This is a genomic window from Streptomyces sp. NPDC059373, from assembly GCF_042751495.1.
GTDB lineage: Bacteria > Actinomycetota > Actinomycetes > Streptomycetales > Streptomycetaceae > Actinacidiphila.
Window position 1 is genome coordinate 35,808 of the sequence record NZ_JBHYXC010000021.1, and the last position, 97,195, is coordinate 133,002.

The following is a 97,195-nucleotide window of genomic DNA, read 5'->3' on the forward strand; positions in this document are numbered from 1 at the left end:
TACCCACGACCACCCCGCTTCATCGAGTGGGGCGGCTGGCCCAGACGGCCCGCCCCCCCTCGGGGCCGCAAACCCCCCGCGCCCCGCCCCGCCCGCGCCGGTCACGGGCCCGTACGAAAACCCCGGGACTCAGTCCAGGTAGTCCCGCAGAACCTGGGAGCGGGACGGGTGGCGCAGCTTCGACATCGTCTTGGACTCGATCTGGCGGATGCGCTCACGGGTGACCCCGTAGACCTTGCCGATCTCGTCCAGCGTCTTCGGCTGGCCGTCGGTGAGGCCGAAGCGCATGGAGACCACGCCCGCCTCACGCTCACTGAGCGTGTCCAGCACCGAGTGCAGCTGCTCCTGCAGAAGGGTGAAGCTCACCGCATCGGCCGGGACCACGGCCTCGGAGTCCTCGATGAGGTCGCCGAACTCGCTGTCGCCGTCCTCGCCCAGCGGAGTGTGCAGGGAGATGGGCTCGCGACCGTACTTCTGGACCTCGATGACCTTCTCGGGGGTCATGTCGAGTTCCTTGGCCAGCTCCTCCGGGGTGGGCTCGCGGCCCAGGTCCTGGAGCATCTGGCGCTGGACGCGGGCCAGCTTGTTGATGACCTCGACCATGTGCACCGGGATACGGATGGTGCGGGCCTGGTCCGCCATGGCGCGGGTGATGGCCTGGCGGATCCACCAGGTCGCGTACGTGGAGAACTTGAAGCCCTTGGTGTAGTCGAACTTCTCGACCGCACGGATCAGGCCCAGGTTGCCCTCCTGGATGAGGTCCAGGAAGAGCATGCCGCGGCCGGTGTAGCGCTTGGCCAGCGAGACCACCAGGCGGAGGTTGGCCTCCAGGAGGTGGTTCTTGGCCCAGCGGCCGTCCTCGGCGATGATCTCCAGCTCGCGCTTGAGCTTGGGGGCGAGCTTGTCGGCCGCCGCCAGCTTGTCCTCGGCGAACAGGCCGGCCTCGATGCGCTTGGCGAGCTCGACCTCCTGCTCGGCGTTGAGGAGGGGGACCTTGCCGATCTGCTTCAGGTAGTCCTTGACCGGGTCGGCGGTGGCACCGGCCGCGGCGACCTGCTGCGCCGGGGCGTCGTCCTCGTCCTCGTCGGACAGGACGAAGCTCTCGGCCTCGGGCTTGTCGGGGCCTTCCTCGTCCTTGCCGGGCGCGGCCTCGTCGAGCGGTTCCTCGCCCTCGGCCTCTTCACCGTCCGTCTTGCCCTTGGCCGCGGTGGTCTTCTTCGCCACGGTCTTCTTGGCGGTCGTCTTCTTGGCCGCCGCCTTCTTGGCGACAGCCTTCTTCGCGGGAGCCGCGGCCTCGTCGGCCACGTCTGCCACGGCCTCGGTCTCCACGGCCGCCACAGGAGCTGGGGCGGCCTCGGCGGCGACGGTCTTCTTGACCGGTGCGGCCTTCGTGGCGACGGTCTTGGTGGCAGTACGCTTCGCCGGGCTCTTGGCTGCGACGCTCTTACGGGTGCGCTTGGGCGCCTCAGCGGCACTCACCATCAGCGTCACACCCTCCTCGTCGAGGACCTGGTTGAGGCTGCGCAGAACGTTCTTCCACTGGGTTGCCGGAATCTGGTCCGCTTCGAAGGCTCGACGCACGTCGTCGCCGGCGATCTGCCCCTGGGCCTTACCCCGCTCGATGAGCGCCAACAGAGACTCGGACTCGGCGATCTCCGGCGGGAGCGTACGGGATGTGCTGGCCGACACGAACAACCTCTCGGAACGATGGGAACGACTACGGTGGGAACCGCTCAGCAACTCAGCGTCATGTATGTCGCGGATATTCCTCCTGCGGCTGCCACCTCTTACCTCATCGCGCTGCGCGGCAGAGCGTTACGCCCGGCCCACGTGGCCCCAGTCACATCCCTTTCCGGCACCAGACGGACATAGCCGGGCACTCTCCACGGATCGCAGAGGGGATGACTCCGCCGCCGGCCCGGGAGCAAGGGGTCCGGCGGCGGCTGGGGCGGGCGGGGACGTACGGCTGGCGCGGTCAGTGCTCGCGGGGGGCGGGCACCACGTGCTCGGCCGCGCCCGGCACCTCGGAGTGGACGCCGAGCAGCTGGCGCATGGCCGACTCCGCCTCGGCCCCGTCACCGGAGGCGAGGGCCTCCACGATCCGCAGATGCAGCCCTACGGAGTGCTCGCCGGGGCGCTCGCAGCCGATCGCCGGACCGCCGGAGACCTGGAGCGCGGAGGAGACGATGCCCGAGAGGTGCTCGAGCATGCGGTTCCCGGCGATCTGCAGGACGAGGGCGTGGAATTCGGCGTCGGCGCGGGAGAACGTGAGGGAGTCGCCCTGTCCGGCGGCGTGCCCCATGATCTCCGCCATGTCGGTGAGGCGCTGCTGCAGCTCCTCCCGGCCGTGGCCGGCTGCCAGCCGGGCGGCCAGCGGCTCGATGGTCCAGCGGAGTTCGAAGAGCTCCCGGCGCTGGTCCTCGCGCTGCGGCCCGAAGGCCCGCCACTCGATGATGTCGGGGTCGAGGAGGTTCCAGTCGCTGACCGGACGGACCCGGGTGCCGACGTTGGGACGAGCGCTGACCAGGCCCTTGGCCTCCAGCACGCGCAGCGACTCGCGCACCACGGTGCGGGAGACCTCGAAGCGCTGGCCGATCTCCTCGGGGACGAGCGGGCGGTCGGCGCCCAGGTCACCGGAGACGATCATCTGGCCGAGCTGCTGGACGAGTTGGCCGTGCAGCCCGCGGCCCCGGCTGCCGCCGGCCCGGCGGCCGACCCGGCCCATATCGGAGTCTCCCCCGTCCCAGGAGGGAAGTCCCGGAACGCCGGGTCGGTCGACGGCTGGTGCTTCGCCGTACGGATAGCGGTCGAGCTCGCCCGGGCCGACGATGCTGGAGTCGGCGGAGCGGGCCGCGGTCATCATGGTGTGCGCAAGGGTACTCACGCATCCTTTGTCGGCGATGCCGCAGGGCGCCTTGAGGGCTTTGCTGAAAAGCACACGAAAGGGTGAGCGCTCATCACCTGATAATTGACGCTTTATCGGAAGGAAATGGGCTTTCTTGCGGGGTTCTGGAGCACTTCGGTTTATCTGACCGCAAGTTGGACGCCGTCAACCGGCGCGACCCCGCAACACCGTTGCCAGATAGGCGCACAGCAGAGCGACCAGCGCCAACCCGAAGGAATACCTGACCGGTTCCGCGGCCAGTCGTACGGCGTCGATCGCCGGGACGGCGGCCGCCTTCCGCACGACGGGCGCCACCAGCAGCGGCACGGCCAGCACCCCCGCCATTCCGAGCGCGGTCGTACGGAACACCCCGGCCGCCAGCACCCCCGCCCAGGCACACCCCACGTTGAGCGCGGCCCAACCCACGGCCACGGTGGGGCGGTCCACCGGTGACGGGACACTGCCGGGCCCCTCGAGGAGCCGTACGGCGGCCGCGCCGAGCCCTGCGGCGAGTGCGGCCAGCAGCAGGGCCACCGCCCCGTTGACGGCGAGTTTGGCGGCGACCAGCCGGAGTTGGCGCGGGCCGGCCGCACGGTCGGGCGTGAGCGCGGGATAGCGGAACTCCTGACCGTACGCGAGCGCACCCAGCAGCCCCGCGCCCAGCGCGGCGGGCGGCAGCGGCAGCAGGTGCGGCCAGCCGGTGGCCACCCGCAGCGAGACATGGTGGCCGGTGCGCAACAGCGCGAGGGCTCCGGCGAGCGAAGCGAGCAGGGACGCGGCGGCGATCAGCCAGGGGGTGCGTACGCCGGCGAGGCGGCGCAGCTCGTAACGCAGCGGGCGGACCGGGCCGGGCGGGGGCACGGCGTCGCGGACCGGCGGGATGGGGACGGTGTCGTACGCGTCGGCGGGCGGGACGGGCGGCGGCCCGGAGTCGGCGGTGGCGTCGGCGAGCTGGTGGAGCAGGATGCCGTGCCGGAAGGCGGTCTCGCCGACGTGCGCGGGCGTGGTGCCGTAGACGGCGATGCGGCTGCCGCTGTCGCTGATCACCTCGGTGCCGTCGTGGGTGAGCAGGGAGGCGAGGCGCTGGGCCTGTGGGGAGCGCACGGCGACGTACGGGCGCAGCCGGGTGCGGCCGAACTCGGTGGCGGGCTGGTCGGCGACGAGGCGGCCGTCATGGAGGGTGACGACGCGGTCGGCGATCCGGGCGACCGCCTTGGGGTCGCGGCCCGTGATGACGACGGCGCCGCCCTGGGCGGCGTAGGACCTGAGGAGTCCGTGCAGCCAGCCGGTGTCGCGGGGGGTCAGGTCACGGGTGGGGTCGTCGAGGAGCAGGGCCGCGGGGTCGGCGAGTAGGGCGGCGGCCAGGCCCAGGCGTCGGTCCATGCCGAGCGAGAGGCTGCCGAGCCGGTGGCCGGCCATCTCGCTGAGGCCGACGACCTCAAGGACCTGCTCGGCCCGGGTGGCAGGGACGCCGGCGGCGGCCGCGAGCATCCGCAGGTGGCCGCGGACGGTGCGTGCGGGGTGGCCGGGGACGTCGCCGAGGAGTGCGCCGGCTTGCCGGGCGGGGTGTGGGTGGCGGTGCAGGGAGCGGCCGTCGAAGAGGGTGACGCCGCGGCCTGGTTCGAGTTCGAGCATGAGGCGCAGGGCGGTGGACTTGCCGGCCCCGCTTTCGCCGAGCAGGGCGGTGACCTCCCCGGGGCGGGCCTCGAAGCTGAGGTCGTCGACGGCGGGAGGTCGGTCGCCCCGGGATGTGCTGGTCAGTCCGATGGCCTGGATCACCTTTGCACGATAACGCCGCTTTTACCGAAACTGCCCTGATTTCACACCTCGGGGCGCAACATGGGCGGATTCAGCAGTGCGGCACCTCCGGCCCTGAACAGCTGTGCGGGCCTGCCGCCCTGACGGGTCGTCGTGCCACCGGTGGGGACGAGGAAGCCCGGGGTGCCGGTGACCTTGCGGTGGAAGTTACGGGGGTCCAGGGCGACGCCCCAGACGGCCTCGTAGACCCGGCGCAGCTCGCCGACGGTGAATTCGGGCGGGCAGAAGGCGGTGGCGAGGGAGGAGTACTCGATCTTCGAGCGGGCTCGTTCGACGCCGTCGGCGAGGATGCGGGCGTGGTCGAAGGCCAGGGCGGCACCGTCGTGCAGCAGCTCGGTCACCGGGGCCCAGCGGGCGCTGCGGGCGTCGCCGCCGGCCCGGGGGGCGGGCAGGTCCGGGGCGAGCACGAGGTGGGCGACGCTGACCACGCGCATCCGAGGGTCGCGGTGCGGATCGCCGTAGGTGGCCAACTGCTCCAGGTGGGCGCCGTTCTGGGCGCGCAGCCCGGTCTCCTCGGCCAGCTCCCTGGCCGCCGCGTCGCCCAGGTCCTCGTCGACGCGGACGAAGCCTCCGGGTAGCGCCCACCGCCCCTGGTAAGGCGGCTCGCCCCGGCGAATCGCCAGTGCGCACAGCGCGTGGTGGCGCACCGTGAGCACGACGAGGTCGACGGTGACGGCGAAGGGCGGGAAAGCTGACGGGTCGTAGGGCGGCATGGCGGCGATCCTAGTCGTCTGCCTGACGATAAGCAGCTGCTTGGCGCACCGGGTCGTGCGCCGGGTCACACGCCGGGGCACGCGCTGCGCCAAGCACCGGCTCACGCACCGAGCTGCAGGCCCGGGGCGGCCTCCTCGACCATGGCCATGCCGAGTCTGCTGATCCGTACGGCGAACGGCTCCCCGGCAACCCTCAGCCCCGACAGCTGCACCGCGCCCAGCGGCGCACTGCCCATGGGCCGCACGGCGACGATCCCCTCGGGGGCGTCGGGGCGGACTCCGGCCAGGGACATCAGCAGATGGACCGCGCCGGCCGCGGCCACGGCGGCAGGGCGCCCGGCGGAGGGGTGCGGGGCCGGCGCCCGGCCGGCGGCCCGCTGCTCCCCCGCGTACATCTCCGGCAGCCGGTGGCCGAAGGCCTCCGAGGCGTCGAGCAGGCCCCGCAGCAGGGAGGCGGCTTCCTTCTCGTACCCGGCGGCGGCCAATCCTGCGGCGGCGACGGCCGTCTCGTGGACGCGTACGACTCCGCCACGGTGGCCGAAGGGATTGTGTCCCGGGGCCTTGGCGGACAGCGTGCGCAGCCCCCAGCCGGAGTCGAGGTCCGGGGCGCCCAACAGGCGGGCGAGCTGCTCGGTCTGCACCTTGTCGAGCAGGCCCTCGGCGAGGTCACCGCCGCCGAGCAGCCCGGTATCGAGCAGGTGGCCGGTGGCGGAGCCGAGATGCGGCGCCGGTCTGCCGTCCGGGGCGAGGGCGGCCGCGGGTCTGCCGCCGGCCCGGTCCTCGAGCCAGAAGTCATCCCGGAAGCGCCGGCGCAGCTCGGCTGCCCGCTCCCGCCAACCGTCGGCTCCGGGGCGGTCGTAGGCATCGAGCAGGTCGGCGCCGTGCAGTATGGCCCGGTGGGCGTGGGCCTGCACTTCGCACCGGGCTGGGCCGCCGGGGGCCGGGTCGGGCACATAGCCGTCGTCGCCGGCAGCGGCGAGCAGCCAGCGCAGGCAGCGCTCGGCGGCGGGCAGCAACGGCTCGGACTCCCGCTCCGGCAGGCCCCATCGCCGGGCCTCGGCCAGGACGGTGACGAAGAGCAGCGTCGCCTCCACGCCCGAGCAGGTCGGGGGCAGATGAGGCCCCGCGTGCCGTAGGACCCCCGGGATGCGCCCACTGCCGGGGTCCTGGCGGCGGGCCAGCGTGCGCAGGGTGCCCGCGGCAAGGCGGGTGCCCAGCGGCAGCATCATGCGGGCCGCCCACAGGGCGTCGGCCGGCGCGAGCCCGAGCCGCCAGGGGGCCCCGGCCGCCGTATGGAGGTCGGCCGGCTGACCAGGGTCGCGCAGCAGCAGGGCACTCAGGTCGTCGAGGCTCGCGCCCAGCAGTGCTTCGGCCCGCGCGTCGTCACAGGACATCTTGGCGGCGGACCACGGCACGGGCACCGTCACCTCCCGCACGCCCGGGCTGCGTGCGGACGGCGCGTCCGGTGGCGGCTCCAGGACCGCGCGCAGCTCGATGACCCGGGAGCCGCCCGGCGGCACCGCCAGATCCCAGCGCAGCAGGCCGGCCGAGGCCAGCGCACTGTCCGGCGCCGGATGGGCGGTGATCCTCGCCCCCGCCCCGTCCCGTGACCAGCGCAGCCCCGAGTCACAGACGCTGGCCGGCAGGTCCGGCCCGGGGCGCCCGGAGGCGACCGCGGCGAGGTCGGCCAGGTCCGTGCCCAGCGACACCTCCAGCGGCAGGCGCAGGCCCCTTGAACCGGTGTTGTGCACGGTGATCCGCTCGGCGCCCCCAGCCGTGCGCACCCGTTCCACGGTGACCGCCGGGTCAGGGCCGCCGTCCGCCCCGGTGCGCACGACCGCCACGAATCTGGCCCGGCCCGCCGTGACGAGCCGGCCCTGCACCGGGATCGGAGCCGAGCCGGCGATCCGCAGCTCACAGCGGGCCAGCACCCGACGGCCGTCCTGGTAGAAGCCGTCCAGACCTTGCCCGAGCAACTGACCGTGCCCGGCGGAGACCGCGAGCGACGGCGCGGCGACACACATCACCGCGTCGTGCACCGACCTCGGCCCCCGGTCCGGCCGGCCGGGCGGAGTCGGCGGAGTGTTCTGCTGCGGGCTCATGCCACCTCCTCGGACGCCTTCCGCGGTTCGACACCACCCACCTGAACGGCCGGGTGGGCGCTCGGGTCACGGCCCGTCTACCGTTCGCTCGGGAAACCGTTAGCACCGTCGGCACGCATCACCGGAAAGAAGCAACCATGGCCGTGTACCGCCAGCCCGGAATCGTTGTCACCGACCACGCCTTCGAGGTGCCGCTGGACCACGCGGACCCGGCCGGTGAACGGATCCAGGTCTACGCCCGCGAGGTCGTGGCGGCCGGGAAGCGGCGCGATGCCGACCGGGAGGATCCGCCCTGGCTGTTGTTCCTGCAGGGCGGACCGGGTGGCCGTTCGCCGCGCCCGCTGGGCAGGGACAGCTGGCTCACGCGCGCTCTGGACGACTACCGGGTGCTGCTCCTGGACCAACGTGGCACCGGCCGCTCCACTCCGGCCACCCGGCAGACCCTGCCGTCACGCGGGGACGCCGCTGCCCAGGCCGCGTATCTCGCGCACTTCCGCGCCGATTCGATCGTGGCCGACTGCGAACTGATCCGCCGTGAACTCCTGGGCGAGAACGGCCGCTGGAGCCTGCTCGGCCAGAGCTACGGCGGCTTCTGCGCACTCACCTATCTGTCGTTCGCCCCGGAAGGGGTGCGGGAGGCGTTCATCACAGGCGGCCTCGCCGGGCTCCGCAGCAGCGCCGAGGACGTCTATCGCGCCGCCTACCCGCGCGTCGAGCGGAAGGTGGCCGCGCACTACGACCGCTATCCCGAGGACGCTGCGACGGTACGGGCGGTCGCCCGGCATCTGCGCGACACCGACGTGACCCTGCCCGGTGGCGGACTGCTCACCGCCGAGGCCTTCCAGTCGCTGGGCCGGATCCTGGGCACCGGCACCGGCTCGCACACCCTGCACTATCTGCTGGAGGACGCCTTCGTCCCGGGCACAGCGGAGTCGGTGCTTTCCGACTCCTTCCTCGCCGAGACGCAAGGGCATCTGTCCTTCGCGGGTAACCCGCTCTACGCGGTGCTCCACGAGTCGATCTACGGCCAGCGCTCGGTGTCGCCGAACCCCACCGGCTGGGCGGCGGAAGCGGTGCGCGCCGAATTCCCCCGCTTCGATGTGGACAAGGCGCTGACGGGCGACGCTCCCTTGCTGCTGACCGGCGAGATGATCTACCCCTGGATGTTCACCACCGACCCAGCGCTGGCGCCACTGCGCGAGACCGCCCGGCAGTTGGCGGCGCAGGCGAACTGGCCGGACCTGTACGACCCGGAGCGGCTGGCCCGCAACGAGGTCCCGGTCGCGGCTGCCGTCTACCACGACGACATGTATGTCGACACGGCCGACTCGCTGGCCACCGCGCGAGCCGTTCGTGGGCTGCGTACCTGGGTCACCGACGAATACGAGCACGACGGGCTCCGGGTGAGTGGCGGCCGGGTCCTCGACCGGCTGATCCGGCTGGCCCGCGGTGAGCTGTAGCGCACGCCACCGTCGGCCCGAGGCGCTTGCGCCGTAGTCCGCGCAAGCATCCGCGCAACGGCTCGGGGTCGACTCCGGCGTTGAGCGCGGCGTGCAACAGCCGGGCGAAGGTGTAGTCAGGGTCCAGTTGCAGGGCACGGCCGAAGGCGACCCGCGCGGTGGCCTCGTCGCCCGCGGACCAGGCCACCCAGCCGGCGAGAGTGAGCGGGGCCGCCGCGTGGTCCTGGAAGGGCTTGACGCAGCGCCTGGCCAGCGCGCGCCACAGCCGCAGCGCCGCTTCGCTGTGCGGAGGCTCCATCCACTCGGCGGCGTGGTCGCGGGTGATGCGGTCCTGAAGCCCGAGAATGATCGCCGCGGCCTCCGCTTCGTCGAGCAGCGCGTCGTCGCCGGCGTCGCCGCACGGCCCGTCGTCCTCGGACGGGGCCTCGCGGAACCGGTGCAGGGCGGACTCGACCAGAGCCAGGGTCTCCCGCCGTACCGTCTCGACGGTGTCCTCGTCCCTGCCGAGCATGCGCGGCACCAGGTCCGCCGCGGCCATGTCGAGGGCTTGTTCCTGGGCGGTGGACGGGGGTGTCTCCGGCGGAGTCAGGCGGGCCTCCATCTCCCGTAGCGAGCCGCGTACTTGGATGCCCGCGTAGGCGGCGGCCGCGGCCATGACGGAGCTTCCGGGGGAGCTGATCTCGGCGCCCTCGGGCGGGCAGGTGCAGCCGGCGTCCGAACAGGTGTAGGACCACCAGCGGCCGCCCGACACGCACAGCGCCTCGATGACCGGGACGTCGAGGGCGCCGCAGGCGACCCGCAGCCTCTGGGCGAGTGGCCGCAGGCGCTCCATGGTCCGCCCCGGCCGCTCCCCTTCGACAGGGTCCTGGCACAGGAAGACGACGATGGAATCGGGGCGGCCCCCGCGCTGCTCGCTGCCGCGCACGAGGCACTCGGCGAGCTCGGTGGCGACCTCGGGCCACTCCCGCGGGTCGGTGGGAATGCCCAGGCGCAGCCGACCGCCGAAGCGGCTGTGCTTACCGTGCAGAGCCACCATCACGATCGAGTCGGTCGGATGAAAGCCGAGCAGGTACGGAAGCGCGTCGGCCAGCTCGGCCGGGCTGCGCAGGGTGACCTTGTGCTCGTCGGTGGGGCGGGCGGATTCGTCGGGCTGGATCTCGTTGTGCTGAGTCATGATCCGAAGGTGACGCAGGCCGGCGATCTACGCCAGCCCCCTCTCCCAGCCTGTGGATAACTAGGCAATATCGTCATATAGACGGCGCGCAAGTTATCCACAGGCGCGTCATCGACGTTCGCGCTTGTCTGTCCCATCGGGTTCCATGGGCGCATGACCGAAACGACCAGCACCGCCCTCCGCACCGAGGCGGACTCCATCCTCGCCCGCCTCGTCGGTGACGACACCGGCACCGCCCGGCTGCGCGAGGACCAGTGGCGTGCGGTCGAGGCGCTGGTCGCCCACGGCAGGCGCGCGCTGGTCGTTCAGCGCACCGGCTGGGGCAAGTCCGCCGTCTACTTCGTGGCCACCGCGCTGCTTCGCCGGCGCGGCAGCGGCCCGACGGTGATCGTCTCCCCGCTCCTCGCGCTGATGCGCAACCAGATCGATGCGGCCGACCGCGCCGGGATCCGCGCCCGCACCATCAATTCGGCCAATCCGGAGGAGTGGGAGACCATCCAGGCCGAAGTGGCCGAAGGCGAGGTGGACGTGCTCCTGGTGAGCCCGGAGCGGCTCAACAACCCTGATTTCCGCGACCAAGTGCTGCCCAAGCTCTCCTCCACGACCGGCCTGCTGGTGGTCGACGAGGCGCACTGCATCTCGGACTGGGGCCACGACTTCCGGCCGGACTACCGCAGGTTGCGCACCATGCTCGCCGACCTCCCGCCCGGGGTGCCTGTGCTGGCCACCACCGCCACCGCGAACGCGCGGGTCACCGCGGACGTCGCCGAGCAGCTCGGCACCGGGGACACCGAGGGCGCCCTCCTGCTGCGTGGCCCGCTCGACCGGGAGAGCCTGTCGCTCGGTGTGCTTCGTCTGCCGGACGCAGCGCACCGGCTGGCATGGCTCGCCGACCACCTGGGGGAGCTTCCTGGCTCCGGCATCATCTACACCCTGACAGTGGCGGCTGCCGAGGAGGTCACGGCCTTCCTGCGGCAGCGCGGCTACGAGGTGGCCTCGTACTCGGGCCGGACCGAGGACGCCGACCGCAAGGCCGCCGAGTCGGCTCTACTGGCCAACGAGGTCAAGGCGCTGGTCGCCACCTCCGCGCTCGGCATGGGCTTCGACAAGCCCGACCTGGGATTCGTCGTTCACCTCGGCTCGCCGTCCTCCCCCATCGCCTACTACCAGCAGGTCGGCCGGGCCGGTCGCGGTGTGGACCATGCGGAAGTGCTGCTGATGCCGGGCGCCGAGGACGAGAAGATCTGGGAGTACTTCGCCTCCCTGGCCTTTCCGCCCGAGGAACAGGTCCGCCGCACGCTGGAGGTGCTGGCCGCCGCCGGCCGGCCGCTCTCGGCCCAGGCACTGGAGCCACGCGTCGATCTGCGCCGCAACCGCCTGGAGATCATGCTCAAGGTGCTCGACGTCGACGGTGCGGTGCACCGGGTGCGCGGTGGCTGGACCGCCACCGGACAGCCATGGTCGTACGACACGCAGCGATACGCGTGGGTCGCCCGCCAGCGTGAGGCGGAACAGGAGGCGATGCGGGAGTACGCCACGACCACCGGCTGCCGGATGGAGTTCCTGCGTCGCCAACTCGACGACGAGGAGGCCGTGCCCTGCGGCCGCTGTGACAACTGCGCGGGCGCGCGCTTCGGCGAGCAGGTCTCCGCTGCGGCTCTCGATGCCGCACGGGCCGCCCTGGGACGACCCGGGGTCGAGGTGGAGCCGCGCAGGATGTGGCCGTCAGGACTCGAGGCCGCCGGTATAACCCTCAAGGGCCGGATCCCCCCTGGGGAGCAGGCCGCGCCCGGGCGGGCGCTGGGCAGGCTCTCGGACATCGGATGGGGTAACCGGCTGCGCCCGATGTTCGCCGACGGCGCCCCGGACGATCCGGTGCCGGACGATGTGGCGCAGGCCGTGGTGCGCGTGCTCACCGACTGGGCGAAGGGCCCGGGCGGCTGGGCGAGCGGAGCGCCGGAGGCGCCGGCCCGGCCTGCCGGGGTGGTCACGATCGCCTCGCACACCCGCCCCCAGCTGATCGGCTCACTGGGCGCCCGCATCGCGGAGGTGGGCCGCATACCGCTGCTTGGCCAGGTCGCCCACGTGGACAGCGGTGCGCCGCTGCGGGTTCCGCGCAGCAACAGCGCTCAGCGACTGCGCGTGCTGCACGAGGCGTTCGTGGTGCCGCCCGAACTCGCCCGGTCGCTGGGCGAGTCACCCGGTCCGGTGCTGCTGGTCGACGACTTCACCGAGACCGGGTGGACCCTCGCGGTGGTCGCGCGGCTGCTCCGCCGATCGGGTGTAACGGGCGTGTTTCCGCTGGTCCTGGCCCTGCAGAGCTGATCGGACGTCAAAAGGGCCCAGGGGGCGGGATCTAAGCGGCGGAAAGGTCGATACCAGGTCGAGTCGACAAATTGACCGTTGCCGCTCGCCCCTGCGGGAGCCAGAATTGAACCCGGATCCCCCGACCGGCTCTTGGAGCCTTTGACCGGCGTGCGCCCGCGCCCGGGCGGCCAGGGGAGCCACCCACGAAGGGAGGACCGTGGCCATCGGTTTCGCTCCGGCGACCACTGCCGGCACCTCCTCCCGCCTGGCCCGCACCCTGGAGCCGGCCGAGTGGGTCGCGGCGGGAGTCCCTCTGCTCAGCAATCCGCGCGACGTCGTCAAGGATCTGTACGGCCGCCATCTCCCTACGCCGGGCAACGCCGTGGTCGCCGTTTTCTCGGCGGACGGGCGGCTGGAGGCCAGCGCCTCGTTCACCCAGCGGGCCGGTCACACCGACGGCTGGGAGCGCCGCAACGCGATCCTCGCCCACCTGCGGCGGGTGACGACCGACGACCTGCGGCGCCGCCGACCGGTGCGCACCGCGGTACTGCTGGTGTGCCGGGACGGCAGCGCGGGCTGGACGGAGGCCGACGGTGCCTGGATGTGGGGGCTGCGCGACGCCTGTTCGCTGTACGGGCTGCGTTGCGGCGCGTACCTCACGCTGACCCACGACGGCTGGCACGTGATCGGCGAGAATCGCGGTGGGCGCACGCCGAAAGCCGCGTCCTGGTCGGAAACGCAGGGCGGCGCAGCCGCCCTGCGTCCCACAGGGGCGCCCGAGGCACTGCGCCGCGCGGCGGCCCGCTGACTCAGCGGTTCAGGCGCTCGCGCCCAGCAGCCCGTTGATCCGCTGCGGGTCGCCGCAGACGATCAGCAGCGCACCCGCCCGGGCCATCGCCGTGGGCAGCGCCCGCGCGATCACCTCGTCCGCACCGCCGTTGACGGCGATGATCACCACCGGGCGGCCCAAGGCCCGCTCGGCGTCACCGATGCCCGCGTAGAACACGTCGTCGCCGGCCTCGTGCTGCGCCCAGTAGGACGCCTCACCGAAGGAGACTTCGTGCGCGGCCCAGGGGTGCTGTTCGCCGGTGGTGAGGACCAGGACGTCGCCGGGCGAGCGGCCGGAGTCCAGCAGCAGGTCGACCGCTTCGTCGGCGGCGTCGATCGCGCCGTCGGCGGGGGCCGGGATGAGCTGGATCTGCGCGGCGGCGGTGCCGTCGGCCGCAGCAGCCGGGCCCGTCGGCTCACCGTCGCGCGGCGACCGCTGCTGCGGCGGCGCGACCGGACCGCGCGCCGGGCCGGGTCGGCCGGGCCGGGCGTTCACGGCAGGGGCGCCGCGCGGAGGCGCGGGACGGGGTGCGGCGGGCCGTGGCCCGGGACCGGGAACAGGGCGGGGGGTCGACGCGGGACGGCCGGCGGCCGGTGCTGTGCGGGGACCCGGGACACTCTCGTGAATCTGAGGCTCCTCGGAGGAGAGAGGCATGTGGTGATGTCTATCAAATGCACCTTGCGGGCGCAGCGGCGGGTAGGTCACAACTCGGGTCAGAATTCGAAACCGAGCTGCTCCCCAGGGTCTGCCATCGCCCCTGCCCGTACCTTCTTCAGGTGCTGCCAGCGCGGCAGCGCATCGAGGTACGCCCACGACAGCCGGTGGTGCGGGGTGGGTCCCAGCTCCTCCAGCGCCGCGCGGTGCACCGGCGAAGGGTATCCGGCGTTGTCCTCGAAGCGGAACGGGGCATGGCCGACGCCGAGTTCCGTCATCATGGCGTCCCGGTGCACCTTGGCGATCACAGACGCCGCCGCGACAGCGACGCACGACTGGTCGCCCTTGATGACCGTTCGGACCCGCCACGGACCGCCCAGGTAGTCGTGCTTGCCGTCGAGGATGATCGCGTCCGGCACCACCGGCAGCACCTCGAGGGCACGTACGGCGGCGAGCCGCAGCGCGGCCGTCATTCCGAGCTCGTCGATCTCCTCAGGCGAAGCGTGGCCTAGGGCGTACGCGGTCACCCAGCCGGTCAGCACCGCCGCCAGCTCGTTGCGGCGCTTCTCGGTGAGCAGTTTGGAGTCGGTGAGCCCGTCCGGCGGCCTGCGCAGCCCGGTGACGGCGGCGCACACGGTGACGGGCCCGGCCCAGGCACCTCGTCCCACCTCGTCGATGCCGACAACGACCTTGGCTCCGAGGGTGGCGCGCAGGGAGCGCTCGACGCTGTGGGTGGGTGGTTGGTAGGGCATGGCAAGGCCAAGCCTACGCTCCGCCTTTCACGCCACTTGCGCCGGTGCCTGGTGTTCGGCGAGCACGCCCGTACGGTGCCGCTGCACCAGCCAGTAGTAGGAGAAGCCGCCGAGCGCGACCACCCCGACGAAAAGCACGGCGCCCCAGCGCAGGTACCAGTGCTGCGGGCCGGAGGCTTTGTAGACGGCGGCGCGCGGCCACATCAGGTTGATCGTCATGGCGGTGCCCCACAGCACCGCGAGGAGGTTCACCGGCAGGCCGAGGCGGCCGAGCGAGAAGCGGCCCTTCCCCGCTCCGTGCCAGGTACCGCGCAGGCGCTGGACCAGCATCGGAAGGGTGACCAGCAGATACGCGAGGTAGATCATGATGATGGCGATACTGGTGACCACCGAGAAGATCTGCGGCTGGTTGATGTTGACGATCAGGATGGCGATCGCGAGGACGCCGATCAGTACGGCCGGCAGGATCGGCGTCTGGGTGCGCGGGTTGACCCGGGCCATCACCGGGCCGCCCGGCAAGTTGTTGTCGCGCGCCATGGCGAAGGCCAGCCGGATGCCCGCCGTGTGCACCGCGAGCGCGCACACCGTGACCGCGATGACGACGCACCAGAGCACCGCCTGCCCGATGTCATGGCCGAGGGTCGACAGCACCACGTACTGCAGGCCGTCCACCGACAGCTGCGGTGCGCTGAGGTCGGGTGCGGCCATCAGCGCGAACAGCAGGATCAGCCCTCCGATGAGGAAGGAGGCGATGAGCGCGCGCAGGATCGCGCGCGGGGCGTTGCGGACCGGGTTCAGGGACTCCTCGCCGAGCGAGGAGGCGGTGTCGAATCCGTACATGACGTACGCGGAGGCCAGCGAGGCGGTCAGGAAGGCGCCGAAGTAGCCGAGGTTCTGGCCGGCGCCACGGCCCTGGGTGTCCAGGACGGCGCTCGGGCCGCGGTGGAAGTGCGCGGCGAACAGGATGATCAGGACGACGGCGGCGACCAGCTCGATGAAGACACCCGCGGAGTTGATCCGGGCCATCAGCTTCACGCCGAAGGCGTTGACCAGGGTGGTGAAGACGATGAGCGCCGAGCCCAGCAGTACGGCGTTCGCGGCGGCGTCGGTCGTGCCGCTGCCGTCTCCGACGAACTGGAAGGTCGACGAGATCTGGGGCAGCGTCAACTGATAGGCGAGCGCGACCGCGGAGAGTGAGACGACCGTCGCACAGGTCATCATCCAGCCCGCCAGCCAGCCGACGTGCGGGCCGCCGAGCCGCTTGGACCAGTTGTAGATCGAGCCCGCGACCGGGTAGCGGGCGGCCAGTTCACAGAAGCACAGGGCGACCATCAGCTGGCCGGTGAAGACCATGGGCCAGGACCACCAGTAGGCGGGTCCGCCGTTACTGATGCCGAAATAGAAGAGCTGGAAGGTGCCGGTGAGGATGGAGATGTAGCTGATGCCGGCGGCGAAGGTGTGGAAGTTGCCCAGGGTGCGTTTGAGTTCTGGCTTGTAGCCGAGCTCGGCCAAGGCGTCGTCGTCGGTGAGTTCGGGCGTGGCGGTGTTGTGGCCGGAGGCGGGGCCGGAGGCAGTCACAGGGTCTCCCGGGGCTTGCGTCAGTCGAACCAGCGCTGCGGCACCGCGGCGGCGTTGCGCCAGATGTGCTTGGACTCCTGGTACTCGGCGAGGCCCGTGGGCCCCAGTTCACGGCCGAAGCCCGACTGCTTCATGCCGCCCCACTCCGCCTGGGGCACGTACGGGTGGAAGTCGTTGATCCAGACCGTGCCGGCCCGCAACCCGGCGGCGACCCGCGCGGCCCTTGCCTCGTCCGTGGTCCAGACGGCGCCCGTGAGTCCGTAGACGGTCCCGTTGGCGAGCACGAGCGCCTCCTCCTCGGTCGTGAAGCGCTCGACGGTAAGAACCGGGCCGAAGGACTCGTCGCGGATCACCGTCATCCCGGCATGGCACGAGTCCAGGACGGTCGGCAGGTAGTAGAAGCCGTCCTTCAGTGCGGGATCGTCGGGACGGGCCCCGCCGCAGCGCAGTACGGCGCCTTCGGCGATCCCGGCGGCGACGTAGGCCTCGACCTTGTCGCGGTGGGCGGCCGAGATCAGCGGCCCGGTGCGGGCCTGCTCGTCGAAGGGACCGCCGAGCCGGATCCGCCGGGCGCCCGCGACCACCGCGTCCACGAAGCGGTCGGCGATCTCCTCCTGTACGAGCAGCCGGGCGCCGGCCGAGCAGACCTGGCCGGAGTGCAGGAAGACCGCCATGAGGGCGTAGTCGACGGCGGTGTCGAAGTCGGCGTCGGCGAAGACGATGTCGGGGTTCTTGCCGCCCAGCTCCAGGGCGACCTTCTTCACGGTCGGTGCGGCCGCCGCCATGATCCGCCGGCCGGTGACCAGGCCGCCGGTGAAGGAGACCATGTCGACGCGCTCGTCCTCGGACAGCGGGGCCCCGGCCGTCGGTCCGGCGCCGAGCACGAGGTTTGCGACGCCGTCGGGGAGGCCGGCCTCCTGGAGCAGCCGCATGAGGTGGATGGCGGTGTGCGGGGTGAGCTCGCTGGGCTTGAGGACGAAGGTGTTGCCCGCACCGACGGCCGGGGCGACCTTCCAGGCGGTCTGCAGCAGCGGGTAGTTCCACGGGGTGATCAGGGCGCAGACCCCGACCGGTTCGTGGACGACCCGGCTGTCCACCCCCGGGTTGCCGGTGTCCACCACCCGGCCGGTGCTTCCTGCGGCGACCAGGTTGCCGAAGTAACGGAAGCAGTTGGCGATGTCGTCCATGTCGTACTCGGACTCCACCAGACGCTTGCCCGTATCGAGTGATTCGGCCCGGGCCAGTGCCGCCTTGTCCCGCTCGATGAGGCCGGCCACGCGCAGCAGCAGCCCGCTCCTTTCGGCCGCCGGGGTGTGCGGCCAGGGTCCGTGATCGAAGGCGTCGCGCGCGGCCGCGATCGCGGCGGAGGCGTCCTTGGCCCCGGCCTCGTCGACGGTGGCGACGAGGGTGCCGTCCGCGGGACACCGGATCTCGCGCGAGCCCCCGTCGACGGCGGCCGTCCAGCGGCCTCCGATGAACAGCTCTGGCATGGTCTCCTCCGGAGGGGTACGGGTACCGCCGGCGCATGCCCGCACCGCCCGCGGGCATGCGCGAACCGCCCTGCTCGTGACCTTAAGCACAGAGCGCGGGCCGCGCCCGCCGAGCGTTCAGGGCCGCAGCAGCGGCACCATCACCTGGTCGACCGTCTCGATCAGGTCCGCCTCGTCGATCTCCCGGCCGCCGAGCTTGGCCCGGTACATCATCAGGGCGGGGACCACCTCGGCGACGATGTCGCCGGTGGCGTCCGCGCGCACCTCGCCTCGCTCGATCCCGCGTCGTACGACGGCCTTGATGAGCTGCTGCGCCGGCTCGACCACGCGCCGCAGGATCATTTCGTGGAAGAGATGAGCCGCGTCGGTGTCGCATTCGTCGAGCACCGAGCGCAGCGCGAGACCGCCGGGCGAGTACATGGCGTCGCGCATCCGCACGGCGAGGCTGAGCAGATCCTCGCGCAGGCTGCCCAGGTCGGGCACGTCGCCCACCTCGGGGATCGACAGGTTCAGCGCGTCCGCGACCAGTGTCTGCTTCGAGGGCCAGCGGCGGTAGACGGCGGCCTTGCCGGTCTGGGCGCCGGCGGCGACCCCCTCCATGGTCAGTCCGGCCCAGCCGACAGTGCCGAGCTGCTCCAATGCGGCATCGAGGATCGCCCGTTCGAGCACCGACCCGCGACGGCGCAGCACTGCCGGCTTCGCGGGTCCGTCGGCTTCCTGCCGCATGACCATGGCACCTCCAAAAACCAATTCTAGTGAACGCTTGCGTTCACTACACTTACCCCCATAGTCTCGTACAGAGTGAACGCCACCGTTCACTAAGTCACTGTTGTTGGGGGACTCTCGTGACGACTTCGCAATTGAGTACCACTCCACGAAAGCCAGGTGCCGCGCGGCGGGACGGACGTCCGGGGATCGCCCTCGCTGTCATCGCCGCTTGTCAGCTGATGGTCGTGCTGGACGCCACCATCGTCAACATCGCTCTTCCGCATATCCAGAGAGCGCTGTCGTTCTCGACCACCGACCTGTCCTGGGTGCTCAACGCGTACACACTGACCTTCGGCGGCCTGCTGCTGCTCGGTGGACGGGCCGGGGACATCCTGGGCCGGCGCAGGGTGTTCATCTTCGGCATCCTGCTGTTCTCGCTCGCCTCCCTCCTCGGAGGCTTCGCCCAGGAGCCGTGGCAGCTGCTCGCCGCCCGCTCCCTGCAAGGAGTCGGCGGGGCGATCTGCTCGCCCACCTCCCTCGCTCTGATCACCAGCACCTTCCCCGAAGGCCCGGAGCGCAACCGGGCCTTCGGTGTCTTCGCGGCCGTCTCGGCCGGTGGCGGCGCGGTCGGCCTGCTGGCAGGCGGCATGCTCACCGAGTGGCTCAGCTGGCGCTGGGTGTTCTTCGTCAACGTGCCCATCGGTCTGCTCATCGCCTTCCTTTCGCCGATCTTCATCAACGAGTCGCACAAGCATCCCGGCCGCTTCGACATCGCCGGAGCGATCACCTCGACCGGCGGCATGGCCTCGATGGTCTACGGGTTCATCCGCGCCGCCGACAAGGGCTGGCGGGACGGGCTGACTGTCGCGGCGTTCGCCGCCGCCGTGGCCCTGCTGGTCTCGTTCGTCCTGATCGAGCGGCGGGCGCGGGAGCCGATCACCCCGCTGAAGATGTTCGCGGACCGCAACCGCTCGGGGACGTACGTGATCATGCTGAGCCTCGCCGCGGCGATGTTCGGGATGTTCTATTTCATTGTCCTCTTCGTGCAGAACGTGCTCGGCTACAGCGCGATCGCCTCCGGCTTCGCCTTCCTGCCGGTCACCGTCGCCATCATCGTCGGGGCGGGGCTGTCCACCCGCTTCCTGCCGGTGCTCGGGCCCAAGCCGTTCCTGGTCACCGGCGCGATTTTCACCGGCATCGGCATGGCCTGGCAGACCCAGATCGATCCGGGCAGCAACTACGTGAGCGGGGTCCTCGGGCCGATGCTCCTCTTCGGCTTCGGCATGGGGCTGAACTTCGTCACGGTCACCCTTACCGCCGTCTCCGGGGTCGCACCGCACGAGGCGGGCGCCGCTTCCGGGCTGCTCAACGCGACCCAGCAGGTAGGTGGTTCGCTGGGGCTCTCGATCCTGGTGACGGTCTTCGGTACGGCCAGCCGTAGCGAGGCCACCAAGCAACTGCCCGACTTCCTCGCCCACGCCACGCCCGCGCAGAAGGCCGCGTTCGAAAAGACGCAGACGCTCCCCGCGCCATGGGGCCACGAGGTGCTGGCCCACGGCATCTCGACCGCGTTCATAGCGGCCGTCGCGCTGGTCGCGCTCGCCCTGTTCACGGCGGTCTTCGTGATCCGGGTACGCAAGAGCGACCTGGAGGCGCTGAGCGGCACCGCCGGGGCTGCGGCGGGCTGAGGGCCGGGGATACGGGAAGGACGGGGAGGGGACGGCGCCGCCGCACGGCCCGGCGGAGGTCAGGGCGGCGGCGCCAGGCGTCTCATCTCACGCGTGACAGGTCATTCGCGGAAGGTGACGAGGCCGGCCTCCTGGCACGGATCCCCCGCCGCGAGCGGCCGGTCGGCCAGGATCGTACGGGCCCGGGCCTCGCCGAGACTGGTGGCGTACCAGGCCTCGCCGTCGTGGAGCCGGCTCTCGATCACTCCCAGGGCGCAGGAGCGCTGGGGTTCGGGCAGCCGGTCGAGAGCGGGCACGGCGTCGGCGGACAGGCCGCGCAGATAGTCCAGGTCGAGCTTCCCGGTGTTCTCGTAGCGGGTGACCTGCTGGTCTGCGATCAGCCCGTCGGGCGAGGCGAGGCCGAAGGCCAGAATACCGACGGCCGCACTGGCCACGACCGCGCGGGGCAGCCAGCCGTTGCCCAGGATCCCGGCCGCCATGATCAGCACGATGACGAGGCCGAGCCACAGCTCCATCCCCGCCACCGAGATGCGCAGCCGGGTCAGCCCGTAGGCGTTGACGTACAGCTCCATGCGGCGCAGCGCCGAGGCGACCACGACCAGCGTGAGCAGGCAGATCGCGCCGAGCACGGATCGTACGAGCAGCCGGTCACGATCGGTGCCGCGCGGGGCCCAGCGCAGGGCGAGGGCGATCACCAGGACGGTGAGGAGAGTGACGGTGAGCAGCTGCCAGAAGCCCTGCCGGGCGTACTGCGCGTAGGTCTGGCCGGTCTCGGCGAGCACCTTGTCGTAGCCCCCGAACAGCACGGTGAGCTGGACGGCGTTGAAGAGGGCGAAGAGCGCGGCGAGGACGACGAGCGGCAGCGTCCACTCCAGGCGGCTGCGAGCGCGGCCCGGCTTGACCTCGATCCGGTCCCAGCGGCGGGGTGAGGCCGCGGTGCGGGCGACCGCCAGGGCACCTATCAGGCCGAGGACGAAGAACAGGAAGTGCAACGGGCTGTCGCCGACCGACACGTCCGGAGTGAGATTCCCCAGAAGGTCGGCGAAGGCGGCGTCGGCCCCCGCGAAGAGCGCGCCGAAGACCACCAGAAGGACCACCGCCACCGCGGCGGCCCTGACCACCGGCCACCAGCGGTCGCGGCTGCCCCCGGTACGCTCCCGCAGCCCCTGCAGACCCCAGGCGAGACCGGAGACGACCTCGCCCCACACGCCGACGCTGCCGAACAGCACACCGGGCCAGGTGCGGCCGCCGTGCAGGGCCAGCGAGCCGAGCGCGAGAGCGGCGACGACGGCGAGGGAGGCGGGCCAGCCCGCGTCCCTCAGGGCGGGCAGGGCAAGCAGCGCAAGGCCCGCGGCAGCCCACAGCATGGTCCACGGGCGGGGCATGCGCCCGGCGGCGCGGGCCGCCAGCGCGGCGGCGACGGCGGCCGGTACGGCTACGAGCAGCAGGTTCAGCCCCACTCCCCCGTCGAGCAGCAGGGCGGCCAGGATCCCGGTAGCCAGCACCGCCCACAGCGCCCCCGACCGGATCGCGGCCGGAGCCTTGGCCCGGCTGGCGATGACCCACTGCGGCGGCGGTGGCGGCGGCGCTCCTGGCCACGCCGGGCGGGGCTGCTGCGGCCCTCCATAGGCGGGCCGGTGCGGCGGCCTCTGTGGCACGGCATCGGACGGTGTGTCAGACATGGAGCCCCCTCCCCGCCGGCCCCGGCCCCGGCACATGGGCACGGGCAGAACCGACGACTGTCGGCGCGCACCGGTCAAGATCAACCGACGGCGTGGCCGACACGCTACGCCCGGCTCGGCGCAAGCCGCCCCCAGGTGCATGACCGGCGCAGACCTGTGACGTGCTCGTGACACAGGACAGGTTTTGGCGCCGCCTCGGTCGCCGAGGTCGTTCAGCTCGTCCGGGTGTAGCCACGGTCGGCTCAGACGCCGGGCACCCACTCCGGCAGGGCTTCGCTCCGCTCCAGCCACCCGTTGGGCGGCGCACCATCGGGGTGGGCGGCCACGATGCCCCCGACTATGGCGCAGGTGGTGTCCACATCACCGCCGGCACGGGCCGTGGTCCAGAACGCCTTCTGGTACTCGCCCAGATGGCGGGCCGCCACCCACAGTGCGAAGGGCACCGTGTCATGCGCGCTGGTCCGCCGACCGCAGCCGAGCACCGCGGCGACGGTCGCCACGTCCGCGTAGTCGAGCATGTCGCGGGCGCGCCGCAGCCCCGCCTGCACGGCGCTGCGCGGTACGAGGCCGATGACCCCGTCAAGCAGTGCCGCGGGGTCCTTGGGGCCGTCCGCGTCGGCCACCAGCGCGGCCGCCGCCGCGACGGCCACGGCCCCGACCACGCCTTCGCGGTGCTGGTGCGTGGTGTAGGCCGACAGCTCGGCCTGCTCCGCCGCCATCTCGGGCTCACCTGCGTACCAGGCGCCGAGCGGCGCGACCCGCATGGCCGCGCCATTTCCCCAGGAGCCCTGTCCGTTGAACATCTCCGCGGCCAGCGTGCGCCAGTCCGCGCCCTCCTGGCGGATCAGCCGCAGCATCCGGTTCACCGCCGGTCCGTACCCGCGGTCGAAGTCGTGGCGCTGCGCGAAGGACGCAGCGAGCGCGTCCTGGTCGATCGCACCATGGCTGCCCAGGACCGCCACCACGGAGCACGCCATCTCGGTGTCGTCGGTCCACTGCCAGACGCCCGGCGGCAGCGTGCCGCTCTGCAGAGCCGGGTAGTTGGCGGGTACGAAGAACTGCGAACCGAGGGCATCGCCCAGGGCCAGTCCGCGCAGGCTTGCGAGCGCGCGCAAGAGGCGGTCGGTATGTCGGGAGTCAGGGGTCATCGCGCCGGAAACTCTGACATCACGTGTCATCAGGGTCAATCACCCTGTGCTCAAACTCACCCGCGGACTCACCCGTGATACCGCGACAGATCGGAGTCCGCCGTACGCCACCGGTCGAAGGGCCGGTCGAGCCGGTACTTGCCGTCGGGTCCGAGCAGCAGCATGCGGGTCTCGCCGTTGTCCGGGTTGGACAGGCACTCGAACTCGTCGACCGTCCAGTGAAACCAGCGCATGCAGAACAGCCGCATGGTCAGCCCGTGGGTCACCATCAGCACATTCGGCGGGAAGTCGGCGTTGTCGAAGGCCCGGTACAGCGTCTCCAGGAAGGCCCCGACCCGGTCGTAGACATCCGCTCCCGACTCGCCCTGCGCGAAACGGTAGAAGAAGTGTCCGTACGCGTCCCGGGCCTTGCGCTGCCGCTGCACGTCCTCCGCGTCCTGGTAGTTCCCCCAGTCCTGCTCGCGCAGACGCGGCTCCTCCTTGGCCCGGGTGAGACGCGGATCCAGCCCCAGCAGGTGGAAGGTCTCATGGGTCCGCCGGTAGGGCGAGACGAACGCCTGCACCCGCTCGCCGCCGAACAGCTCCCTCAGCCGGACGCCCGCCTCGCGCGCCTGCCGCTCGCCGGCTGCGGTGAGCAGCAGGGCGTGATCCGGGACCCGTTCATAGATCGTGTCGTCGGCGTTGCCCTGGGACTCTCCGTGCCGGATGAGCACAATGCGGCGGGGTCGTGCCATGACTTCACTCTAGGTGGCCGCTCTGGGGCAAGCGCGTCGGCACCCCCTTCACTGCTTGCGCGCGCCACGGGGGCGTGCGACAAACCCTTCGGACAGCTCCCGAAGTCGGCGGCGGGCGACGGGATCGTACGCCTGACGGTCGGCCCGGGACTCCCGGGTGCCGTCGAAGTAACGGCCGCTGCCCAGGCCGGGCGCGTCGACCAGACGGAGGGTGGCCTCACCGCCCTCTTCGACGGTGCTCCAGGGTGTGACGCCGCCTTCCCGGACCATGGTGGTGTCCATATAGGTCGCCGGGTGCAGCGCGTTGACGGTCACCTCTGTGCCGCTCAGCTCCTCCGCCAGGTCAAGGGTGAACATGATCTGCGCCAGCTTGCTCTGCGCGTACGCCCGCATGCCGCTGTAGCCGCGCTCCAGCATGGGATCGGCGAAGTCGATGGCCTGCTGGCCGACGGACGCCACATTGACGACGCGGGCCGGGGCTGAGGCGGTCAGCAGCGGGAGAAGGCGACGCGTCAGGCGGTAACCGGCGAGATAGTTGACCGCGAGGCGCAGCTCGATGCCGTCGGTGCTGAGCTCGCGGCGGCCACCGGGTGAGGTGGCGCCGACGCCCGCGTTGTTGACCAGGACGTCCAGCCGCGGCGAGCGGGCCATCACCTCGTCGGCGAGCCGGTCCACCTCCCGCAGGTCCGCCAGGTCGGCGAGCAGTACCTCCGCGCGGTCCTCGCCGGTCACCCGGCGGATCTCCTCGCGCACCCGCGCGGCCCGCTCGGCGCTGCGCCCGTGGAGCAGCACCCGCGCACCGTCCGTGGCGAGCCGCACGGCCAGCCACCGGCCGAGGCCGTCGGTCGAGCCGGTGACCAGCACGGTCCGTCCGTCGTGCGCCATCACAGCGCCGACGGCCGCAGCCGCGAGCCGCCGTCCACGGAGAGCACGACGCCTGTCGTGAAGCCGGCGCCGATCAGATAGGCGATGGCGTCGGCTATGTCCTCCACATGCCCGACCCGTCCGGCGGGAGCCGACTTGGCGTAGGCGTCGAAGGTCTGCTGCCGCGCCTCGGCGTCCAGCCAGTCCCACCAGGGCGTGTCGATGATCCCCGGCGAGACCGCGTTGACCCGCGCGGGGGCGAGCTCCACGGCCAGCACCGGCACCATCGCCTCGACGGCCGCGTTGACCGCGGCGAGGCCTGCCGTGCCCGGGATGGCGGCGCCGGCCGAACCCGCCGTGACAAAGGTCAGCGATCCGTCGGGCCGGAGCACCTCGAGGGCGGCCTGGGCGGCGATCGTCTGCGCGACGAACTTGCCCTCGGCGGCCTCACGGAGCGCCTCGGCCGGTATCGACCGGAAGGGCCCGGCCGCCGTCGCCCCGGTGGCCGCCAGGACGACGTGATCCACCCGGCCCAGACCGGCGAAGAGGGCACGCATCGCCTCCTCGTCCCGGGCGTCCACGGCGGCCCCCGACGCACCCTCGCCCAGCTTGTCCAGCGCTGCCCGCAGTCGGCCGGCGTCTCGTCCGGTGACGACGACCTCGCGTCCTTCCTTCAGCTGCCGCTCGGCCACGGCGAGCCCGATGCCCGAGGTGCCGCCGACGACCACGATCCGCTCACTCATTGCCTGCCCCACTCTCATTACAAGACACGGTGACTCGTTAAATATAATCGAGGCACCGTGTCTTGTAAAGCCTGTAAGGTGATCCCATGACAGAAGCTGCGGCCCCCCGCGGCAGGCCCCGGAGCGAGACGGCGCGGCGCGCCGTGCTCGACGCGGCGCTCGAGCTGTGCCAGCGCGACGGTTTCCAGGCCCTGACCGTCAAAGCCATCGCCGAGACCGCCGGGGTCGGTCGGCAGACCGTCTACCGCTGGTGGCCCACCAAGGAGGCCGTCCTGCTGGACGCCCTACGCGACGTCGGCCTGCGCGAAGCCGTCCGGCTCACCCCCGACACCGGCGACACGTGGCGCGATGTCCGGAGCCTCCTCGAAGCCACCTTCGCCATCACCCACCAGCTCACCGGCAAGGCCCTCGTCGGCCTGATGGCCGAGGCCCAGCACGACCCCGCACTCTCGGCCCGCCTCCAGGGCACCGTCATCGGCCCCCGCAGACACGCCTTGCGCGAGATCCTCGCCCGGGGCGTGGAGCGCGGCGACCTCAGCGACGCCGAGTTCCCGCTCGACCTCGCCGTCGACTTCGCCTTCGGCACCATGTGGTACCGGCTGCTCAGCCATCACGCCCCCGTCGACGACGGCCTGGCGCGGCAGATCACCGCCGCGCTGCGCAAGCTGCTCAACCCTGCCCGCTGACCTGCCCGGTCAGCCCCGCCTTGTCAGCCCTGCCCACTCAGACCCACCCACTCAGCCCCGCTCGCCGGCCTGCGCCACTCCGTACGTACGATCCCGGAGCGGCGCGGCGGCCAGGAAGTCGTCGAAACCACGCCGTCCGACCGAGCCGCCCCCGCGCACCAGCAGCCCGCCGGCCCGTAGTGCCCTCATCGCCTTGCCGGGCAGTGGAAGTGGCAGCACGGGACGGCGACGGCCCGAGGCCCGCAGCACCGCCCGCACCAAGTCCGCTCCGCTCCACACCTTCGGGCCGCCGAAGTCCGGGGCCCGCCCGGCCGGCTCGCCCAGCGCCAGTTCCGCCAGCCGGTCAGCGACCTCCCCGACTTCGACCGGCTGGACGAGCACCCCAGAGGGGACCGGCACGACGGGCAGCCGGGCAAGCTGCTGGGCCCCCGCCAGCACCAGGTCGTGGAACTGCGTGGCCCGCAGCACCGTGTACGGCAGGCCGGAGGTCTCGAGCAGCCGTTCCGCCGCGAGCTTCGCCCTGTAGTAGCCGACCGGCACCAGGTCGATCCCCACGATCGACACGTGGACCACATGGGGCGAACCGGCCGCCCTGGCCGCCTCGACCAGATGGCGGGTGGCCGACTCATCGGTCTTTCCTGCGCCCTTGGTGTCGCTGGCGCAGTTCACGACCACACCGACCCCGTCGAGCGCCTCGGCAAGACCGGCCCCCGTCGCCAGGTCACCGACCGCCCAGCCGGCCTTGTCGGGAGTGTTCGCCGCCCGCTGCGGCCGGCGGCTCAGCACCCGCACCGGCCGCCCCGTATCGAGCAGCCTTCGCACCACCGCGGCCCCCAGCACACCGCTGCCGCCGGTCACCAGAATCGTCTCGTTGGCCATGGTCATGACGGTCCCATCCCTTCCCGGCGATCGCCGATCGCCGATCGCCGATCTCTCAGGGATGACCGAACAGCCGCCGCGGATGTGACACTCCGATACCCCGGCTCCCCCGGGCCACGCCGGGAAGGCGCGTCACACCGTCCAGGCCTGCACGACGTCCACCACGTCGCCCGCCACGGCCAGCACGTCCGCCTCCAGATCGGCCCGTTCAGACAGCCGCGCCACCGGTCCTTCCCGGTACTTGGCGCGCTCGGTGGCCGTGTCCCACATCGACAGCACGAGAAAGTCGCAGTCGGGCCCCTGCGCGAAGACCCCGCGCAGCATTCCCGGCGACCCCGCCATCGCCGGATTCCACACCTTCTCCTGCATCAGGGTGAAGTGCTCGGTCCGGTCCGGCCGTACCTTGCAGTGCATCAGCCGCAGTACGTCCGTGTCGGCGAAGCGCGCCCGGAAGCCGACCTTCACATCCAGCCGGTGCTCGAAGAGCTTCACGCCCAGGCTCTCGTACGTACCTACCTGCGCAGCGGCGAGCCGGTCGTGCGAGCCCGCCATGAAGGCGTCGTGGTACGCCCGCGTGTCCCAGATGGAGAACAGATGGGCCACTCCGGGCTGCCCCCGGCTCCACCCGCCGCCCTGTCCCCGGAACCCCGGCTCACCCAGCAGCCCCGCCCACTTCCGCTGCCCTCGTTCGAACCCCGCCCGGTCGATGACGCCGCAGCGAATCCACTTCACCAGCACCGCGCCATCCTATGGCCCACCAGCGATGCTTCCCTCCCGGAGGACCCGTCAACTCCCCCTACGGGTAAAGGAATACGATCCACCCCATGGACGCCCTGTATCCACGCCTGCTCGTCGACGACTTCGAGTCCGCAGCCCGCTTCTGGACGGCCGCTCTGCGCGACCTCCTCTCCATCGAGCCGGTCAAGGTCCTGCCCGAGGCCGGATACGCCAACTGGGATCTGAACGGCGAGGCCGTCCTCGTCCTCTACACCCGCCGGAACATCGCGATGACCATCGGCACCGACGTCCTCCCCGCCCGAGCCGCCGCGCAGGACGGTGCCATGCTCGTGCTCCGCGTGCCCGACGTCGACGCCGCCGCCCGCCTGCTTGCCACACACGGCGCCGACGTCCTCGCCGAGCCCCAGGACCGCCCCGACTGGGGCCCGGGCCTGCGCACCGCACACCTGCGCACACCGGACGGCACCCTCGTCGAGCTGCAGTCGTACTGACAAATTCGCACGGGCAAAATCGCAAGGGCAAAGTCGTACGGAAACCGAAAGGGGCGCCGACCACAGGCCGGCGCCCCTTCAGCTCATCTCAGCGGTCAGCTGCAACCGCTGGTGGAGCCGCAGCCCTCGCACAGGTAGCAGCTGCCTGCACGGCGCATCTTGGTGCCGCAGGAGAAGCACAGCGGTGCGTCGGCGTTGAGGCCGAGCTGGATCTCCATCAGCTCCGTGGAGTTGTGCGCGGCCTTCGGCGCGGGCACCGCGGCCACCGGCTTGGGTGCGGCGGGGGCCGGCTTGGGGGCCTCGGCCTGGCGGGGGGCGGACTGGGCGAGCCCCTCGACGTCGACGTCCTCGGCGGAGGGCTCGTACGAACCCGTGTCGAGGTGGCGCTGACGCTCGCCGGCGGAGTGGATGCCGAGGGCGGAGCGGGTCTCGAAGGGCAGGAAGTCCAGCGCCAGGCGGCGGAAGATGTAGTCGACGATCGACTGGGCCATCCGCACGTCCGGGTCGTCGGTCAGGCCGGCCGGCTCGAAGCGCATGTTGGTGAACTTCGAGACGTACGTCTCCAGCGGGACGCCGTACTGCAGACCGACCGAGACGGCGATGGAGAAGGCGTCCATCATGCCCGCGAGGGTCGAGCCCTGCTTGGACATCTTGAGGAAGACCTCGCCGAGACCGTCGTCCGGGTAGGAGTTGGCGGTCATGTAGCCCTCGGCGCCGCCCACCGTGAAGGAGGTGGTGAGGCCCGGACGGCCCTTGGGGAGGCGCTTGCGGACCGGGCGGTACTCGACGACCTTCTCGACCGCGGCCGCCACGGGGGCGGGCTCCTCGGCCTTGGCCGGCTCCTTCTTCTTGGCGGAGAGCGGCTGGCCGACCTTGCAGTTGTCGCGGTAGATCGCGAGCGCCTTCAGGCCGAGCTTCCAGCCCTCGTGGTAGACCTCCTCGACCTCCTCGACGGTGGCCGACTCCGGCAGGTTCACGGTCTTGGAGATCGCGCCGGACAGGAACGGCTGGGCCGCGGCCATCATGCGCACGTGGCCCATGGCGGAGATCGCGCGCTCGCCCATGGCGCAGTCGAAGACCTCGTAGTGCTCGGGCTTGAGGCCCGGGGCGTCAATGACATTGCCGTGCTCGGCGATGTGGGCGACGATCGCCTCGACCTGCTCCTGCTGGTAGCCGAGGCGGGTCAGGGCCTGCGGGACCGTGCCGTTGACGATCTGCATGGAGCCGCCGCCGACGAGCTTCTTGAACTTGACCAGGGCCAGGTCCGGCTCGACGCCCGTGGTGTCGCAGTCCATCATCAGGCCGATGGTGCCGGTGGGCGCGAGAACGGACGCCTGGGCGTTACGGAAACCGTTCTTCTCGCCGAGGCGCAGCACGTCCTGCCAGGCCTCCGTGGCGGCGGCCCACACCGGGGTGTCGAGGTCGTCCATGCGCTTGGCGGTGCCATTGGCGTCCGAGTGCTGCTTCATGACGCGCTTGTGGGCGTCGGCGTTGCGGGCGTACCCGTCGTACGCGCCGACGACGGCGGCGAGCTCGGCGGAGCGCTTGTACGAGGTGCCGGTCATCAGGGAGGTGATGGCACCGGCGAGGGAGCGGCCGCCGTCGGAGTCGTAGGCGTGGCCGGTGGCCATCAGCAGGGCGCCGAGGTTGGCGTAGCCGATGCCGAGCTGACGGAAGGCGCGGGTGGTCTCGCCGATTTTCTCGGTGGGGAAGTCGGCGAAGCAGATGGAGATGTCCATCGCGGTGATGACCAGCTCGACGACCTTGGCGAAGCGCACGGCGTCGAAGCGCTGGTTGCCGTGGCCGTCGTCGTCGAGAAACTTCATGAGGTTGAGCGAGGCGAGGTTGCAGGACGAGTTGTCCAGGTGCATGTACTCGCTGCAGGGGTTGGACGCGGTGATGCGGCCGGTCTCCGGCGAGGTGTGCCAGTGGTTGATCGTGTCGTCGTACTGAATGCCCGGGTCGGCGCAGGCCCAGGCGGCCTCGGCCAGCCTGCGGAACAGGCCCCTGGCGTCGACCTCCTCGATGACCTCGCCGGTCATGCGGGCGCGCAGGCCGAACTTCGAGCCCTTTTCGTACGCCTTCATGAACTCGTCGTTGACACGGACCGAGTTGTTGGCGTTCTGGTACTGGACGGACGTGATGTCGTCGCCGCCCAGGTCCATGTCGAAGCCCGCGTCGCGCAGGGCGCGGATCTTCTCCTCCTCCTTCACCTTGGTCTCGATGAAGGCCTCGACGTCCGGGTGGTCGACGTCCAGGACGACCATCTTGGCGGCCCGGCGGGTGGCGCCGCCCGACTTGATCGTTCCTGCGGAGGCGTCGGCGCCGCGCATGAAGGAGACCGGTCCCGAGGCGTTGCCGCCGGAGGAGAGCAGCTCCTTGGAGGAGCGGATACGGGAGAGGTTCAGGCCGGCGCCGGAGCCGCCCTTGAAGATCATCCCCTCTTCCTTGTACCAGTCGAGGATCGAGTCCATGGAGTCGTCGACGGAGAGGATGAAGCAGGCGGAGACCTGCTGGGGCTGGGCGGTGCCGACGTTGAACCAGACCGGCGAGTTGAAGCTGAAGACCTGGTGGAGGAGGGCGTAGGCCAGCTCGTGGTCGAAGATCTCGGCGTCGGCGGGGGACGCGAAGTACCCGTTGTCCTCTCCGGCCTTGCGGTAGGTCTTGACCACGCGGTCAATGAGCTGCCGGAGGCTGCTCTCGCGCTGCGGGGAGCCGACGGCGCCGCGGAAGTACTTGCTGGTGACGATGTTGACCGCGTTCACCGACCAGAAGTCGGGGAACTCGACGCCACGCTGCTCGAAGTTGATCGAGCCGTCGCGCCAGTTGGTCATGACGACGTCACGCCGCTCCCAGACCACCTCGTCGTAGGGGTGCGTCCCCGGGGTGGTGTGGATGCGCTCGATGCGCAGGCCCTTGTTCGCCGCAGCCGCCTTGCCGGCCTTGGCGCGGGAACCTCGTGCCGGGCCGCTCGTCGTCTCTGTCATGTGCCGCCTCCCAATACAGGCAAAACGCCTTGAACCGCCGCGGTCTTCCCCGCTGCACGGTGTTGTCTGCCGCCGGAGCACCCCCAGGCGCCCCGGCAAATCTCTGGTTGTCCGCCGCCGGTCAGTCGGCGGCGTGGGCGGGAGCGGGGACGTCGATGTCCTCGTCGGGCCCTGGGGTGTCGTCCGTTGGCCGCTGCTCGCGGCGCAGCTCCACGACGGCCGCCTCGAAGTCGTCCAGCGAGTCGAAGGCGCGGTAGACCGAGGCGAAGCGCAGGTACGCGACCAGGTCGAGGTCCTGCAGCGGGCCCAGTATCGCCAGTCCGACGTCGTGGGTGGTCAGCTCGGCACTTCCGGTCGCACGCACCGCCTCCTCGACGCGCTGCCCGAGCTGGGCGAGTGCGTCCTCGGTGACGGGGCGGCCCTGGCAGGCCTTGCGGACTCCGGCGATGACCTTGTTACGGCTGAAGGGTTCGGTGACCCCGCTGCGTTTGATGACCATCAGCGAGGCCGTCTCCACGGTGGTGAAACGGCGGCCGCAGTCGGGACACTGCCGGCGGCGGCGGATCGAGGTGCCGTCATCGGTGGTCCGACTGTCGACGACGCGGCTGTCGGGGTGCCTGCAGAAGGGGCAGTGCATGTGACTCCTTCTCCCTTCTCACCCTCGGTGAGCGCACGGCAACAATGCCCACAGAGCCCTTCCGGGCCCCGCGAAGCTCTCACAAGCATAGGCGATTTCGCGGGCCGATGAGACCCCGAACCACTACTTGTGGGCGAGTGACACCTATGTAACCACTAGATCTGGTGGCTCGATGTCCAATGTCGAGAACCGCGTGTCGCGGCGCGCCGACCGGCGGGAGCCTACGCGAAGGCGCACTCGGCACATGAGGCGGGGCGGGGGCTGACACACTGGGTAGACCTGGCGTCACGGTGCGCTCACAGTGGCCGCTTCGCGGCGGAGCGATGGACATCCCGTGATTAATCGAATCTACTTGCGATCTATACACCCGATACCTTGATCGTGTCAGCCGATCTGCACAAATTCACTCGAACGTGTGTTTGGCGCAACCTTTCGAAAGCAACTACCGTTGTCGTACTAGGGAGAACACTCGAGAGGGGCCGCCGTGACCACCACCGCAAGCAGCGCCACACTGACCGCCCAGGACCGCTCCCAGGACCGGCTACGCCCGATGGACGCGATGACTGACGACACGCCCAAGCCCGCACGCTCGCTTCCCGGCCGACCTCCGGGGATCCGGGCGGACAGCTCCGGACTGACCGACCGACAGCGCCGGGTCATCGAGGTGATCCGGGATTCCGTCCAGCGCCGCGGCTACCCGCCGTCCATGCGCGAGATCGGGCAGGCGGTCGGGCTCTCCAGCACCTCGTCGGTGGCCCACCAACTGATGGCCCTGGAGCGGAAGGGATTCCTTCGCCGGGACCCGCACCGCCCGCGCGCGTACGAAGTGCGCGGATCGGACTCCACGTCGGTGCAGCCCACCGACACCGCCGGCAAGCCCTCGGCGTCGTATGTGCCGCTGGTCGGCCGGATCGCGGCCGGTGGCCCGATCCTGGCCGAGGAATCGGTGGAGGACGTCTTCCCGCTGCCGCGTCAGCTGGTCGGCGACGGCGAGCTCTTCGTGCTCAAGGTCGTCGGTGACTCGATGACCGAGGCGGCCATCGTCGACGGCGACTGGGTCACCGTGCGCCGTCAGCCGGTCGCCGAGAACGGGGACATCGTTGCCGCCATGCTCGACGGCGAAGCCACCGTCAAGCGGTTCAAGCGCGAGGACGGCCATGTGTGGCTGATGCCGCACAACTCCGCCTACCAGCCCATCCCCGGCGACGAGGCGACCATCCTCGGCAAGGTGGTGGCCGTGCTGCGCCGGGTCTGACCACGACCCCGCCCTAGTACCGGGCCCCGAGACCACTGCGCCGGTCTCGGGGCTCCGCTATGTGGCTGGGCGCCGCCGCTCTCGCGGCCGTCGCGGCTCACCGTGGGGCTTTGAATTGATGGTGGCGGCTATTCCTCGTCAGTCGTTGCCGCGTCGGTGGTAGTCGTCGCGGCTGCGTCGATCGCGGCCAGGGACCTCCGTACGACGTTGCGGTCGGTGGTGTACCAGAGGTCGGGCATGGTGCTGCGCAGGAAGCTGCCGTACCGGGCATTGGCGAGGCGGGGGTCGAGGACGGCGACGACGCCGCGGTCGCCGGTGGCGCGGATGAGACGGCCGGCGCCCTGGGCCATCAGGAGGGCGGCGTGGGTGGCGGCGACGGCCATGAAGCCATTGCCGCCGCGCTGCTCGACATCACGCTGACGGGCGCTCATCAGCGGATCGTCGGGGCGGGGGAAGGGGATCCGATCCATGACGACCAACTGGCAGTTCACACCTGGTACGTCCACGCCCTGCCAGAGGGAGAGGGTGCCGAACAGGCACGTACGGGCGTCGTCGGCGAAGCGGCGGATCAGCTCGCCGAGGGTCTCCTCGCCCTGGAGCAGGATGGGGTGGTCGAGCCGGCCGCGCAGCGCCTCGGCGGCGGCCTGTGCGCCCCGCATCGACGAGAACAGGCCGAGGGTGCGGCCGCCGGCGGCCTCGATCAGCTCGGCGAGCTCGTCCAGCATGTCCTCGCGGCCGCTGTCCCGGCCGGGCTGGGAGAGGTGCCTGGCGACGTAGAGGATGCCCTGCTTGCGGTAGTCGAAGGGCGAGCCGACGTCGAGGCCCTTCCACTGCAGAACGTCCTCCGCCCCCTCCTCCGTGCTCGGCGTGCCCTCCGGGGGAAGGCCGAGGGAGGCTGCGACGCCGTTGAAGTCGCCGCCGATCCGGAGGGTGGCGGAGGTGAGGACGACGGAGCGCTCGTTGAAGAGCTTCTCGCGGAGCAGCCCGGACACATTGAGCGGGGCGACGCGCAGTGACGCGCCGAAGCGGTCGTGGCGCTCGTACCAGAGCACGTCGAATTCGGAGCCCTCGACGATGCGCTCGGCGACCTCGTGGACGTTCTCGATGGAGGCGCGGGCCAGCTTGCGCACGGCGTCCTCGTCCTGGACGGAGCGGTCGCGGGTCTCGCCGAGCGAGGTGAGCACCAGGCGGCAGGCGTCGCGCAGCGCCATGAGGGCGTACGTCAGGTCCTCGGGGACTTCTTCGAGGCGACCGGGAAGCGCCAGCTCCATGAGCCTCTCGAAGCCCTCGGAGGCGCTGAGCAGGGCGTCGGCGGCCTTCTCGTTGACCAGCTTGGAGGCGAGCTTGACGGCCCGGTTGACCCGGCCGGGGGTGAGCTCGCCGGTGGCGACGCCGGTGACCCGGGAGACCAGCTCGTGGGCCTCGTCGACGATCAGCACCTCGTGCGGGGGCAGCACGGGGGCGCTTTCGAGGGCGTCGATGGCCAGCAGGGCGTGGTTCGTGACGACGACGTCGGCCAGCTTGGCGCGCTCGCGGGCGGCCTCGGCGAAGCACTCGGCGCCGTACGCGCAGCGCTGGGCGCCCAGGCATTCGCGGGAGGTGACGGAGATCTGGGACCAGGCACGGTCAGAGACGCCGGGGGTGAGGTCGTCGCGGTCGCCGGTCTCGGTCTCGTCCGACCAGTCGCGCAGCCGCAGCAGGTCCTTGCCGAGCTTGCTGGTGGGCGCCGCGGCCTCGAACTGGTCGAAGAGCCCGTCGCCCTCGTCCTCCGGGGCGCCTTCGTGGAGCCGGTGCAGGCACAGATAGTTCGAGCGGCCCTTGAGCATCGCGTACTGAGGCTCGCGGCGCAGCAGCGGATGCAGGGCCTCCACGGTGCGCGGCAGGTCGCGCTGGACGAGCTGGCGCTGCAGGGCGATGGTCGCGGTGGCGACCACCACCCGCTCGCCGTGCGCGAGCGCCGGCACCAGATAGCCGAGGGACTTTCCGGTGCCGGTGCCGGCCTGGACCAGCAGATGGGAGCCGTCGTCGACAGCGGACTCGACGGCTTCGGCCATGGTGACCTGGCCAGGGCGCTCCACGCCGCCGACCGCGGTGACGGCAGCGTGGAGGAGGTCGGAGAGGGCGGGCTTCGTCATAGGCCCACCAGACTAAGGGGCACCACTGACAACGCGGGTGCCGTCACAGAGCGTGCAGGGGGTTCTCGACGGTGCCGTGGACGGCGGCATGCGGCCGCTCGGACCGGTCGCGGTATCCGTCGAGGTGGAGGCGGTTGCGGTTGAGGCAGAGCCGGTCGATGCGCGGCACCAGCAGGTCGAAGGCGGCGAAGCGCTCCTTGAGGTGCGGGAAGCGTTCCTGGTGACGGACGATCTCGTCGCGTACGAGGGCCCAGAATTCCTGCTCGGGGACACCGAGTTGGTCCTCGCAGAGCGGGCTGAGGTATCTGAACACACCGATGAAGAGCCCTGAATGGATGAACTGCGTCAGAAACGCGGGCTCCTCGGTGAGCAGCACGGCCCTTACGTCGTCCGGCATCGAGGCGTGCTCGGGCAGCGGTTCGGCGCTGATGTTGATGTCGTCGACGAAGTCCTTCACGGCGAGGCGGACCGGGATGTCGTGGTCGTCGAAGACGACGATGGCGTTCTCACCGTGCGGCGAGAAGACGGTGCCGTACTGGTAGAGGAAGTGCAGCAGCGGGGGCAGCAGGACCGCGAACAGCCGGCGCAGCCAGACGCGCGGGGCGAGGCCGGAGCGGGCGACGAGCTCGGCGGTGAAGGAGCGGCCCTCGCGGTCGGTGTGGAGCAGGGCGGCGAGGGTGCGGGCCCGTTCCCCCGGGGCGAGGTGGCGGGCGAGCGGTTCGCGCCAGATCGCGCCGAGGAGCTCCTTGTACTGGTACGGGACCGAGGCCAGGCGGTCGTAGACGGGGTGCTCGACGGTGACGGAGGCGACTTCACCGAGCAGGACGACCCGGGTCTCGTCGCGGAGGAAGGGGTCGGCGTCGCGCAGGCCGTGCACCCAGGCGGTGACGGCGGGGGCGGCGAGGGTGCGCTCGGTGGGAAGGCCGCGCCAGACGAGGGTGTTGAGGATGGCGAGCGGGAGCTTGACGGTGTGGCGGTCGGGGCGGGTGAGGTTGAGGAAGGTGCGGATGGACTGCTGGGGCAGTCGGAGGTCGTTGTCGGTGGGCAGTGGGACGATGCTTCTGTCCGCGATTGAGGGGGTGAAGAGTGGTACGACGATTTCGTCCCACTGCCAGGGGTGGACGGGCAGATAGAGGTAGTCGGCGGGATCGAGGCCCTGGTCCCTGAGCACGGTGTCGAAGGTCCGGAGAGTTTCCGGGGCGAGTTCGCGTGCGTAGAGCCGGGCGGGGTCTTCGAGGCCGGCGGTGCCTCGGTAGCTGGCCAGCCCGGTGCGGGCGGCGATCCAGGGCAGGGGCTGGGGGTGACGGGCCTCGGGGGTCCAGCGGGCGGCGTCGGCGGCGGAGAAGCCGAGGCGGCCCTTGTTGAGAACGAGCCAGGGGTGGCCGGTCTGGTGGCCTTCGAGGGCGGCGTAGCCGAGATCGGCGAGCTGGGCGGCGGTGGCGCAGTTGCGGTCGAGGCGGGCGTCGGCGGCGAGGGTGGCGCTGAGCTCGCGCAGGAGGTGGCCGAGGGTGCCGCCGTCGATGCCGAGGACGGTGTCGTGGGCATGGGTGACGAAGTGGAAGGGGTCGCCGGTGGGGGTGATCGATGCGGGGTCGACACGCCAACTGCCGTAGGCGCCGCGGCGGGCGTGGAAGCGGTAGGTGAGGTCGGCGGTGAGGGGGAGGCGGTAGGCGTCGGGGCCGTGGGCGGGGTCCGGTTCAGGGGTGAGCACTTCTTCGTAGGCGAATTCGGCGAGGAGTTTGGCGAGTAAGCGGCGGGCAACGCGGTGCCAGGTCTCCTCGTCGAGTTCCTGGGGAAGGTGCAGCACGTTCATGGCTCCAGTCGGAGGAGGTTCAGAGGAGGTGACGTAGTACGCGGTCGCGGATCATGAGGGCCGCGTGTTTGGCGGGCAGCTCGATCTCGGCGGAGAGGCGGAAGCCTGCGGTGAGGAAGGCGGCGACGGAAGGGGTGTTGCGGAGGTCGGGTTCGGCGATGATGCGGGCGCAGCCGGGCCGGTGATCGAGGATCTGGTCGGCGACGGCTCGCAGGAGCGTCGCGCCCAGGCCCCGGGCCCGGTCGGCGACCCCGCCGATGAGGAGGTGGACGCCGGTGTCGTGCGGACGGGCCGGGTAGTAGCGGGCGACGGGGTCGAGGTCGGCCCGGTAGATCTCCCAGTAGCTCATGGGGGTGTCGTCGAGGACGCCGAGGCAGGGGACGCTGCGGCCGTCACCGTTGAGCTGAGCGCGCAGATGCTTCTCGGTGACCTCGGGCGGGCCGTCCAGTTCCCAGAATTCGGCCACGGCAGGGTCGTTCATCCAGCGGGTGAGGGTCCGCAGGTCGCGTTCCGGGCGTACGGGTACGAGGCGGAAGGTGCCGGCGGGAGTGTCGACCGGGCTCCAGTCGGCCACGCCGTCGAGCAGGTCGTCGAGCGGGGTCGGCCGGCCCGGCCCGACGGCGGGGTCGTCCGGGTCGTCGGGGAAGAGGACGAGGACCTCGGGCGGCAGCGTGAGGTCGAGGGTGTCGTCAGGGCCGGCGTCGGCGGTCGGCATCGCGGCGGCCTCCTGTCAGGGTGATTCACACAAGGGGGTTGGGGATGGTGACGTACACGGACTGGGTGTCGACCGGGCCGACGAGCTCGTCCATACCGTGCAGCCGGGTGAGGAGGTTGGCCTTGCAGCGCAGGACGGGGGCCTCCAGGAGCCGGGCGGGCAGGCCGGAGAGTCCGGTGGCGGCTGCCTTGGCCAGGAAGCCGCGGAAGGCGGCGATCAGCACCTGTTCGTCGGCGAGCTGCTGGGAGCCGAAAGCGCCGATGAGGCCGAGGACGTTGTTGATGCCGACGTAGTAGGCGATGCGCTCGTCGGCGACGGCGTCGGCGACGAAGGTGTCGCTTTCGGTGCCGATGCCGGGGAGGCGGCGGTCGAGCGCCTCGCGGTGGCTCTCGCGGTAGTAGTAGCCCTGGTTGTCGCGGTAGCGGCCGCCGCAGGGCCAGCCGTCGGCGTCCAGGACGACCAGGGTGTTCTGCTGGTGCGCTTCGAGGGCGATGCCGGCCTCACCGTCGAGCCACAGGATGGGCTGGACGACTGCTTCGAGGTAGCGCAGGAACCACTCCGCCGCCACGGCTGCCGCGGGGCGCCGGGTGCGGGCGGCGAGGCGGGCGACGAGCTGCCCGAGGCGCGAGCGCAGGGCGGTGTCCGGTGCGCCGGGCCAGGGGCGGGGGGAGGTCAGCCCAGCGACGCAGGCGGCGTCGTCGGTGGGGCCGAAGGGGTTGTGCCGCAGGACGACGTCCAGGCCCTGGATCGGTTCGCCGCTGTCCGGGGTGTCGACGGCGAGCCAGGCGGGGTCGCGGACGATGTCGAAGCCCGGATGCGCGGCGCGCCACTGCTCGGCGAGTCCGCTGCGCAGCAGACGGTGCACCTCGACGCCGCGGCGCAGCTCCTTGCGGAGGTTCTCCCGGCGGGAGTTGGTGATGCGCAGGCCCAGGGACAGCTTGAGCATCGCGGGCGCGCCCGGCCGGTAGACGGTGCGTACGGAGGAGGTGGGGTGCCAGGGGTCCCCGGCGGGGCCGAGGTCGTGGAGCAGGCCCGCGTCGAAGAGCGCCCGGGCGTCGGGGCGGTGTCGGATGTCCTTGGCCTGCCAGGGGTGCAGCGGCAGCGGCGCGGTGCCCTCGGGCAGGCGCAGGCCCGGGCCGGCGAGCCCGGTCGGTCCGGCGAGTCCCGCGAGAAGCTGGTCGGCGGCGACCGGGCGGCCGCGTTCGGTCCAGGCGGAGTCCATGGCCAGGACGGACCGGTCGACGGCCAGCCAGTGCAGGGGGAAGGCGCCGCGCAGCTCGGGCGAGTAGTCGCGGGCCTCGGCTTCGGAGAGGCCTTCACGGCCCTTGGGCGTGGGGTGGAGGGGGTGGCCCAGGATCAGCGCCTGCTCGGCGTCGAGGAAGGGGTGCGTATCGGCGGGCCCTGCGGGGGCGGCACGGCGTTCGGTGATGAATACGGCCGTCCGGCGCACGGAGTCCACCACCCGGCCCACCAGGTCCGCCCCGTCCGGCCCGACCGGCTCGGCCCCGGCCGCCGCCTCCCGGGCGATCAGCGCCGCCACGGTCACGGCGTCCACGGGTGGGCCGCCGGCCTCGAACCGCGCGGTCCCGAAGCGGTGGTGGCCCACGGCCGACCAGTGCCGCACCCTGATCCACAGCGCGGTCCCGCTGGCCGCGAACGGCACCCGCAGCACGCCGTCGCGCGGCTCGGCCAAGCCCGTCTCGCGCACCCAACACCGCAGCAGGCCCTCGACCCCGGCGGCGTCGGCTGCCGCGTAGGCGTCGGCCTGCTCCAGGGGGTCGTCCGTCGCCGTCCCGCGCGGGTCGTCCGTCGCCGTCCCGCGCGGGTCGTCCGTCGCCGTCCCGCGCGGGTCGTCCGTCGCCGTCCCGCGCCGTGCCTGCGGCGGCACGCCGGCCGCGTCCGCGGCTTCGGCCGGTTTGTCAGTGCCCGGAAGCACGGTCATCGCTTCGCTCCGTTCCTGCGGCAGCGGTTCGGGGCGGGTTCAGGGCCACCGGGCCGCGCCATGGTGCGCTGGTCATGCCGCGCCCTCGTGCGTGTCGCGCGCGGCCGCCGCGATGGCGTCGGCGAGGCGGTCGAGGACGGCTTCGGATTGTTCGTCGGTGATGGTGAGCGGGGGAAGGAGGCGGATGACGGCGGAGTGCCGGCCGCCGAGTTCAAGGATGAGGCCGCGGTGGAGGGCCTCTCGCTGGACGGCGGCGGCGAGGCGGGGGGCGGCGGGCAGCGAGCCGTGGTCGTCGGGCTCACCGGCGGTGTCGACGAGTTCGAGGCCGAGCATGAGGCCCCGCCCCCGGACGTCACCGACGCAGGGGTGGTGGGCGGCGAGGCCGCGCAGCCGGGCGAGCATCCGGTCGCCGAGCAGGGCCGCGCGACCGGCGAGGCCCTGCTCGCGTACGTACGTGAGGGTGGCGGCGCCGGCGGCCATCGCCAGCTGGTTGCCCCGGAAGGTGCCCGCGTGGGCGCCGGGGCGCCAGGTGTCGAGCTCCTCGCGGTAGACGATGACGGCGAGTGGGAGGCTGCCGCCGACCGCCTTGGACAGCACCATCACGTCCGGGACGATGCCGCTGTGCTCGACGGCCCAGAAGGCTCCGGTGCGGCCGACGCCGGTCTGCACCTCGTCGGCGATCAGCGGGATGCCGCGGGTGGCGGTGATCGCCCGCATCCGGCGCAGCCAGGAGTCCGGCGCCGGGATGACCCCGCCCTCGCCCTGGACCGGTTCGAGGATCATGCCGGCGGGCGGCTGGATGCCGCCCTTGGGGTCGTCCAGCAGGTTCGCGGTGAGCCGGGCGCCCAGCTCCGCGCCCCGGTCGCCGCCGACGCCGAAGGGGCACCGGAAGTCGTACGGGTAGGGCAGCCGGGTCACCAGTGCCCCGGCGGCCTCGCCCGCCGCGCCCCGCACCGCCGTGTCGCCGGTCGCGGCGAGCGCGGCGGCGGTCATGCCGTGGTAGGCGCCGGAGAAGGCGAGCAGGCCGCTGCGCCCGGTGGCGGTGCGTACGAGCTTGATGGCTGCCTCGACCGCGTCCGTGCCGGCAGGTCCGCAGAACTGGACGCGCCCGCGCTCGGCCAGCTCCCGGGGCAGCGTCTCGAACAGGGCGGTGGTGAAGGCGTCCTTGACCGGGGTGGCGAGGTCGAGCACATGCAACGGCGCCCCGGAGTCGAGGACTTCGCGGATCGCCTCCAGCACGACCGGGTGGTTGTGGCCGAGCGCCAGCGTGCCCGCGCCGGAGAGGCAGTCGAGGTAGCGGCGCCCGTCGGCACCCTCGATCGTCATGCCACGGGCCCGGACCGGGACGACGGGCAGCGAACGGGCGTACGTCCTGGCCCCGGACTCGCGCAGCGACTGGCGCCGCAGGATGCCGTCCCCCTCGGCGAAGTCGTCGGCCGGCCCGGCCAGTTGGCCCGGCGGTCGCTCCGGCGCGCTCGAAATGGCGGCCACGTACTCACTCCTCGGCATCGGCGGCGGCTCCCCCCGCCACCTCCAACGACCGGCCGCGCTCGCGGGCAACTGCCTGCGCTCAAGATCCTCACAACGGAACCACAGACCCGCCCCTGGCCGTCCTCAACCACACCGGCATAGTTGGGCGTTGCCCGTCACCGGGCGGAAGTCATGTTCACAACAGGGGGATCCACCCATGCCATCCATACGGCCAGCCGTCGCCGCGGCCGCGGTCGCCGCGCTGCTCGCGGTGACCGCCACCGCCTGCGGGCCGTCCGACAACACAGCGGACAACAAGCCGAGCCCGTCCGCCACCACTTCGGGCACCAGCGGCCTGAAGCTCCCCAGCTCCCTCCCCACCAGTGTCGATGACCTGGACAAGTGGAAGGACGCCCTCAAGAAGGGCGGCTGGAAGAACTGGGACAAGGAGAAGTGGCTGCGGGACGCGGCCGACTTCATCAACCCGATCATCAAGAACCTCTGGGACGCGGACCGCCTGCGCCACGCCGACAAGACCCCGGCCGAGGACCAGGACACCTCCGACGTCTCCAGCGCCGACAACGGCACCACCGACCCTCAGCCGTCGGCGGTCCACGCCAAGCAGCTGTCCACGCCGTACCACAGCGCCTCCCCCGCGACCGGCAAGCTGCTCTTCGACATGCCCAAGGGCCAGGCGGTCTGCTCCGCCACCGTCGTGAGCGACCCCGCCCACCCGGGCAAGAGCAACCTCGTGTGGACCGCCGGGCACTGCGTGCACGCCGGCGCCTCGGGCGGCTGGTACCGCAACATCGTCTTCGTACCGTCCTTCAACGACAAGGGCCTGACCGGCTCCGCGCTGAAGACCGCCACCAAGGAGCAACTCGCCCCGTACGGCACCTGGTGGGCGCAGAAGGCCGGCACCTCGCAGCAGTGGATCGACGGCGGCGGCGAGTCCTCGGCGACCAGCACCGCTTATCCGTACGACTTCGCCGTGCTCAAGGTGACCAATCCGGACTCCGGCAAGTCCCTGGAGGAGACGGTCGGTGCCTCCGTCCCGGTGTGGTTCGACGCCCCCTCCGCCGACGGCATCAACAGCCTCCGGGCGGACGGCTACCCGGCCGCCGCGCCCTTCGACGGCTACGGCTACCAGCAGTACAGCTGCACCGCCGACCCGGTCCGGCTGAAGCTGACCTCGGACTCGCCGACGATGAACTGGCTGGGCTGCACCATGACCGCCGGCGCCTCGGGCGGCGGCTGGTTCGCCAGGAAGCCGGACGGCACGACCGCGCTGGTCAGCAACACCTCGATCGGCCCGGCCGACGCCCACACCTGGCTGGCGGGACCGCATCTGGGCTCCCAGGCCAAGTCCCTCTTCGACAAGGTCCGCTCGTCATAGCTGATGACGAAGGCCCGCCCCCTGCATCCATGGGGCGGGCCTTCGTCGTACGACGACCGGAATCAGCGGCGCGCGACGAGCGCGTACGGCTCCAGGTCCGCGGCCAGCTCGTCATGGACCCGCGCCTTGAGCAGCGTGCCCTCGCCGGTGTGCTCCTCGGAGAGCACCTCGCCGTCGGCGTGCGCCCGGGCGACCAGTCCGCCGTGCGTGTACGGCACGAGTGCCTCGATCGTGACCGCCGGGCGCGGCAGCTCCTCGTCGATCAGCTCGAGCAGTTCCTGGATGCCCAGGCCACTGCGCGCGGAGACCGCGATGGCGTGCTTCTCGTTGCGCAGCAGGCGCTGCAGTACGAGCGGGTCGGCGGCGTCGGCCTTGTTGACCACCACGATCTCGGGCACGTCGAGCGCGCCGACATCGCGGAAGACCTCGCGCACAGCCGCGAGCTGCTCCTCCGGCACCGGGTGCGAGCCGTCGACCACATGCAGGATGAGGTCGGCGTCCCCCACCTCCTCCATCGTCGAGCGGAAGGCCTCGACGAGGTGGTGCGGCAGGTGCCGCACGAAGCCGACGGTGTCGGCCAGCGTGTAGAGCCGTCCGCTGGGCGTCTCGGCCCGGCGCACGGTGGGGTCGAGGGTGGCGAACAGCGAGTTCTCCACCAGGACGCCCGCGCCGGTGAGCCGGTTGAGCAGCGAGGACTTGCCCGCGTTGGTGTAGCCGGCGATCGCGACCGAGGGCACCTTGTGGCGCTTGCGCTCCTGGCGCTTGAGGTCGCGGCTGGTCTTCATCTCCGCGATCTCCCGGCGCATCTTCGCCATCTTCTCGCGAATACGCCGCCGGTCGGTCTCGATCTTGGTCTCACCGGGACCACGGGTGGCCATACCGCCGCCCGAGGATCCGGAGCCACCGCCACCCATCTGCCGGGACAGCGACTGACCCCAGCCGCGCAGCCTCGGCAGCATGTACTGCATCTGCGCGAGCGAGACCTGCGCCTTGCCCTCACGGCTCTTGGCGTGCTGGGCGAAGATGTCGAGGATCAGGGCGGTGCGGTCGACCACCTTGACCTTGACGACGTCTTCCAGGTGGATGAGCTGGCCCGGGCTGAGCTCACCGTCGCAGACCACGGTGTCGGCGCCGGACTCCACGACGATCTCCCGCAGCTCCTGCGCCTTGCCGGATCCGATGTACGTGGCCGGGTCGGGCTTGTCGCGGCGCTGGATCACGCCGTCGAGGACGAGGGCGCCGGCTGTCTCGGCGAGGGCCGCGAGCTCGGCCAGCGAGTTCTCGGCGTCGTCCGCCGTGCCGTCCGTCCAGACGCCGACCAGGACGACCCGCTCCAGGCGAAGCTGACGGTATTCGACCTCGGTGACGTCTTCGAGCTCGGTGGAAAGTCCCGCGACGCGGCGGAGCGAGGCACGGTCGGAGCGGTCGAACTGGTCGCCGTCACGCTCGCCGTCGATCTCGTAGCCCCAGGCGGCGTCCTCTTCCATCAGGGCTTCGGCCCGAAGGCCACGGGTTTCCGGAGAAGAAGAAGTGGAGGAGGTCATTGGATCCTTTGCTCGGTGGAAGACAGATGTCCTGGAGTCTCAACGCCGGGCGGGCCCGGAGGATTCCCCTCCCACGATGGTCGCACGGGCGCTCACCCCGCGTCACGTGTGTTTTGCGGTGCCAGCGCCGCGCGGCTTGCTCTTGGTGGGCGCCGGGCCGTCGCTCTTCCAGTCGGAGTGCCCCGGCATCGGCGGGGTGTCCTTGCCGTACAGCCACGCGTCCAGGAAGCCGGTCAGGTCGCGGCCGCTGATCTGCGAGGCCAGGGCGATGAAGTCCCTGGTCGAGGCGTTGCCGTCGCGGTAGCGGGAGACCCAGGCGCGCTCCAGGCGCTGGAAGGCGGCGGGGCCGATCTCCGTGCGGAGCGCGTACAGGGCGAGGGCGGCGCTGACGTAGATGTTGGGCCGGAAGATGCCGAGCTTGCCGTTCGCGCCGGGGGGCAGCGGGGCGGCGGGCGGCCCGCCGGCGTCGCGGACCTGGCGGTCGACCCGGTAGACGGTGCGGGCCAGGTCGTCGAGCTTGAGGCCGTACTTCTCGGCGGCGTACAGCCACTGGTACCAGGTGGCGTGGCCCTCGTTGAGCCAGACGTCGGACCAGGACTCGGGGGTGACGCTGTCGCCGAACCACTGGTGGGCCAGCTCGTGGACCATGACCGGCGCGGTGTCGGCCTCCGAGGCGAGCAGCACGCGGCGCTCGAAGAGGGAGAGGGTCTCGGTCTCCAGCTCGAAGCCGGTGGTGGTGTTGACGCTGAGGATGCCGTACGTCTCGAAGGGGTACGGGCCGACCTGCTTCTCCATCCAGTCGATCTGCCCGGAGGTCAGGGCGAGCCGCTTGTCCAGCTTGTCCTTGTCCTTGTCGGCGGCGGCGATGACGTCGCGCAGCGGCAGGCCGTGCGGGCCGGTGCGGTGCAGGACGGTGGAGTGGCCGATGGAGACCTGGGCCAGCTCGGTGGCCATGAGGTGGCTGGTGCGGTACGTCCAGGTGGTGGCGGGCCCCCGGGTCACCTGCGACTCGGGCAGACCGTTGGCGACGACGGTGAGGTCCTTGGGGGCGGTGACGTGGAAGGCGAAGCGGGCCTTGTCGGAGGGGTGGTCGTTGCAGGGGAAGACCCGGTGGGCGGCGTCGGCCTGGTTCGCCATGGCGAGTCCGTCGGGGGTGCGGATCCAGCCGCCGTCGTCGCCCGCCTTGGGGTCGCTGGTGTGGGCCACGGTGATCCGCAGCGGGCTGCCGGCCGGTACGGGCATCTCCGGGGTGATCACCAGCTCCTCGCGCACGGTGGAGTACGTGGCGGGGCGGCCGTTGACCTGGACCGAGCGGACCGTGCCGCGGGCGAAGTCGAGGTCGAAGCGGGTGAGGTTGTCCTTGGCGAGGGCGTCGATGCGGGTGACGGCATCGAGCGGCTTGTCGTTGCCGTGGTAGTCGAGAGAGATGTCGTAGTTGAAGACGTCGTATCCGGCGTTGCCCAGGTCCGGGTACAGCCGGTCGCCCACCCCTGCGGGGGAGGCGCCACCGGGCAGGGCCGCGGCGGTCAGGACGAGCACCGCGACGGCGGTGAGAGTACCTCGGCGCGCAAAGGGTCCGATCATGCAATACGGCTATCAGCAGGCCGTACGACAACGGTGGCGGCGCGTCCGCATCCCACCCGAACGGGTGGCAGCAGTCCCCTGGCCACCGGTCCACCTGCCCACCGGTCCGGCAGGAGATCCGGCTGCCCGACGGCGGACTACGCCCGGACCGCGGCCACCTGACGCTGCGCCCGGTAGACGTCGTAGACCCCCGGGACCGCCCGCATCGCGCGCATCAGGGCGGGCAGCGCCTCGGCGTCCGGCAGCTCGACGGTGTAGGTGTGGCGGACGCGGTGCTCCTGCGGGGGCTCGACGGCCGCGAAGACGATGCCGACGCCCTGGCCGGCGATGACCTCGGTGAGGTCGGCCAGCAGGCGGGGGCGGCCGAGTGCCTCGGCGAGCAGGGTGGCGCGGTAGCCGGAGCCGGCGGTGCCGATGCGCCAGCGCACGGGGACCTGGTCGCGGCCTGCGGCGGCCATACGGTCGGCGGTCGGACACTCGCCGCGGTGCACGGCGACCGTGCCGCCCCGGATGACGAAGCCCGTGACGTCGTCCGGCGGAACCGGGGTGCAGCAGCGGGCCAGCCGCACGGCCGCCCCCGGCAGGTCGGTCTCGGCGACGGGGTCGGCGGCCCGGGACGTGACGGCGGCCGCGGTGCGCACGGCGGGGGCGGCGGGGGCGGCCTCCGCGGCCGAGGCGGGGTGGGCGTCCAGCCAGCGGGTGATGGCGATCCGGGCGGCGGGGGTGCGGGCGTGCTCCAGCCAGTCCGGCGAGGGGCCGTACACGTCGCTGCCCGGACCCTCGGCGCCCATCAGCAGCTGCAGGGTGTCGCCGTCGCGCAGCACCGTGCTCAGCGGGGCGAGCCTGCCGTTGACCCGGCTGCCGACACAGGCGTGGGCGGCCTCGCCGTGCAGCGCGTACGCGGCGTCCACGCAGGTCCCGCCGTCGCGGAGGCCGACGGTGCCGCCGTCGGCGGAGAAGACGGTGATCTCGCGGTCCTGGGCGAGCTCGTCGTGCAGCGCGCTCCAGAAGGTGTCGGAGTCGGGGGCGTCGCGCTGCCAGTCCAGCAGCCGGGAGAGCCAGCCGGGCTGGGTGGGGTCGACGCGCTCGCCGTCGGTCGTCACCGGGGCCTCGCCCACCGCGTACGGATTGCCGAGCGCGACGACGCCGGCCTCGGCGACCTTGTGCATCTGCCGCGTACGGACCAGGACTTCGGCGATCTCGCCCTTGCCGTCGGCGATGGCGGTGTGCAGCGACTGGTAGAGGTTGAACTTCGGGGCCGCGATGAAGTCCTTGAACTCCGCGATGACCGGCGTGAAGCAGGTGTGCAGCTCGCCCAGCACCGCGTAGCAGTCCGCGTCCTCGCCGACGAGCACCAGGATCCGGCCGAATTCGCAGCTGCCGGGCCGGATCCCGCCGCGTTTGACGCGCACCCGGTGCACGGAGACGGCATGGCGGGGCCGGACCAGCACCTCGGCCGCGATGCCGGCCTCGCGCAACACGCCGCGTACGTCGACGGCGACCGCCTCGAGCGGGTCGGGGAGCGCGGCGTGCGCGATGAGGGACTCGCGGGTCCGGTCGTAGTCCTCGGGGTGCAGGATCGCGAAGACCAGGTCCTCCAGCTCGGTCTTGAGCGCCTGCACGCCGAGCCGTTCGGCGAGCGGGATCAGGACGTCGCGGGTGACCTTGGCGATGCGGGCCTGCTTCTCGGGGCGCATGACACCGAGGGTGCGCATGTTGTGCAGCCGGTCGGCGAGCTTGATCGACATGACCCGTACGTCGTTGCCGGTGGCGACCAGCATCTTACGGAAGGTCTCCGACTCGGCGGCGGCGCCGTACTCGACCTTCTCCAGCTTGGTGACGCCGTCGACGAGATAGCGGACCTCCTCGCCGAACTCCTCGCGGACCTGATCGAGGGTCACTTCGGTGTCCTCGACGGTGTCGTGGAGCAGAGACGCCGTCAACGTCGTGGTCTCCGCGCCGAGTTCGGCGAGGATGAGGGTGACCGCGAGGGGGTGGGTGATGTACGGCTCGCCGCTCTTGCGCATCTGGCCGCGGTGCGAGGACTCCGCCAGGACGTAGGCGCGGCGCAGGATGTCGATGTCGGCGCCGGGATGCTGCGCCCGGTGCACCTTGGCGATGTGCTCGATGGCGTCCGGCACCCGGCTGCGGCCGCTGCCCGGCCCGAGGAGTGCGGCCCGGCCCAGTCTGCGCAGATCGGCCCCGCGGAGCATGAGCCGGCCGCGCCCGCCCCCACTGGACACGGCATCCACTGCGTTGTCTGCGCTCATATCGCACCTCCGGCAGCGTCGACCGGCGGCGGGAACACATCCGTGCCGGTGCTTGATGCTACCGAGCCCACCACGTGCGGCTGCCGCGCTCTCGCCCAGAGTGATCGTCATCACCCGTTCGAGGGAACGCGTGCGGTTTGAGTGGCGCGTTTTGCGGGTTTACGTGCTTGCGTCCCCGGCCGGGGTATCGCTCCCGGCACCGAGCCAGGCGGGGTCGATCACGCCCTCGGCCACGATCACCGCGGGCCCTGTCATCTCCACCGTGCCGTCGACCCGTTCGGTGATCACCAGCCGCCCGCCCGGCAGATCCACCGTGTACGTCACCGGACGTCCCGTCACCGCCGGGTCCGCGCCGTCCCTGCGCGCGGCCGCCACCATCACGGCGCAGGCACCGGTGCCGCACGAACGGGTCTCGCCGGAGCCGCGCTCATGGACCCGCATCGCCACATGGCGCGGGCCGCGGTCGACCACGAACTCCACGTTGACGCCTGCCGGATAGGCCTCCGCCGGGACCGCGGCGGGGGCGGTGAAGAGGTCGCCGGCCTCGGCGAGGTCAGCGACGAAGGCCACGGCGTGCGGATTGCCCATGTTGACGTTCTGGGCGGGCCAGTTGTGGTCGCCGACGCTGACCGTCACGTCGCCCTGCGGGAGCAGCGCGCTGCCCATCTCGACGGTGATGTCACCGTCTCCGCCCTTGGCGATGTGCACCCGGCGGACCCCGGCGCGGGTGGCGATCGCGAGGTCCCCGGCCTCGGCGAGCCCGGCCCGCTGCAGATAGCGGGCGAAGACCCGGACGCCGTTGCCGCACATCTCGGCGATGCTGCCGTCGCCGTTGCGGTAGTCCATGAACCACTCGGCCTCGTCGGCCATCCCCGCCGCCTCCGGGTGCGCCGCCGACCGTACGACCCGCAGCACCCCGTCAGCGCCGATCCCGGCCCGCCGGTCGCACAGCCGCGCCGCGGCCTCCGGGGACAGCTCGATCCGCCCGTCCGGGTCGGGGACGATCACGAAGTCGTTCTCGGTGCCGTGGCCCTTGAGGAAAGGCAGGCCCTGCGCTGCGGTGGTCACGATCCGATCGTACGCGGCCGTCAGCGCAGCCGGGCGACCCGCCAGAAGGCCAGGACGGCGAGCAGAACGGTGATCGCGGCGTAGAGCACGACGAAGCGCCAGTCGGGGCGGCTTCCTGAGCCTCGGGCGGGAAGCCCGGGCCAGGTGTGGCCGACGCGGCGGGCGGCCATGATGCCCCAGCCGGCGGCGCAGCAGCAGAGCAGGAGGCCGAGCATGGCGACGACGGCGCCGCTGTCGCCGAACTCGAAGGCGAGCGGGAAGGCGAACATCAGCGAGCCGACGGTGGCGAGCGCGATGATCGGGGTGAGCTGCCAGATCCTCAGGCGGCGCTGGGGGCGCAGTTCGCGGAAGGACTCCTCGCCCTCGGCGGCGCCGTCCGATCCGTCCGGCTCCTCGTCGAGAGGGACGTCGAGAGCCCCGCCGAGGGGTCCGTCAAGTGGTCCCTCGAGCTGCTCGTCCAGAGGCCCGTCGACGACCAGCTCCGGCACATCGCCGGAAGTCCCGTGCCCGTGGTCCGGTTGCGGTCTGTCGCGAGGGCCGGCCTCCATCGCCACGCGCCCTCCAAACGTCCGACACCGTAGCCCGATGCTCGATGATGGCACGGGCACGGAGGCGTCAAGTGCCGCTGGAGCGTCCCGATGCCATCACGTGATCAGGCTGTGACCGCGTGGCCGAGCAACGCCAGCGCCTGTTCCGTCAGTTCCGTGCCGCGCGCCGAGAGCCAGTGCACCCGCTGGTCACGGCGGAACCACGAATCCTGACGGCGCGCGAAGCGCTTGGTGGCGCGTACGGTCTCGGCGCGCGCCTCGGCGTCGGTGCACTCCCCCGCGAGTGCGGCCAGTACCTGTTGGTACCCCAGGGCGCGGGAGGCCGTCCTGCCGTCCCGCAGACCGGTCTTCTCCAGGGCCTCGACCTCGCCGACGAGCCCGGCGTCCCACATCCGGTCGACACGGAGCGTGATGCGCTCGTCGAGCTCGGGGCGGGGGACGTCGACGCCGATCTGGACGGTGTCGTACACGGCCTCGTGGCCCGGCAGGTTGGCCGTGAAGGGGCGCCCGGTGATCTCGACGACCTCCAGGGCACGGACGATCCGGCGGCCGTTGCTGGGCAGGATCGCGCGCGCCGCCTCCGGGTCCACGGCGGCCAGCCGGGCGTGCAGCGGACCGGTGCCGTCCGCCGCGAGTTCGGCTTCGAGGCGGGCGCGTACGTCCGGGTCGGTGCCGGGGAATTCCAGGGCGTCGATGGCGGCCCGTACGTACAGGCCCGAGCCGCCGACCAGGACGGGGGTGCGGCCGGCCGCGCGCAGCCGGTCGATCTCGGCGCGGGCGAGGCGCTGGTACTCGGCGACGCTGGCCGCCTCGGTGACGTCCCAGATGTCGAGGAGGTGGTGCGGGACGCCCCGCCGTTCATCGGTGGTCAGTTTGGCGGTGCCGATGTCCATGCCGCGGTACAACTGCATGGAATCGGCGTTGACCACTTCGCCGTTCAGGGCCTGGGCGAGGGCCACTCCCAGGTCGGACTTGCCGGCCGCGGTGGGACCGACGACGGCGATCACGCGGGGTGCGTCGTTGTTCACGCGCACAGTCTCCCAAACCGCGAGGGCGGACTTCCTCGCGTGCAGGTAGGGTCTTGGCGTATATGGGCTGTTTGTGACGTTTTTCCACTGGAAGGAGCGGTGATCGATGAGTCTGAAGGACACCCTCAAGGCGAAGGCCGGGCAGGTGAGGACCAAGGCGGGCGACTTCGCCGTCCAGCACGGGGACAAGATCGAGTCCCGGCTGGAAAAGGCCGCGCACAAGGTGGACGAGCGGACCAAGGGCAAGTACGCCGGAAAGCTCGGATCCGGCGTCGGCAAGGCGAAGGACGCGCTGGAGCACCTCAAGCACCAGGGCGAGGGCCCCACCCCCGGCGCAGGCCAGGGCCGGGACTAGGGGCTACGGCTACGGCTACGGCTACGGCTAGGACCAGGCAGCCACGAAGTACCCCACCCCGTACGGCGCCTCGTCGTACAGCAGCTCGCCCCCCACGTCCGCGCCCTCGGCGGCACCCGCGAGGACCTGCCAGGGGGCGCGGCCGGACGCCTTCAGCGCGGCGGACAGCTCCGCGTCCAGCGCGGCCAGCGCGGCGGTGTCGGCGCCGCCCAGCGCAGCCGCGACGGCGGCGTCGTACGCCTCCGCCCGCTCGTCCAAATACCCGGGGGCCTTGACCGTCCGGCAGGCGCTCCCGTCGCCCATCACCAGCAGCGCCACCCGCTCCGCGAGGTCCGCCAGACCCCGGCCGAGGCCCACCATCCGCTCGGCAGGCGCGTCCGCGGGCACGGCCGCCGCGTGCAGCGGTGCGGCGATGGTCGTACGCTCCAGCAGCCACGCCGCGACCGTCAGGGAGGGCGCCAGCGGCACCGCGTCCTCGCCCGTGCCGAGCCGCAGGGTGCGGTCCACGCCGTAGGGCCGCAGCGACCCCTCGCCGCCGCCCTCCCAGACGTGGCCGCGCTCGCCCGCGCCGACCACCACCAGCAGGTCGGGTCGGGAGGCCGCGAGCACCCCGATGGCGTCCGCGCACGCCGTGCGCAGCGGGTCCAGCTCGGGAGCGGCGCCGGCGGCCACCTCGGGCACCAGCAGCGGTGGGCAGGGGCAGACAGCAGCGGCGACCAGCATGATCGGAACCCTACCCGGCTCAGGATCCGTCGGGGACGCGGTCCTTCGGGCCGCTGAAGCGGGCCGCCACGGAGGGATCCTTGCTGTCCCGGACCATCTCGGCCATGGAGAAGCGGCAGTGATAGGTCGTGGTCATGCCCTCGTTGGCCTGCAGGAAGCCGTCCCCCGTGCGGTAGAGCCGACTGCGCCGAACGCTGAACGGCTTCGCCGGCTTGAACCGCAGCGCGCGGTTCTCCAGCTCGCGCAGCGCGTCCTCACGGGTGCCGTCGACATGCCCGAGCAGCTCGACCTCCCAGCGCATGCTGTCCCCACTGCCCACGCTCTCCTCGACAAAGAGCCCCCACCAAGCCACGTGCTCCCCCTGCCCCTCAATCCCGGTCCAGCACAGAAACGATCAGTCGCAGCCGCAGCCGGGAGCCGCCGCGGGCGCGGGCGCCGGGGCGCCGATCGTCGGCAGGCCCAGCATCACCCCGGCCGGCTTGGCCGCCGGGGCCGCGTTGCGCAGCTCCCAGGCGTCGCCCGCCCGCGTACGCCGTACGGCCGGCGCGGGCTTCTCGGCGAGGAGGTGGTGCGGGGCGGCGTAGGTGATCCCGACGGTGACGACGTCGCCGGGGCGGACGGCCTCCGCGGGCTTCTCGAAGTGGACGAGCCGGTTGTCCGGGGCCCGTCCCGAGAGTCGGTGGGTGGCGTCGTCCTTGCGCCCCTCGCCCTCGGCGACCAGGATCTCGAGGGTTCGCCCGACCTGCTTCTTGTTCTCCTCCCAGGAGATCTCCTCCTGGAGGGCGACAAGGCGCATGTAGCGCTCCTGCACGACCGCCTTGGGGATCTGCCCGTCCATGTCGGCCGCCGGGGTGCCGGGCCGCTTGGAGTACTGGAAGGTGAAAGCCTGCGCGAAGCGCGCCTCGCGCACGACGTGCATGGTCTGCTCGAAGTCCTCCTCGGTCTCGCCGGGGAAGCCCACGATGATGTCGGTGGAGATGGCGGCGTCGGGCATGGCCGCGCGCACCTTCTCGATGATGCCCAGGTAGCGGTCCTGCCGGTACGAGCGGCGCATCGCCTTGAGCACGGTGTCCGAGCCGGACTGCAGCGGCATGTGCAGCTGGTGCATCACGTTCGGTGTCTCGGCCATGGCCGCGATCACGTCGTCCGTGAAGTCCCGCGGGTGGGGCGAGGTGAAGCGGACCCGCTCCAGGCCCTCGATCCGCCCGCAGGCGCGCAGCAGCTTGCTGAAGGCCTCGCGGTCGCCGATCTCGGAGCCGTACGCGTTGACGTTCTGCCCGAGGAGGGTGATCTCGGAGACGCCCTCGGCGACCAGCGCCTCGACCTCGGCCAGGATGTCGCCGGGCCGGCGGTCCTTCTCCTTGCCGCGCAGCGCCGGGACGATGCAGAAGGTGCAGGTGTTGTTGCAGCCGACCGAGATCGAGACCCAGGCGGCGTACGCGGACTCACGCCGGGTCGGCAGCGTGGAGGGGAAGGCCTCCAGCGACTCGGCGATCTCGACCTGCGCCTCTTCGGCGATACGGGCCCGCTCCAGCAGCACCGGCAGCTTCCCGATGTTGTGCGTGCCGAAGACCACGTCGACCCATGGCGCCCGCTTGACGATGGTGTCGCGGTCCTTCTGGGCGAGGCAGCCGCCGACGGCGATCTGCATGCCGGGCCGCTCCGCCTTCTTGGGCGCCAGCTGTCCGAGGTTGCCGTAGAGCCGGTTGTCGGCGTTCTCCCGCACCGCGCAGGTGTTGAAGACGACGACATCCGCCCCGTCGGCCTCCTTGGGCGCGCGGACGTAGCCGGCGTCCTCCAGCAGGCCTGACAGCCGCTCGGAGTCGTGGACGTTCATCTGGCACCCGTAGGTGCGGACCTCGTAAGTACGCGCGCTCATATCAATCAACCAGAGTACGTGGTCCCCGAGCGGTCGATCGCCCTTTCGCCCGCCTGCGGTGCCTGGCAGGATCCCCAGGCATGAAGATCCCCCACGTCGGCAGGCGCCGCGCCGTGCAGGCGGCATTCGCGGTGGCGGCTGCGCTCGCACTGCTGCTGTGGTGGCTGCTGCCGGCGCGCGGGCCGTCGTACCCGCAGGGCACGGTGACCTTCTCGACGGGTGTGCGCAACGGGGTCTACGACACGTACGGGAAGCTGCTGCGCAAGGACCTGGACACGGATCTGCCGGGGGTGCGGGTGGATCTGCTGCCGTCGCAGGGCTCGGTGGACAACGTGAAGCGGGTCGCGACGGGCAAGGCCGACTTCGCGATCGCGGCGGCGGACGCGGTGGCGGACTACGACGGGGCCGGGAAGTCGCGGCTGCGCGCGTGTGCGCGGCTGTACGACGACTACATGCAGCTGGTGGTCCCCGCGGACTCGTCGATCGATTCGGTGGCGGACCTGCGCGGGAAGCGCGTGGGGATAGGGCAGAAGAACTCCGGGGTCAACCTCATCACCGGGCGGCTGCTGCGGGCGGCCGGGCTGGACGAGGCGAAGGACCTGACGGCGAAGACGGCGGGGATCGACGAGTCGCCGGGGCTGCTGCGGGCCGGGAAGCTCGACGCCTTCTTCTGGTCGGGCGGGCTGCCGACGCAGGCCGTGACGGATCTGGCGAAGACGATGGACGTCAAGCTCGTGCAGCTCGGCGATCTGGTCGGCAAGCTGCACACGCTCTACCCGAACTTCTACCGCCAGGCGGTGATGCCGGCCGACGCGTACCCGGACATCCAGGGCGGCAAGGCCGTGAAGACCCTGGCGGTGGCCAACCTTCTGGTGACGACCGACCGGGCGGACGCGGGGCTGGTGGAGCGGGTCACCCGCACGGTGATCGACAGCAGGGACAGCATCGGCGCCCGCGTGCACGCCGCGCAGCTGGTGGATCTGCGGACGGCGGTGTTCACGGATCCGCTGGAACTGCACGAAGGCGCCCTGCGCTATTACCGATCGGTTAAACCGTAAGGAATCGGCGGTCCGGTACGGGCGTTGCGCCCCGACATGTGATCATCACCCACCCCGGGGCCGATGTTCTTCGGGGCCGAGGCCCCCTAACCTGTTGCCGACCACGTACCAATGGGGGCACACGCATGAGTTCTGGGGGAATGCCGCACACCCTCATCGATGGGCGCTACGAGTTGCAGCGCCAGCTCGGCCGCGGCGGTATGGGCGTGGTGTGGGAGGCGTACGACAACCGGCTGAGCCGGCAGGTCGCGGTGAAGGAGCTGCTGTTCCGCGGCGCCCTGGACCCGGACACGCAGGCGCAGTGGGTGGAGCGCGCGCGGCGCGAGGCACAGGCCATCGCGCGGATCGGGCATGAGCATGTGGTCGCGGTCCATGACGTGATCGAGGCCGAGGGCCAGGTCTGGATCGTGATGGAACAGGTCAACCCGCATTCGCTGGCTGACCAGTTGCGCGAGCAGGGGCGGCTGCCGGCGCTGCACGCGGCCCGGATCGGGCTCGAAGTGCTGCGCGGGCTGCGGGCGGTGCACGCCGCGGGGGTGCTGCACCGGGACGTGAAGCCGCACAACATCCTGTTCCGGCGGGACGGCCGGGCGGTGCTGATGGACTTCGGGATCGCGACCTTCGAGGGCGCGGCCCAGGTGACCCGGCTGCACGAGACGGTGGGCACCCCGCAGTATCTGGCCCCCGAGCTCTCGGAGCCAGCCTCTCGGACCCCGCGTGAGGCGACGCCGGCGGCGGATCTGTGGTCGCTGGGTGTAACCCTGTACGAGACCGTCGAGGGCCGCGCGCCCTTCCGGGGACCGACACCGTACGAGGTGCTGGAGGCGGTACGCACCACCGAGCCGCCGCCGATGGAGCACGCCGGGCCGCTGCGTCCGCTGATCGAGGGGCTGCTGGTCAAGGAGCCGACGGCGCGGCTGACCGCGGAGCGCGCCGAGCAGCTGCTGCAGCACGTGGCGCAGGAGACCCCGCATCCGCTGGCGGGCTATCCGACCGGCTACGACCCCCAGGCCACCCAGGTCACCTCGCCGCCCCTGCGGCCGGACCCGACGCCCGATCCCCCGCACCCCCCGAGGCCCCCGTGGTCGCGGCGGCGCTGGGTAGCGGCCACGGCCGGCGCCGTGGGGCTCGCGGTGCTGGCGTCCGCAGGCTGGTTCGCGGTGGACCGGCTGCGCGCGCCGGACGGTACGTCGCTGTCCAGCTCGGCGACGTACCGGGCGGCCAAGCAGCGCGGCTACCTGGTCATCGGCGTCAAGAGCGACCAGCCCGGCCTCAGCGAGCGCTCGACCACCGCCAAGGGCGGCTACGAAGGCTTCGACATCGACCTGGCCTGGGCCATCGCCAAGAAGCTCGGATTCAGCACGGTGCACTTCCGGGTCGTCGACACACAGAGCCGCGAATACCGGCTCAGCTCCGGGCAGGTCGACCTGATAGTGGCCAGCTACTCCATCACCAAGCAGCGCAAGGAGTCGGTCGATTTCGCCGGTCCCTACTACACCGCCGGGCAGGATTTCCTCATCCGGGCCGACGAGAAGGGTGTGGACGGGACGCAGGATCTGTACGGCCACGACGTCTGTACGGTGACCGACTCCACGCCCGCCGAGCGGCTGCGTACGCAGTACCCGCAGATAAGGACCGAACTGCGGCCCTCCTACGGCCAGTGCGTGGCTCAGCTGCTGGAGGGGAAGGTCGACGCGGTCTCAACGGACGACATCATCCTGGCTGGCTACCGGGCCCAGCATCCGAAGCAGCTGAAGCTGCTGGGTGTCCCCTTCGGCGAGGAGGAGTACGGGGTCGGGCTTTACAAGGGCGACGCCGCGCTGAAGAGCGCCGTCTGCGACGCCATAAGGGGCGAGATCTCCTCGGGTCGCTGGAAGACGTCCTACGCCAAGCATCTGAAGCCGCTGACGGACAAGGAACTGAACGACCAGCGACCGCCCGACCTGACGGAGTGCGGCTAACGCCTGTCGCCGGACACGCCCCTAGGGCGCCGTGCGCGGCACGGTGAGCGTCACGCGCAGGCCGTGCGGGTCGTTGGGCGCGTAAGAGAGCGAGCCGCCGCCCTGGGCGAGCAGGACGCGGGCGATGGACAGGCCGAGGCCGGAGCCGTCGATGTTCTGGTGGCGGGGGGAGCGCCAGAAGCGGTCGCCGATGCGGGCGATCTCGTCGTCGGTGAGGCCGGGGCCGCCGTCGGTGACGGTCACGGCGACACTTTCGCCACGGACTTCGGTTGAAACGTAGACGGAGTCTCCCTGAGCGGTGAATTTCAGGGCGTTGTCGACAATGGCGTCCAGTGCGCTGGACAGGGCGACCGGGTCCGCCCAGCCGGTCGCGGCGGCCACGCCCGTGTAGTCCAGCTCCACTCCCTCCCGGATGGCGACCGGCAGCCAGGCCTCGACCCGCTCGGCGGCGAGGGCGGCGATGTCGGTGAGGGCCAGGTCGGCCTCGGCGTGCTCGGCGAGGGCCAGGCCGAGGAGGTCGTCGAGGACGGAGGCGAGGCGCTTGCCCTCCTCGCGGACCTTGCCGACCTCCTCGTGGCCGGTGGGGAGTTCGAGGCCGAGCAGCTCGATCCGCAGCAGCAGGGCGGAGAGCGGGTTGCGCAGCTGGTGGGAAGCGTCGGCGACGAAGGCGCGCTGCTGGTCGAGGACTTCCTCGACGTTGTCGGCCATCTCGTTGAAGGAGCGGGCGAGGCGGCGCAGCTCGGGAGGCCCGCCGGCCGCCGCGACCCGGGACTTCATCCGCCCGGTGGCGATGTCGTGGGTGACCCGGTCCAGGATCCGCACCGGCCGCAGCACCCAGCCGGCCAGCCGGAAGGCGGCCATGACGGCGACCACCATGGCGGCGAGTTCGCCGGCGGCGAGCAGCAGCCAGTCGCGCAGGATGCGGGAACGCAGGGCGCCGGTGGGCGAGTCGGTGAGGACGACGGCGATCACATCCCCGTCGCGTACGACGGGCGAGGCGACGGCTAGGGTGCGGCGCTGCCAGGGCCAGACCTGCGGGGGGTCGTGGCTGCGGCGGCTGGCGAGCGCCTCGGTGTAGGCGGTGTAGGCCTCACCCTTCGCCGGGACCTGCCACTTCTCGGGTGCGGCGGCCATCGCGGGCAGGTCGCGCTTGCGGTAGAAGACGCCGACCCGGATCCCGTAGACCTCCTGGTAGCGGCTCAGTTCGGACTGCAGGGTGCCGCGCCGCTCGCTGTCGGCGGTGCCGGTCACGTACTGGGCGAGCGCGGCGAAGCGGGTGGTGTCGTCGATCCGGTCGACGACGACGCGCTGCTGCTGGGCGGCGGCCAGGCTCGCGGCGAGCGGGAAGCCGAGGGCGAGCAGGACTCCGGCCATCAGGACGATGAGCAGCGGGAGCAGGCGTGAGCGCAAGGCGGCGACCCTAGACCGGGACGACGAGGCGGTAGCCGACCCCGCGCACGGTCTCGATCAGGGCGGGCAGCCGCAGCTTGGAGCGCAGGGACGCGACGTGCACCTCCAGGGTGCGGCCGGTCCCCTCCCAGCTGGTCCGCCAGACCTCGCTGATGATCTGCTCGCGGCGGAAGACCACGCCGGGCCGCTGGGCGAGCAGCGCGAGGAGGTCGAATTCCTTGCGGGTGAGCGCGATGTCCTCGCCCTCCACGGTGACCCTGCGGGTCGGCAGCTCCACGGAGACCGGTCCGAGCCGCAGCGCGCCGGGCTGCGGCCGCAGTACGGGGTCCTGGGCGGCCGGGAGCGCCTCGGCGGCCTCCTGCGCGTGGCGGCGGGCGACGGCGTGGATGCGGGCCAGCAGCTCCCCGGTGTCGTACGGCTTGACCACGTAGTCGTCGGCGCCGAGATTGAGACCATGGATCCGGGATCGTACGTCGGCCCGGGCGGTCACCATGATCACGGGGATGGCAGCCCGGCGGCGTATGCGGCTGCACACCTCGAAGCCGTCCTGGTCGGGCAGGCCGAGGTCGAGCAGCACGACGTCGTAGGCGGGCCCGGGGTCGGGCAGCAGGGCACGGAGCGCCTCCTCGCCGTTGCGGGCATGGGTCACCGACAGGCCGTGCTTACGGAGCACGGCCGACAGCGCGGCGGCAACCCGTTCGTCGTCCTCCACCAGCAGCAGTCGCATCGGATCTCCCTCCCTTCACACTCCCGCAATGATGCCCTTACCAGGAATACAGGCGGATGATCATCATGTGCGTCAAGGGCCGTCCACGCCGTTCGGGTGACTGTTACGCAGCCGGTACGCGGCGCGGAAACCCGTTCACCCAGCGTGCCGGTGCGTGATCGGATCGTAACCCTCAAGTTCCGCTCAGATGTGATGACCGGGCGTGGCGATCATCCATAGGGTCGTCCCAACCGCCCTGAGCCGATGAGGATGGAGCGCCCACCGATGACCGAAGTCTCGGCGACCGACCTGGTCGTCCTGGAGGACGTCAACAAGCACTTCGGTGCTCTGCACGTGCTTCAGGACATCGACCTGACCATCGCCCGCGGCGAGGTCGTTGTCGTCATCGGGCCCTCCGGGTCCGGCAAGTCCACACTGTGCCGGGCGATCAACCGCCTGGAGACGATCGACTCGGGCCGCATCACCATCGACGGCAAGCCACTCCCCGCCGAGGGCAAGGAGCTGGCGCGGCTGCGCGCCGACGTCGGCATGGTGTTCCAGTCGTTCAACCTCTTCGCGCACCGGACCGTGCTGGAGAACGTCACGCTCGGGCAGATCAAGGTGCGTAAGACGGACAAGAAGGCCGCCGAGGCACAGGCCCGCACCCTGCTGGACCGGGTGGGCGTGGGCAACCAGGCGGACAAGTTCCCGGCGCAGTTGTCCGGCGGCCAGCAGCAGCGTGTGGCGATCGCGCGGGCATTGGCGATGGATCCGAAGGTGATGCTCTTCGACGAGCCCACGTCCGCACTCGACCCTGAGATGATCAACGAGGTGCTGGAGGTCATGCAGCAGCTCGCCAGGGACGGTATGACGATGATCGTGGTCACCCACGAGATGGGCTTCGCCCGGTCCGCTGCCAACCGCGTGGTGTTCATGGCGGACGGCCGGATCGTCGAGCAGGCGACCCCGGACCAGTTCTTCAGCAACCCCCGGAGCGACCGGGCCAAGGACTTTCTGTCGAAGATCCTCCACCACTGAGATGATCTTGACGACTGACCTTGACGACGACCTGACAACAAAGGGACTTCCCATGAATCTCCGCAAGACCGCCGCCGCCGCGTTCGCCGTCGTGGCCCTCACCGCGTCCGCCACGGCCTGCGGCAAGTCCGGCTCCCCTTCCGGCTCCACCACCCCGTCGGCCGGCGGTTCCAGCGCAGCCGCCGCCCTGCCGACGTACACGGTCAAGACCGGCGTGAAGCTGAGCGGTTCGAAGACCTGGGACCGGATCGAGAAGAACGGCAAGATCACCATCGGTGTGAAGGCCGACCAGCCGAACCTGGGCTTCCAGGACCAGGCGACCAAGAAGTACTCCGGCTTCGACATCGAGATCGCGAAGATGGTCGCCGCGGACCTCGGTTTCGGCGAGGACAAGATCACCTTCAAGACGATCCAGTCGGCCAACCGTGAGACCGCGATCGCCGGCGGCCAGGTGGACTACTACGTCGGTACGTACACCATCAACCCCGAGCGCAAGAAGCTGGTCTCCTTCGCCGGCCCGTACTTCGTCGCCGGCCAGGACCTGCTGGTGAAGAAGGGCAGCTCCATCAAGAGCAAGGACGACCTCAAGGGCAAGACGGTCTGCTCGGCGACCGGCTCGACCTCCCTGGAGCGCATCAAGAACGGCCCCTACGGCGCCAAGACGGTCGCGTACGACGCCTACTCGCTGTGCGTCGACAACCTGCTCTCCGGCCAGGTCGACGCGGTGACCACAGACGACGCGATCCTCAAGGGCTTCGCCGCGCAGTACCCGGACCAGATCCAGGTGCTCGGCAAGCCGTTCTCCGAGGAGCCGTACGGCGTGGGCCTGCTGAAGGGCGACACCGCCTTCCAGGACGCCGTCACCGCGGCCCTGAAGAACCACGAGGACAACGGCGACTGGCAGAAGGCGTACGACGCCACGCTCGGCAAGTCCGGCGTGACCGCCACGATCCCCCCGCTCGACTCCTCGTCCTGACCGGCTCCTGACCGGCCTCTCCCGGCCCGGCTCCGACCGTGACTGATGCGCCGGCGGCTTCCCGGCCGCCGGCGCATCGTCATTTGGAGAATCGATGAACGTACTGCTGGACAACTTCGCGCTGTTTCGCGAGGGGTTCCTCGGCACGGTCGAGCTGACCGCGCTCAGCGGGGCGATCGCCCTGGTGCTCGGGGTGGTCATAGCCGCCTTCAGGGTCTCCCCCGTGCCGCCGCTGCGCTACTTCGGCGCCGCCTGGGTCACCTTGCTGCGCAACACTCCCCTGACCCTGCTGTTCTTCATCGCCGTGCTGGTGCTGCCCCGCCTGGGCATGAACACCTGGAGCTTCTTCCAGCTCGCGATCCTCGCGCTGAGCTGCTACACCTCGGCGTTCATCTGCGAGGCGGTCCGCTCCGGCATCAACACCGTGGCTCTCGGACAGGCCGAGGCGGCCCGCAGCCTCGGGATGACCTTTACGCAGACCCTGCGGCTGATCATCCTGCCGCAGGCCACCCGGACCGTACTGCCGCCGATCGGCAGCCTGTTGATCGCGCTCGCCAAGAACTCGGCGATCGCCGGCGGCTTCAGCGTCTTCGAGCTGTTCAGCGTGCAGAAGACCCTCAGCGAGCAGGGATACAACATCTTCCTGCTCTTCCTCTGGGTGGCGATCGCCTACCTGATCATCACCTTGTTCATCAGCGCGGTGTTCCGCTTCCTCGAGACCAGGCTGGCGGTGGCCCGATGAGCGCAAACGTCCTGTTCGACGCCCCGGGCCCCAAGGCCCGTACCCGCAACAACATCATCGGCGCGGTGGCCTCCCTGGCCATCCTCGCCCTGCTGTACTTCGTCTACCGGCAGCTGGACGCCAAGGGGCAGTTCGCGGGCTACCTCTGGCAGCCGTTCCAGTACAGCGAGATCCAGCAGCGCATCGGCGAGGGCATCGTCGCGACCCTCAAGGCCTTCGCTCTCGCCTCGGTTCTCTCGCTCCTCCTCGGCGCCCTGCTGGCTTCGGGCCGGCTCTCCGATCACGCGCCGGTGCGGTGGGTGGCCTCGGCCGTCGTCGAGTTCTTCCGCGCCATGCCGCTGCTGATCATGATTTTCGCCCTCTACGTCGGGGTGTTCACCTCGACGCCGCTGTGGGCCCTGGTCATCGGTCTGACCCTGTACAACGGCTCGGTCCAGGCCGAGATCTTCCGGGCCGGTATCAACGCCGTGCCCAAGGGCCAGAGCGAGGCCGCGTACGCGGTCGGCCTGCGCAAGACGCAGGTCATGGTCTTCGTGCTGATCCCGCAGGCGGTCCGGGCGATGCTGCCGTCGATCATCAGCCAGCTCGTGGTCACGCTCAAGGACACGTCACTGGGCTTCATCATCACCTACGAGGAGCTGCTCTACAACGGCCGGCTCATCGCCGCGACGAGCCAGGGCTTCCCGTACGTCCCGCTGGTGATGATCATCGCGCCGATCTACATCCTGATGTGCCTCGCCCTCAGCTCGCTCGCCAACTGGATCGAGCGACGCGGCCGCCGCAGCCCCAAGGGCGCGCCTCCGGCGGCGCCCGAGGCCAAGGCCGTGGAGGCCGCCGCGGAGTGACGGCGGATCAGTCCGCACGCCCGCGCACCGCGCCGACCAGCGGACGTCACTTGACGCACGCACCCGCAGTGGGTTGCATACGCAATGTGACTGCACAACTTCCGGGGACCGCGCTGTGGACCCGGTGATCATCGCGGGGGCGGGTCCGGTGGGACTCGCCCTCGCGCTTGGCTTGGCCCGGCACGGCGTGCCGAGCATCGTGCTGGACGAGAACGACGGGCAGGTGCTTCCCGGGGCCGAGCGGACGGCTGTACTGGGGCCGGTGACGGCCGGGCTGGTGGCCCGGCTGGGCTACCCGGGGGTCTACGGGGACGGGACGGCCTGGACGGCGTGGCGGACCATGCGGCGCCGGCAGGAGGCCGTACGGGTCGAATTCGGCGCCGGCTCCGAGGCACCGACGCACATCTCGCAGGCCCGGCTGGAGCGCGGGCTGCGGGCCGCGGCGGCGGCCGAGGACCTGGTACGGATCGTGCCGAAGGCGCGGCTGGACACCCTGGAGCAGGACGGCTCCGGAGTGACCGTGCACACGCGGGGCGCGGATGCCACGTGGTGGCGCGGGAGTTATCTGGTCGGCTGCGACGGACCGCGCTCGACCGTACGGAAGCTGCTGGGGGTGCGCTTCCCCGGGCGTACGGCGGTGGACCGGTACGCGGTGGCGGCGCTGCGGGTCGAACTGCCGTGGCCGGACGAGGCGTTGCTGCACCGCGATCCCCCGGGTGCCGGGCTGGGGCCCGAGGTGACGGCGCGTCCGCTGCCGGACGGCGTGTGGCGGCTGGACTGGCTGCTGCCGGCCAAGGGCGGCCCACTGACCTCGGACGACCTGGTGGCCCGGATCCGCGGCACGCTGGCGGCCTGGAGCGGCTCCGGCGCTGTGCCGCCGTACGAGCTGCTCGGCTCGGCGGAGCATCCGGTGCACCAGCGGCTGGCGCGGCGCTGGCGGGCGGGCCGGGTGTTCCTGGCCGGGGACGCCGCGCATCTGGTGGGCGCGCTGGGTGCGCAGGGCCTGGAGGAGGGCCTGCGGGACGCCGGCAACCTCGCCTGGAAGCTGTCGCTGGCCTGGCACTACGGCGCCTCCGACACCCTGCTCGACAGCTACCAGGCCGAGCGGCGCGGGGCGGTGGGTGCCCGGCTGCGGGCCACCGACCAGGTGCTGCCGCTGCTGCGGGCGGAGGGGGTCTGGCACTCACTGCGGCGTTCGATGCTGTCGGGGCTGTCGGGATCCGGCCGCCGGTACGCCCAACTGCTGACCGACGGCCACCTGGGGCGCGGACCGCTGGGGGCGCCGCCGGTGTACGCGCGGTCGCCGCTGGCGCTGCCGGCGCCGCGCGGGGGGTCGTCGGCGGTGTCCCCGCTGGTGGCCTCGTGCGCCACGCCGCCGGGCGCGGCGGTCACGGACGTCGAGGTGACCGCCCTGGACGGCTCCCGGGCGTGGCTCTACGACCGGCTCGGATACAACCTGCTGGTGGTGCTGATCGCGCCCGGCACGGGGGTGTGGGAGAGCCGGCACTGGTTGACGGCGGGGCTGATGCCGCGCCTGGCCAAGGCGGTCGCGGCGCTGCCCACCCGCGCGGAACTGCTGGTCGCGGAGGCCTATCCGGGGTCGACGGCGCACAGCGTGCTGCTGATCCGCCCCGACGGTCACCTGGTCACGGTGATGACGGGCTGCCGCCCGGCCGAGCTCTACTCGTACGCCGATCTGGCGCGCGGCGGACCGCCGTTGCCGGATGCCGGGGACGGGCCGACGGAGCCGGCGAAGCCGGCCGATGGGCCCTCGGAGCCCACCGAGCCCTCCGAGCCCTCGGAACCTTCCGAGCCGGTCAGCGGGCGAACTCGGTAGCCCGGGACTCCCGGACGACCGTGATCCGGATCTGCCCGGGGTAGGTCAGCTCCTCCTCGACCTGCTTGGCCACGTCGCGGGCGATGACCTGCGCCTGGATGTCGTCCACGTCTTCCGGGCGCACCATGACCCGGATCTCGCGGCCGGCCTGCATCGCGAAGACCTTGGCGACCCCGGCGTGGGCGGCGGCGATCTGCTCGAGCCGCTTGAGCCTGCGGACGTACGACTCCAGGGACTCGCGGCGGGCACCGGGCCGGCCGCCGGAGACGGCGTCGGCGGCCTGGGTGAGGACGGCCTCGACGGTGCGCGGGTCGACCTCGTTGTGGTGGGCCTCGATGGCGTGCACCACGTCCTCGCTCTCACCGTGCCGCCGGGCGAGGTCGGCGCCGATGAGGGCGTGGCTGCCCTCCACCTCGTGGGTGAGGGCCTTGCCGATGTCGTGCAGCAGGGTGCCGCGCTTGACGGGGGTGGGCTCGACGCCCAGCTCGGCGGCCATCATGCCGGCGATATGCGCGGACTCCAGCAGATGGCCGAGCACGTTCTGCCCGTAGGAGGTGCGGTAGCGCAACCGGCCGAGCAGGGCGACCAGTTCGGGGTGCATGTCGGTGATGCCGGTGTCGGTGAGGGCGTCCTCGCCGTGCCGTACGCAGAGCTGGTCGACCTCGGCGACGCTGCGCTCGTAGACCTCCTCGATGCGGTGCGGGTGGATCCGGCCGTCGGCGACCAGGGCGTCCAGGGTCAGCCGGGCGACCTCGCGGCGCACCGGGTCGAAGCAGGACAGCAGCACCGCTTCCGGGGTGTCGTCGATGATGAGGTTGACGCCGGTGACGGATTCGAAGGCCCGGATGTTGCGGCCTTCGCGGCCGATGATGCGGCCCTTCATGTCGTCACTGGGCAGGTGCAGGACGGAGACCACGGACTCGGCGGTCTGCTCGCCGGCCACCCGCTGGATGGCGGTGGAGACGATGCGGCGGGCTCGCTCCTCGCCCCGCTCGCGGGCGGCCCGCTCGATGTCCCTGACGATGACGGCCGCTTCGCGCTTGGCCTGCTGCTCCACGGAGCGGACGAGGTCGGTGCGGGCCTCGACGGCGGTGTAGGAGGCGACCCGCTCCAGGATGTCGCGCCGCTCGTCCTCCAGCCGGATCGCCTCGGCCCGCCGGCGCTCCAGGGCCTCGCGCTCCTCGGCCAACTCCCGTCGGCGGAGGTGCAGATGCTCGGACTCGGCGTCGATCCGGGCCTCGCGGTCGGCGAGCCGTTGCTCACGTCGCTCCAGGTCGGACCGGATCTCCCGCACTTCGTCCTTGGCCGTGGCCCGGATCTCCCTGGCCTCACGTTCGGCGGCGGTCCTCAGCTGCTCGCGCTCATTGCGCAGCCTGTGCAGCAGCACACCTGCGGTTACCGCCACGGCGACCGTGATGACCACGGACACGAGGGAGAGCAAGGATCCGGTCCCCAGCGCGATGCCCATGGCACCAACTCCCGTGTCTCTGAGGACGCTTCCCCTCACCCGTTGTGAGGCTAGGTCGACTCACAGACACGGTCAAGGAAGCGGTCACCGCGCGGTCCGGTGACGCTCACTCGGGGACGTATTCGATGACTCACCCGACCTGCTCCCCAACGAAATGGCCTACTCCCCCAGGAAGTGCTCCAGGACCTCCGGATCCTCGCCCTCCTCCTCCAGGGCCCGGCGGACCACCCGGAGCGCGACCCCCTCCGAGTAGCCCTTGCGGGCCAGCATCCCGGCGAGGCGACGGATACGCCGGTCGCGCTCCAGCCCACGGCTCGAGGCGAGCTTGCGGTCCACCAGGGCGCGGGCGGCCCGCTCCTCCTGCTCCGGGTCGAGCTGCTCGACGGCGCGGCCGATCAGCTCGGCGTCCACCCCCCGGGTGCGCAGTTCCTGGGCGAGCGCCCGCCGGGCGAGCCCCCTCCCCCGGTGCCGGGACTCCACCCAGGCGTTGGCGAAGGCCTCGTCGTCGATGAGCCCCACGTCCTGGAACCGCTCCAGCACATGCTCGGCCACCTCCTCCGGGATCTCCCGGCGGCGCATGGCGTCGGCGAGCTGCTTACGGGTCCGGGGCGTCCCGGTGAGCAGGCGCAGGCACAGCGCCCGCGCCCGCTCCTCGGGGTCGGCCGGTTCTTCGGGCGGCGGCTCCTTCTCGGCCCTCGACGAGGAAGAGCCGCCGCGGTCGGTGTATCGGCGTCCGCGTGCCACCGGCTCAGGCCTTGGCTGCGGTCGCCTTGGTCGCCTTCACTGCCTTGGCAGGTGCCGGGACCGTCTCGGACGCGGCCTTGGCGGGAACGGCCGAGGTGACGGCGTCCGCGCCGGGCTGCTCGCCCAGGGCCTCCGGCCTGACGCCGATGCCCAGCTTCTCCTTGATCTTCTTCTCGATCTCGTCGGAGAGGTCGGGGTTGTCCTTCAGGAAGTTGCGCGCGTTTTCCTTGCCCTGGCCGAGCTGGTCGCCCTCGTACGTGTACCAGGCGCCGGCCTTGCGGACGAAGCCGTGCTCGACACCCATGTCGATCAGGCCGCCCTCCTTGCTGATGCCGTGGCCGTAGAGGATGTCGAACTCGGCCTGCTTGAAGGGGGGTGCGACCTTGTTCTTGACGACCTTGACGCGGGTGCGGTTGCCAACCGCGTCGGTGCCGTCCTTGAGGGTCTCGATCCGGCGGATGTCGAGCCGGACGGAGGCGTAGAACTTCAGCGCGCGGCCACCGGTCGTGGTCTCCGGCGAGCCGAACATCACGCCGATCTTCTCGCGGAGCTGGTTGATGAAGATCGCCGTGGTCTTGGACTGGTTGAGCGCGCTGGTGATCTTGCGCAGCGCCTGGCTCATCAGGCGGGCCTGCAGACCCACATGCGAGTCGCCCATCTCACCCTCGATCTCGGCCCGCGGCACGAGGGCCGCCACGGAGTCGATGACGATGAGGTCGAGCGCGCCGGAGCGGACCAGCATGTCCACGATCTCGAGCGCCTGCTCGCCGTTGTCCGGCTGGGAGAGCAGCAGGGCGTCGGTGTCGACGCCGAGCTTCTTGGCGTACTCGGGGTCGAGGGCGTGCTCGGCGTCCACGAAGGCCACCTGGCCGCCGGCCTTCTGCGCGTTCGCCACCGCGTGCAGGGTCAGGGTCGTCTTGCCGGAGGACTCCGGACCGAAGACCTCCACCACCCGGCCGCGCGGCAGGCCGCCGACGCCGAGGGCGACGTCCAGGGCGGTCGACCCGGTGGGGATGACCTCGATGGGCTCGTTCGGGCGCTCGCCGAGGCGCATGACGGCGCCCTTGCCGAACTGCCGTTCAATCTGTGCGAGCGCGGCGTCCAACGCCTTCTCGCGGTCGTTTCCTGCTGCCATGGGTTCCACCCGGGATGTCTGAGTCGATCGCTTCACGTCCATGACGCTACTGCCTGCCACTGACAATGCGCCCTGACGTCGCTCCGGGCTGTGGATAACCTGCCCGCACACATCCATGAGAATGGATGTTCGAATTTTGTGTCAACCTCGCCGCGCCCAGCGCCGGAGCCTCGCCACCAGGGAGGCCCCCCGCCGCCGCTGCGGCCCGTGGGCGCGCGGATCGGTCACGTCGTACCGCTTCACATACGCGCCCAGGAAGCCCTGCAGCGTCGCCGTGGCCGGGATCGAGACCAGCGCGCCGACCGCCCCCAGCAGCGCGGTGCCCGCGACGACGGACCCGAAGGCGACAGCGGGGTGGATGTCGACGGTCTTGGCGGTGATCCGCGGCTGGAGCACGTAGTTCTCGAACTGCTGGTAGATCACCACGAAGCCCAGCACCCACACCGCGTCCCACGGGTCCTCGGTGAACGCGATCAGCATCGGCAGCGCACCCGCCAGATACGTGCCGACCGTCGGCACGAACTGCGAGATCACCCCCACCCACACCGCCAGCGCCGGCGCGTACGGCACGGCCAGCACCTGGAACAGCACATAGTGCGCGACCGCCGAGATCAGCGCCATCAGCGCCCGCGAGTACAGATAGCCGCCGGTCTTGGCCACCGCGATCTCCCACGCCCGCAGCACCTCGGCCTGGCGCGCCGGCGGCAGTACGGAGCACAGCGTGCGCCGCAGCCGGGGGCCGTCGGCGGCGAAGTAGAAGCTGAACAGGGCGATGGTCAACGCCTGGAAGACACCGCCCAGGACGGCACCGGACAGCCCCCACACGTTGCTGGCCTGTTTCTGCACGTAATTGCGCAGCCAGTCCGAGTGCAGGACGTTGTCCTGCAGCTTGCCCACCGACAGGTTGGTGCCGAAGGTCTGGTTCAGCCAGACCACGACATCTTCGACGTAGTTGGGCAGATTCCGGCCGATCATGGTCACCTGGTCGACCAGCAGCGAACCCAGCAACACCACGAACAGCCCGCCGGCCGCCAGCACTCCGATGAAGACCAGCCCGGTGGCGATCCCCCGGCGCACCCCCCGGGCCGCCATCCAGTCCACTGCCGGCTCGATGGCCAACGCACCGAAGAAGGCGATCAGGATGTTCACCAGCAGCCCGATGACCTGGTGGAACGCCCAGTTCGCCAACTGGAAGGCACCGAACAGCGCGAGTGCCAGCACCATGGCCCGCGGCAACCACGTCGGCATCCGCCCACCCGCCACCGTTGCCTCTGACGACGCCTGCTCGGGCGGTTCCTCCGCGTCGCCGCCGTCGTTCCCCGTGTTCCCTACGTTTGCTGACACAGCCCAAGTCTCGCCTATGGATCAGCGTTTCGAAGCGGGCACGTCAACAGCCGCACACACCGCACGCCAGACGTCCTTCGCCTCCCAGCCGTCCTCCAGCGCCTGGACCACGGTCCTCCCGCCCAGTTCGGACATCACATGATCGCGGGCGAACGAGTCGGCGTACGTATCGCCGAAGTGAGCGCGCATCCGCTCCCAGAAGACCGTCAACTTCATGCACCCCAGTATCCCGTCCTGGGGGGCGCATGGTCGCACGGCCGGGTGCTGAGGCGTCATTGCCGTAGGCAGGGCGGGCGGCGCGTCCTAGGGTGCGCACATGCCAGCTACCCCGCTAGCGCGCGCCGAGTACTTTGTGTGGCTCACTGCCCGCGTGCTTGAGCAGCGCAGGTTCGCCTACCACTTCCTGCAGGGCTCGCCGGACGCGGTGGAGACCGCGCTCGGCGCGTACCGCAATGACGACGGCGGATACGGCCACGCCCTCGAGCCGGATCTGCGGGGGCCGGTGAGCCAACCCCTGCACACGGCGTTCGCGCTGCGCGTGCTCGACGAGATCGGGCGCTGCGGCGGACAGCGCGCGGAACGCGTGTGCCAGTACCTCACGGAGGTCTCCACACCCGAGGGCTCGCTGCCGGCGGTCCATCCGTCGCTGCGCGGGTATCCGGCGGCGCCGTGGATCCCGGTGACGGATGATCCGCCGGGGGATCTGCTCGCCACCGGGCCGGTGGTCGGGTTGCTGCACCGCAACGAGGTGTGGCACGCCTGGCTGTTCCGGGCCACGGACTTCTGCTGGGAGGTGGCCGAGTCCCTCGAGAAGACCCATCCTTACGAGGCCATGGCCGCCCTCGCGTTCCTCGACTCGGCGCCGGACCGGGCGCGGGCGCGGGCCGCCGCGGACCGCCTGGGGCGGCTGGTCCGGGAGCAGCGGCTCGTCGTTCTCGACCCGGCCCGTGCCGACGACCGTGCGGTGCCGCCGGGTTATGCGCCGGGCGAGCACCACTTCGCGTACGACTTCGCACGCGCACCGGAGTCCCTGGGCCGGCGGTGGTTCTCGGAGGCGGAGCTCGAACGGTCCCTGGACTTCCTGGCGGCGGAGCAGGGGGAGGACGGTGGCTGGCCGATCCGATGGCGGGAGTGGGCGCCGGGCACCCGGCTGGAGTCCCGGCCGATCGTGACGATCGAGGCGCTGCGGACGCTGCGCGCGTACGGCCGTCTCTAGGGGCCAGGCCGTACGCGCCAGTCCGCCGTCAGCCCGCCAGGGCCCGTACGACGGCCGTCACCAACACCGCCGCCCCGACCACCACCAGGAAGGGGGCGCGCAGCAGCAGGGCGACGGCCGCCGCTGCCAGGCCCGCGCTTCGGGCGTCCAGGACCAGGGTGCGGTCGCCGGTGCCGAAGGTCTGGATGGCGGTGAGCGCGGCCAGCAGGGCGATGGGGAGGAGGGCAGCGAGCCGACGGACGACCGGTCGCTCCAGGAAGCCGGCGGGGACGGAGAGGCCGAGCAGCTTCATGGCGTAGCAGCCGAAGGCGGTGATGCCGATGGCGATCCAGGTGCTCATCGCTGCACCCGCTTGCGACGGGTGACGGCCAGGACGACCGGCGCGGCCAGCGCCGCGACGAGGACCGGCACGCCGGACGGCAGCAGCGGCAGGCAGACCAGCCCAAGCAGAACCGCGAGCCCCGCCACCGCCCGTTCGTCGCGACCGCGCAGCATGGGGGCGAGCAGCGCCAGGAAGACGGCGGGCCCGGCCGCGTCCAGACCCCAGGCGGCGGGGTCGCCCAGCGCGGCGGCGCCGAGGGCTCCGAGCAGGGTGGTGAGGTTCCACAGCACGTACAGGCTTACGCCGGTGACGGTGAAGCCCAGACGCGCGCTGCGCCGGTCGGGCTGGGCCAGGGTGACGGCCGAGGTCTCGTCGATCACCCACTGCGCCGCCAGGGGCCGCACGGCGCGCGGCAGCCGGAGCAGCTCCGACAGGCGCAGCCCGTAGAAGGCGTTGCGTACGCCCAGGAAGAACGCCCCGGCCGCCGCCGCGAACGGGCTGCCGCCCGCCCCCAGTGCGCCCACCAGGGCGAACTGCGAGGCTCCGGTGAAGACGAGCAGGCTCAGCGCGCAGCTCTGCGCCACGCTGAGCCCCGCTCCGGCCGAGGTCACCCCGAAGGCGAAGCCGGACAGCCCGACGGCGATCCCGACGCCGAGCGCGTCCCGGATCACGGCGGAGCGGGGCTTGGGGGTGGATGGGTGCTGCTGATCGGTCTCTATGGGTGTTGCGGTCACACAGCAGACCCTAAGGAAGGCCGAGCTCCCGGTCTTGTACGTTTTTGCGCTCCCGCTGGTAGGCGCCGGGCGGGACGCCGACGATGCGCGTGAAGTGCCGGTTCAGGTGCGGCTGGTCGCTGAAGCCCACGGCTGTGGCCGCCTCGGCGGGCGGTATGCCGGCCTCCAGCATCCGGCGCGCCGCCCGGACCCGCTCACCGGTCAGCCAGGCGTGCGGCGGCAGCCCGTATGCCTGCCGGAAGGCCCGCAGCAGCGCGAAGGGGCTGGTGCCCACCTCGGCGGCCAGCTCGTCCAGGGAGGGCGGCCCGGCGAGCCGGCCGGCGAGCAGGTCCCGGGCGTGGCGGACGGCGAGGGTGCCCGCGGCGGCCGGGCGCCGGGACGCGGGCGCGGCTCCCCAGCGGCGCAGCAGCCGGGCGGCGGCGAGGCGCAGGGTGGAATCGGCGGCGAGCGCGTTGTCGTACTCGGCCGCGCGGTGCACGTCGGCGATGAGGCGGGCCGCCTCGGGATCGTCGACCAGTGAGGCGGTGAAGGACGGCGTGCCCCGGATCGCGGAGATCTCCCGCGCGACCTCGGCGATCACGTCGACCGTCGGGTACAGCACGTCGTAGCTCCAGCCCTCGCCGGTCCCGGCGTGCGCGGTGTGCGGGGTCTCCGGGTCGATCAGCACCACGCTGCCGGCCCCGGCCCGCTGCACGCCCTGCGGCAGGCCCACCACCTCGATGCCCCGGGTCACGGCGGCGATCACGTAGCCGTCGTGGGCATGGCGCGGGAAGGTGTGCCGGATGTAGTGGGCGCGCAGCAGATCCACGCCGGGCATGCCCGGGTGCTGCCAGTGGCGTGCGCGCTCCTGTGGTGCCATGGGTCCATTGTGGGCCGCCTCTCGGGACCGCCGGAACCGGATTGTCAGTGGGTCGAGGCAGGATGGATGACATGTCGCGACGGAGCACTAGGAACACGCCGGAGGAGGACCCGGCGTCGTCCCTGGACGCCTTCTCCCCCGCCACCCGCGCGTGGTTCACGGGGGCCTTCGCCGCGCCCACGGCCGCGCAGGCCGGGGCGTGGTGGGCGATCGCCGAGGAATCCGACGTCCTGGTGGTCGCGCCGACCGGCTCCGGCAAGACCCTCGCGGCCTTCCTGGCGTCCCTGGACCGGCTGGCCAGCACCCCGCCGCCGGCCGAGGCCCAGCGGCGCTGCCGGGTGCTGTACGTGTCGCCGCTGAAAGCGCTCGCGGTGGATGTGGAGCGTAATCTACGCAGCCCGCTCACGGGGCTGAAGCACGAGTCCGTACGGCTCGGACTGCCGGAGCCGGAGGTGCGGGTCGGCATCCGCTCGGGCGACACCCCGCAGGCGGAGCGGCGCGCGCTGGCGACCAGGCCGCCGGACATCCTGATCACCACACCCGAGTCGCTGTTCCTGATGCTCACCTCGGCGACGCGGGACGCGCTGCGCGGCGTCGAGACGGTGATCCTCGACGAGGTGCACGCGGTCGCCGGGACCAAGCGGGGCGCTCATCTCGCCCTGTCGCTGGAGCGGCTGGACGAGCTCCTGGACCGGCCCGCGCGGCGGATCGGGCTGTCGGCGACCGTCCGGCCGGTGGACGAGGTGGCGCGCTTCCTGTCCCCGCAGCGCAAGGTGACGATCGTCCAGCCGCCCTCGGAGAAGGAGTTCGACCTCTCGGTGGTCGTCCCGGTCGAGGATCTGGGCGAGCTCGGCGGCTCGCCTGTGGCCGACCACAGCGGAGCGGCGGCGGCCGGGGACGAGCGGCCGTCGATCTGGCCGCATGTGGAGGAGCGGATCGCCGACCTGGTGCAGGCGCACCGCTCCACGATCGTCTTCGCCAATTCACGGCGCCTGGCGGAGCGGCTGTGCAACCGGCTCAACGAGATCGCGTACGAGCGTGCCACGGGCGAGCCGATGCCCGAGTCCGGGCCGCCCGCCGAGATCATGGCGCAGTCCGGGGCGGCACAGGGCGCTCCTCCGGTGCTGGCACGGGCACACCACGGGTCGGTGTCCAAGGAGCAGCGGGCACTGGTCGAGGAGGATCTGAAGGCGGGGCGGCTGCCGGCCGTCGTGGCCACCTCCAGCCTGGAGCTGGGGATCGACATGGGCGCTGTGGACCTGGTCGTCCAGGTGGAGTCGCCGCCGTCCGTCGCCTCCGGGCTGCAGCGGGTGGGCCGGGCCGGACACCAGGTGGGCGCGGTCTCCACGGGCGTGGTCTTCCCCAAGTACCGGGGCGACCTGGTGCAGTCGGCCGTGGTGACCGAGCGGATGCGCGTGGGCGCCATCGAGTCGCTGCGCGTCCCGTCCAACCCCCTCGACGTCCTGGCGCAGCAGCTGGTCGCCATGACCTCCCTCGACACCTGGGACGTCGACGAGCTGCTGGCCGTCATCCGGCGTGCCGCGCCCTTCGCCGGGCTGCCGCACTCCGCGTACACCGCGGTCCTGGACATGCTCGCCGGGCGCTATCCGTCCGACGCCTTCGCCGAGCTGCGCCCGCGCCTGGTCTGGGACCGGGTGGCCAACACCGTCACCGGCCGCCCGGGGGCGCAGCGGCTCGCGGTGACCTCGGGCGGCACGATCCCGGACCGGGGGCTGTTCGGGGTCTTCCTGGCCGGGGCCGACCCCAAGAAGGGCGGCGGCCGGGTCGGCGAGCTCGACGAGGAGATGGTGTACGAGTCCCGGGTCGGGGACGTCTTCACGCTGGGCACGAGCTCCTGGCGGATCGAGGACATCACCCGGGACCGGGTCCTGGTCTCCCCCGCGCCCGGGGTGCCGGGCAGGCTGCCGTTCTGGAAGGGCGACCAGCTGGGCCGCCCGCTCGAACTGGGCCGGGCGGTGGGCGCGTTCCTGCGCGAGGTCGGCCGGCTGGCCCCCGAGAAGGGCCGGGAGCGGCTGGCGGCGGCCGGGCTCGACCCTTGGGCCGTCGACAACGTCCTGGCGTATCTGGACGAGCAGCGCAAGGCCTGCGGCCATGTGCCGGACGACCGCACCATCGTCGTCGAGCGCTTCCGGGACGAGCTGGGCGACTGGCGGATCGTGGTCCACTCGCCCTTCGGCGCCCAGGTGCACGCCCCATGGGCGCTGGCGCTGGGGGCGCGGCTGGCCGAGCGGTACGGCTTCGACGCCCAGGTGATGCACGCGGACGACGGCATCGTGCTGCGGCTGCCCGACGCCGATCTGCTGGGTATGGATCTACTGGACGTCGATCCGGTCAAGCAGGGCGCGGAGTTCGACACCGAGCAGTCGCCGGTGGGGGCCGCCGATGTCGCCTTCGACAAGGGCGAGGTCGAGCAGCTGGTCACCGACCAGGTCGGCGGCTCCGCGCTCTTCGCGTCGCGCTTCCGCGAGTGCGCGGCCCGCGCGCTGCTGCTGCCGCGCCGCAGTCCCGGCAAGCGCACACCCCTGTGGCAGCAGCGCCAGAGGGCGGCCCAACTGCTGCAGGTCGCCTCGGAGTTCGGCTCGTTCCCGATCGTGCTCGAAGCGGTCCGCGAGTGCCTCCAGGACGTCTTCGACGTGCCAGGGCTCGTCGAGCTGATGGGCGACATCGAGGCCCGCCGGGTGCGGCTGGTCGAGGTCACGACCCCCGAGCCGTCGCCCTTCGCGCGCTCGCTGCTCTTCGGCTATGTCGCGCAGTTCCTGTACGAAGGCGACTCCCCGCTCGCCGAGCGGCGCGCCGCCGCACTGTCGCTGGACTCCCGGCTGCTGGCCGAGCTGCTGGGCCAGGCGGAGCTGCGCGAGCTGCTGGACGCCGATGTGCTGGTCGAGCTGGAGCGGGAGCTGCAGTGGCTGACCGAGGACCGCCGGGCCAAGGACGTGGAGAGCGTCGCCGATCTGCTGCGGCTGCTCGGGCCGCTGACCGACGCCGAGCTGATCGCCCGGGGCGCCGAGCCGGCGTGGGTACGGGAGCTGGAGGCGACCCGGCGGGCGATCCGGGTCCGGCTGGGCGGTGCGGAGCACTGGGCGGCCGTCGAGGACGCCGGACGGCTGCGGGACGCGCTCGGCACGGCGCTCCCGGTCGGGGTGCCGGAGGCCTTCACCGAGCCGGTCAAGGACCCGCTGGCCGATCTCCTCGCCCGGTACGCACGCACCCACGGCCCCTTCACCTCCGCCGAGGCGGCCCAGCGCTTCGGCCTGGGCACGGCCGTGGCCGACGGCACCCTGCACCGGCTGGCGGCACCGGGCCGGGTGGTCCAGGGCGAGTTCCGGCCCGGCGAGGCGGGCCACGAGTGGTGCGACGCCGGGGTGCTGCGGCGGCTGCGGCGGCGCTCGCTGGCCGCGCTGCGGCATGAGCTGGAGCCGGTGCCGCCCACGACCCTGGCCACGTTCCTGCCGCAGTGGCAGCACGTGGGCACCCACAGCCTGCGCGGCATCGACGGTCTCGTACGGGCCGTCGAGCAGCTGCAGGGGGCGTCGGTGCCCGCGTCGGCGCTGGAGAAGCTGGTCCTGCCGGCCCGCGTCACGGGATACGCGCCCGCCATGCTCGACGAGCTGACCGCGTCCGGCGAGATCCTCTGGTCGGGAGCCGGGGCACTGCCGGGCAAGGACGGCTGGGTTTCGCTCTATCTGGCCGACGCCGCGCCGCTGCTGCTCCCCCCGCCGCAGCCGCTGGAGCTGTCCCCACTGCACCGGGCCGTCCTGGATGCCCTCGGCGGAGGCTACGGGCTCTTCTTCCGGCAGATCGCCGACCATGTGCGCGCCGCGGGGCTCAGTCCCTCCGATCCCGAACTGGCCGACGCCGTCTGGGACCTGGCCTGGTCCGGCCGGCTCACCAACGACACGCTCGCCCCGCTGCGCGCCCTCCTCGGCTCCGGCCGCACCGCGGGTTCCACGGCGCACCGCGCACCGCGCGCCGTGCCTCGCGGTCGCTACGGTTCGCTGACCGGGCGGGCGCCGCGCGCCACGGCGTCCCGTTCGGGGCCGCCCACGACGGCAGGGCGGTGGTCGTTGGTCCCGCCCCTGGAGACGGACGTCACCCATCGCGCCCACGCCCTCACCCATACGCTGCTCGACCGGCACGGCGTCGTGACCCGTGGCGCGGTCGCCGCCGAGGGCGTCGAGGGCGGCTTCTCGGCCGCGTACCGCGTGCTCTCCGCCTTCGAGGAGACCGGTCAGGCCCGCCGTGGATATGTGGTGGAGGGGCTAGGCGCCGCCCAGTTCGCCATGGACGGCGCCGTGGACCGCCTGCGCGCCATCAGCACCGCCCGCGACCGCGAGGAGGGCCGCCACGCCCAGGTCCCCGCCGCCCGCACGGTGGTCCTGGCCGCCGCCGACCCCGCCAACGCTTACGGTGCGGCTCTTCCCTGGCCCGAGCAGCCCGCCGGCGTCACCCACCGCCCCGGGCGCAAGGCCGGCGCCCTGGTCGTCCTGGTCGACGGCGAGCTTGCCCTCTACGTCGAGCGCGGCGGCAAGACCCTACTCGCCTTCCCCGATGACGAGGACCGGCTCCAGGCCGCCGCCGACGCGCTCGCCCTCGCCGTCCGCGAGGGCGCCCTCGGGCGGCTCACGGTCGAGCGCACGAATGGCGAGTCCGCGCTCACCTCGCCCCTGGGCCGCGCCCTGGAAGCCGCCGGCTTCCACGCCACCCCCCGGGGCCTGCGCCTGCGGGCCTAGGGGCTGCGCCCTCCCCCACCCCGCGCCTTCGCAAAACCGGAGGGCAGCGCCCCCGGTTCGGGCGGGCCGCACGCGCGCGCGGCAAAATGGCTCCATGCCTGAAGGGGATACGGTCTGGCTGACCGCGCGGCGGCTGCATGAGGCGCTCGCCGGAAAGGTGCTGGTCAGGTGTGATCTGCGGGTGCCGCAGTTGGCGACGGCGGATCTGGGCGGGCGGAGGGTGGAGGAGGTCGTCCCGCGCGGTAAGCATCTGCTGGCGCGGTTCGAGGGCGGGGTGACGTTGCACTCGCACTTGATGATGGACGGGTCCTGGCATCTGTACGCCCCGGGCGAGCGGTGGCGCGGCGGTCCGCAGCACCAGGTGCGGGCGGTGCTGGCCAGCGCGGACCGGGTGGCGGTGGGGTACCGGTTGCCGGTGCTGGAGTTGCTGCCGACCGCCGAGGAGGAGAAGGCGGTGGGCCACCTCGGGCCGGATCTGCTGGGGCCGGACTGGGATCCCGGTGAGGCGGTGCGGAGGCTGACGGCGGAGCCGGGGCGGGCGGTCGGCGAGGCGTTGCTCGACCAGCGGAATCTCGCGGGCCTGGGCAATGTCTACAAGTCGGAGCTGTGCTTCCTGCGCGGGGTTACCCCGTGGACACCCACCGGTGAAGTCCCGTCCCCGGAGCGCGTCGTGACCCTGGCCAAGCGGCTGCTGGAAGCCAACAAAGCCCGCCCGGGGCACATCACCACCGGTGACACCCGGCGCGGCCGGACGCACTGGGTGTACGGGCGGGCCGACCGCCCCTGTCTGCGCTGCGGGACCATGATCCGGGTCGCGGACCTGGGACCGGCGGGCCAGGAGCGCGTGACGTACTGGTGCCCGAGCTGCCAGCGGGGTCCGGCTCCGGCAAAGTAATTGACGTACCGTCAGATCCGGCCGTACGGTCACCGCATGGCCGACCTCACCGGACGTACCGCATTGATCACGGGCGCCGCCAGCGGCATAGGAAGGGCCTCGGCCCGGCTCCTCGCCGAGGCCGGGGCCACCGTCGTCTGCGCGGACCGCGACGAGCCCGGCGCCCAGCAGACCGTGAAGCTCATCGGCGAGGCGGGCGGCACCGCGTACGCCCGGGCCCTCGACGTCACCGACCGCGCCGACACCGCCGAGGCGGTCCGCGAGACCGTACGCACCCACGGCAGGCTGGACGTCCTCGCCGCGATCGCCGGGATCATGCACCGCAGCCCCGTCCTGGAGACCGACGAGGCCGACCTGGACCGGGTCCTTGCCGTCAACTTCAAGGGCGTCCTGCACAGCGCCCGCGAGGCGGCCCGTGCGATGAAGGAGCAGGGTTCCGGGTCCGTCATCACGATGGCCTCCGGCGCGATCGACACCGGCATGAGCGGGCTGCTCTGCTACAGCGTCTCCAAGGCCGCCGTCGTCCAGCTGACGAAGACCCTGGCCACCGAACTCGGCCCCTACGGCGTGCGCGCCAATGCCATCGCCCCCGGCTTCATCCGTACCCCCATGACCGCCCGCGACGACGAGGGCGCTCAGGCCCGCGGTGAGGAGGCGATGGCACGCGCCACGCCCCTGGGCCGCGTGGGCGACCCAGGGGACGTGGCGAACACGGTGCTCTTTCTGGCCTCCGACCGCTCAGCCTTTATGACCGGCCAGATCCTGCGCCCCAACGGCGGCATCGCCATGCCCTGGTAGGCACGTCAGAGGCCTACGGGGCCCCGGCAGGCCCGCGCCGCGCCGGGCAGCCGGGATCGCGGGAGCCGACGACCCTGATCGGCGGGACCCTGTCCGGGTCACGGAGTGCAGCGGGATGAGGCTCAGGCCCCAGCCACCTGCCGCCACCAGACCCTCGACCGGGCCGGTCCGGGCCGGCACCACGGCGAGCCGCAGGGCGGCCCACCACCAGAACGCGCCCGCGACGAGCGCGATCGTCCAGCGGACCGGCCGCTGGACCCAGATCTTCCGGAGAACGCACATGGCCGCCTCCTTCGGAGCCCCGAGGTTGCGGCGGGGAACCCGTGAAGAGTTCCCCGTACCCTGATTCGATCCCCGGCCTTCAAGATCGCTAGACCCTTGCGGCCAGATCCACCCCATCCTTCACTCGATCGGGCTAAAAACCGGCCGCTACCTGCGACAACGCCAGCAGGACGCGCTACACGGCGCCCCGGAATCCAGCTCCAGACCGCTCCAGACCGCTCCGGACTTCTCCAGACCGCTCTAGACGTTCTCCGCCTGGAACATCCAGTGGTGCTTCTCCAGATCGCCGGCCAGGCCGATCAGGATGTCCTGAGTCACGGGGTCCGGCTCGTCGGTGGCCTCGATGCCCTCACGCACCCGCTTGATCGCCTGTCCCAGCGCCTCGACCATGATCTCCACGACCTGCGAGTCCTTGACCCAGCCGTCCGTGACCGTGTCGATGCCGCTGCTCTTGGCCACGGTGCCCGCCCTGCCGTCCGGGGTGACACCGATGGCGGACGCCCGCTCGGCGACCCTGTCGGCGTACGTACGGGCCGTGGCCACCACGTCGTCGAGCTGGAGGTGGACCGAGCGGAAGCGCGGGCCGATGACGTTCCAGTGGACCTGCTTGGCCACCAGCGAGAGGTCGATCAGATCCGCCAGAACACCCTGCAGCGCATCACCGGTGACCTTGCGGGCGGCCTCGGTCAGCGTGCTCGTAACGACAGCCATGCTGTTGCCTCCTTGTGAAACCGTGCGAGGAACGAGCCGGTCGTCCCCTTTCACGCCTTCCCGTTCCACTGGTCCCAAACGCAACAAAGCCGGAGCCCCGGTCGGCGTGGTGCCGACCGGGGCTCCATACGGAAAACCCATGTGTCGCTCAGGCCGCGACGACGTCCACGGCCTCGGCGGGCGCCTTCGGCGCCTTGATGGTGACCCGTTCGTCCGGACCGTGCGGTACGGACGTGACCGCGCCCAGCAGCGGCCGCATAGGCGCGGCAGCGGACTCGGAAGCCGCCGACTCCGCCAGCTCGGCAAGCGACAGATCGTCGCTGACCTCCCGCATCACCTCGGACATCGGGACGTCCAAAGCGTCGCAGATCGCCGAGAGCAGCTCGGAGGATGCCTCCTTCTGCCCCCGTTCGACCTCCGACAGATATCCCAGGGACACCCGGGCTGACGAGGAGACCTCACGCAGGGTGCGGCCCTGGCGCTGGCGCTGCCGACGCAGCACGTCACCAAGCAGGCGACGGAGCAGGATCATCGGTGGCTCCCTCCTCGGACCGCGAAATCGCAACCTTCTCGCCCCACCGTACCGCCTCGGGCCTCGGCCGTGCGGGGAGCGATGACGTGTTCACTCAGGGCTGCAAACATCCCTTCCCCCCACCATCTTCCCTATCCTTCGCCTCCGCCGATTTGCGAGAAGTTCTCGAGCCCGACACAAGCGGCTGCTCGATGGCCTGCTCCGGCGCCTGCTCCAACGCCTGCTCCAGCAGGGCCAGAGCGGCGCCCACCGCCGCCCCCCGGATCGCCGCCCGGTCGCCCTCCAGCCGCAGGTCCCGGGCCCGCGCGGAGGCCCCGGGGCCCGCCACGGCCACGTACACCGTCCCCACCGGTTTGCCGTCCTGCGGGTCGGGACCGGCGACGCCGGTGGTGGCAAGCCCCCAGTCGGCGCTCAGGGCGGCCCGTACGCCCTCCGCCATGGCGCGGGCGACTTCCGGGTCGACGGCGCCGCGTTCGGCCAGCAGAACCGCGTCCACGCCGAGCAGCCGTGCCTTGAGCTCGGTGGCGTACGCCGTGACCGAGCCGCGGAAGGTCCGTGAGGCGCCCGGCACCCCGGTCAGCTCGGCGGCAAGCAGCCCGCCGGTCAGGGATTCGGCGACCGCCAGGGTCGCACCCCGCTCGTCCAGCATCCGCAACACCCGGGCAGCTGCGGTCATTCCTGCGACTCCCGCGCGGCGGCGGCCAGCCCCGCCCGGCGCAGCACCAGGGCCTGTCGTACGTAGTCGAGCCCGGACCAGACCGTCAGGATCACGGCGGCGCCCATCAGCACGGCCCGCAGCGTGGCCAGCGGCCCGGTGAGGACCAGGATGTACATGCCGACGGCGATGCCCTGGGTGAGCGTCTTGAGCTTGCCGCCCCGGTTGGCCGGGATGACGCCCCACCGGATCACCCAGAAACGCAGCACCGTGATGCCGATCTCCCGGAAGAGGATCACGACGGTCACCCACCACGGCAGGTCGCCCAGCGCCGAGAGCCCGACCAGGGCGGCGCCCATGATGGCCTTGTCGGCGATCGGGTCGGCGATCTTGCCGAAGTCGGTGACGAGGCCGTAGCGGCGGGCCAGCTCGCCGTCGAAGAGGTCGGTGATCATCGCGACGGCGAAGGCCGCCCACGCGAAGGAGCGCCAGGCGGGGTCGTCGCCGCCGTCGTGGACCAGCAGCAGGACGAAGCCGGGCACCAGCACCAGCCGCACCATCGTGAGGATGTTCGCGATGTTCCACAGCCCTGCCTGCGGGGCCGTGGGAACAACGGCCGCGGGGCGGTGGTTGCCGGCGGCGGGTGCGGGGACTCCGGTCATCTGCCCGCCTCCTCCGGCTCCGTACACAGCGACGTCACCGGCTCGGCGACCAGGTCGACGCCCTCGGTGTCGACGACCTTGGCGGTGATGATCATGCCGGGTGCGAGGCCCTCGTACGAGGTGAGAATCACCTGGCCGTCGGTCTCCGGCGCCTGGTGCGCGGCCCGGCCGATCGCCTCGTCGTCCTCGACGCTCTCCACCAGCACCTCGACCGCCGAACCGAGCCGCTCCTCGGCGCGCTGCGCCGTCAGCTCCTCGGCGAGCCGCGAGACCCGGGCCAGGCGCTGGGCCACCACGTCCTCGTCGAGCTTGTCGCCGTACGTGGCCGCTTCGGTGCCCTCCTCGTCGGAGTAGCCGAAGACGCCGATCGCGTCGAGCCTCGCGGCGGTCAGGAAGCGCTCCAGCTCCTCCAGGTCCGCCTCGCTCTCGCCGGGGAAGCCGACGATGAAGTTGGAGCGCACACCCGCCTCGGGGGCCTTGGAGCGGATGGTGTCCAGCAGCTCCAGGAAACGCTCGGTGTCGCCGAAGCGGCGCATGGCACGCAGCACGCCGGGGGCGGAGTGCTGGAAGGACAGGTCGAAGTACGGCATGACCTTGGGCGTCGAGGTCAGTACGTCGATCAGGCCGGGCCGCATCTCGGCGGGCTGCAGATAGCTGACCCGGATCCGCTCGACGCCCTCGACGGCGGCCAGCTCGGGCAGCAGCGTCTCCAGCAGCCGGATGTCGCCGAGGTCCTTGCCGTACGAGGTGTTGTTCTCGCTGACCAGCATGACCTCCTTGACGCCCTGCTCGGCCAGCCAGCGGGTCTCGCCCAGCACATCCGACGGACGGCGGGAGATGAAGGAGCCCCGGAAGGACGGGATGGCGCAGAAGGAGCAACGGCGGTCGCAGCCGGAGGCGAGCTTGACCGAGGCGACCGGGCTGCTGTCCAGGCGCCGGCGCAGCGGCGCGCGGGGCCCGGAGGCGGGCGCGAGGCCGTCGGGCAGGTCCTCCGGTGCGGGGGCGGGCGCCTGGGCGTGTCCCGGCAGCGCCACGCCCGCGGTGTCCTGGCGCTCGGCGGGGCTGATCGGCAGCAGCTTGCGCCGGTCGCGCGGGGTGTGGGGGGCGTGCACACCGCCGGACAGGATGGTCTGCAGGCGGTCGGAGATGTCCGCGTAGTCGTCGAAGCCGAGCACCCCGTCGGCCTCGGGCAGCGCCTCCGCCAGCTCCTTGCCGTACCGCTCGGCCATGCAGCCCACCGCGACGACGGCCTGGGTGCGGCCCTGCCCCTTGAGGTCGTTGGCCTCGAGGAGGGCGTCGACGGAGTCCTTCTTCGCGGCCTCGACGAAGCCGCAGGTGTTCACGACGGCGACGTCCGCGTCGGTGGCGTCCTCGACGAGCTGCCAGCCGTCCGCCGCCAGACGGCCGGCGAGCTCTTCGGAGTCCACCTCATTGCGGGCGCAGCCGAGCGTGACAAGGGCGACGGTACGGGGTTCGGGCATGACCTCAGCGTACTTTGTCCGGCCCGTGCCCCCGCCCCCGAGGGGTCGGGGGCGATCACTCGCGGCGCTCCCGGGTCAGCCCGCCTGCGGATCTCCCGGCGTGAAGTTGAGCCGCTGGACCTGGCCGGGGGTGCCGGCCCTGCCGATGTCCTTGCCGTTGACGAACAGTTTGACGGCGCCGGCGTTGCCCACGATGAGGTTGATCTTCTTCTCGTCGGTGAAGGACATGGACTGCCCGGCGGGGAGGTTGCCCTGGAAGAGGGAGCGGCCGTTGCTGTCGGTCACCGAGACCCAGCTCTTGGCGCCGTCGGCGGTGATCTTCACGGTGACCTTGTCGGCCGGGGCCGCGGCGATCGCGCTCTCGGTCGGGTCGGGCTTGGTGTCGGTGGCGGTTGTGTGCGAGGGACTGGCGCTCTTGGTGGTGGCCACCACGGTGGGCTTGCCGGCCACCGGCTGGCTCCCGTCGCTGCCGCCGTTGAAGATGGTGAAGCCGACGAAGCCGACGACCGCGACGATCGCCGCGACCATCGCGGCGGTCCAGTTGGGGCGGCGCGGCTCGGAGCGGATCCGTTCGGCCTCGTACAACGGGGCCGTCGGGGTCGGGGTCGGGCCGATGCCGCCGTGCTCGGCGGCGTACTGCGCCACCAGCGGTTCGGGGTCGAGGCCGACGGCGCGGGCGAGGGTCCTGATATGGCCACGGGCGTAGACGTCGCCACCGCAGCGGGAGAAGTCGTCCTGCTCGATGGCGTGCACGATGGGCGCGCGGACACGCGTGCTGCTGCTGACCTCGTCGACGGTCAGGCCGGCGGCGAGGCGTGCCTGGGCGAGGGCGTGACCGACCGGGGGCCGGTCGTCGGCGACCGGGGGACGGTCGTCGGATGGCGGGTTGCCGATGGACACGGGGGCGCCTTTCGAGCGTGTAGCCACCTGCTGGAGACTCAGTCTAGGGGGGGTCGGAAAAGGTGGGGCAAGCGGACGGCCGTTCTTTGTCCGCCATCAGGATTGCCGGACGGAACTGTCACCCGGCCGGTGCCTCTGACACGCGGACATGCGCCTTCCTCCTGCAATAACTTGACGTACGGGCAGGAGAAACGGTTGCCCCCGCCCCTCTTACGAGTGAGCTACGAATGAGTCTCGCCGCGGATAACGGCGAGGACTCCGTCCATCTCATCGGGCTTGACCAGAACATCGCGGGCCTTCGAGCCCTCACTCGGACCGACGATCCCGCGCGATTCCATCAGATCCATCAGCCTGCCCGCTTTCGCGAAGCCCACACGCAGCTTGCGCTGAAGCATCGAAGTGGAGCCGAACTGTGTCGACACGACCAGTTCCGCGGCCTGGCAGAGCAGGTCGAGGTCGTCGCCGATCTCCTCGTCGATCTCCTTCTTCGGACCGCTGCCGACCACCACGTCCTCGCGGTAAGCGGGCGTCAGCTGGTTCTTGCAGTGGCCGACGACCGCCTCGATCTCGGCCTCCGTGACGTAGGCGCCCTGCATACGGATCGGCTTGTTCGCGCCCATCGGCAGGAACAGTCCGTCACCCTTGCCGATGAGCTTCTCGGCACCCGCCTGGTCGAGGATGACCCGGCTGTCGGCGAGTGAGGAGGTCGCGAAGGACAGTCGCGACGGCACGTTGGCCTTGATCAGACCGGTCACCACGTCCACGCTCGGCCGCTGCGTCGCCAGCACCAGGTGGATGCCGGCCGCGCGGGCGAGCTGCGTGATGCGGACGATCGCGTCCTCGACATCGCGTGGCGCCACCATCATCAGGTCCGCCAGCTCGTCCACGATCACCAGCAGATACGGATACGGGGCCAGCTCGCGCTCGCTGCCCTCGGGCGTCTTGGCCTTGCCGGAGCGCACCGCCGCGTTGAAGTCGTCGATGTGCCGGAAGCCGTACGCCGCCAGGTCGTCGTAGCGCAGGTCCATCTCGCGGACCACCCACTGCAGCGCCTCGGCGGCCCGCTTGGGGTTGGTGATGATCGGCGTGATCAGGTGCGGGATGCCCTCGTACGCGGTCAGCTCGACGCGCTTGGGGTCGACCAGGACCATCCGCACCTCGTCGGGCGTGGCGCGCGCTATCACCGAGGTGATCAGGCAGTTGATGCAGGACGACTTGCCGGCGCCGGTGGCGCCCGCGACCAGGATGTGCGGCATCCGGGCGAGGTTGGCCATCACATAGCCGCCCTCCACGTCCTTGCCGAGGGCCACCGTCATCGGGTGTTCCTCGCCGGCCGCCTCCGCCGAGCGCAGCACATCGCCGAGGACGACCAGTTCGCGGTCGCTGTTGGGGATCTCGATGCCGACCGCCGACTTGCCGGGGATCGGGCTGATGATCCGTACGTCCGGACTGGCGACGGCGTACGCGATGTTCTTGGCCAGCGCCGTGATCCGCTCGACCTTGACGGCCTGGCCGAGCTCGACCACATAGCGGGTGACCGTCGGGCCCCGGGTGAAGCCGGTGACCCGGGCGTCCACCTTGAACTGGGAGAACACATCGGTCAGCTGGGCGACCACCGCGTCGTTGGCGGCGGTGCGGGTGCGTCCGGGGCCACCGCGCTCCAGCAGGTCCAGCGACGGGAGGGCGTAGGTGATGTCGCCGGACAGCTGCAACTGCTCGGCGCGCGGCGGCAGCGGCGCGCCCTCGGCGGGCCCCGGCTTCTTGGTGAGGTCGGGTACGGACCCGGTGTCCTCGCCGGTGGCCGCGGGCGGCTCCGGCTCCTCGTCCCGGGCCGCCGGCACCGGGGACTTGATCAGCCCGGCGACCAGCGCCGAGGGCTGTACCCCGTACATCACGGCGCCGTCCAGGTCGGCGGCCGCGGCGGCGGCCACGTCGACCGCGTCCAGACGGAGTACTCCGCTGTCGTCCGAGGGGTCCGTCCTGGGCTCGTAGCGGCGCTTCGTGCGCCGGCGCGGCCTCGGCTCGTCCTCGAACAGGTCCCCGAGCGCCACGTCGTCGCCGACCGGCTCGGGCGCTTCGAGCAGCCGCAGCCACATGGCCAGCTCCCGCAGCCGCTGCGGGATGGCGGCGACCGGGGTGGCGGTCACGACCAGCAGCCCGAAGAAGCTCAGCAGGGCCAGCAGCGCCACGGCGAGCGGTTTGCCGACCGTGTACTCCAGCGGCGCCGAGGCGGCCCAGCCGATCAGCCCGCCCGCGTCGCGGATCTTCTCGGCGCCCTGGCCGCGCCCGGGCGAGCCGCAGCCGATGTGGACCAGCCCGAGCACACCCACGACCAGCGTGGACAGCCCGATGACGATGCGGCCGTTGGCGTCGCCCTCCTCCGGGTGCCGCATGAGCCGTACGACGACGATCCCGATCAGGACCGGCACCACCAGGTCCAGCCGCCCGAAGGTGCCCGTGACCAGTATCTGGACCAGGTCGCCCACCGGGCCCTGCAGATCGGAGTACGTACCGACCGCGACCACCAGCGCGAGGCCGAGCAGCAGCAGCGCGAGGCCGTCCTTGCGGTGGGCCGGGTCGAGGCCGCGCGCGCCGCGCCCTATGCCGCGGAAGAGCGCGCCGACGGTGTGGGCGAGGCCGAGCCACAGGGCCCGTACGAGCCGGTAGACCCCGCCGGTCGGCGAGGGTGCGGCCTTGACGGCAGGCTTAGGTGCGGCTTTGGCCGCCGGCTTCTTGGCGGGGGGCCGCTTCGCCGGGGGCTTCTTGGCCGCAGGCTTGGCGGCAGCCTTCTTGGCGGTGCCGGACGAACGTGAGGCCATGATGCTGAGGTTACCGCCGAAGACCGTAAGGGACACGCGTGCCCATTGATACCCCCGTTCGTGTCGCGCCCTTGGCACAGCACGGGTGACAGGACGTCAACGGCCGCCGGCCACGAACCGCACGGCGCCTTACGGCGCGTTCAGTCCTGCGACGGGACCTTGCCGGCGTCGCCGGCGCCGGTGCCCGGCTCCAGGGCGTCCAGCGCCCGGCGCAGGCCGGTGAGTTTGCGCTCCAGGTGGGCGGCGGTGGCGACGGCTGCCGCGTCCGAGGACTCGTCCAGCTGTTTGGACAGTGCCTCGGCCTGCTCCTCCACGGCCGCGAGCCGGGCGGAGAGTTCGGCGAGCAGTCCGACGGCCTCCTTGGTGCCGTTGGAGCCGCTCTGGCCGCCACCCTGCTCGAGCTGGAGCCGCAGCAGCGCGGCCTGCTCGCGCAGCTGGCAGTTCTTCATGTAGAGCTCGACGAAGACGGAGACCTTGGCCCGCAGCACCCACGGGTCGAAGGGCTTGGAGATGTAGTCGACGGCTCCGGCCGCGTATCCCCGGAAGGTGTGGTGCGGGCCGTGGTTGATGGCCGTGAGGAAGATGATCGGGATGTCCCGTGTCCGCTCACGTCGCTTGATGTGCGCGGCGGTCTCGAATCCGTCCATCCCCGGCATCTGGACATCGAGCAGGATCACCGCGAAGTCGTCGGTGAGCAGCGCCTTGAGCGCTTCCTCCCCGGACGATGCCCGCACCAGCGTCTGATCGAGCGCCGAGAGAATGGCCTCCAGCGCCAGCAGATTCTCCGGCCGGTCATCGACCAGGAGGATCTTGGCCTTCTGCACCATGGCCCGCCCTCCTCGCCCCGGCACTGCACCGGGTGCCGCCCCCATGGACGACTTCTGTACGTCGCCCGTCCTTGTGCCGGTCATGGTAGCCGCACCCCGCTGTCCGCCACACCCTGTCACCGCCATGTCACTGTGCACGTAGCAGAAACGCAAGCGGAGACCAGAAGGTTCCCCGAATCCCGTGTTCTCACACCTGATTGACCACGGCGAGTCATGTCGATCACGAGCTCCGACGAGGCGGGCAGGAAGGCGTTCAACGGGCTTGCATCCACTGTTCCATCACCGCGAGCAGGTGGTCCGTGTCGACGGGCTTGGCGACGTAGTCCGACGCGCCGGACTCGATGCTCTTCTCCCGGTCGCCCTTCATCGCCTTCGCGGTGAGCGCGATGATCGGCAGGTTGGCGAACTGAGGCATCCGGCGGATCGCGGCAGTCGTCTCATATCCATCCATTTCCGGCATCATGATGTCCATCAGCACGATCGCCACATCGTCGTGCTGCTCCAGCACCTCGATGCCCTCACGGCCGTTCTCCGCGTACAGCACCGTCAGCCCGTGCTGCTCCAGGACGCTGGTGAGCGCGAAGACGTTGCGGATGTCGTCGTCCACGATGAGCACCTTCTCGCCGCTGAAGCCGCCCGCGAAGCCGGTGTACGCGTCGCTGTGGGCGCCGCCCACCCACGAGTCGGCGAGCTGCTGCGGGGGCTGCCCGGGCGGGGCCTGGCTGACCGTCGGGGCGGCGGAGGTGGAGCGGCGGCGCAGCCTGGCGAGGCTGCTGCCCGCGCCCCGGCCCCGGGCGCCGGGCGGCAACGCGTGGCCGGCGTACAGACCGTGCAGAGGGTGGTCGGTGCCCGCCTCGTCCTCGGCGGCGGCGGGCAGCGCCGGGTAGCCCTGCGGGGGCAGTTCGCCGCTGCTGAGGGGGAGGTAGAGGGTGAACGTCGAACCGCGGCCGGGCTGGCTGTCGGCGTGGATCTCGCCGCCGAGCAGCCGGGCGATCTCGCGGCTGATGGACAGCCCGAGGCCGGTGCCTCCGTACTTGCGGCTGGTCGTGCCGTCCGCCTGCTTGAAGGCCTCGAAGATCACCCGCATCTTGCTCGACGCGATCCCGATTCCGGTGTCGGTGACCGAGAACGCGATCAGCGGCTGGTCCGCGTCGCGCAGCGCGCCCGACTCCAGCAACTGCTCGCGGATCGACTGCGGCACCTCGGGCCCGGCCGGCCGGATCACCAGCTCCACCGAGCCGCTGTCGGTGAACTTCACCGCGTTGGACAGCAGGTTGCGCAACACCTGGAGCAGCCGCTGCTCGTCGGTGTGCAGCGTCACCGGCAGCTCCGGCGAGACCCGTACGGAGAAGTCCAGGCCCTTCTCGGCGGTCAGCGGCCGGAAGGTGGCCTCGACGTAGTCCACCAGCTGGACCAGGGCGATCCGGGTCGGGGTGACGTCCATCTTGCCCGCCTCGACCTTCGACAGGTCCAGGATGTCGTTGATCAGCTGGAGCAGGTCGGAGCCGGCGCCGTGGATCGTTTCGGCGAACTCGACCTGCTTGGGCGAGAGGTTGCTCTCGGCGTTGTCGGCGAGCAGCTTGGCCAGGATCAGCAGCGAGTTGAGTGGGGTCCGCAGCTCGTGCGACATGTTGGCCAGGAACTCGGACTTGTAGCGCATCGAGACCGCGAGCTGCTCGGCGCGCTCCTCCAGGACCTGCCGGGCGTCCTCGATCTCGGTGTTCTTGACCTCGATGTCCCGGTTCTGCCGGGCGAGGCGGTCGGACTTCTCCTCCAGCTCGGCGTTGGACACCTCCAGCGCCCGCTGCCGGTTCTCCAGCTCGTCGCTTCGCTCCCGGAGCTGCTCGGTGAGCTCCTGCGACTGCTTGAGCAACCCCTCGGTCTTGGTGTTGACGCCGATGGTGTTGACGCTGACCGCGATCATGTCGGTGATCTGGCCGAGGAAGTCCTTCTGGATCTGGGTGAAGGGCTGGAAGGAGGCCAGCTCGATCACGCCGAGCACCCGGTCCTCGAAGAGCACCGGCAGCACGATCACATGCGCCGGGGGTGCCTCACCGAGCCCGGAGGCGATCTTGAGATAGCCGGGCGGGACGTTCTCGAGCAGGATCGTCCGCTTCTCCACGGCCGCCGTGCCGATCAGCCCGTCACCGGGCAGGAAGGTGGTCGGCATGGCCCGCCGGGAGAACCCGTACGAGCCGATGAGCCGCAGCTCGTACTCGTACCCCGCCCCGTCGACAGGGTTCTCGCCGCCTTCGATCTCCTCCGCCAGGAAGAAGGCGCCGTGCTGCGCGGAGACCACCGGTGTGAGCTCACTCATGATGAGCGCGGCCACGTCGTTGAGGTCCCGGCGGCCCTGCATCAGGCCGGAGATGCGGGCGAGGTTGCCCTTGAGCCAGTCCTGCTCCTTGTTGGCGAGGGTGGTCTCGCGCAGACGCACGATCATGGTGTTGATGTAGTCCTGGAGTTCCAGGATCTCGCCCGCCGCGTCCACGTCGGTGCGGATGTTGAGGTCGCCACGGGTCACCGCGGTGGCGACCTGGGCGATGTTGCGGACCTGGCGGGTCAGGTTGTTGGCCATCAGGTTCACGGACTCGGTGAGGTCCTTCCAGATGCCGGAGACCCCCGGCACCCGGGCCTGGCCGCCGAGCCGGCCCTCCGTACCCACCTCACGGGCGACGCGGGTCACCTCGTCACCGAAGGCCGACAGCTGGCCGACCATCGTGTTGACCGTGGTCTTCAGCTCCAGGATCTCGCCGCGCGCGTCCACGTCGATCTTCTTGGACAGGTCACCGCGGGCCACGGCGGTGGTGACCTCGGCGATGTTACGGACCTGGCCGGTCAGGTTGGACGCCATGAAGTTCACCGACTCGGTGAGGTCCTTCCAGGTACCCGAGACGCCGGGCACGCGGGCCTGGCCGCCGAGGATGCCGTCGGTGCCCACCTCGCGGGCCACCCGGGTCACCTCGTCACCGAAGGCGGACAGCGTGTCGACCATCGTGTTGATCGTTTCTGCGAGCTGCGCGATCTCGCCGCGCGCCTCGACGGTGATCTTCTTGGTCAGGTCGCCGTTGGCGACGGCGGTGGCGACGGAGGAGATGGACCGCACCTGACTCGTCAGGTTGTTGGCCATCAGGTTCACGTTGTCCGTCAGGTCCTTCCAGATGCCCGACACGTCGCGGACCCGGGCCTGGCCGCCCAACTGGCCCTCGGTGCCCACCTCGCGGGCCACCCGGGTCACCTCGTCACCGAAGGCGGACAGCTGGTCGACCATCGTGTTGACGGTGGTGACCAGGGCGAGGATCTCGCCCTTCGCGTCGACGGTGATCTTCTTGGACAGATCGCCCTGGGCGACCGCCGTGGTGACCTCGGCGATGGTGCGGACCTGGCTGGTCAGGTTGGTCGCCATGAAGTTGACGGACTGGGTGAGGTCCTTCCACGTACCCGATACGCCCTTGACCTCGGCCTGGCCGCCGAGGATGCCCTCGGTGCCCACCTCGCGGGCCACCCGGGTCACCTGCTCGGCGAAGGACGACAGCTGGTCGACCATCGTGTTGAGGGTGTTCTTCAGCTCCAGGATCTCGCCCCGGGCGTCCACGTCGATCTTCTGCGACAGGTCACCGCGCGCCACGGCGGTCGCGACCTGCGCGATGTTACGGACCTGGGCGGTCAGGTTCCCGGCCATGCCGTTCACCGAATCCGTCAGATCCCGCCACACACCGGCCACGCCCGGCACCTGCGCCTGGCCGCCGAGCCGGCCCTCCGTACCCACGTCGCGGGCGACGCGGGTCACCTGGTCGGCGAAGGCGGACAGCTGGTCGACCATCGTGTTGAGGGTGTTCTTCAGCTCCAGGATCTCGCCCCGGGCGTCGACCTCGATCTTCTGCGACAGGTCGCCGCGCGCCACGGCCGTGGTCACCTGGGCGATCTGGCGGACCTGAGAGGTCAGGTTGCCCGCCATGAAGTTGACGGAGTCCGTCAGGTCCTTCCAGACGCCGCTGACGCCGTCCACGCGGGCCTGGCCGCCCAGCCGGCCCTCCGTGCCCACGTCGCGGGCCACCCGGGTCACCTGGGCGGCGAAGGAGGACAGCTGGTCCACCATCCGGTTCACGGTGTTCTTCAGCTCCAGCATCTCGCCGGAGACGTCCACCGTGACCTTCTGCGACAGGTCACCGTTGGCCACCGCCGTCGTGACCTGCGCGATGTTGCGGACCTGGCCGGTGAGGTTGCGGAAGGCCGTGTTGACGGAGTCCGTCAGGTCCTTCCAGGTACCGGCCGCGCCGGGCACCTGCGCCTGGCCGCCCAGCTCACCCTCGACACCGACCTCACGGGCCACCCTGGTCACTTCCGCACCGAAGGCGGACAGCTGGTCGACCATGGTGTTGACGGTGTTCTTCAGCTCCAGCATCTCGCCGGAGACGTCCACGGTGACCTTCTGCGACAGGTCACCGTTGGCCACCGCCGTCGTCACCTGCGCGATGTCGCGCACCTGGGCCGTCAGGTTGCGGAAGGCGGTGTTCACCGAGTCGGTGAGGTCCTTCCAGATGCCCGCCGCCCCCGGCACCTGCGCCTGACCGCCGAGCTGGCCCTCGGCGCCGACCTCGCCCGCCACCCGGGTCACCTCGTCGGCGAACGTACGCAGCGTCTCGGTCATCGCGTTGATGGTCTCGGCGAGCTGCGCGACCTCGCCGCGCGCGCCGATCGTGATCTTCTGCGACAGGTCGCCGTTCGCGACCGCCGTCGTCACCTGGGCGATATCGCGCACCTGGGCCGTCAGATTGCCGGCCATAAGATTTACGGAATCCGTCAGGTCCTTCCACACGCCGGCCACACCGGGCACCTGTGCCTGGCCGCCGAGTTCACCCTCGGTGCCCACCTCGCGTGCGACACGGGTCACTTCGGAGGCGAAGGAAGAGAGCTGATCGACCATCGTGTTGACGGTGTTCTTCAACTCCAGCATCTCGCCGGCCACATGAACCGTGACCTTGCGGGACAGATCACCCTTCGCCACGGCCGTCGTAACGAGAGCGATGTCACGTACCTGGGCGGTCAGCCGGGACGCCATCGTGTTGACCGAATCCGTGAGATCCTTCCACGAACCCGACATTCCGCGCACCCGCGCCTGCCCGCCGAGCTTGCCCTCGGTGCCGACCTCACTGGCCACCCGGGTCACCTCGTCGGTGAACGCGGAGAGCTGGTCGACCAGCCCGTTGGTGGTCCGACCCACCTTCAGGAACTCGCCACGCAGCGGGTGCGCCGAGCCGTCGGAGCCCTGCGAGCGCAGGTCCATCCGCTGCTCCAGGTCGCCTTCCGCCACCGCCGACAGCACCCGGCCGACCTCGGACACCGGGCGCACCAGGTCCTCCACCAGGGCGTTCGAGGCGTCGATCGCCGCAGCCCAGGCGCCCTCGCAGGCGCCGGTCTCCAGACGCTCGGTCAGCTTGCCCTCCCGGCCGACCACGCGGCGTACGCGGGCCAGTTCGCCGGTGAGGTGTTGATTGCGGTCCGCGACCTCGTTGAAGACGGCGGCGATCTCCGCCATCACGCCGTCGCCGGACACGGTCAGCCGCTTGCGGAAGTTGCCGTCCCGCATGGAGGACAGCGCCGCCAACATTCTGTGCAGGGCAGCCGTATCCACCTCGACGGTCCCGTTCGCCCGGGCTCGTGTGTTTTTCGCCCGCGCGGAATTGCCCCGCGTCGAAGCGGTTGTCACGCCGCCTCGCGCCGATGCGCCAGACTCCACCGTGTCCCTCCCAGAGGGTCGACCGACCTGCATGTGCCTGTATAGGGCATGCCCAGTGTTTCACCATGCCCGCGCCCGGCCATAACAGTTCGGCAGCATCGCATATGACCGGCGTCATGATCGGGGCAGAAACACCCGCAACCGGCGCACGCGCGACCGACAGGGGTAAGTAACCTGGCATCCGGCTGCCCGCCAGGAACCGGGCGTACACCTCATGGGGGCTGACGGTGCAGGTACAGCGGACCGAGGACGTACACGTCCCAGGACAAACAAGGAGATCTGTGATCACGGCGCGGGCAGCGGCCACCTTCGACCCGGTCGGGCGTTCGGTCGCCACCGCGCGCGCATTCGTCCGCGACACCCTGCAGGGGTGGGGCTTCTCCGATGTGGTGGACGACGCAGTCGTCCTCACCAGCGAGCTGGTCACCAACGCCGTCGTCCACGCCGGTACCGCCGCCGACGTCGAGTGCCTGCGCTACGAGGCCGCGGTGCGGGTCGAGGTCTCCGACCGCTACCCCGAGCGCGAGGTCCCGCTCCAGGACGCCCACCGCCAGGCCCACCCCGACCACGAGGGCGGCCGCGGGCTGATCCTCTGCTCGGCCCTGGCGACCCGTTGGGGCGTCCAGTACAGCCCCGAGACCAAGCAGGTCTGGTTCCAGCTGGACCTCCCCCAGCGCCCCGCCGGCACCCGCTCGGCCGGCCCCGTCCTGCCGATTTCGGCCCTGCCGCTCGCCGACGAGCGGGTCCGCGTCGCCGTCATCCAGGTCGACCGCAACGGTATCCTCACCCGCTGGAACGACGACGCCGCCGAACTGTTCGGCCACCCCTCCGACCAGGTCGTCGGCAAACCCCTCGGCGACCTCGCCGCCTGGCCCCAGACCCCCGGCACCGGCCACGGCATCGCCGAGGCGCTGTTGCTGTCCCGCTGGGAGGGCAGCTACGGAATCCGCGGCGCCGACGGCCGCGTCCAGCCGGTGTACGGATCCCATCTGCGGGTACGCGACACCTCCGGCGAACCGTCGACCGTATGCCTGCTGGTCCGCGAGGACGAACGGGCCATCCTGCAGAACCCGGTGCGCGGCAGCGTCTCCCTCGACGCGTCGGGCGCCGAACGCGCCAAGGCCGTCGACCCGTTCGAGACCTTCATCGGGTCCCCGGCGCCCGATGACCTGGACGGCCTGCTCCAGCGCACCGTCGAGCGCGCCCGCGACATGCTCGACGGCGACGCCGCCTACCTGCTGCTCGCCACCGACGACGAGACGGAGTTGGAGGTCCGCGCCTCCACCGGACTTCCCTCGGCCCGCCAGCGCTTCGCCCGGGTCCCCGTCGAGGCCGGTACGGGCCGCTACGGCAGCGCCCGCATGCCCGCCGTCCACGAGGACCTCACCGCCGTCCCCGGCGCCGTGCCGCTGCTCGCGGGGACCGGGATGCGGTCGATCGTCACCGTGCCGCTGAAGGTCGAAGGGCGGCTCACCGGATCGCTGGGGGTCGCCGCCGAGGCCCCGGGCCGGTACTCCAACGAGCAGGCGCTGCGCCTGCAGTTCGCGGCCGACCGCATCGCCCTGGCCGTGGAGAGCGCCCGCCTGACCGAGCTGGAGCGGCTGCGGCGCGGCTCGCTGTCCTTCCTGGTCGAGGCCTCGGACCTGCTGGCCGGAACGCTGGAGCGGGACCAGACGCTGGCGCTGATGGCCCAGATGACCGTGCCCACGCTGGCCAGTTGGTGCGCCGTCTACACCATCGCCGAGCAGTCCGAGCCCGAACTCGCCTTCGTACTCCACGAGGACGAGGACCGCATCGACGGCATCAAGGCACTGCTCAGCAAGGTCCAGCCGCCGGCCCCGGACCCCACCCCCGGCGCCCGCATCTGGACCGCCCCCTCCGACGCCGCCCACTCCACCGCCCTGCGCGCCTCCCTGCGCAGCCTCGGCCTCGGGGAGCCCGGCCGGCCCGCCACCGGGCCCGGCACGGCACTGGCCACAGCGGCAGCGGTCGGCGGCGAGACCGTCGTCCTGCCGCTGGTGGCCCGCAACCGCGTCATCGGCATGCTGACGCTGGGCAAGCCCTCCGACGAGCGCTTCCGCCAGGAGATCCTGGAACTCGCCGAGGACCTGTCCCGTCGCGCCGCCCTGGCCCTGGACAACGCCCGCCTCTACAGCGAGCGGACCGCCATCAGCCAGTCGTTGCAGCGCAGCCTGCTGCCCCCAGGCCTCCCCGTCATCCCCGGCGTCGAGGTCGAGGTCGTCTACCGCGCCGCCGGCGAGGGCAACGAGGTCGGCGGCGACTTCTACGACGTCTTCCCCATCCGCGACGGCTGCTGGGGCTTCGCCATCGGCGACGTCTGCGGCACCGGCCCCGAGGCGGCAGCCGTGACCGGCCTCGCCCGGCACGCCCTGCGACTGCTGGCCCGCGAGGGCTTCAGCGGCCCCAGCGTCCTGGAGCGGCTCAACGCCGCCATCCTCGACGAGGGCGCCCGCAGCCGCTTCCTCACGCTACTGTACGGCGAGTTGTGGCCGCAGCCCGACGGCAGCGCCATCCTCAAGGTCGTCTGCGCCGGCCACCCCCTGCCGCTGCGTTTGCGCCAGGACGGCACCGTGGAGGCTGCCGCCGACCCGCAGCCACTGCTCGGCGTCATCGAGGACCTCGAACTCGTCGAGCAGACCATCGAGCTCGCTCCCGGCGACGTGCTCCTCTGCGTCACCGACGGCGTCACCGAGCGCCGCGAAGGCTCCCGCATGCTCGGTGACGACGGCCTCGCCGATGTCTTCGCCACCTGTACGGGCCTCAACGCCGGCGCCGTCGCCGCCCGCATCCAGCGAGCCGTGGAACGCTTCGCCTCCGACGCCCCGTCCGACGACATGGCGATCCTGGCGATGCGCGTACCGGAATGACCCAGGAATGACGAAGGCCCCCGCCATGAGGCGGGGGCCTTCTGTGTCTGAGCCCCAATACGGAATCGAACCGTAGACCTTCTCCTTACCATGGAGACGCTCTACCGACTGAGCTATTGGGGCGCGCTCGACGTGAAGGATCTTAACCCATCCACGCGCGCGTTTGAAAATCAGATCAGAGCACTCCGCCGAGGCTGTTGCACGCCGACGCCATCCGCTCCAACTCCCTTTCGGTGAGCCCCGGGTGCACCGGCAGCGACAACGTCTCCCCCGCCGCCGCCTCGGTACGCGGCAAATAGGCGCCCGAGACCCTCGCCCGGTTGGCGGCAATGCGATGAAGCGGCGTCGGGATGCTCACCCGCGCCCGTACGCCCCTCGACTCCAGCGCGAGCGCGAAGGCATCCCGGTCCGGCCGGCCATTACCCGGTATCCGCACCGTGTAGCGGTGATAGACGTGATGAGCGCCCGGCTCCACATGCGGCACCACCACCCCGGTCAGCGCCGAATCCAGATACCGGCAGCTCGCCCGCTGCCGCGCCACCGCACCGGCCAGCTTGGTCAGCCCGGCCCGCCCGCCGGCCGCACAATCGTCCGACATCCGCACGTCGCCGTGACCGGATGACCTCAAGTTCCTCACCGTACGCGCCAACTCCGGGTGCTCCGTCGACACCATCGCCCCGTTCTCGACGGCGAACACGCTCATCACCCCGTACGTCCCCACCTTGCGGCCCGCCAGCGCCGCGGCCTGCGCCTGGGTCGCGTCCTCGACGATCGCCAGGCCGTGCCGCTCCGCGAGCCCGGAGAGCGTGTCCACGGCCGCCGGGTGACCGAAGAGGTGAACGGGCAGAACAGCCACAGTGAGCGGCGTGATGACCGCGGCAACAGCCTCGGGGTCCAGGCAGAAGGTCAGCGGATCGATGTCCGCGAACACCGGTATCGCCCCGACCGCCCGGACGGCCTCTGCCGTCGTGGTCGGCGCGAACGACGGGAGGATGACCTCTTCCCCCGCGCCGATTCCCAGCGCCTGCAGCGACAGCCGCAGGGCAGCCATGCCCGAATCCACCGCCACGCAATGCCGGTTGCCGGCCCCTGACGAGAACTCCGTCTCCAGGGCCGCCACTTCCGCGCCTTGAAGCATGGTCTGCTGCATGCCGCCGCACCTCCACTAGCCGACGGGATCAGCATCGCGACCCTGCATGATGAGCGGCTAAGCGGAGCATGAACATACGGTTATGACAAAACAAAGAGCCGCATCCCGGGACCGAAGTCCCGGGATACGGCTCTTTATGAAGAATTGTTCGGCGGCGTCCTACTCTCCCACAGGGTCCCCCCTGCAGTACCATCGGCGCTGAAAGGCTTAGCTTCCGGGTTCGGAATGTAACCGGGCG

The 97,195-nt window shown here is 71.4% G+C and carries 75 protein-coding genes, 1 tRNA gene and 1 rRNA gene; 21 read left to right on the forward strand and 56 right to left on the reverse strand.

What is annotated here, in order from left to right; genetic code table 11:
• Positions 1-129 precede the first annotated feature (129 nt).
• From ACFXJ5_RS25430 to ACFXJ5_RS25450, 5 genes are all read right to left on the reverse strand, one after another.
• Positions 130-1,689, reverse strand: a complete 1,560-nt coding sequence (locus ACFXJ5_RS25430) for an RNA polymerase sigma factor (RefSeq protein WP_384635331.1) — start codon at positions 1,687-1,689, stop codon at positions 130-132.
• 286 nt (positions 1,690-1,975) lie between these two features.
• On the reverse strand, positions 1,976-2,938 hold the full coding sequence (locus ACFXJ5_RS25435; RefSeq protein WP_384635334.1) for a FadR/GntR family transcriptional regulator: 963 nt from the start codon (positions 2,936-2,938) through the stop codon (positions 1,976-1,978).
• A 111-nt stretch (positions 2,939-3,049) separates the two neighbouring features.
• The gene (locus ACFXJ5_RS25440) at positions 3,050-4,663 is read right to left on the reverse strand and encodes an ATP-binding cassette domain-containing protein (RefSeq protein WP_384635337.1); all 1,614 of its coding nucleotides are present in this window, start codon (positions 4,661-4,663) and stop codon (positions 3,050-3,052) included.
• Positions 4,664-4,704: 41 nt separating this feature from the next.
• Entirely contained in the window at positions 4,705-5,415 is a 711-nt protein-coding gene (locus ACFXJ5_RS25445) for an NUDIX hydrolase (RefSeq protein ID WP_127359232.1), read from the reverse strand.
• A 101-nt stretch (positions 5,416-5,516) separates the two neighbouring features.
• Complete coding sequence (locus ACFXJ5_RS25450; protein ID WP_384635340.1) at positions 5,517-7,517, reverse strand: glycogen debranching N-terminal domain-containing protein; 2,001 nt, start codon at positions 7,515-7,517, stop codon at positions 5,517-5,519.
• Positions 7,518-7,654: 137 nt separating this feature from the next.
• Here ACFXJ5_RS25450 and ACFXJ5_RS25455 point away from each other — a divergent pair, with 137 nt between their 5' ends.
• The gene (locus tag ACFXJ5_RS25455; protein ID WP_384635343.1) at positions 7,655-8,977 is read left to right on the forward strand and encodes an alpha/beta fold hydrolase; all 1,323 of its coding nucleotides are present in this window, start codon (positions 7,655-7,657) and stop codon (positions 8,975-8,977) included.
• Here ACFXJ5_RS25455 and ACFXJ5_RS25460 read toward each other — a convergent pair.
• Positions 8,889-10,151: a DUF4192 domain-containing protein gene (locus ACFXJ5_RS25460; protein ID WP_384635346.1), complete on the reverse strand. Its 1,263-nt coding sequence runs from the start codon at positions 10,149-10,151 to the stop codon at positions 8,889-8,891. The genes ACFXJ5_RS25455 and ACFXJ5_RS25460 overlap by 89 nt on opposite strands.
• A 153-nt stretch (positions 10,152-10,304) precedes the next feature.
• On the opposite strand from ACFXJ5_RS25460, the gene ACFXJ5_RS25465 reads away from it, so the two are divergent.
• Positions 10,305-12,476 carry a RecQ family ATP-dependent DNA helicase gene (locus ACFXJ5_RS25465; RefSeq protein WP_384635349.1) on the forward strand — a complete coding sequence of 724 codons (2,172 nt, stop codon included), beginning with the start codon at positions 10,305-10,307 and terminating at the stop codon, positions 12,474-12,476.
• Between the two features lie 199 nt (positions 12,477-12,675).
• The gene (locus ACFXJ5_RS25470) at positions 12,676-13,266 is read left to right on the forward strand and encodes a hypothetical protein (RefSeq protein WP_384635352.1); all 591 of its coding nucleotides are present in this window, start codon (positions 12,676-12,678) and stop codon (positions 13,264-13,266) included.
• A gap of 9 nt (positions 13,267-13,275) precedes the next feature.
• Here ACFXJ5_RS25470 and ACFXJ5_RS25475 read toward each other — a convergent pair whose 3' ends face one another.
• The 5 genes from ACFXJ5_RS25475 to ACFXJ5_RS25495 form a co-directional block, all read right to left on the reverse strand.
• Positions 13,276-13,941: a hypothetical protein gene (locus ACFXJ5_RS25475; protein WP_384635355.1), complete on the reverse strand. Its 666-nt coding sequence runs from the start codon at positions 13,939-13,941 to the stop codon at positions 13,276-13,278.
• 59 nt (positions 13,942-14,000) lie between these two features.
• Positions 14,001-14,693, reverse strand: coding sequence for a ribonuclease HII (locus ACFXJ5_RS25480; RefSeq protein WP_384635358.1), 693 nt, complete (start codon positions 14,691-14,693; stop codon positions 14,001-14,003).
• A gap of 27 nt (positions 14,694-14,720) precedes the next feature.
• On the reverse strand, positions 14,721-16,271 hold the full coding sequence (locus ACFXJ5_RS25485; protein WP_384635361.1) for an APC family permease: 1,551 nt from the start codon (positions 16,269-16,271) through the stop codon (positions 14,721-14,723).
• A gap of 20 nt (positions 16,272-16,291) precedes the next feature.
• Complete coding sequence (locus ACFXJ5_RS25490; RefSeq protein ID WP_384635363.1) at positions 16,292-17,761, reverse strand: aldehyde dehydrogenase family protein; 1,470 nt, start codon at positions 17,759-17,761, stop codon at positions 16,292-16,294.
• A 117-nt stretch (positions 17,762-17,878) separates the two neighbouring features.
• A complete protein-coding gene (locus ACFXJ5_RS25495; protein WP_384635366.1) occupies positions 17,879-18,493 on the reverse strand; it encodes a TetR/AcrR family transcriptional regulator in 615 nt (204 codons plus the stop codon).
• 113 nt (positions 18,494-18,606) lie between these two features.
• On the opposite strand from ACFXJ5_RS25495, the gene ACFXJ5_RS25500 reads away from it, so the two are divergent.
• Positions 18,607-20,157, forward strand: coding sequence for an MFS transporter (locus ACFXJ5_RS25500; protein ID WP_384635368.1), 1,551 nt, complete (start codon positions 18,607-18,609; stop codon positions 20,155-20,157).
• A gap of 101 nt (positions 20,158-20,258) precedes the next feature.
• On the opposite strand, the gene ACFXJ5_RS25505 is transcribed toward ACFXJ5_RS25500, so the two are convergent.
• The 5 genes from ACFXJ5_RS25505 to ACFXJ5_RS25525 form a co-directional block, all read right to left on the reverse strand.
• Positions 20,259-21,875 (reverse strand): DUF4153 domain-containing protein, encoded by a 1,617-nt coding sequence (locus ACFXJ5_RS25505; RefSeq protein ID WP_384635535.1) that lies wholly within the window; start codon positions 21,873-21,875, stop codon positions 20,259-20,261.
• A gap of 206 nt (positions 21,876-22,081) precedes the next feature.
• Positions 22,082-22,987, reverse strand: coding sequence for an ADP-ribosylglycohydrolase family protein (locus ACFXJ5_RS25510; protein ID WP_384635371.1), 906 nt, complete (start codon positions 22,985-22,987; stop codon positions 22,082-22,084).
• Positions 22,988-23,055: 68 nt separating this feature from the next.
• Positions 23,056-23,721: a histidine phosphatase family protein gene (locus ACFXJ5_RS25515; protein ID WP_384635374.1), complete on the reverse strand. Its 666-nt coding sequence runs from the start codon at positions 23,719-23,721 to the stop codon at positions 23,056-23,058.
• Between the two features lie 48 nt (positions 23,722-23,769).
• The gene (locus ACFXJ5_RS25520; RefSeq protein ID WP_384635377.1) at positions 23,770-24,606 is read right to left on the reverse strand and encodes an SDR family NAD(P)-dependent oxidoreductase; all 837 of its coding nucleotides are present in this window, start codon (positions 24,604-24,606) and stop codon (positions 23,770-23,772) included.
• Positions 24,606-25,328 (reverse strand): SDR family oxidoreductase, encoded by a 723-nt coding sequence (locus ACFXJ5_RS25525; RefSeq protein WP_384635380.1) that lies wholly within the window; start codon positions 25,326-25,328, stop codon positions 24,606-24,608. The genes ACFXJ5_RS25520 and ACFXJ5_RS25525 overlap by 1 nt, the downstream gene beginning before the upstream one ends.
• Positions 25,329-25,414: 86 nt before the next feature.
• Between ACFXJ5_RS25525 and ACFXJ5_RS25530 the strand changes: the two genes are divergently transcribed.
• Positions 25,415-26,014, forward strand: coding sequence for a TetR/AcrR family transcriptional regulator (locus ACFXJ5_RS25530; RefSeq protein WP_384635383.1), 600 nt, complete (start codon positions 25,415-25,417; stop codon positions 26,012-26,014).
• 51 nt (positions 26,015-26,065) lie between these two features.
• On the opposite strand, the gene ACFXJ5_RS25535 is transcribed toward ACFXJ5_RS25530, so the two are convergent.
• Together ACFXJ5_RS25535 and ACFXJ5_RS25540 are read right to left on the reverse strand one after the other, a co-directional pair.
• On the reverse strand, positions 26,066-26,899 hold the full coding sequence (locus tag ACFXJ5_RS25535) for an SDR family oxidoreductase (RefSeq protein WP_384635386.1): 834 nt from the start codon (positions 26,897-26,899) through the stop codon (positions 26,066-26,068).
• A gap of 126 nt (positions 26,900-27,025) precedes the next feature.
• On the reverse strand, positions 27,026-27,631 hold the full coding sequence (locus ACFXJ5_RS25540) for a YdbC family protein (RefSeq protein WP_384635389.1): 606 nt from the start codon (positions 27,629-27,631) through the stop codon (positions 27,026-27,028).
• An 86-nt stretch (positions 27,632-27,717) separates the two neighbouring features.
• Between ACFXJ5_RS25540 and ACFXJ5_RS25545 the strand changes: the two genes are divergently transcribed.
• Entirely contained in the window at positions 27,718-28,122 is a 405-nt protein-coding gene (locus ACFXJ5_RS25545; RefSeq protein ID WP_384635392.1) for a VOC family protein, read from the forward strand.
• 95 nt (positions 28,123-28,217) lie between these two features.
• Here the strand turns inward: ACFXJ5_RS25545 and ACFXJ5_RS25550 are convergent, their stop codons facing one another.
• Positions 28,218-31,109 (reverse strand): vitamin B12-dependent ribonucleotide reductase, encoded by a 2,892-nt coding sequence (locus ACFXJ5_RS25550; RefSeq protein WP_384635394.1) that lies wholly within the window; start codon positions 31,107-31,109, stop codon positions 28,218-28,220.
• Between the two features lie 121 nt (positions 31,110-31,230).
• Positions 31,231-31,746, reverse strand: coding sequence for a transcriptional regulator NrdR (gene nrdR / locus ACFXJ5_RS25555; RefSeq protein ID WP_384635397.1), 516 nt, complete (start codon positions 31,744-31,746; stop codon positions 31,231-31,233).
• Positions 31,747-32,230: 484 nt separating this feature from the next.
• Between nrdR and lexA the strand changes: the two genes are divergently transcribed.
• Positions 32,231-33,001, forward strand: a complete 771-nt coding sequence (gene lexA / locus ACFXJ5_RS25560; protein WP_384635400.1) for a transcriptional repressor LexA — start codon at positions 32,231-32,233, stop codon at positions 32,999-33,001.
• 128 nt (positions 33,002-33,129) lie between these two features.
• On the opposite strand, the gene ACFXJ5_RS25565 is transcribed toward lexA, so the two are convergent.
• The 5 genes from ACFXJ5_RS25565 to ACFXJ5_RS25585 form a co-directional block, all read right to left on the reverse strand.
• Positions 33,130-35,136 carry an ATP-dependent DNA helicase gene (locus tag ACFXJ5_RS25565; protein ID WP_384635403.1) on the reverse strand — a complete coding sequence of 669 codons (2,007 nt, stop codon included), beginning with the start codon at positions 35,134-35,136 and terminating at the stop codon, positions 33,130-33,132.
• 43 nt (positions 35,137-35,179) lie between these two features.
• A complete protein-coding gene (locus ACFXJ5_RS25570; RefSeq protein WP_384635406.1) occupies positions 35,180-36,949 on the reverse strand; it encodes an IucA/IucC family protein in 1,770 nt (589 codons plus the stop codon).
• A gap of 19 nt (positions 36,950-36,968) precedes the next feature.
• Positions 36,969-37,664: a GNAT family N-acetyltransferase gene (locus ACFXJ5_RS25575; protein WP_384635409.1), complete on the reverse strand. Its 696-nt coding sequence runs from the start codon at positions 37,662-37,664 to the stop codon at positions 36,969-36,971.
• Between the two features lie 25 nt (positions 37,665-37,689).
• On the reverse strand, positions 37,690-39,606 hold the full coding sequence (locus tag ACFXJ5_RS25580) for an IucA/IucC family protein (protein ID WP_384635412.1): 1,917 nt from the start codon (positions 39,604-39,606) through the stop codon (positions 37,690-37,692).
• A gap of 72 nt (positions 39,607-39,678) precedes the next feature.
• Positions 39,679-41,097: a diaminobutyrate--2-oxoglutarate transaminase family protein gene (locus ACFXJ5_RS25585; RefSeq protein WP_384635415.1), complete on the reverse strand. Its 1,419-nt coding sequence runs from the start codon at positions 41,095-41,097 to the stop codon at positions 39,679-39,681.
• Between the two features lie 196 nt (positions 41,098-41,293).
• Here ACFXJ5_RS25585 and ACFXJ5_RS25590 point away from each other — a divergent pair, with 196 nt between their 5' ends.
• On the forward strand, positions 41,294-42,472 hold the full coding sequence (locus tag ACFXJ5_RS25590; RefSeq protein WP_384635418.1) for a trypsin-like serine peptidase: 1,179 nt from the start codon (positions 41,294-41,296) through the stop codon (positions 42,470-42,472).
• 62 nt (positions 42,473-42,534) lie between these two features.
• Here the strand turns inward: ACFXJ5_RS25590 and hflX are convergent, their stop codons facing one another.
• The 6 genes from hflX to miaA all read right to left on the reverse strand — a co-directional run bounded on the left by hflX (position 42,535) and on the right by miaA (position 50,520).
• The gene (hflX, locus tag ACFXJ5_RS25595) at positions 42,535-44,016 is read right to left on the reverse strand and encodes a GTPase HflX (protein WP_384635421.1); all 1,482 of its coding nucleotides are present in this window, start codon (positions 44,014-44,016) and stop codon (positions 42,535-42,537) included.
• Positions 44,017-44,118: 102 nt separating this feature from the next.
• The gene (locus ACFXJ5_RS25600) at positions 44,119-45,600 is read right to left on the reverse strand and encodes a M1 family metallopeptidase (RefSeq protein ID WP_384635424.1); all 1,482 of its coding nucleotides are present in this window, start codon (positions 45,598-45,600) and stop codon (positions 44,119-44,121) included.
• Positions 45,601-45,737: 137 nt separating this feature from the next.
• Entirely contained in the window at positions 45,738-47,870 is a 2,133-nt protein-coding gene (locus ACFXJ5_RS25605; RefSeq protein ID WP_384635427.1) for a RelA/SpoT family protein, read from the reverse strand.
• A gap of 159 nt (positions 47,871-48,029) precedes the next feature.
• On the reverse strand, positions 48,030-48,938 hold the full coding sequence (gene dapF / locus ACFXJ5_RS25610; RefSeq protein WP_384635430.1) for a diaminopimelate epimerase: 909 nt from the start codon (positions 48,936-48,938) through the stop codon (positions 48,030-48,032).
• A gap of 20 nt (positions 48,939-48,958) precedes the next feature.
• The gene (locus tag ACFXJ5_RS25615; RefSeq protein WP_384635538.1) at positions 48,959-49,486 is read right to left on the reverse strand and encodes a hypothetical protein; all 528 of its coding nucleotides are present in this window, start codon (positions 49,484-49,486) and stop codon (positions 48,959-48,961) included.
• Between the two features lie 104 nt (positions 49,487-49,590).
• Complete coding sequence (gene miaA, locus ACFXJ5_RS25620; RefSeq protein WP_384635433.1) at positions 49,591-50,520, reverse strand: tRNA (adenosine(37)-N6)-dimethylallyltransferase MiaA; 930 nt, start codon at positions 50,518-50,520, stop codon at positions 49,591-49,593.
• A 100-nt stretch (positions 50,521-50,620) separates the two neighbouring features.
• Here miaA and ACFXJ5_RS25625 point away from each other — a divergent pair, with 100 nt between their 5' ends.
• Positions 50,621-50,869: an antitoxin gene (locus tag ACFXJ5_RS25625; protein ID WP_384635436.1), complete on the forward strand. Its 249-nt coding sequence runs from the start codon at positions 50,621-50,623 to the stop codon at positions 50,867-50,869.
• Positions 50,870-50,896: 27 nt separating this feature from the next.
• Here the strand turns inward: ACFXJ5_RS25625 and ACFXJ5_RS25630 are convergent, their stop codons facing one another.
• From ACFXJ5_RS25630 to miaB, 3 genes are all read right to left on the reverse strand, one after another.
• Positions 50,897-51,592, reverse strand: a complete 696-nt coding sequence (locus ACFXJ5_RS25630; protein WP_384635439.1) for a hypothetical protein — start codon at positions 51,590-51,592, stop codon at positions 50,897-50,899.
• Positions 51,593-51,611: 19 nt separating this feature from the next.
• Positions 51,612-51,911, reverse strand: coding sequence for a hypothetical protein (locus ACFXJ5_RS25635; RefSeq protein ID WP_384635442.1), 300 nt, complete (start codon positions 51,909-51,911; stop codon positions 51,612-51,614).
• A 75-nt stretch (positions 51,912-51,986) separates the two neighbouring features.
• Positions 51,987-53,471: a tRNA (N6-isopentenyl adenosine(37)-C2)-methylthiotransferase MiaB gene (gene miaB / locus ACFXJ5_RS25640; RefSeq protein WP_384635445.1), complete on the reverse strand. Its 1,485-nt coding sequence runs from the start codon at positions 53,469-53,471 to the stop codon at positions 51,987-51,989.
• Between the two features lie 80 nt (positions 53,472-53,551).
• Here miaB and ACFXJ5_RS25645 point away from each other — a divergent pair, with 80 nt between their 5' ends.
• Positions 53,552-54,529, forward strand: a complete 978-nt coding sequence (locus ACFXJ5_RS25645; RefSeq protein ID WP_384635447.1) for a TAXI family TRAP transporter solute-binding subunit — start codon at positions 53,552-53,554, stop codon at positions 54,527-54,529.
• Between the two features lie 125 nt (positions 54,530-54,654).
• Positions 54,655-56,490, forward strand: coding sequence for a bifunctional serine/threonine-protein kinase/glutamate ABC transporter substrate-binding protein (locus ACFXJ5_RS25650; protein ID WP_384635449.1), 1,836 nt, complete (start codon positions 54,655-54,657; stop codon positions 56,488-56,490).
• Between the two features lie 21 nt (positions 56,491-56,511).
• Here ACFXJ5_RS25650 and ACFXJ5_RS25655 read toward each other — a convergent pair whose 3' ends face one another.
• A complete protein-coding gene (locus ACFXJ5_RS25655) occupies positions 56,512-57,900 on the reverse strand; it encodes an ATP-binding protein (RefSeq protein WP_384635451.1) in 1,389 nt (462 codons plus the stop codon).
• Positions 57,901-57,910: 10 nt separating this feature from the next.
• A complete protein-coding gene (locus ACFXJ5_RS25660; protein ID WP_384635454.1) occupies positions 57,911-58,627 on the reverse strand; it encodes a response regulator transcription factor in 717 nt (238 codons plus the stop codon).
• A gap of 264 nt (positions 58,628-58,891) precedes the next feature.
• Between ACFXJ5_RS25660 and ACFXJ5_RS25665 the strand changes: the two genes are divergently transcribed.
• The 5 genes from ACFXJ5_RS25665 (at position 58,892) to ACFXJ5_RS25685 (ending at position 64,044) form a co-directional block, all read left to right on the forward strand.
• Positions 58,892-59,644, forward strand: coding sequence for an amino acid ABC transporter ATP-binding protein (locus tag ACFXJ5_RS25665; RefSeq protein ID WP_384635457.1), 753 nt, complete (start codon positions 58,892-58,894; stop codon positions 59,642-59,644).
• A 52-nt stretch (positions 59,645-59,696) separates the two neighbouring features.
• Positions 59,697-60,620, forward strand: a complete 924-nt coding sequence (locus ACFXJ5_RS25670) for a glutamate ABC transporter substrate-binding protein (RefSeq protein ID WP_384635460.1) — start codon at positions 59,697-59,699, stop codon at positions 60,618-60,620.
• Between the two features lie 94 nt (positions 60,621-60,714).
• Positions 60,715-61,362, forward strand: coding sequence for an amino acid ABC transporter permease (locus ACFXJ5_RS25675; RefSeq protein WP_384635463.1), 648 nt, complete (start codon positions 60,715-60,717; stop codon positions 61,360-61,362).
• Positions 61,359-62,207, forward strand: a complete 849-nt coding sequence (locus tag ACFXJ5_RS25680) for an amino acid ABC transporter permease (RefSeq protein ID WP_384635466.1) — start codon at positions 61,359-61,361, stop codon at positions 62,205-62,207. Before ACFXJ5_RS25675 ends, ACFXJ5_RS25680 begins: the two co-directional genes overlap by 4 nt.
• Positions 62,208-62,322: 115 nt before the next feature.
• Positions 62,323-64,044 (forward strand): FAD-dependent monooxygenase, encoded by a 1,722-nt coding sequence (locus ACFXJ5_RS25685; protein ID WP_384635468.1) that lies wholly within the window; start codon positions 62,323-62,325, stop codon positions 64,042-64,044.
• Here the strand turns inward: ACFXJ5_RS25685 and rny are convergent.
• The 5 genes from rny to ACFXJ5_RS25710 all read right to left on the reverse strand — a co-directional run bounded on the left by rny (position 64,025) and on the right by ACFXJ5_RS25710 (position 68,951).
• A complete protein-coding gene (gene rny / locus ACFXJ5_RS25690; protein WP_384635472.1) occupies positions 64,025-65,512 on the reverse strand; it encodes a ribonuclease Y in 1,488 nt (495 codons plus the stop codon). The genes ACFXJ5_RS25685 and rny overlap by 20 nt on opposite strands.
• Positions 65,513-65,671: 159 nt before the next feature.
• On the reverse strand, positions 65,672-66,256 hold the full coding sequence (recX, locus tag ACFXJ5_RS25695) for a recombination regulator RecX (RefSeq protein ID WP_384635475.1): 585 nt from the start codon (positions 66,254-66,256) through the stop codon (positions 65,672-65,674).
• A gap of 4 nt (positions 66,257-66,260) precedes the next feature.
• Complete coding sequence (recA, locus tag ACFXJ5_RS25700; protein ID WP_384635478.1) at positions 66,261-67,391, reverse strand: recombinase RecA; 1,131 nt, start codon at positions 67,389-67,391, stop codon at positions 66,261-66,263.
• Positions 67,392-67,532: 141 nt separating this feature from the next.
• Entirely contained in the window at positions 67,533-68,735 is a 1,203-nt protein-coding gene (locus tag ACFXJ5_RS25705) for an AI-2E family transporter (protein ID WP_384635480.1), read from the reverse strand.
• Positions 68,736-68,756: 21 nt separating this feature from the next.
• Positions 68,757-68,951 carry a DUF3046 domain-containing protein gene (locus ACFXJ5_RS25710; protein ID WP_384635484.1) on the reverse strand — a complete coding sequence of 65 codons (195 nt, stop codon included), beginning with the start codon at positions 68,949-68,951 and terminating at the stop codon, positions 68,757-68,759.
• 100 nt (positions 68,952-69,051) lie between these two features.
• Here ACFXJ5_RS25710 and ACFXJ5_RS25715 point away from each other — a divergent pair, with 100 nt between their 5' ends.
• Entirely contained in the window at positions 69,052-69,951 is a 900-nt protein-coding gene (locus ACFXJ5_RS25715) for a hypothetical protein (RefSeq protein WP_384635487.1), read from the forward strand.
• 28 nt (positions 69,952-69,979) lie between these two features.
• Here the strand turns inward: ACFXJ5_RS25715 and ACFXJ5_RS25720 are convergent, their stop codons facing one another.
• Genes ACFXJ5_RS25720 through ACFXJ5_RS25730 form a run of 3 tightly spaced genes read right to left on the reverse strand, consistent with a single transcriptional unit; the run spans position 69,980 to position 71,866 of the window.
• The gene (locus ACFXJ5_RS25720) at positions 69,980-70,291 is read right to left on the reverse strand and encodes an AzlD domain-containing protein (protein WP_384635490.1); all 312 of its coding nucleotides are present in this window, start codon (positions 70,289-70,291) and stop codon (positions 69,980-69,982) included.
• Positions 70,288-71,007, reverse strand: a complete 720-nt coding sequence (locus ACFXJ5_RS25725) for an AzlC family ABC transporter permease (protein ID WP_384635492.1) — start codon at positions 71,005-71,007, stop codon at positions 70,288-70,290. Before ACFXJ5_RS25725 ends, ACFXJ5_RS25720 begins: the two co-directional genes overlap by 4 nt.
• 10 nt (positions 71,008-71,017) lie before the next feature.
• The gene (locus ACFXJ5_RS25730) at positions 71,018-71,866 is read right to left on the reverse strand and encodes an AraC family ligand binding domain-containing protein (RefSeq protein ID WP_384635495.1); all 849 of its coding nucleotides are present in this window, start codon (positions 71,864-71,866) and stop codon (positions 71,018-71,020) included.
• 71 nt (positions 71,867-71,937) lie between these two features.
• Between ACFXJ5_RS25730 and ACFXJ5_RS25735 the strand changes: the two genes are divergently transcribed.
• The 3 genes from ACFXJ5_RS25735 to ACFXJ5_RS25745 all read left to right on the forward strand — a co-directional run bounded on the left by ACFXJ5_RS25735 (position 71,938) and on the right by ACFXJ5_RS25745 (position 78,310).
• Complete coding sequence (locus tag ACFXJ5_RS25735; protein WP_384635497.1) at positions 71,938-76,617, forward strand: ATP-dependent helicase; 4,680 nt, start codon at positions 71,938-71,940, stop codon at positions 76,615-76,617.
• Positions 76,618-76,711: 94 nt separating this feature from the next.
• Positions 76,712-77,512, forward strand: a complete 801-nt coding sequence (locus tag ACFXJ5_RS25740; protein WP_384635500.1) for a DNA-formamidopyrimidine glycosylase family protein — start codon at positions 76,712-76,714, stop codon at positions 77,510-77,512.
• A 36-nt stretch (positions 77,513-77,548) separates the two neighbouring features.
• Positions 77,549-78,310, forward strand: a complete 762-nt coding sequence (locus ACFXJ5_RS25745; protein ID WP_384635503.1) for an SDR family NAD(P)-dependent oxidoreductase — start codon at positions 77,549-77,551, stop codon at positions 78,308-78,310.
• Between the two features lie 522 nt (positions 78,311-78,832).
• Here ACFXJ5_RS25745 and ACFXJ5_RS25750 read toward each other — a convergent pair.
• The 9 genes from ACFXJ5_RS25750 to ACFXJ5_RS25790 form a co-directional block, all read right to left on the reverse strand.
• Entirely contained in the window at positions 78,833-79,303 is a 471-nt protein-coding gene (locus ACFXJ5_RS25750) for a Dps family protein (RefSeq protein ID WP_384635506.1), read from the reverse strand.
• A 148-nt stretch (positions 79,304-79,451) separates the two neighbouring features.
• On the reverse strand, positions 79,452-79,835 hold the full coding sequence (locus tag ACFXJ5_RS25755; protein WP_127359496.1) for a helix-turn-helix domain-containing protein: 384 nt from the start codon (positions 79,833-79,835) through the stop codon (positions 79,452-79,454).
• 94 nt (positions 79,836-79,929) lie between these two features.
• Positions 79,930-80,511: a CinA family protein gene (locus ACFXJ5_RS25760; protein ID WP_384635510.1), complete on the reverse strand. Its 582-nt coding sequence runs from the start codon at positions 80,509-80,511 to the stop codon at positions 79,930-79,932.
• Positions 80,508-81,152 carry a CDP-diacylglycerol--glycerol-3-phosphate 3-phosphatidyltransferase gene (gene pgsA, locus ACFXJ5_RS25765; RefSeq protein ID WP_384635513.1) on the reverse strand — a complete coding sequence of 215 codons (645 nt, stop codon included), beginning with the start codon at positions 81,150-81,152 and terminating at the stop codon, positions 80,508-80,510. The genes ACFXJ5_RS25760 and pgsA overlap by 4 nt, the downstream gene beginning before the upstream one ends.
• Entirely contained in the window at positions 81,149-82,633 is a 1,485-nt protein-coding gene (rimO, locus tag ACFXJ5_RS25770) for a 30S ribosomal protein S12 methylthiotransferase RimO (RefSeq protein ID WP_384635516.1), read from the reverse strand. The genes pgsA and rimO overlap by 4 nt, the downstream gene beginning before the upstream one ends.
• Before the next feature lie 75 nt (positions 82,634-82,708).
• Positions 82,709-83,533, reverse strand: a complete 825-nt coding sequence (locus ACFXJ5_RS25775; protein WP_384635519.1) for a helix-turn-helix domain-containing protein — start codon at positions 83,531-83,533, stop codon at positions 82,709-82,711.
• Positions 83,534-83,754: 221 nt separating this feature from the next.
• Positions 83,755-86,352 carry a DNA translocase FtsK gene (locus ACFXJ5_RS25780; protein ID WP_384635522.1) on the reverse strand — a complete coding sequence of 866 codons (2,598 nt, stop codon included), beginning with the start codon at positions 86,350-86,352 and terminating at the stop codon, positions 83,755-83,757.
• A gap of 140 nt (positions 86,353-86,492) precedes the next feature.
• Positions 86,493-87,179 carry a two-component system response regulator gene (locus ACFXJ5_RS25785; RefSeq protein ID WP_384635525.1) on the reverse strand — a complete coding sequence of 229 codons (687 nt, stop codon included), beginning with the start codon at positions 87,177-87,179 and terminating at the stop codon, positions 86,493-86,495.
• A 253-nt stretch (positions 87,180-87,432) separates the two neighbouring features.
• The gene (locus tag ACFXJ5_RS25790; protein WP_384635528.1) at positions 87,433-92,919 is read right to left on the reverse strand and encodes a HAMP domain-containing protein; all 5,487 of its coding nucleotides are present in this window, start codon (positions 92,917-92,919) and stop codon (positions 87,433-87,435) included.
• Positions 92,920-93,200: 281 nt separating this feature from the next.
• On the opposite strand from ACFXJ5_RS25790, the gene ACFXJ5_RS25795 reads away from it, so the two are divergent.
• Positions 93,201-95,807: a SpoIIE family protein phosphatase gene (locus ACFXJ5_RS25795; RefSeq protein WP_384635530.1), complete on the forward strand. Its 2,607-nt coding sequence runs from the start codon at positions 93,201-93,203 to the stop codon at positions 95,805-95,807.
• Positions 95,808-95,857: 50 nt separating this feature from the next.
• On the opposite strand, the gene ACFXJ5_RS25800 is transcribed toward ACFXJ5_RS25795, so the two are convergent.
• From ACFXJ5_RS25800 to rrf, 3 genes are all read right to left on the reverse strand, one after another.
• A tRNA-Thr gene (locus ACFXJ5_RS25800) sits at positions 95,858-95,930 on the reverse strand.
• 52 nt (positions 95,931-95,982) lie between these two features.
• The gene (locus ACFXJ5_RS25805) at positions 95,983-96,957 is read right to left on the reverse strand and encodes a DegT/DnrJ/EryC1/StrS family aminotransferase (RefSeq protein ID WP_384635533.1); all 975 of its coding nucleotides are present in this window, start codon (positions 96,955-96,957) and stop codon (positions 95,983-95,985) included.
• Between the two features lie 146 nt (positions 96,958-97,103).
• Positions 97,104-97,195 (reverse strand): 5S ribosomal RNA (gene rrf, locus ACFXJ5_RS25810); the annotation flags it as partial.

Bases quoted from the DNA above. Each gene is read 5' to 3' on its own strand.
- ACFXJ5_RS25445 (WP_127359232.1), bottom strand. From the start codon at position 5,415: ATGCCGCCCTACGACCCGTCAGCTTTCCCGCCCTTCGCCGTCACCGTC.
- ACFXJ5_RS25450 (WP_384635340.1), bottom strand. From the start codon at position 7,517: ATGAGCCCGCAGCAGAACACTCCGCCGACTCCGCCCGGCCGGCCGGAC.
- ACFXJ5_RS25455 (WP_384635343.1), top strand. From the start codon at position 7,655: ATGGCCGTGTACCGCCAGCCCGGAATCGTTGTCACCGACCACGCCTTC.
- ACFXJ5_RS25460 (WP_384635346.1), bottom strand. From the start codon at position 10,151: ATGACTCAGCACAACGAGATCCAGCCCGACGAATCCGCCCGCCCCACC.
- ACFXJ5_RS25465 (WP_384635349.1), top strand. From the start codon at position 10,305: ATGACCGAAACGACCAGCACCGCCCTCCGCACCGAGGCGGACTCCATC.
- ACFXJ5_RS25475 (WP_384635355.1), bottom strand. From the start codon at position 13,941: ATGCCTCTCTCCTCCGAGGAGCCTCAGATTCACGAGAGTGTCCCGGGT.
- ACFXJ5_RS25480 (WP_384635358.1), bottom strand. From the start codon at position 14,693: ATGCCCTACCAACCACCCACCCACAGCGTCGAGCGCTCCCTGCGCGCC.
- ACFXJ5_RS25490 (WP_384635363.1), bottom strand. From the start codon at position 17,761: ATGCCAGAGCTGTTCATCGGAGGCCGCTGGACGGCCGCCGTCGACGGG.
- ACFXJ5_RS25495 (WP_384635366.1), bottom strand. From the start codon at position 18,493: ATGGTCATGCGGCAGGAAGCCGACGGACCCGCGAAGCCGGCAGTGCTG.
- ACFXJ5_RS25505 (WP_384635535.1), bottom strand. From the start codon at position 21,875: ATGTGCCGGGGCCGGGGCCGGCGGGGAGGGGGCTCCATGTCTGACACA.
- ACFXJ5_RS25510 (WP_384635371.1), bottom strand. From the start codon at position 22,987: ATGACCCCTGACTCCCGACATACCGACCGCCTCTTGCGCGCGCTCGCA.
- ACFXJ5_RS25515 (WP_384635374.1), bottom strand. From the start codon at position 23,721: ATGGCACGACCCCGCCGCATTGTGCTCATCCGGCACGGAGAGTCCCAG.
- ACFXJ5_RS25520 (WP_384635377.1), bottom strand. From the start codon at position 24,606: ATGGCGCACGACGGACGGACCGTGCTGGTCACCGGCTCGACCGACGGC.
- ACFXJ5_RS25525 (WP_384635380.1), bottom strand. From the start codon at position 25,328: ATGAGTGAGCGGATCGTGGTCGTCGGCGGCACCTCGGGCATCGGGCTC.
- ACFXJ5_RS25530 (WP_384635383.1), top strand. From the start codon at position 25,415: ATGACAGAAGCTGCGGCCCCCCGCGGCAGGCCCCGGAGCGAGACGGCG.
- ACFXJ5_RS25535 (WP_384635386.1), bottom strand. From the start codon at position 26,899: ATGACCATGGCCAACGAGACGATTCTGGTGACCGGCGGCAGCGGTGTG.
- ACFXJ5_RS25545 (WP_384635392.1), top strand. From the start codon at position 27,718: ATGGACGCCCTGTATCCACGCCTGCTCGTCGACGACTTCGAGTCCGCA.
- ACFXJ5_RS25550 (WP_384635394.1), bottom strand. From the start codon at position 31,109: ATGACAGAGACGACGAGCGGCCCGGCACGAGGTTCCCGCGCCAAGGCC.
- nrdR (WP_384635397.1), bottom strand. From the start codon at position 31,746: ATGCACTGCCCCTTCTGCAGGCACCCCGACAGCCGCGTCGTCGACAGT.
- ACFXJ5_RS25565 (WP_384635403.1), bottom strand. From the start codon at position 35,136: ATGACGAAGCCCGCCCTCTCCGACCTCCTCCACGCTGCCGTCACCGCG.
- ACFXJ5_RS25570 (WP_384635406.1), bottom strand. From the start codon at position 36,949: ATGAACGTGCTGCACCTTCCCCAGGAACTCGACGAGGAGACCTGGCAC.
- ACFXJ5_RS25575 (WP_384635409.1), bottom strand. From the start codon at position 37,664: ATGCCGACCGCCGACGCCGGCCCTGACGACACCCTCGACCTCACGCTG.
- ACFXJ5_RS25580 (WP_384635412.1), bottom strand. From the start codon at position 39,606: ATGACCGTGCTTCCGGGCACTGACAAACCGGCCGAAGCCGCGGACGCG.
- ACFXJ5_RS25590 (WP_384635418.1), top strand. From the start codon at position 41,294: ATGCCATCCATACGGCCAGCCGTCGCCGCGGCCGCGGTCGCCGCGCTG.
- hflX (WP_384635421.1), bottom strand. From the start codon at position 44,016: ATGACCTCCTCCACTTCTTCTTCTCCGGAAACCCGTGGCCTTCGGGCC.
- ACFXJ5_RS25600 (WP_384635424.1), bottom strand. From the start codon at position 45,600: ATGATCGGACCCTTTGCGCGCCGAGGTACTCTCACCGCCGTCGCGGTG.
- ACFXJ5_RS25605 (WP_384635427.1), bottom strand. From the start codon at position 47,870: ATGAGCGCAGACAACGCAGTGGATGCCGTGTCCAGTGGGGGCGGGCGC.
- ACFXJ5_RS25615 (WP_384635538.1), bottom strand. From the start codon at position 49,486: ATGGAGGCCGGCCCTCGCGACAGACCGCAACCGGACCACGGGCACGGG.
- ACFXJ5_RS25625 (WP_384635436.1), top strand. From the start codon at position 50,621: ATGAGTCTGAAGGACACCCTCAAGGCGAAGGCCGGGCAGGTGAGGACC.
- ACFXJ5_RS25630 (WP_384635439.1), bottom strand. From the start codon at position 51,592: ATGCTGGTCGCCGCTGCTGTCTGCCCCTGCCCACCGCTGCTGGTGCCC.
- miaB (WP_384635445.1), bottom strand. From the start codon at position 53,471: ATGAGCGCGCGTACTTACGAGGTCCGCACCTACGGGTGCCAGATGAAC.
- ACFXJ5_RS25645 (WP_384635447.1), top strand. From the start codon at position 53,552: ATGAAGATCCCCCACGTCGGCAGGCGCCGCGCCGTGCAGGCGGCATTC.
- ACFXJ5_RS25650 (WP_384635449.1), top strand. From the start codon at position 54,655: ATGAGTTCTGGGGGAATGCCGCACACCCTCATCGATGGGCGCTACGAG.
- ACFXJ5_RS25660 (WP_384635454.1), bottom strand. From the start codon at position 58,627: ATGCGACTGCTGCTGGTGGAGGACGACGAACGGGTTGCCGCCGCGCTG.
- ACFXJ5_RS25665 (WP_384635457.1), top strand. From the start codon at position 58,892: ATGACCGAAGTCTCGGCGACCGACCTGGTCGTCCTGGAGGACGTCAAC.
- ACFXJ5_RS25670 (WP_384635460.1), top strand. From the start codon at position 59,697: ATGAATCTCCGCAAGACCGCCGCCGCCGCGTTCGCCGTCGTGGCCCTC.
- ACFXJ5_RS25675 (WP_384635463.1), top strand. From the start codon at position 60,715: ATGAACGTACTGCTGGACAACTTCGCGCTGTTTCGCGAGGGGTTCCTC.
- ACFXJ5_RS25680 (WP_384635466.1), top strand. From the start codon at position 61,359: ATGAGCGCAAACGTCCTGTTCGACGCCCCGGGCCCCAAGGCCCGTACC.
- rny (WP_384635472.1), bottom strand. From the start codon at position 65,512: ATGGGCATCGCGCTGGGGACCGGATCCTTGCTCTCCCTCGTGTCCGTG.
- recA (WP_384635478.1), bottom strand. From the start codon at position 67,391: ATGGCAGCAGGAAACGACCGCGAGAAGGCGTTGGACGCCGCGCTCGCA.
- ACFXJ5_RS25710 (WP_384635484.1), bottom strand. From the start codon at position 68,951: ATGAAGTTGACGGTCTTCTGGGAGCGGATGCGCGCTCACTTCGGCGAT.
- ACFXJ5_RS25715 (WP_384635487.1), top strand. From the start codon at position 69,052: ATGCCAGCTACCCCGCTAGCGCGCGCCGAGTACTTTGTGTGGCTCACT.
- ACFXJ5_RS25720 (WP_384635490.1), bottom strand. From the start codon at position 70,291: ATGAGCACCTGGATCGCCATCGGCATCACCGCCTTCGGCTGCTACGCC.
- ACFXJ5_RS25730 (WP_384635495.1), bottom strand. From the start codon at position 71,866: ATGGCACCACAGGAGCGCGCACGCCACTGGCAGCACCCGGGCATGCCC.
- ACFXJ5_RS25735 (WP_384635497.1), top strand. From the start codon at position 71,938: ATGTCGCGACGGAGCACTAGGAACACGCCGGAGGAGGACCCGGCGTCG.
- ACFXJ5_RS25740 (WP_384635500.1), top strand. From the start codon at position 76,712: ATGCCTGAAGGGGATACGGTCTGGCTGACCGCGCGGCGGCTGCATGAG.
- ACFXJ5_RS25745 (WP_384635503.1), top strand. From the start codon at position 77,549: ATGGCCGACCTCACCGGACGTACCGCATTGATCACGGGCGCCGCCAGC.
- ACFXJ5_RS25750 (WP_384635506.1), bottom strand. From the start codon at position 79,303: ATGGCTGTCGTTACGAGCACGCTGACCGAGGCCGCCCGCAAGGTCACC.
- ACFXJ5_RS25755 (WP_127359496.1), bottom strand. From the start codon at position 79,835: ATGATCCTGCTCCGTCGCCTGCTTGGTGACGTGCTGCGTCGGCAGCGC.
- ACFXJ5_RS25760 (WP_384635510.1), bottom strand. From the start codon at position 80,511: ATGACCGCAGCTGCCCGGGTGTTGCGGATGCTGGACGAGCGGGGTGCG.
- pgsA (WP_384635513.1), bottom strand. From the start codon at position 81,152: ATGACCGGAGTCCCCGCACCCGCCGCCGGCAACCACCGCCCCGCGGCC.
- rimO (WP_384635516.1), bottom strand. From the start codon at position 82,633: ATGCCCGAACCCCGTACCGTCGCCCTTGTCACGCTCGGCTGCGCCCGC.
- ACFXJ5_RS25780 (WP_384635522.1), bottom strand. From the start codon at position 86,352: ATGGCCTCACGTTCGTCCGGCACCGCCAAGAAGGCTGCCGCCAAGCCT.
- ACFXJ5_RS25785 (WP_384635525.1), bottom strand. From the start codon at position 87,179: ATGGTGCAGAAGGCCAAGATCCTCCTGGTCGATGACCGGCCGGAGAAT.
- ACFXJ5_RS25805 (WP_384635533.1), bottom strand. From the start codon at position 96,957: ATGCAGCAGACCATGCTTCAAGGCGCGGAAGTGGCGGCCCTGGAGACG.